We start from the raw sequence: 112,787 nt of genomic DNA on the forward strand, positions 1-112,787 counted from the left end.
CTGTACATCGCCTGCGGCATCTCCGGCGCATCCCAGCACCTTAAGGGCATCAAGGACGCCTCCACCATCGTGGCCATCAATAAGAACGGTAACGCGCCTATCTTCAAGAACTGCGACTACGGCATCGTGGGCGATGTGGAGGAGATCCTGCCCCTGCTCACTGCCGCGCTGGATAGCGGCGAAAAGCTGCCCGCGCCGCCCATGGTAAAGATGAAGCGGCCCACGCCGCCGAAGCCCGCCCCCATCGGCGACCGCTACGTCTGCAGCGGCTGCGGCTACGAGTATGTGCCGGAGTTGGGCGACGAGGACGGCGAGATCGCGCCCGGTACGCTCTTTGAGCAGCTTCCCGCCGAGTGGGTGTGTCCCGAGTGCGCGGAGACGAAGGATCAATTTGTAAAGGCTTGAGGCCGTGAAGGAGGCAAGATAAGATGTATTGCGTGCGTAAAGTAACGAACGACCTCTACTGGGTGGGCGCCAACGACCATCGCCTGGCCCTGTTTGAAAACTGCTTTCCCATTCCCCGGGGCGTAAGCTACAACGCCTACTGCCTGCTGGATGAAAAGACGGTGCTCTTTGACACGGTGGACTGGTCTGCCTGCCGCCAGCTTTTGGAAAATCTGGCGTATGTGCTGGATGGCCGCGAGCTGGACTACCTGCTGGTCAACCATCTGGAGCCGGATCACGCCGCCTGCATCGAGGAGATCCTGCTGCGCCATCCCAAGGTGAAACTGATCTCCAACGAGAAGGCATTCATGCTCATGCGGCAGTTCGGCTTCCATGTGGACGGACATGAGTGCATCGAGGTGAAGGAGGGCGACACCTTCTCCTTCGGCAAGCACACCGTCACCTTTGTGGGCGCGCCTATGGTTCACTGGCCGGAGGCCATGGTGACCCTCGACGTCACCGACGGCGTCCTCTTTTCCGCCGACGCCTTCGGCACCTTCGGCGCGCTGGACGGCAAGCTGTTCGCCGACGAGGTGGACTTCGAGCGGGACTGGCTGGACGACGCCCGTCGCTACCTTACCAACATCGTGGGCAAGTACGGCCCCCACATCCAGCTCCTGCTGAAAAAGGCCGGCGGCGTTTTGGATCAGATCAAGTACATCTGCCCGCTCCACGGCCCCGTGTGGCGCAAGGATCTGGGCTGGTTCATTGAAAAGTACGACACATGGAGCCGCTATGCCCCTGAGACCCAGGGCGTGCTCATCGTCTACGCCTCTATGTACGGCAACACGGAGAACGCGGCGCAGGCGCTGGCGACGTCGCTCTGCGATAAGGGCATGAGCAAGGTGGCGATGTACGATGTGTCCTCCACTCATGTCTCCCAGCTGATCTCCGAGGCGTTTAAGTACAGTCACATTGTCCTGGCCTCTGTGACCTACAACCTCGGCATCTACCCCGCCATGCATGACTTCCTCATGGATATGAAGGCACTGAATCTGCAAAACCGCACCTTTGCCATCATTGAAAACGGCTCATGGGCGGTGAAGTCCGGTGACCTCATGCAGAAATTCGTCAACGATGAGCTTAAGAACATGACGGTGCTCAACGAGCGGCTCAGCCTCGCCTCGTCCATGGGCACGGACAAGCGCACTGAGCTGGAAGCACTGGCGGACGCTATTCTGGAATCTATGAAGTGACTGGCAGAGAAGCCAAAGCCAAGACAACAAACAGCCCTGCCGCGTCGGCTGCAGAAAAACCGGCTTTCAAAAACAGAGCGGGCAAGCGTGATACTGCGCTTGCCCGCTCTTTGCCCAAAAGGACATGAGAAGTGACCGGAGAAGATGAGAGGATCGAAATGGAGATCAGAAAACGAAACGGGGAGTCTGTTCCCTTTCAACAGGAGAAAATTTTCAACGCCATGAAAAAGGCGTTTGACGGACAGGGCAAGGAGATCGGGAGCAGAGAGATGGATGAGATCCTCGCCACCGTTCTCAACAATCTCTCCGTCACAGTGCCGCTCACCGTAGAACGTGTGCAGGACGAGGTGGAGCGAGCGCTCATGGAGCGCGGACACTATGAGGTGGCCAAGGCGTACATCCTCTACCGCGAAAAGCGGTCTGCGCTGCGCCGTGTCCGGCATACCATCGCGCGGACGGTGGGGGATGACTCGCTTGACGAGGTGCTGCGCCGCATCCAGATGGATTTTACCGAGGAAGTCTACTCCCTCGCGGCGCTTCAAATGAAGTTTGAGAGTTTCTGTCGCCTGGGCATGACTGAGGATGAGCGGGCTGAGGCACTGACCAAGGCGGCGGTAGAGCTGACTACGGCAGAGGCACCCAAGTGGGAGTTCATCGCGGCGCGGCTTCTGAACCACTCCTTTCGCTGTCGCAACGCACAGGAATGGGAGGGGCGCGGCGTCGGCGACCTCTATAGCAGGCTTCGCTATCTGACGGATAAGGGACTCTACGGTGACTATATCCTTGCCCACTATACCCACGAGGAGATTGCCATGGCGGAGGACTTTCTCTGCCCGGAACGGGACGAGCTGTTCACCTACTCCGGCCTTGACCTGCTGCTCAAACGCTATGTGATCCAGTCACGCAGCCGCGTGCCGCTGGAAACACCGCAGGAGATGTTTTTGGGTATCGCGCTGCATCTTGCTATGAACGAAGGCTCTGACCGCATGGGGTGGGTAAAACGCTTTTACGATATGCTCAGCCGTATGGAGGTCACGATGGCGACACCTACCATGTCCAACGCACGAAAGCCCTACCATCAGCTTTCAAGCTGCTTTGTGGACACTGTGCCGGACAGTCTGGACGGCATCTACCGCTCGCTGGACAACTTCGCAAAGGTCTCTAAATTCGGCGGTGGAATGGGGATGTACTTCGGTAAGGTGCGCGCTGCAGGCAGCACCATCCGCGGCTTTCAAGGGGCGGCGGGCGGTGTTATCCGCTGGATCCGGCTGGTCAACGACACCGCCGTGGCGGTGGATCAGTTGGGGATGCGGCAGGGCGCTGTGGCGGTTTACTTAGACGCATGGCACCGGGATCTGCCGGAATTCCTTCAACTGCGCACCAACAACGGCGACGACCGCATGAAGGCACATGATGTGTTTCCCGCCGTGTGCTATCCGGATCTCTTCTGGCGACTGGCGGAGGAGAACATAGACGCGCCGTGGCATCTCATGTGTCCGCATGAGATCCTCACGGTCAAGGGCTACGCACTGGAGGATTACTGGGGTACAGAATGGGAGAAGCGGTATCTGGACTGCGTCAATGACCCGCGCATCGAAAAGCGCAGCGTCACCGTCAAGGACATCGTGCGGCTGGTGCTTCGCTCGGCAGTGGAGACCGGCACACCCTTCGCTTTCAATCGCGACAGTGTAAATCATATGAACCCAAACGGCCACACGGGAATGATCTATTGCTCCAATCTCTGTACGGAGATCGCGCAGAACATGGCACCCATCGAGCACATCAGCACTGAGGTGCACACGGAGAACGGCGACACAATTGTGGTGACGGCCACACGTCCAGGTGAGTTTGTGGTCTGCAACCTGGCGAGTCTGTCTCTCGGTAATCTGCCGGTGGAGGACGAGGCCTATATGGAACGCACGGTGGAAACGGCCATCCGCGCACTGGATAATGTGATCGATCTCAACTTCTACCCGTTGGAATACGCGCGGCTTACCAATCAGAAGTACCGCAGCATCGGCCTGGGCGTCAGCGGCTACCACCACATGCTGGCAAAGCGCGGCATCCACTGGGAGAGCGATGAGCACCTTGCCTTCACCGACGCAGTGTTCGAGCTCATCAACTACGCCGCTGTCAAGGCGGACACAGCTCTGGCACGGGAAAAGGGTCGTTACGCGCTCTTTGAGGGCAGCGACTGGCAGACGGGCGCGTATTTTGAAAAGCGGGGTTATACCTCCGAAAAGTGGCGGGCGCTTGCGAAAACGGTGGCGGTGCAGGGAATGCGCAACGCCTATCTGCTGGCGGTCGCACCGACCTCCAGCACATCTATCCTCTCCGGCACGTCGGCGGGCATAGATCCAATTATGAAGAAATTCTTTTTAGAGGAAAAAAAGGGCAGCATGCTGCCCCGCGTTGCTCCGGAGCTTTCTATGGACACATGGTGGTACTATAAGGCAGCGCATCTGATCGACCAAAGCTGGTCGGTACGCGCTGCGGGCCTTCGCCAGAGACATATTGACCAGGCGCAGAGCATGAATCTCTATATCACCAACGACTATTCCATGCGTCAGGTGCTCAGACTGTATTTGGAGGCGTGGAGGGCCGGCGTCAAGACCATTTACTATGTCCGCAGCAAGGCCCTTGAGGTCGAGACCTGCGAAAGCTGCTCGTCATAAGGAGGATAGCATGACGGAACTGAAGAAAAAGCCCCTCTTTAACCCGGAGGGCGACCCTGATGTGCGCCTGCGGCGCATGATCGGCGGCAATACCACCAACCTCAACGACTTCAACAATATGAAGTACGCTTGGGTCAGCGACTGGTACCGGCAGGCCATGAACAACTTTTGGATCCCTGAGGAGATCAATCTCTCGCAGGATGTGAAGGACTATCCCCGCCTGCTGTCAGCCGAGCGCAGCGCCTACGATAAAATTCTGAGTTTTCTTGTCTTTTTGGATTCCATTCAGACAGCGAACCTGCCTAATATCGGCGCCTACATTACCGCCAACGAGGTCAATCTCTGCCTGTCCATTCAGGCGTTTCAGGAGTGTGTCCACTCACAGAGCTACAGCTATATGCTCGACACCATCTGTTCCCCCGTGGAGCGCAATGACATCCTCTACCAATGGAAATCGGACGAGCATCTGCTGCGCCGCAACACCTTCATTGGGGACTGCTACAACGAGTTTCAGGAGCGGAAGGACGCTCCCACGCTGCTGCGCGTGATGATGGCAAACTATATTTTGGAGGGCATCTATTTTTACAGCGGCTTTATGTTCTTCTACAATCTCTCCCGAAACGGGAAGATGCCCGGCTCGGCGCAGGAGATTCGCTACATAAACCGCGATGAGAACACGCACTTGTGGCTGTTCCGCAATATCATCACGGAGCTGCAAAAGGAGCAGCCGGAGTTGTTCACCGCCGAGAGCGTACAAGCGCTGCGCGAGATGATGCGTGAGGGCGTGGAGCAGGAAATCGCATGGGGGCATTATGTAATCGGCGACGACATCCCGGGGCTGAACCGGCAGATGATCAGCGATTACATCCGCTATCTCGGCAACCTCCGCTGGACGAGCCTTGGCTATCCCGCATTGTATCCAGGCTTTGAGAGCGAACCGGAGAGCATGGAATGGGTCAGCCAGTACGCCGACGCCAACATGGTCAAGACCGATTTCTTTGAGGCACGCAGTACCGCCTACGCCAAGAGCACCGCACTGATAGACGATTTATAAGAAAACCAAAGACATCAGAATAGGAGATACTACTATGAATTACAGCGCTATGATTCAAAATCGCAGATCCGTTCACGCATTCCGCGAAAAGGAAGTTCCGAGCGAGGCTATCGGCCAGCTCCGATCCTACTATGAAAAGACCTGCCCCCGTCTTGTCCCGGAGATTGCAACGGAGTTGATCGTCTTGGACAAGGATGCACAGCCGGCGCTGGAGAGCTCAGCGGGCTATAATCAATTTCTCATCGGAGCACCGCACTACCTGCTCCTTATGTCTGCCCCGCATTCCTATGCGGCCATCAACGCCGGCTACATGATGGAAGATCTCGTCCTCAAGCTGACTGAGTTGGACATTGACACCTGCTGGATGACCTTCACCGACAGCGACAAAATCAAAAAGGCACTGTCTCTCGCCACCCCGTTAGAGGTGGCGGCAATCGTTGCCTTTGGCTACGGGGAAAAGACCGCAAAAAAGCTGCGGCTGAATATCCTAAGTATGTCTCAGATCGATGTGCGGGCCGAGCAGCAGTACTACGCGCCCAAAAAGGGCGTGAATGATTTGGTTCACATGGGGAGCTGGAGCAACAAGTCTGGGCTTGACGAGATGATGGACTTCTACGACGATATGCTCTGGCAGTCCTTCTACGCCGCTTCGCTCTCCCCCAGCTATCTCAACCGTCAGCCCTATAGCTTCCTTGTGCAGGATCACAGCATCTATTTGGTGCAGCAGGAGGATGCCTACACCGATAATTTGGATGCCGCATTGGATCTCGGTATTGTCATGCTCCACTTCTCCGCCGTCGCCTCCCAGTGGGCGGGGCAGGTACGCTGGGAACTTTCACCTGCTGCGCCCGACGGCCTGCCGGAAGGACTTCGCTCCGCTGCGGTGTGCCACATATAACGACTCTGGGGGAAGCAAGGCAACGGTAAAATGCGCGACCGTCGATCCGCGGTTGAGCGTATGTTTCATTAGAAAAGAAGAACCTATCCGTCAGAGTCTGAGTAAGGAAAATAGGAGGTATTTTTTATATGGCTACCGTCATCTCAGGATGAGGTCACAATGTGGTGTGGGGCGAGACCGGAGTCTTGAGAATACCCAAACAAAGGAAAGGAGCTGACAGATATGGCAGCTATGAATATGAATCAGGAGCAGTTTAAGCAGTTGATCCGGGAGGAAAAGCCTGTTTTGGTGGATTTCTGGGCGCCCTGGTGCAGCTATTGCCGGAGGATCGGCCCTGCGTATGAGAAGATTGGAGAGGAATACGCGGACAGTCTTGCCGTCGGCAAAATCAACATTGACGAGGAGCCGCGGCTGGCGGGGGCCGAGGGGATCGAGGACATCCCAACTCTGGTGCTGTACCGGAACGGAAAGGCCGTGGATTCCATCACCGCGCCCAGCTCAAAGGCAGAAATCGACCGTTTCATTCAGGAAGCCTTGGCGAAATAACGGAGGGTTCAGATATGAACAACAATCATGTTTATGATATGCTCGTGGTGGGCGGCGGCCCGGGCGGCTACACCGCCGCCCTGTACGCGGCACGGGCGGGGCTGGACACCATCGTGCTGGAAAAACTGTCCGCCGGTGGGCAGATGGCCCTGACCGAGCAGATCGACAACTATCCCGGCTTTGAGGACGGGATCGACGGCTTCTCTCTGGCGGAGAAGATGCAAAAGCAGGCGGAGCGCTTCGGGGCACGCAGCGAATACGCAGAAGTCCTCCGCATGGATCTGACGGCGGTTCCCAAGCTCGTGGAGACCAGCGAGGGGATTTTCCTGGGGAAAACCGTGGTGCTGGCCACCGGTGCGAACCCCAGAACGCTGGGCGTGGCCAGAGAGTCGGAACTGGTGGGCCGAGGCGTGGCCTACTGCGCCGCCTGCGACGGGATGTTTTACAAGGGCAAAACGGTGGTCGTGGTGGGCGGCGGCAATTCCGCCGCGGCAGATGCCCTCCTTCTCAGCCGCGTGGCGAAAAAAGTGATCCTCGTCCACCGCAGAGACACCCTGCGGGCCACCAAGATCTATCACGAGCCGCTGGCACAGGCCGAAAACGTGGAATTCCGTTGGAACAGCGTCGTTTCCGCGCTGCTTTCCGGGGACAGGCTGACCGGCGTCCGCCTGCGGGACACCGTCACCGGTGAGGAAAGCGTGGTGGACTGCGACGGCGTATTTGTCAGCGTGGGCCGACAGCCCGCCACGGCACTGGCGGTGGGTCAACTGGAGCTGGACGGCGGCGGCTATATCGTGGCCGGAGAGACCACGGAAACCAGTATTCCCGGCGTTTACGCCGTGGGCGACGTGCGGACGAAGCCCCTCCGTCAGGTGGTCACCGCAGTGGCGGACGGCGCGGTGGCAGTTCACATGGCGGAGAAATATATCGCGGAAAACCGATAAGGGAGGTAGATTGAAAAAGCCATGTTTAAGGTCAGGCCGGATACGGCCGCAGTGGGGATGCCGACATATCTGCAAGGCAAACTGCCAGAGTGATGGCAGATAAGAAACCCATGTAAGATCGGGAGATATGTTGTCTCTCCATATCCAGTCCACGCAACAGTAAGCAACTGAACACAAAACACAGCCACAGATGTATGATATGAACCCCAAAAGTTAGACAAAAATCAAATTAAGCGACCCCAACGGTCTGAATCCTGTATTGCACAGGGCTCAGGCCGTTTAGTTTTAATTTGATTCGGCGATTGTTGTAATAGTCGATGTAATCGATAATGGCCTTTTCAAGCTGGTCAATGGAATCAAATTTTTCCAAATAGAACAGTTCTGTCTTGAGCAGTCCAAAGAAGTTCTCGGCAACCGCATTGTCCAGACAAGTGGCTTTCCGAGACATACTTTGCGTAATTCCTTTTGCTTTCAGTAGATTCTGGTAGGACTTCATCTGGTATTGCCAGCCCTGATCCGAATGCAGAATCAGATTGTCAACCTTGTCCGGCAGCTTTTGAAAAGCACCTTCCAGCATATCCGTGATCTGTTTGAAATTTGGATGGCGGCTCAGGTTATAGCTGACAACTTCGCCATTGAACAGATCGAGAATTGGAGACAGATAGAGTTTTTGGTCGTTCACTTTGAATTCAGTAACATCTGTGACCCATTTTCGATTTGGCTGGTTTGTCTTGAAGTGCCGTTCCAGCAAGTTTGGCGCAACTTCTCCGACTTCACCCTTGTAGGAGTTGTACTTTCTTTTTGCGCGAACCTGACAGACTAAGCCCAGCTGCTTCATGAGTTTCCGAACCGTCTTGTGATTCACACAAATATCGTTGTTGTGTAGTTCTTGTGTAATTCTGCGATATCCGTATCGCTTCTTGTTCTCATTGAAGATTGTAATGATCTGTTTTTTTACCATCTGGTACTTCGCAGGATTTTGAGACCGATGCAGGTAGTAGTAAAATGTGCTGCGAGGAAGTCCGGCAAGTTGCAGCAATGCTTTCAATGGATATTTCTGCCTTAGCTCCTGAACTACTTGTGCTTTCTGTTTTGGCGTTCCTCTTCCAGTACCAAGGCGTTCAATTTTTTTAAGTAATCGATCTCCATCCGAAGCCGTTGATTTTCTGCAATCAGATCTTCTTCTACTTGCTTATCCAGCTTTGGCTTCCGACCTTTCTGTGTCCCACCGGCGGCACAGGCTCGACCTCGACGTTCTACCAGAAGTGCCTCTTCGCCTTCTTCCAGATAGATGCGCTCCCAATCTTGAAGCGTACGTCTTGGAATTCCATACTTGCTGGATGCTTCATAAAAGCTTAATTTTTCATTGTGAAGCTGTTTGATGATTTCTACCTTTTGAGCTCCGTTGTACTTTCGTTGTCCCTTTGGCATACAAAAACACCCCATTTCCTAAACAGTATACCATACTGTCTAACAAATGGGGTGCAGTTCAGTACTCTGCGGCTGTGTTTTTTTGCGTAGTATAGCTGCTTCTTCCATCTGCAAAACCCCGACGCTCCGTGGCTGACGGGGTTATCCGCACTTGCCAATACGCCCAAAGAGGGCTCCTTAACGCGCAGAAGGAAAGGGACGGTCAGTCTCCGGCGTTTTGAGAAGGAAATGGCTTTTGTGAAAGTCGAGCAGGCCCTCATCCCGCATTTTTCCAAGCTCTACAGACAGCCCGCTGCGCTCCACACCGAGGTAATCCGCAAGCTGCTGCCTTGAAAACGGAATGTCGAACTCATAGACGCTGCGCCGCTGGGCCTCGGCGGAAAAATAGGACATCAGCTTTGCACGCGTCGTGCGCTGGGCCATGTGGGTGAGCTTTTCGTTGAGCCGCAGGTTCTTCTCTGCCAGTTCGTCCAGCAGGTTGCGGATGATCCGGCTGTGGTGGGAGCAGGCGGAGGGGCACACGCTCAAAACGCGCCTTATATGCAGAAACATCACCGTCACCGCGCTCTCCGCCTCTACGCTCACGTTCAGTACCGCTCCCGGCGCGCAGGCGAATACCTCCGCGAAGGTCTGCCCCGGCCCGGTCTTGGAGAGGATGTTGCGGTTTCCCCAGATATCCTCCTGCACGATGAGGGTGCTGCCCGCCAGCACGAGACCCACCTCCTCCACCTGCTCCCCGGCGCGGAGCAGGCGTGAGCCTTTGGGGAAGGTGTCGATCCTCGCCCCAAGGTAGGAGAGCATGACGGCAAGCTCATCGTCGGAAATGCCGGAGAAAAGCGCCGCCGTATGAAGTACCGGAAAAAATTCTTTCATAAAAAGTTCTCTTTCGTTGAAAATTCAACTGACTTGTTGCTCTTAGTATAGTACAATGAACGCACAAAAGCAACAGGAGGATCGAACATGAAACGACGGATCATTGAAATCGATCAGGATAAACGCCCCGTATTTTGACGGCGCACGGCTCCTGATTGCCGCCGACTGCACCGCCTACGCCTACGCCGCTTTCCACGAGTGGTTCATCAAGGGACACATCACCCTGGTGGGCTGTCCTAAGCTGGACGGCGTGGGTAAGGATTCCTTCGAAGAGGCGTGAGCTTTCTGCAAGAGAGGCAAAGACTATGAGTTATGAAAACTGGAAGGACAAAATCGGCACATTTGAAGTGATGGACGTGCGGGGCAAAAAGATGGACTTCTTCCCCGCATTGAAGGCAAAGGCTGCCGCGCTGAAAAACGGCGAAGGACTGCATATCATCCAGACCTTCGAGCCTGTCCCCCTGTACCCGGTGCTGGCCCTTATGGGCTTTGAGCATCACACGGAGAAGGTGAGCGGCAGCGAATATCACATCTGGTTTTATCGAGTGAAGAAAGGAGAATAACCGCATGAGCTACGAAAACTGGAAGAATAAGGCGCAGGGGTTTCAGACCGTGGATGTGCGCCATATACAGGGCAGCTTCTTTGAAGGGCTGAAGAAAAGAGCCGAGGCGTTGGAGGTGGGCGAAGGATTACACATCATCCAGACCTTTGAGCCGCATCCACTGTACGCTGTCATGGAGGGCTTGGGCTACGAGCACCACACCGAGCGGCGGAGTGAGGCGGAGTTCCATGTCTGGTTCTGCCGTGTGGAGAAGAAGGAAGGCGACAGCTCCGCTCCCTTCAAGCCGCTGGCTCTTTTGAACTATCCCATGATCGATGAAAAGCTGGGGCAGATCGCCGTGGATTTTTGGGAGACCACATGGCAGAGCGAGAAGCGCGTACTGCCCTACGAAACGCGGCTGCTGCTGTCCCTGACCAACGCTGTCGGTGCGGGCCGGATGAGGCAGGCGGCGCGGGAGCTGGTAAAGGCATATATCCACGGTGTGGAGAGTGCCGCGTTGGACGACGTGTTCGAGCTGCTGGCATGGAATCAGGGCATCGGCTTTTTCAGCAGCGAAATCGGCCCCTCGGCGCTGTTCCAGGCGTACAAGCTCATTAAAAACGGTGAGAAACAGGGCAAGTCCCGGGAGGATATCTGCAGTGCGCTGCGCGAGAAATTCGGGGAGAAGAACCCAGAGATGCAGGTCTTGAACAGATGATAAGGAGTTGTTTTGTATTATGACCATTCAAACGGTAACAGATGCCATCCGCTATGTAGGGGTGGATGATAACACATTAGCACTCTTTGAAAACCAGTACCCCGTCCAGCCTATGGGAGTGAGCTACAACTCCTATGTCATTCTGGACGAGAAAATCGCCGTGATGGACAGCGTGGATGCACGGGCGGCGGAGGAATGGCTTTCCAATGTAGCGCAGGTGTTGGAGGGGCGCAACCCCGACTATCTTGTGGTCACACACATGGAGCCGGATCATTCCGGCAGCCTCATGCGACTGGCACAAAAGTACCCGGAGATGAAGATTGTGGGAAACGCGAAAACATTTACCCTGATCAAGCAGTTCTTCGGCACAGGTGCATTGTCGGAAGACCGTATGCTGGAGGTTGGCGAAAGAGATACGCTTTCCTTGGGCTTGCACCGGCTGCGCTTTCTGCTGGCGCCGATGGTACACTGGCCGGAGGTGATGGCAGCGTATGAAGAGGAGGAAAAGATCCTGTTCTCGGCGGATGCCTTCGGCCGCTTCGGTTCACTGGAACGGACTGCCCGTGCCCCCTGGGCGCCGCAGGCCCGGCGGTATTATTACAACATCGTCGGAAAGTATGGCGCACAGGTGCAGGCGCTGCTGAAAAAAATCTCCGCGCTGGAGATCAAAACGATCTGCCCGCTCCATGGCCCCATGCTCACAGAAGACTTGGGAGAGTATCTGCGGCTCTATGATCTCTGGTCACAATGGAAACCGGAAGAACCGGAGGGCATCCTGATCGTCCACGCGTCCATCCATGGAAATACCGCATACGCATCGGAGGCCCTCAAGAGCAAGCTGGAGGGAAAAGGTGCGCAAGTCACCATGTGCGATCTGACGGCAACAGACCTTTCCTATGCCGTGACCAGCGCATTCTACTGTGGGAAACTGGTGTTGGCCTGCTCCACCTATGACGGAGGACTGTTTCCGCCCATGAAGGAGTTTTTGGAACATTTACAGACAAAGGGATTCCGGAACCGCCGGGTTGGTCTTATTGAAAACGGCTCTTGGGCACCTGCTGCCGCGCGGCTGATGCGCACCAAACTGGAGGAGATGAAGGATATCCACCTTTACGAAACGGTAGTGTCTCTGCGTGGTGCATTGAACCAAACCAGCGAAGCGCAGATGGACGCTCTGGTGGCTGAGCTCTGCGCGGAGTAGGCGGCGAGTCTGGCTTCGTCCGGCCGCCCGATGCCTCAAAAGCAAAACATCGTCGCTGATTTATTTAGACAACAATATGGCGTTGAGTGATGCCGAAGCTTTGAAAATGGATCGAAGCGCAGCCGCAGAGAATATCTGCGGCTGCGCTTTTTGCATTTTGACCATGGTGCAAACGGATGGCTTTGACCGTTACCCTCGGTTTCTAAAGAGACACGAAGTGTGCTACATGGAAGCGTATCATAGATCTGCTCCATAGCCACGCCCTCACTGCGCCAGCGTTTCCCGGATAGCCGCCGTCCAAGCCCTCCCGGGTCTCCACTATTCCCGCCTTTTTCAGCACCGCCTGCACCCGGCGGACGCGGGTGGGATTGGTGCAGATGTTCTCCGCCAGCGCTTCGCTGCTGAGGGAGCGTCCACTGTGGCTCAGGCAGACCAGCGCATGGACGGCCAGATTAAAAGAACTGTCCACAATCATCCCTCCTTCACAAGCTCGTAGGGCCAGTCGATGACACCGCCGAGACGGTATGCGCTTTGTCCAAACTAGATGTCTACCAGAAGATCACGGTAGACCTGAAGATGGATGAGTTGGACGTGACTGCTGCGGAGAACAAGGCTACCTATGAAGAGATCCGGGAGTACGTCAAGGAGCACACCGGTCTGAACGTGAGCAACCTCTATATTGCACAGGTCAAGCGCAAGTGCGGCATCAAGGATCGGCAAAACTACAACAAGCCTAAGGCTGAGAACCCCAAGCAGCTCAAGTGCCCGCCGGAGAAGGAAAAAGCCATCCGGGAGACACTGAAGTATTTTAAGATGATTTGAAATAAAAAAATAGACGGATGTCTGTCAACTGGCAGACATCCGTCCGTTTTTATGATAATCTGTTATGATCGCAGTTCCTCAAGCAATGCCGTGCATCCTTCCAGTATATCCTGCCATGTGGCTTCAAAATCTCCTGTGAACCATGGGTCTGCCACTTCACGGGGATGATCCGTATGCGCCATCAGCAGCGAGATTTTATGCTGTGGGTCACCGCCGACAAGCCGCAGAATGTCACACAGATTGCTTTCATCCATGCCAATCAGATGATCATACCGTGCATAATCCAGCCGAGTCATCTGCCGGGCGGTCTTGCCGTTGCAGTCGATGCCATGTTCTGCCAGCTTCTGCCGCGCAGGAGGATAGACCGGATTTCCGATTTCCCATGCACTGGTGGCGGCTGATGCGATTTCAAATTGCTCGGAAAGACCTGCCTTGGACACAAGATCTTTCATGATGGATTCGGCCATCGGGCTTCGGCAGATATTTCCGAGACAAACAAATAAGATCCTGGTCATGCCGGGTCGTTCTCCTTTTGGCTTACAAAAATATAGCCGCCGTGGGTGGTGCGGATAAAGCTGCCGCAGCCGGCCAGCTTCTTTCGCAGATTGGAAACGGTATTTGCCACGACCTTTAAGGTGTCGTTACAGTTTTGTCCCCACACAGCACGAAAAAGCTCTTCTTTTGAGAAGATTTGTCCTTCGTGGGAAGCAAGCATCAGCAGCAAATCGAACTCCAGTCGTGTAAGGGAGACTTTTCTGCCGTTGCACGACACTTCATGGGTCATTCCATCCAGTGTAAGCCCCGGAAGAACCAACTTCTCCCATGAATCAATGGATATTTGCTCTGCCTCGATGTGCTCTCGTTCCAGAAGCATCCGGATCTTCTGCTCCAATTCCGGGTCAGGCTGTCGGGTTTTTATAACAATCATGGCAAACTCCTGCGTGTATTTTACTCTGCGGCGGCATCCATTTCCCGGAGCAGGTTTACCATCTCGATGGCACTGACTGCGCAGTCATAGCCTTTATTACCTGCTTTGGTGCCTGCCCTCTCGATGGCCTGCTCGATGTTCTCGGTGGTCAGAACACCAAAGAGGACGGGAACCCCGCTTTCCAGCGAGACCGTGGCAATGCCTTTGGAAACCTCATTGCACACATAGTCGTAATGGCTGGTAGAACCGCGAATCACTGCACCAAGGCAGATTACAGCATCATACTTTCCGCTTTTTGCCATTTTAGAGGCAACCAGTGGGATCTCAAAAGCACCCGGAACCCATGCAACATGAACATCAGCCTCCTGCACATCGTGACGGAGCAGACCATCCATTGCTCCGCTCAGAAGTTTGGACGTGATAAATTCGTTGAATCGGGCAGCTACGATACCGACCTTGATATTCTGAGAAACCAGCTTGCCTTCAAATGTTTTCATTTTTAAATACCTCTTTCGTTGTTAATATTCCAGAAGATGTCCCATCCGTGCCTGCTTTGTTTTCAGGTAAAACAGGTCATACGGGGTCGCCGTCATCTGAATGGGTACGCGCTCGGAGATCTCCAACCCAAACTCGGAGAGCTGATATACTTTGTCCGGGTTATTGGTAAGCAGGCGCAGGCTTTTTACGCCAAGTTCCCGGAGGATCTGTGCGCCGAGATAATACTCCCGTTCATCTCCATGGAACCCCAGAGCGAGATTGGCTTCCAGCGTATCCATGCCCTGCTCCTGAAGTTCATAGGCACGCAGCTTGTTGATCAGACCGATGCCCCGGCCTTCCTGCCGCATATAGAGCAGGATACCCCGGTCTTCTTTTTCGATCTGCGTCATGGCAGCGGCCAGCTGTTGGCCGCAGTCACAACGCAAAGAGCCAAATGTATCTCCTGTCAGGCATTCCGAGTGGACGCGGCACAGAATATCCTTTCCATCGCCAATGTCACCTTTTACCAGTGCAATGTGATGCTCTCCGTTCAGGCGGCTCACAAAACCATAAGCTCTGAAGGTGCCATACTTGGTGGGCAGGTTCACTGCCGTCACCCGATCGACCAGTTTATCGTGACACTTGCGGTACTCCTGTAAATCACGGATGGTGATGAATTTGATCTGGAAACGCTCTGCCAGCTTTGCCAGTTCAGCGGTGCGCATCATCGTGCCATCCTCCCGCATGATCTCGCAGCACAGGCCGCATTCTTTCAGCCCTGCCAGACGGCACAGGTCAACGGTTGCTTCCGTGTGACCGTTGCGCTCCAACACACCGTTCTTTTTTGCCAGAAGGGGGAACATATGGCCCGGTCTGCGGAAATCTTCTGCTTTTGCGTGATCGTCCACACAAGCCATCGCCGTAATGGAACGCTCTGCGGCAGAAATGCCCGTAGAAGTAGAAACGTGGTCGATGGACACCGTAAATGCCGTTTCATGGTTGTCGGTGTTATACTGCACCATCTGCGGAAATTGCAGCTTCTGGACGAAAGCCTCGGACATCGGCATACAGATCAGACCTTTGCCGTGGGTCGCCATAAAGTTGATGTTTTCGGTGGTGGCAAATTCGGCAGCACAGATGAAGTCCCCCTCGTTTTCACGGTCGGGGTCATCCGTTACCAGAATGATTTTTCCTTGCTTCAGGTCTTGCAAAGCTTCGGGAATGGTATTGAAGTTCATCGTAAACTCTCCTTAAAAGCCGCAGCGCAGCAGCATTTCTTTTGTGAGCGTGTTTTGCTTTAGTGCTTCTGATGGAAGCAGCTTCTCGATATATTTTCCGACAACATCGGTTTCCAGATTGACAGAATCTCCTTTGTGCCGCTGGTGCAGGTTCGTCTGACGGACGGTGTGCGGTATCGTGGACACGGAAAAGCCCGTAGGTTCCACCGCAGCCACGGTCAGGCTGATACCGTCTATTGTGATAGAGCCTTTTTCGACGACATAGCGAAGGATCGCAGAATCTGCATGAATGGTGTACCAGATGGCCGTATCGTCTTTTCGGATATTAGCAATGCGTCCGACGCCATCCACATGGCCTGCTACGATGTGTCCGCCAAAACGTCCGTTGGCCGGCATGGCACGTTCCAGATTGACAGCACTTCCAACGGTGAGCTGTGCAAGTGCAGAGCGGTTCAAGGTTTCGTGCATGACATCTGCAGCAAAGCCATCCGGAAAGAGCTGCCTGACGGTCAGACAGATGCCGTTGACGGCGATGCTGTCGCCGATCCTGGTTTCTTCCAGAACCGTTTTTGCACGAACAGTCAGTACAGCAGAATGCTGTCCCCGATTGATGGATTTTATTGTTCCGACTTCTTCCACGATTCCGGTAAACACGGGTACTCCACCTCACTTTCAATCAGGAAATCTTCGCCAAGCTGTTCCAATCGGCTGTTCTTCAGGCGGAATGCAGCATCCGGAAGCGGGACACCTGCACCCTCAATGGGTGCTTTGGCATCCCTTCCTCCGAACAGCTTCGGGGCAATGTAAGCCTGTACCTGTTGCACGATGCCACTTTCCAGTGCAGACCAGTTCAAGGTTCCGCCGCCTTCCAGCAGAATGCTGTCGATCTGCTCCTGCCCCAGCTGTTCCATCAGTTGCAAAAGATTCACATGACCGCATTGCTCTTCCAGAAAAAGAATCCGGCACCCGGCCTGTTGATATGCCGCCTGCTTCTCTGGGTCGCCGCAGCAGGTCGCAAGAATGGTGGGAACCTGTTTGGCGGTCATGACCACCTGTGATTGCAGCGGTGTCCGCAAATGTGTATCGCAGATGATCCGGACAGGATCACGGCCACCCTCTATCCGACAGGTCAGCAGCGGGTCATCTGCCAGAATGGTTCCGACTCCCACCATAATGCCGCGGAATCGGTGCCGCTGCCGTTGAACATGAGTCCGGGCAATTTCCCCGGTGATCCATTTGGAAGCGCCTGTGTATGTGGCGATTTTTCCGTCCATCGTCATGGCGTATTTCATGGAAACAAAGGGGCGTTTTGTGGTGATATAGTGGAAGAATACCTTGTTCAGCGCATCGCATTCCTCTTGCAGAACATTTTCGGTCACATCTATGCCGTGTGCGCGCAGGATTGCAATTCCTTTTCCGGCTACCAGCGGATTCGGGTCAGCGGAACCCACGACCACCCGGTGGATGCCCGCACCCAGAATCGCATCCACGCAGGGCGGCTGCTTTCCGTAATGACAGCACGGCTCCAATGTCACATACAGGGTCGCTCCCTGCGGATCTTCGGTGCAGGATGCCAGCGCATTGCGCTCCGCATGAGCCTGACCGTATCTCTGGTGCCAGCCCTGTCCGATGATCCTGCCCTCTTTTATGACCACGGCACCCACCATCGGGTTGGGCGATGTCCACCCGCAGCCCTTTTTTGCAAGCTGCAAAGCCAGACGCATATAGTCTTTGTCGTTCATCGTGTTGCCTCCAAAAGAAAAAGCCCTGAACAAAAACGTTCAGGGCAAGCCGAAAAAACACAAGGGATCCTTGTGCAAAAAAGAAAGCTCCAGAATGCAAACGCATCCCAGAGCAGCCTCCACAAGCGCAGGACCGTACGGGTTCTGCACTTGATATCTTCTTTCATCCAGACTGTACTGTCGGCTTCGGAGTTTCACCGAATCATGCCTTACGGCTCGTGGGCTGTACCACCGGTAGGGAATTGCACCCTGCCCTGAAGATTTCTGATTCAATTACAGCGGCATTATAGCACGGCTTCTTTCGGATTGCAAGGGCATTCTGCAAACCGGGACGAAACCGGGATGAAGCAAATCGCTACAACAATAAAATCACATCGTCCGTAGGACAATGTGAACGGAGAATCCAAAGGGGCGCGGGTCGCCAGTGGCGACCTCAAAATGCGTTGCATTTTGAAGCGCTTGACCGAGCCGACAGGCGAGAGCAGCGCCCTTTGGCACACGACTTTGCTTGCAAAGTCTATTCCGAACAAGACGGTACGAATGGGAGGTGCTGGAAATGGCAGCAGAAAAGACCAAGGTCTACACATGAAGGTAGATACCACTGCCATTGAGCAGGAGATCGCCGCCTATGAGAAGCAGCTACGGCAGCACTACTCCACAAAATCCCGGCTTATGGAGGAGATCGACCGCCTTTATAAGATGTACGATAAAATCGAAGAGGTGGAAAATGGACTGATGGATGCCCGGGCAAAGAAGCAGGCCATTGAAGCCGACAAAATCACAGGCGACAACATCTATAAGATCCTGATTTGCTTTGACAAGCTTTATGCCACCATGACCGAGTCGGAACGCCGAAGACTGGTGGAAATTTTGATCGACGAGGTGCAGATCTACCCGGAACGCCAGCCTAATGGACAGTGGCTGAAGTCCGTCCGGTTCAAGCTGCCCATCATCGACCATGACCTTGAATTGAGTTTGGACAATCAGGATCGTGTCGAAGTCGTAGACGCTCTGATACCCCAGCGCCAGCAGCTTTTGTGCAGCATCCTTGCTGCGGCGGCCGCTGCGGCAGTAGATCAGCAGCGTCGCCTCCTTATCGGGCAGCGTCTCGGGCATTTCGCTCCCGATGCTCTCGTTGGGCACAAGGACGGCGTTTTCAATATGCCCGCCATCGTATTCCTCCCGGGTGCGGACATCCACCACCACGATCTCCTGCGAGATCATCATCTTATAGGCTTCCTCGGCGCTGATCTTATGATACGCCGCCTTGCCGGGAGCGTCCTCCTCTGTCGGCACCGGCTTGTCCTTGGTTCCCCCGCAACTCACCAGAAGCAGTGCAAGCACGGCGGCAAGTGCCGCGAAAAGCAATATCTGACGCATAATCAACCTCCAATGCAACTGTGTTTACTGCTGATACAGTTTATATTGAAATATAACAGATACAGTTAAAACTGTTAAGGTACTTCGAGGCAGCTTTTGGCGCACAAGCCCTTTGTGGTTGTTGACAGAGAAGAAAATATAGGTATAATAAAAGCAAAATAATAAGACTCATTCTTGCATTTAGAGGGTTGGCGGTATGCCAAAATACGCAGAGGAGATATTGGCCGCCGTAACGGAGCTGCAGCAGCATCCCAAGGCGGAGCAGGTGTTCCTGGAGATGAAAAGGGAGCATCCCAGCATCGCTCTGGGTACGGTATATCTGCCCCCCTGCCGGGAGCAGGAAAAAGACAATCTTATGGAGGAGAAGTATTATGAACGCTAACGTATCTAAGCTGCTCAACGAGCAGATCAATAAGGAGTTCTACTCCGCCTATCTGTATCTGGACTTTGCCAACTACTACGCCGCCGTCGGACTGGACGGCTTTGAGAACTGGTACCGGGTACAGGCGCAGGAGGAACGGGATCACGCCATGCTGTTTTATCAGTATTTGCAGAATAACGGCGAGGGCGTCACCTTTGAGGCTATCGCAAAGCCGGAGTGGGAGCGAGTCGATCACATGACCCCGCTGAAAAAGGCACTGGAGCATGAGAAGCTGGTCACCGCCAGCATCGATGCCATCTACGCCGCCGCACACGAGGTCAGGGACTTCCGTACCATGCAGACGCTGGACTGGTTCATCAAGGAACAGGGCGAGGAGGAGAAGAACGCCGCCGACCTCATTACCAAGATGGAGCTGTTCGGCGGTGACAGCAAGGGGCTGTATATGCTAAACAGCGAGCTGAAGGCACGGGTCTACACCGCGCCCTCGCTGGTGCTGTAAGCCCCGCGCGTCTGCGGGCTTTCGCATCAGGCAAAAGGCAGACTGCATACAGGTGGTCTGCCTTTTCTTCCACCAGACGGTTAGATTGTGCTAACTGCGTATAAAACAGAAAAGACTTCAGAACTTGAACAAGGAAAAGGAGATTGAAACCGTTACCCTCATGGTGCGCCGGTATTGTTGTGGCGTGCATACAATAAAACATATAATAAATAAGCAGCGCCCGCCGGGAGATCTTCCGGCGGGCGCTGCTGTGTTTAGAGGAACGTTATTTTTCTTGCCTTACTTTGCGGCATCCACCAGCACTCCAACGTAGCCGGCAGTATCCACCAGCGTGGCACCGGAAACGGCGTCCACAGCCTTTTCATCTTTGCTCAGAGCCTCGGCGTCGGCAATGCTCATGCCGTTCACGTGGTTCTGGATGGCGTCGTAGTTGGCATCCAGCGAAACGGTGGAACCAGCCGTTTCGGCCATCATCTTGCTGTAGTAATCGGCGTTGACCCGCTTGGACATCAGCACCTTGCCCTCGGCGTAGCCTGCGCCGAAGTCAGAATCGGAGTTGGGCACACCGACGACCCCGGCGTCCGAACCGGCAAACTGGAACTCGTCAATGTAGCTCAGCACGATGGTGTCCCCGGCGGTGGCGACAGCGCCGGAGGTGAAGCACTTGGTGCCGTGTGCAGCCCCATAGACCACATTCAGCTTCAGGTCCTCGGAGCTGCCGTTGAACTCCACGGCCTGCGTGGTCTGGGCATTTTTGGCGGCATCCACGATGGCAGAGAGATAACCGGCGGTATCCACCAGCGTTGCGCCGGAGACGGCGTCCACAGCCTCGGCACCCTTGGCGGCTACATCCTCCAGCTCGGAGATGGTCTTGCCGACGGCAAAGTTCTGGATGGCGTCGAAGTTTGCATCCAGAGCGAACGTGGAGCCGCCCTTTTCAGCCATCATCTTGCTGTAATAATCGGCGTTGGCCCGCTTGGACATCAGCACCTTGCCCTCGGCGTAGCCTGCGGCAAAGTCGGAGTCGGAGTTGGGCACGGCGGTCACGCCTGCATCGGCGCTGGTGAACTGGAAATCGTCGAGGTAGGCGGCGAGGATGACGTCATCCTTCACCACAGCCACCGCTTCGGTGAAGCACTTGGTGCCGTGGGCGGCAGCATAGGCCTGACCGATCTGGATGCCGCCTTCCACCGGGACGATGGCGGCGGGCTCAGCGGGGGCTGCGGCAGCAGAGTCGGCGGGGGCTTCTTCGGCCAGCTCCACACCCAGTGCGGCGGCAACGGCCTTCCGGACGGCCTTGGTGGTCACCGTGGCACCGGCAACGCCGTCGATTGCGGGGCCGTTGGCGGCCACGACCTGTTTGGACAGCTCTTCCAGTGCAGCGCCGCCGATACTCTCGGTTTCCTGTGCACCTTCCAGCTTGCAGTTGGTAACGGTGCCGTTGGCATCCACGGTCAGGGTGGCGGTGACAGCGCCGCCAAAGCCTTCGGCAGAGCCGGTCTTGGTCGCGCTGGCAGCGGTGGAGCTGCTGCTGCCGCCGCAGGCGGCCAGAGAGACGCCAACAACGAGGCTCATGGCCACGGCAGCGCTCAGTTTGCGGATGATCTCCTGTTTCATGGGTCTTTCCTCCAGAGAAAAATCGGTTTTTGTTCGGCCCCCAGAAAAGGTCATACCTTTTCAAGGATGTTTACAAAAGATAACATATTTTGTGAGGTGCTGTCAAGAGATTTTGGCACATCCTTCGTGAAGAATGAGAAATTGGTGTCAATTGTGACGCTGACGGTATACGAAGCGAACGGACGGTCTACGCTGTTAGTAATTCCTGAATGGAAACCAAGCAAGCAGTTTTGCCACTTTCAGCCCCAGTTAGTACTTCAATATTACTATGTTTTGGAAATCGGCACAACCATATAACCGTCCTTGATGAAACTATTTTTGTTTCATCGATGACATTGTACCAGCAAGCAGTGCAGACGTATATACATCTGCCTATTTTGCGTTGCAAAACGCTTGTTGGGGAACACCCCAAACCCCTTTGATCTGCATTTTTCCCAATGCAGGCTGCGCATCCCGATGGGACGCTTTTTTACCCGGTGATATGCTCCGGGTCGTTAAGAACTTGCATGAGGTGAGAAGCGGCTTCTGCAAGAGAATCGTACTTCATCTGTTCAGGAACAGGCGCATCCAGAAGCAAAATGCCCCACACCTGCATACAGTCCGCAAGTTCTTTCTGTGCCTGCAATGCCGCCTCCTTACGCACATTCGGGTTAGTTTCTGCATCCAGAACGTAGGCTGCGGAGTATTTTCGGTTGCGGTCTTCCGTCAACTGCACCATGGAGTAGTGCTCATCCCAAAAGTGACAGAAGCGAACCCTGCCACCGATGTTCTCCATTTCGATACACAGTTCTTCTTCGCCGCTCCATTGCGGAGTCTCGGACAAAATGCGATTCAGTTCCGAAAGCGCCTGCCGTTCTTCAGCCGATAACTTCTGACGGTGACATTCACGGTATAGGTCGTTCTGCCAATACGGACTCAGCTTTCCATTCCGGGCATCTTCCATTGCTTCTTCGATATTGGGTAGGATTGTCATGTCGTTCACCTCAAACACTCACTGTTAGCGTTATATGCACGCTTATAGTGTTGATTATAGACTATTTGTGGGCAAAAAGAAAGAGCGTCAGCACGTTTGCTGGCGTTCTTTGACATAGGTGTTATTTTGTAATATAGGGAATGTTGTCGGTGTATGCATTCAGAATGTCAATGGCAGCTTTCTTCTGCCCCGGTGTGAGCTGGCTCAGCTTTCTGCTCAGTTCGTCATCTGCCACATGGGATGCGGATGGAACGGAATCCCGGATTAGCACATCAGCAGATACGTCCAACACCTCTACGATTCGGATAAAGGTTTCCAGTTTGGGGATTTTTACTCCGCGCTCTAAATCTCCAACATAATTTGCTGACAAATCGACCCGTTCTGCAAACTGTTCAATCGTCCAGCCTTTTTCCTTGCGCTGCTCTCGTATTCGTTGACCCAAAAGCGTATTCATAGCGACCTCACATTCTAATTGTGTTTGTTGCACACCAATAGCATACCTGTCGCAATTTTTGTTATACACAATCAATTTGCGTTCATTCAACGCTATTCGGGTAATTTCAAGGTGGAAAATTTTTGTGCGTATCTTTGGTCAAAAAAGCAATGGTCTTTGGGGACGGTACATGGTACAATAGCAAATGTTGTGCCCCTTGGCACATGAACGAAGGTAAAAGGAGCTGCTGAACGTGGATACGATCTATCTGCTGCCCGGTGAGGAACGCTGCGTTGATTTTCGAGATGCTAATGGAGTCCCGAAGGTACACTACACTTACTGTTCCATCCGTGGCAAACTTTTCAACTGCACCTGCTGCACAAAGGACGAAGCCCAGCGGCTGTGTGAAGATTGGCTTATAAAACAGGACCGCTGCTATATAAACTAAAAAAGCCGCCGAGGACATCTCCCCAAAATGGGAAGAGTCCTCGGCGGTATTCGTTTATTGGGTCTGCGCTTTTTCGATGGTGTCCTTTTCTCCCGCAAAAAATCGTTCCACGTTTTTCTGTGCCCGAACCAGTTCTTGCATCTCGTTCCGTGCCTTGCGGTAGTCCGGGTAAGCGGCTTTCTTCTTGGTCAGTAGCTCTGCAAACTCCGCATCCAACTCCTTGACCTTCGGCAGCTTCTGCAGCCCGGCTTCGTCAAAGGCAGCTTTCGCCGCCTTGTGCAGAGTAATCTCCTCCCGATGGGCTTCCAAAAGCTTTTTACTGTACCCCGACTTGCGGTAGGCATCATAGACCGGGCGGGTCTTGGCATAGTTGATGATGTGAGTTTTCAGCACGGCGATCTCTGTCAACCTTGCTTCTGCTGCCTTGATAGAATTGCCCATGGTATGATAGCGTTCGGTTGCCACCGCTGCACGTTCTCGCAGTTCCTCGGCACTGCTGATCTTCTGCTCCTGTAAGAACAGCAGCGTTTTGGACATTTCTTTCAGGTTGAACTTGGTCGCCCACTTTTTGTAGCCGACGCTTTTGCCCTCTGCCATTTTTCCCTGAATGTCCACCAGCAACTGGAAGGGCTGTTCTTTGGGCGGCTTCTTCTGATAAGGTTGGTGTTTCGCCTTACCCTCCAGCACAGCTTTGATTTCTTCCTCGCCATAGCCGGTGCCCAGAGTTCGGAACCGAATAAAGCGTTTCTGTCCCTTGCCCTTCACCGCCGTGTACTTGCCACGCTTCACCTCGTAGCCCTGCTGCTCTAGCTTTTGCAGAAACGTTTCATAATCTCCCGGTTTTTCTGCAAGGATTGTGTCGATGATTCCGCATAGGCGGTCCCTGTTGCTTTCCTTGGGAGGATAGAGAACACGCTTCTGCCGTTCCCGATAGGGCTTCTTCTCAATGATGGACAACTGGTGTTCCAAGCAAATCAGGTCGCTCAACCGCTGCACTGCCAACGCCGAAAAGAAAAAATCCCGGAACTTTCTGGTGCCATCCAGTGCCGTGGAGTTAAAGATCACATGGTTGTGGATGTGCTGCCGGTCCGTATGGGTGGCAACAACAAACGCATACTTGCCCTTGGTAAAACGCATGGCAAGTTCGTAGCCCACCTTGTTAGCTTCCTCTGCAGTGATTTCCCCCGGACGAAAGGACTGCCGTATCTGATAAGCGATCACATCGCTTTTCTGCCTTCGTCCGTTCACAAGGTCGTACTGCCGCTTGGTAAGCATAAATTCTTCATCTGCTGTCAGGGCGCTGCAAGCATAGCTGCTGACAAACTGCCCCTGCTCAGTCTTGTCCGGGTTTTCGATATAGTCCGTGCGATTTTTCAGGCAGGCCGCAACGGTCATGCCCTTGTTTTTGTGCAGCGCAATCAGCCGTGTTGCTGCCAGCATCATCACCCCCTATTGCAAAGAAAAAATGCCGCCCGGAGGCGGCATTGAGATCATTTGGATATTTTTTCGTAATCGGCGGCACCCGCCAGATACATTGCCTTGTATCTGGCGCATTCCAACTCATTGCAGATTTCATCTAAGGCGAGATATTGATTCCACGCTTCTTTGCTGATAACGCTCTGCAAGGCTTCCTCAGCTGCTCTTTTGGCTTTTTTCAGTCGCAGATACTCTTCATCCTCACCCAGCATCTCAGAAAAAATCGTGCTGTTGTGTTCAAAATAACAATCCTCTATCCTCTGTTTGCTCATAGCATCCCTCACAGTTCTGCAAGCCACTCACTGAAACGCCCGATACCCTCGGTGATGGCAGTTGCACCGAAAAAGAGGATGAAGCAGATGAACTCGGCCACCAGCAGGATAAAGAACTGATTCCAAGTCTGACGGTAAGCAGTGTAGATGCCGCAGCCGAAGATGTAGAGCATCAGCGGAGCAACTACATAGCTGGACAGGGTTAGCAGCCACCTTGCCAGCAGAGCTAGAAACGCCACAAAGAGAGAAATCGGGAAAAGAACAATTTTCTTCAGCATAGACATCATATCAAGCACTTCCTTTCTGTTCGCCCTTATTATAAAGGTATCGACTACTGCGTTGCAAGGATGTCAAGCGTTATATGTACACCCGCAGTCCTCCAACTGCGGGAATTTTTATAACTCTGCCAGCTTGGAAAGAATTTGCTTGCCAATGTCAATCAGTTCATCCAGACGCTGTCGCAGATCTTCCATATCGGCGGCGTAGACCTTGCCGCACTCGTTGGCACGCTTGGCGTACTGGTTCAGATTGTTGCTGCACATCTGCAAGAGATATGCCATGCGTTGCAGTTCTTTCAAGTCGAGGTGCAGGCAATAGCCGTCCAGTGCCATCTTGCGGATATAGGCACTTAGGCTTCGGATGCCCATGCTGAGCATCTTTTCATAGATACGGTTCTTTTCTGTTTTGCTCAAGCGCAGGATGATGGTTTCATCCCGCTTTTCTTTCATCGTGCATCACCATCCTTATCATAATAGCTGCGGAACGGTTTGACAGGCTCCGGCTGATTGGTCTTTTCCCCCAGTGCAGCCAGCACAGACGGACGAGTTGCAGGTGTTTCGGTTTCCTCGGTTTCTTCGGGAGCATCCTGCGAGGAACTGCGGTCACGGTCGATGTTCAGCAAGGCGTTCAATTCAGCAAGACGGGCAGACTTTTCGGCCAGTTCTTTCTCCTGTGCAAAGGGCTTTGCCACTTCGATCTCTGCGGCCTGCTTCTGCTGTTCAAGGTTTTGCAGAGCATTTTCGGCATCTGCAATACGGTCAGCGAAATTGTCGATGGCATTGTCCAGACGAGTGATGTTGCCGCGCGTATCATCGCCCAGCGACACCGGGTAACTCAACTCTGCCCGGAGTACGGCCTGATGCTCATTCTTGAAGCTGTCGAATCGAATGTTCAGTTCAAAGCCACGGTAGGTGCCCAGCAGCATCATATCGGCATTGGGCATCTCCTGCCGAGCCAGCAGCAGCCGTTCGCCTGCAGCCTTTTTGTCATCGTACACTATTCAGAGTGGAAGCGCGGGCGGCGGCATACTCCTCTTCGGTGAGCAACCCTTTCAGTTGGGTGTACTCGGCAGACCAGTTTTCCTTGTTGGGGTCAAAGACATCTGCAAGACCGCCCCAGCCTACATACTGCGAAAGCACCTGCTGCTCCTCGGCGGTGGCACCGCGATGCTCCTGCTCCAAAGTGCGCAAGGTCTGGATGGCTTCAATATTGCGGGCGAATTTCTGCTTGGGGCCTCCGACACCCAAATTATCATCCGTGATGTGAAAATTTCCTGCGGCTTCCGGCATCGGTTCAGCGTTCAGGGCTTCGTCTGCGGCAGCAGCATCCGGAAAGGTCTGCCACTCGCCATTGACCTCCACAGAGATAGGCAACTTGTCCAGTTCCTCATCAGGTGTAGGTTCATCCCGCCGCAGACCGTCCTCGAATTGCTGCTTGTTGAGTACCTCGTTATCCCACGACTGCCCATGCGCGCTGGTGTCGATGCGCACATCGGTTTCGCCAACATAGCCGATTTTGCCTTCGATGGTTCGGGTGGGAAGGTCAACAACAACTTCGTCACCGACCTTGTAATCAACAGCCTTTTCAGGAGAAACGTCAATAATTTCATCCTGCTGCTGTTCATACAGTTCCCGGATATTGGGCAACCGTTCAACCCGGAAGATGGGCTGTCCGCTGTTGGTCAAGTCCATGTCCTGCAAGCTGACGGATTTGAACATGAAGTTGACGTGATCCACACGGAAATCCCGGCCATCTAGCTTGATGATGATGCCGATCGGCAGATAATCTTCCTCTCGCAGATATTTTGTCTGATGGTGGGTACCATCTCCGCCCTGTCCGGCTAGATAGATGCTGTTGCCCTCGGCCCACAGCTTCTGCGATTTTGCTACCCACTCTCTGCGCAAAAAGCCGGTCACTTTGACTTTTCCCAGCGCATTTTCCTGTGACAGCAAATTAGAACGAAAAACTTCCTTTACAGTGATTGCATCTTTGTCATAGAACAGAAAATATCCGCCCAGTTCAAAGCCAATCAGGGTATTGGGGTACTGCTCTTTCAGAGCATTGTATTCGGCAGCGGCATCACCATCCAGCATTGGGAGCTGTCGTTCCGCTTCCTGCACGGCGGCACGATGCTCTTTTTCCTTATCGGTCAGGTAGCGGTCAGACTGAATCATCAGGTCGATGTATTTCTCGACCTGTGTCCAGCTTAACGTAACCTTTTGATGATCCGGGTAGTGGTCAAATTCAAGTCCTTTTCCATCATGATTTACAAAACCGCTGCTGCCATCCAGAAAATCCTGCGAATGTCCGCCGATGCCGTACTCTTTCGCCAATGCTTTAGCGCGGAGTTTGCGGTCGGGCTGTGTCTGGTACAGTTCGATGATCCGCTGCTTGCCATCCTGAAAACCGGAACCATGCTTGCGCAGTTCATTCTCAATTTCAGCCTGCGACAAAACAAAAGCGGAGGGCGATTTTTCGCTCTCCGCTCGGTCGATATGTTCAATTTGCTGGGCTTCGGTGGGGATGACGGCATCCAGAAAACTTAGCTGTAGATCAGTTCCGTCCGAATCACTTCCTCGACCTGCTCCTGTAGGCTGTTCATGTGCTGTACCCACGCCATCTGATTCTTCTCCTTGTCCGGGGCCGGGTTCTTCGCCAGCAGATCGGCCATCAGTTGCTTCTTCATCGCTGCTGCGGTCTGCTCCAGTTCGGTCAGGGTCGGGTACAGGCTCCCGTTCAGGAGCATCGTGTGGTACAGAACCGGGTGCTGCTGTTTCAGAAAGTTCAGGCGCATCCTGCCGTACTTGCCCAGCGGGTTCTTCGGCTGATGCAGAGTCAGGTTCGGGAGAAGATAATCCCCGGTCTGCGTGTAGTTCAGATTGCTGCTCATATTCATGCTGGCTCCTTTCATTGTTTCGGCGGCGGATGGTCGTTTTGACTGCCCGCTCGACGGTGCGCAGGACTTCGCGGCTGATGTCGCTGACTGCGGCACCGAGTGTGTAGACAGTGTCCGGGGTAGAAAAATCGTAGATGGCCTGAAAACTGTCTTTGTCAAAATAGCCATCCGGCTCAAATCCACAGCGTTCCAGCAGCGTGTAGGTGACGCTAATGGCGGCGGCAGACTTGAACTGCATCTCCACCCCGGCTTCATCATAATCCATCAGCAGCGAACCGTCAACGATGGCGCTGATGTCCTCGCTGTTGTTGTCCCAGTAATCCGCCACCAGTTTCCCGGCAACATCCGCAAGCTGCTGGCTGACACGCTCTCCGCTGATGCCGTAGGTGGCGGCGAGCATTTCTGAAACCGGCTGTTTCAGGTCATCGTTGTACTGCCACAGGTCGGGGTCACGGGAATTACGGCGCACCCCGGTGTCGCTCACATCAAAGACATAGTGCAGACGCGGCACACTGCTGGACTGGTCTAACAGTGCGATGCCCTTGGAGCCGCGCCGGACATAGCGGTTCATCCGGTTGTTCCAGATGTCGAAGCTGGCGCAGGCAGTGGCATCAGGCCGCTGGGCGTAGATCATCAACTGGTCTGCAAAGCTGTACTTGTACAGCCGGGATGCAGTGGTCAGGTAGTCCGTCCAGTTTTCCCAATACCGGGTCAATTCTTTTGCCGTTTGCTGGGCAAGGGCGAGATATTCTTCGGTTTTGCTTGGCATTTTGGCCTCCTTCTTTAGTTTTCAGGGTATAAAAATAGCGGGCAACCTTTTTGGGGTTGCCCGCTGGAAAGTGTATCGAGATAAGATTATTTGCTATTGCCCTTTATGTACTTCATAACGCAGCACCCCATCACGATGACGGGAAGCACGGTTCGTAAACCGAGGTCGCCGACCCGCACATTTACATCAATCACAAGCCCTGCAAACCATGCCGCTAAAGTGAAAACAGTTGCCCATCCGTAATTCATAGAACTGTACTCCTTCATATGTGAATATTCAAAACTCTCTTCTCAGCTTCAGCTTTCATAGCTGCCCGCAAGGAACTTACATTTATTCGACTCGAATGTTTACCGGATTCAGTGTAAGGTTGCCTCTGCCTACCACCTTATACCATTTGCCTCTTTCGAGTTTGATTCTTTCCGTTACGCCCTGTGTAATATATCCGATTCTGTATTTTTCTCCAGTCTCTACATCGGTAAAGACCACATCAGTATCACAATCGCCGCTTACTTTTACAGTTCCCCAAAGTGGCTGTATTTGTTCTGTCTTTATGGTGCCCTCATCGTTTGAAAGGGTGAAAGTATGGCTTCTCTGAATATTGATATAAATCGCCACCAGAAAAACCGCTGCCAGACATAAGGCAAACCTTCTTGTTTTCACCGAAACACCTCCTGTAAATTCGGTTTTATCGAATCATATCACATAAGCGGACTCTTCAAACTTACAGTTCAGTTTCAACTGCAAGCTGCTCCTGCTTCTCTTTTTCGTCAGCGATTTGGACATCAACATCTTCGCGCATCTTTTTCAGAAGTGCGAGGACTCGCTTGATTTGACCTTTGGTATTCTCCACTCTGCTCTGTGCCTGATTGATGTGATCCAGAACTGCCCAGTCTGCAAAGAGGCCGTCAAAGAAGAAATCCGCAAATTTCAAAAAGCTGTCCACCGTAACCTGAAGGTCTGCGGTGATTTCAACATCGGAAAGTTCAGTTTTGAACCGCCGCAGTTCCACTTGGAGCTGTTCGATTTGTTCCTGTGCATCGTCCAGTTCCTCATACTTGGCAAGATCGGCCATCAAACCGCCGCCCATTACGTCCCATGTACTCCAGCCCTCGGCATTGTCGAGGGTTTCCAGAACTTCATTGACCGTATGCAGGGCGGTCTTTCCGGCGTTGATGGCTTCCAGCAGCTCCCGTTTTTGGACTTTCAGCGCGGCAATGCGGCTTTCGCTTTCTGCAACCTGCTGTGCGGCAGGGTGGGCAGATGCTTTGATGCTTTTGATTTTTTCGGAAAGAGCAGCTTGATACTGCCTTTCGCAATCGGACAGCCGTTCCAGTCTATTTTGAATCTGCTCCAAGTCGGCATCAACGGAAGAAAGATCATGGAGAGCCGCATCGTACTTGACACGGGCTGCATAGGCTTCCTGCCGTTCCTTGTCCAGCTTTTCATCCATTTTTCCGATCACCTGATAGAAAAATGCGGCAAGGCTGTGTCCCTCCAGACGGTCCACATCAGCCTGCTCTGCCAGCTTGGATTTTTCCAGCTTTTTCAGGCGATCAGCAAGCGTATCTCTCTGGGCGGTCAGTTCTTTCTGTTTTGCTTCGCAGCTTTTCTTTTCAGCGACCTGCTGCCAAAGCTCTTTCAACGTAGAATCACTCATATGGAATGTCCTTTCCCGGCATTACGTTTCTTCGTTCAGAAGCTGGTTCAAAAAATGCTGCCGATTATTTACAAATGTTTTGGTGATAACGTAGCTGTCCGTATCTTCATACTGACAAGGATGAATCGTGCCATTGTCGAAGCTAAAAATCTCAGCATCAGGCATTCCAAGGAGAATGGGTGAATGTGATACAATAATGAATTGCGCCCCTTCTTGGGCACACCGGTAAATATTGATCAGTAACGTGAGCTGCCGCTGCGGGGATAAAGCGGCTTCCGGCTCGTCAAAAATATAGACTCCATCTGCACCCATGTAGTCCTGCGCAATGGCGAGGAAACTTTCACCGTGTGATTTTTGGTGATAGCCTTTGGAGGGATGATCGTCATCGGAATAGTCGATTTCCTTGGTGGCTACATTGTAGAAGCTCTCTGCCCGGAGAAAATACCCGAACTTTGGTCTACGATACCCTTTGGAAATCGTCATAGCCTCACATAGTTCCGAATGGGAGTTGTAGGTGGAAAATGAATAGTTCTTCGTTCCACCCTCTGCGTTGAAGCCGTAAGCAACAGCGATTGCTTCCAGAAGCGTAGATTTTCCGCTTCCATTTTCGCCAACAAAGAACGTAATGGGCTTATGGAATGTAAAAGTGTCGATTCCACTGATGGCAGGAATCTGACGAATATAATTGTATGGGCGAACTCTGTTCCAGTCGATGGTCAGCCCTTGGATAAACAAATCGTTCATACAGCACTCCATACTATATAATGTAAGAAACACTTAGCTCCGCTCAAACCCAAGATAGCGGGTGCCCTGAAAACTCAGCTTTCCGATGTCGCCCTGCACGAGCAGACCATAATCGCTTCCGTCCACTTCAAATTCCATCCGGTCGCCGCTCTCCACCTGAAAAGTCACATAGTACGATGTAAATGTGCTAGTGTCGTATCCGTGCGCACCGGACATATCTCCGGCATTGGCACTGCTGGAATGCGAAACATCGGTGCGCTTTGCTACCACTGTTGCCGGAACGGTAAGCCGCGGCGAGTGGTTGTTTTTGTTCCATGTGCGGAGATTTGAAATTAGAGCAAAGAAAAACATTCCAATAAAAAGCAGGAACAGGATTGGGAAAATGAAGCTGAATATAGCGTCAAACCATCCAAAAAACATTTTACTCCTCCAAAATTTCTTCCAGCAGGTCCTTTACATCGTCCAGAAAGGATTCTTCTCCGAGGGTGTTCACCTTGAAGAACACCGCCTGACTGCCGCCTGCGGTGATGGCAGACAGGCGGATCGGACTGTCTCCATTCTGGAAAAGGGTCAGAGTCAGGCTCAGGCGGTTGCCGCCCATCATGCTGTACCGCTCAAACACACGGACACTGCACCGGGCGTCGGCTTCTTTGAAGTCACTGCCTGCTTCCAGATTGGCCGACCAGCTGCTGTCCGGAATCTCCTGTTCCAGCTTCCGGAGCAGCTGGTCAAAATTCTGATTCCGGATGGTCTTTTCAAAGATTGCCATAATGGTTCCTCCGTTCTGACAATTAAAAATCGGTCCCTTATTTTTGATACGAGCAGAGCCACAGGAAAATTGCGGAGAAATCGCTTGAAGAGAGGAATTTTGTCTAATTTGATTATAGCATATCTTTTGGAAGAACAAAATACTTTATGTACGCCGCCTGCAGGCGGCAATAATCAGTCCGGGGGAAATTCCAACTCGCCAAACTCCGCATCGGTCAACAGTTTCAGCTTTTCGATAACACCTTCCGACAACTCCCGCAGGGCGGTTTCATCGGGCATCAGATAGCACTGCATCAGCCGCAACTCGTGTACCAGCCCCAGCCGGGTGCCGGTGTTGTAGAGCATCATCAGGGTCAATTCCTCGTGGTCAAAGTTCATGTTCAGCCCTCACTTTCCGGCATACCGTGGGATTGCACTCCGGGGCATCGCACTTTTCCTTTAGATTCATCAGCACCGAAGGGCGTTCCGGCTGCTTGTCCAGAAACCCCGGCAGTTCCTTGAAGCCGATGCTGTCCACATAATGCACAGACACCTCGCCATTGCGTTTGAGTGCGACCACATCGCTGACCGACAGGCTGTGCCCCTCAAAATCCTGCGGACGGGAGAGGTTGAACATCTGAAATAGTTCTTCCAAAATCTCGTCGCTCGGCACATCCTGCCACATGGCGGGCAGATCAGCATAGTAGGTGACCTCGTAATGCTCCGGGTCGGGCGTTTTGCCTCGACGATTCAACTCCCGCATAGAAGCAAATCTTTCATCGAGGATTTTTTCGTCATACCGCAGCTGCATCACCATATAAACATCGCACCCTGCGTTCAGAAACTTCTGCGGGATGTCCGTCATGGGCTCACCGTCAAAGTTCTGGTTCCATTTTTGCTGCATCGTCCACCTCACAGTTCTGGCGCAGAACGTGCAGAGGATTTTGGCGCAGACGTATCACTTGCCAGTTCTGCCAGCTTTTCCAATGTGGAGGGGCGATGGTCTGCGCTCAGTTCTTCTGCTTCCGCAACTTTATCCATGACGGCATCGTAGTCCTGCAACAGCCGCCGCCCCTTTTCCATGTGGTGCGCTTCCAGAATCTGCTCACGGGCTTCCTGAATGGTCAGTTCCGGTGCATCCAACTGCCCGCCGTCCATCACGGAATAATCGCTGTGGTAAATGGTGTAGTCCCAGCCATCCTCACAGGACTGGATAGCAAGATAGCCCTTGCCGCCCAGTTCCCATGCAGCCTGCTCGTCCTGTGTCTGAATCTCCGGGTAGAAGTCGGCATGGTTTCGTTCCATGACCTCGGCAAACTGGCAGATGTGGAACACATTGCCCAGACCGCCCATGTCAAAGTGGTAATCATCCAGATGTTCCAGCCGTGCCGTAAAACTGCGCCCATCCGGGTAATCCACCTGAATCACGCCGCCATCTGGAATACGATAGAGGTCGTCGTAGTGGCTGTTGATGAGACGAATATCCTTCGGCAGCGTTTCCGGCTCCCAGATGCGCCGTCTGCCGATGCCCGCCTGTGGGATGTTTTCGAGGATCTTTACGCTTTCCTGTTGGATGATCTTGCGGTCATCGTCCGAAAGCTCAAACAGATACCAGTTCCGGGCGGCAGGGATGGTGTTTTGTCCATCTGGCGGCAGATTCTTTTCCGAGATCTGCCCACTTTCCAGCGGCTCGCCAGTTACCTTGTTATAAGTGGCAAAGCCGACTCCTGCACCGTTTTCCCGGAGATGCAGATAGCGTTCATCGTTGATAAGGTAGACCGCTTCTTTTATCTGCTCCATCAGCACCCACCTTCAAATTCCAGCGAAAACTTGCTGCGGCCATCCGCTTCACAGGACAGCAGCACGGTGGCGTTGTAGGTCTTGCCCTTGGCGCTCTTGCAGTCCTTCAGGCGGACCCGACCATCCCGCAGCAGCTTGTCCGCCACATGAGCATCCATGCGTTTGCCGAGCCGTTTCAGAAAAGCATTGTCCTTCCACAGCACGAAACGGCACTCCCGGTTCTCGCAGAACCAGCCCTTTTCACGCTCTACAACATTTGCACCGCAATTCGGGCAGACACCAATAATCTTGTTTTTCATAAGCGCATTCACTCCTTTTTTCATTTCCGTGTTCTTTACCAGTTCGGTAATCATCGTATTGATTTCGGTCATAAATTCACTCGGCTCCATTTCGCCACGTTCGATTTGCAGCAGCTTTGTTTCCCAGTCGGCGGTCATTTCCGGGGACTGAATTTCTTCGGGCATTACGGTAATAAGGGCTTTGCCCTTGTCGGTAGGCAGCAGCACCTTGGTTTTCTTGTTGCCCTTGCGTTCCAGAAAACCCTTCTGCACCAGCTTTTCGATGGTGGCAGCTCTGGTTGCTGGAGTGCCGATGCCCCGACGTTCACCCCCCTCCGGCATACTGTCCGCACCCGCTGCCTGCATAGCGGACAGGAGCGTATCTTCCGTGTAGGATTTCGGCGGGGACGTTTGACCTTCCTTCAGTTCGGCATCAGCAACGCTGCACTGGCTCTGCTCTTGCGCATCGGGCAGAACAACTGCTTCCTTTTGCTTGCCCAGAAGTTCCCCCAGCATTTTTCGTTCCATGACTTTCCATCCGTCGGACAGCACCACCTTGCCTTTTGCGGAAAACTCTTCCCCGGCGCAGATGGTGGTGAGCGTAGTTTCTGCATAGCGGTGCGGTTCACCCACAGCGCAGAGCAGCCGTGCAGCAATCAGCCGCAGGACATTCCACTCCCCGGCAGGGAGGGCGGCAAGGTCTGCGTTTGCCATGCTTTTCGTAGGCAGCAGCGCATGGTGGTCGGTGACTTTGCTGCCATTGATGACCTGCTGCACATGGATGGGAAACGGTTCCTCCACGGCAAGCGCCCTGCCCGTGTCTGTCACCAGCCCCGGCAGGGATGCCGCCATATCCTCCGTCAAAAAGCGGCTGTCCGTGCGGGGGTAGGTGATGAGCCGTTTTTCGTAAAGACTTTGAGCATAATCCAAGGTCTGCTGTGCCGTAAATCCCAGCAGACGGTTGGCATCCCGCTGCAATGCGGTAAGGTCATAGAGCTGCGGCGGGCTTTCGGATTTCTCCTTGCGTTCCATCTTCTGTACCGTGACGCGCCCCTCCTTTCGGCATTTGGAAAGCAGCAGTTCGGCATCCGCTTTCTGGGCAAACCGCTTGCTGGATGCGGTGCCGCCGTCTGCAAGGGTCAGAGCCACCGTGTAGAATTTTTCCGGGGTAAAGGCAGCAATGGCGGCTTCCCGCACCACCGTCATGGCAAGTACTGGGGTCATAACACGCCCTACCGCCAGCGGTTGACCGTACAGGCACGAAAAAAGCCGGGACGCATTGATGCCGACCATCCAGTCGGCACGTTCCCGGCAGAGTGCTGCATTGTACAGCGCATCGTATTCAGTTGACGGTTTGAGATGGGCGAAACCCTCCCGGATGGCGTTTTCCTCCATGCTGGACAGCCACAGGCGGAAAACGGGCTTTTTACAGCCCGCTTGCTGGTAGACCAAGCGGAAGATCAGTTCTCCCTCGCGCCCTGCGTCTGTAGGATAGTTCTCGGAGGTGACTTTTCTGACATTGTTACTCGATGGCATCCAATGGGCCGATAAAGCGATAGAAAATCTGGATTTTCTGGACGTATTCGCCATCGACCTTTTCCGCTTTGGATACCAGAATCTTGTCAATCAGCTGATGCAGAATCTTATAGTTCAGTTCGGTGATGCCAGCGTACTTGCTGACTTCATCAATAAAATCCTGAATCTTGTCCAGCTGACCGTGTTCAGCACGGCCTTCCCGCTCGTACTGCTCAATCTTCTCGGTCAGTTCAGCCTGTTCTTTGTCGTAGCGATCTGCAAGCATTTGAAAACGTTTCTCCGGGAGAAGTCCCTTTGATACGTCCTCATAAAGTTTTGCATACAGGTCTTCGATTTCTGCGATTCGTGCTTTACACTGCTTCAAATCCCGTTTGTGCTGCGCCCGGTCAGAGGACACCCGGAGGTGCATCTGATTTGCAATCTTCTTCACAAGGGCTTCCCGATTGCTCACAGCGGCCTTTGCGTGTGCCTGAATGTCCGCAAAGACAGCTTCATGCAGAACACGGGCTTCCAAGTTGTGAGAGTCACAGGCTTTCGCACCATATTTCCGATAAGTGCTGCAACAATAAAAGGTCTGATCCAGAACACTGTTACGTTTGCGCCTGTGCTCGACCTTGACTAACATCGTTCTGCCGCAGTCTGCACAGCGGACGATGCCCTTGAAGATATTGTCGTAGTCGGTCTTATCACACATAAAACAACCGGAACGGCTGTAAAGGATTCGCTGCACGTTTTCCCAGCGGTCTTGTGGGATGATTGCTTCATGTGTATTCGGAACGATAGCGCGTTCTTCAAACGGAATATAACGCCGCTTTTTGGATTTCATGGACACGGTGGGCTTGGCTTCGTAGATGATGTGTCCGGCGTAGACTGGGCTGTGCAGAACCTGACTGATATAGGCACTGTCCCAATCATACATCTTTTCATCATCAATAAAGCGGCCAAACATCTCTTTCTTGTAGTAACACGGCTTCAAGACTTTTTCATCGTGGAGCCGCTTGGCGATGCGGTGAAGCCCCAGTCCTTCCTCTGCCATTGAATAGATATACTCAACAACGGGGGCGGTGTTCGGGTCGATCACAAGGTGATTGTGGTCGGCAGGGTCTTTCTGGTAGCCAAACGGTGCGCCGCTGGAGATATACTTTCCGCTTTTCTTGCGTGTCCGAAGGGCACTCTTGATTTTTCGGGAAGTGTCTTTGGCGTACATTTCATTGATGATGTTTCGGAACGGGGCAATATCCATCTGAGATTGCTCGTTGGAATCATAACCATCGTTGATTGCAATATAGCGGACACCGTGTTCAGGAAAGAAGATTTCCATATACGTTCCGGTTTCGATGTGGTTGCGTCCAAGTCGGGACTGGTCTTTGGTAATGACTGTTGCCACCTTTCCTTCCCGGATATCATCCAGAAGTTCCTGAAAGGCAGGGCGGTCAGAGTTCGTACCGCTGTAACCATCATCGACATAGAACTGGCAATTCCCGAAACCGTTGCGTGTGGCATACTCCATAAGCATCGCCTTTTGAGATGGAATTTGTCAAGGGGCTTTTCTGCAAAACACAATGTTTCTGAAAATAGCGTTCAAAATATATGCAGAGCCGTTAGTCCGCAAAGGATGCGAATTATCGGCTCAATGGTTTTCTTTTATTTGTAATCATTACTTTTCCAATTCCAGATATTCTTGTCCCATGAAGAAGATTTTCAATTCGTTTTGATCTACTTCTATCTCAAATTCTACACTACTATTTCCCTGTGTAACACAGATTATATCCGAGTAAGAAAAACTATAATATGCGTCACCGCAGGATAGACCCGAATCGGGCATATCTTTACTCACAGCAAGTTCCCCGTTTTCTTGAAAGGTAAATATCTCCTCAGCATTTGCATCCTTCCATGTGCCAATAATATCTTTTTCGTTCTGAATGCGATTTACTTTACCAACACATACAATGGCAAGTATAACTGCACCAACAGTCAAAGCAATGCCTGCAACTCTCTTTACCAGTTTCTTTTTACGCAATTTCTATTACCTCTGTTTCAGTTGCTTTGTTAGATTGAATGATTACATATTGCTCAATTTCAGTTCCTCTACAATTTCCACCTTTGATACGCTTCTAACAGCAAACAGCATAGCGATACATACCATAGCGCCGACAGCCATAACTGCAAGAGCATAAATACCGCCGTTCATATAAAAAGCAAATGGTGTCATACCCGACGATATGAAGTAGTAGATAGCACAATGAATCAAAAAGCTCACAGGCAACGCAAGAACCAATGCTTTTACGCCGTACAAAACAGCTTCGAGCAATAGCGTACATTTTAATCCTTTGGCAGTCATACCAACAGAACGCAGAACAGCAAATTCGCTTCTTCTCAAATGAATCGTATTCGAGATAGTGTTACAAACATTCAAGCTGATAATAACCGTCATCAGGATCGAGAACAGGCAGATTACCAGTTTTGCAATCGTATATACCTGTCTGGAATTATTCGTTGCGGCTGCAATGTCCACAGTTTGCGGAAATCCTCTGTCAGCCAGACATTCCATTGCTTCTTTATGCTGTGCTGTCTGTATTCTCATTTCCACATAGGCGTTATCATCTATCAGCAAGTTAAAATAACTTAAAGGCACGATGAGGACAGCTCGATCTCTCACAAACATGGATTGGATATTTGCATTTTCTTCTGAAACGATTTCTTCCACGATAATCGGCAAGGCATCCTCGGATGCCCCCAGCGGAATGATTTCTGTTCCCGGTTCAATAAGAAACGGTGAGCCTGCAATTACCCGATTTTGTGCCGAATTATAGTATCCCATAGTCTGATTGAGCAAAATTCCATGATTGAAATTTGTCACATCCAGACTGAATCCATTTTCATCGCAAAAAGAGACAAAATGTTCTTCGTCCAATCCTACGACATATACCTCTGCTTTCGTACCATTGATAAAATATCCTTGCATATCAGGATTGATTTGTTCCTGCGAAAATTCAGCGGTCATATATCGCTGAAAAGAATAGGAAACATCCGCAGTGATATTTTCATCCGATAATGCCCCGATTGCGACAGGAATATCTTTGTATTGAATCATCGAAATCACATCAGTATAACAGGAACCGTCCTCCTTCATATCCAAGGATGTCTGATAAAGCATAAAATCAGAGAAACTATATAAGGAAAGGGCAATTACCACCGACAAGAAAATAGAGCCGGTAATCGCTCGGAAGCGTTTTGGATTACGCTTAATATTTTTTGCTGCTAACGAACCATAAATGCCAAAAACCAAAGAAACGATTTTTCCGTCACGGAATTTCTTTCTTGATACCGCATTGTTAGACTGGCGGATCGCTTCAATAACTGTAATTTTAGCTGCTTGCTTCACAGGCTTTCTACTTCCGAAGTACAAAGAAGCAATGCCGGATAATCCGCTGACGAGCAGGATCAATCCGTTTACCTTCAAGGACAGTTCTACGATGCCAAAAGTGAATGTTTCTCCAAAAGCTGCCCTGACCACACTTAATAACAGAGCAGATAGCAGGATACCAACAACCAATCCAAAGGGTATGCTCACCACTCCCAAAAGGAAGGCTTCTAAATATACGCTAAGGCGTTTTTGCCCTTTTGTGGCTCCAATACTGGATAGCATTCCCATCTGCTTAATTCGTTCCTGTAAGGAAATGGAGAGGGCGTTGCTGATCATTGAAGCAGATGCAGCCATCAAAAGACAAACGACCATGACCACCAAAGCAATCAGTTTTGCAGCTCCTTTACCCCCGGTAATTCCATGATAGACTAACAATTCCGAATGAAACTTTGCTACATGACTGTCTACTGCCGCAGCCACTTCTTCGGCTTCTGTATAGATCGAATTGGATAAATTCTTTGCCTTGACATACGCAGCAAAATCGGATGCCGTTTTGTCAACACCTGCAAAGGCATTATAGTTTGCTGCGATTTTTGAGTCATTCACATCTGACAGAATACCAACAACTACATACGCTTTCTCTTTTGTTGGAACGAAGCTTTCTTCTTCGCCCCTATAATTTGTCAGCCCGGAAAGCTGGGCATTATATTCATCCCAAATTCTTGAACCAAGAGTTAAAGAAATCGTATCTCCAATCTCTGTATTCATGTTGTTTTTCTTCAAAAAAGATTCTGAAATAACAATCTCATTTTCATCTTGCGGGAAACGCCCTGCAAGCAAATACTGATTTAACGAAAATCTTTGGGTAAAGTTCTCGTCAATCTCGCCAACGGAGAGCATTGTACTGTTGGATTTCTCCCCGTAAAAACTGTTTCCGGCAAAGCGGAGAAGCGAAACTTCGCCTACATTGTTTTGACTATATAGCTCTTGAACCTGCTCCCAAGTCAAATCCTCCATGTAGTAGTCATAATCGCCACCATACACTTTTTCTTTCTCTTTCAAAAAATCAACCAACGACCATCCCCCACAGAGAATAGCGGTTATCATACTGATTGACAAAAGAATGGTTAAAAGTGTGAGTAGGGTACGCTTTTTATTCGACAACAGATTCCTGAGTGTAAGCATGAAAATCATATTCATCAGCGTATCACCTCATCCCTCACAAGTCTGCCATCCTGAATTTCCAGAATACGGTCTGCCTGCATTGCGATTTCACGGTCATGGGTAATCAGGATCATTGTCTGGCGATAGACTTCATTGGATTCACGCAGAAGTTTCATAATATCCCTTGTGTTCTCCGTGTCCAGATTTCCCGTTGGCTCATCCGCAAGGATAATCGCAGGTGCGTTAATCAACGCTCGTCCGATTGCCACTCTTTGTTGTTGACCGCCGGATAACTGACTTGGCAGGTGCTTTCTACGCTTTACCAGTTTGAGTGTGGATAGCAGTTCTTTCAAACGCTCCTGATTGATTTTACGCCCATCCAATCGAATCGGCAGCGTGATATTTTCCTCGACAGTCAAAACCGGGATCAGATTATAAAACTGATAGACAAGCCCAACCTGCCTTCTTCTGAATACAGCCAATTCATCTTCATTTTGCTCATAAACATCCTGTCCATCCACAAATACTTTTCCCGAAGTCGGTCTGTCAACACCACCTAAAATGTGCAACAGGGTAGACTTGCCAGACCCAGATGCTCCAATGATTGCAACAAACTCTCCTTTATCGACGGAAAAAGAAACATCTGACAAAGCATGGACAGGAGCATTGTCCATTTCATAGGTTTTGCAGATATTCTCTACTCTTAATATCTCCATAAAAAGTTCCTCCATATATTTTTGCAATTCAGTATAGCAAAGCCAAGTGACTGCTTCATTACTTTTTCATTACAAAAATGTCACTTAAAAAGGGGCTGCATTAAGCAGTCCCCCGATAAAAGCAGATTTCAAATTTTGCACCGCCTGACTCCCGATTTTTCGCTTGGATGACACCACCCTGATTGACAATGATCGTCTTTGCCAGAGCCAACCCCAAACCGGCATTACCGATTGTAGAGCCACTTCCTTGATAAAATCGGTCAAATAAATGGGGGATGTCTTTTTCCTGAAAACCTGTTCCGCTATCCTCTATAATGATCTGTGTCAAAAGAGGTCTTTCTATTGCCTTGATTTCGATAGTGCTGCCCTCTGGTGAATGTTCGATACAGTTTTTGATTACATTCCCCAAGGCTTCAGCAGTCCAATCAGTATCAAGAGATAGTTTTAATTCTGCCGGAATCACTTGCGTGATTGTCTGCATTTTTAATTCTGCCGCAATCTCCAGAGGACGAATTGCTTTTTCTACCACATCTTTTAAGTATACCGCCTGTGGCTTTAGAGTAATCGTTCCTGCATCCAGCTTGGATATTTTCAGAAGTGTGGCTATCAGCCACTCCATTCTTGATAAGAGCATAGTCTGTTCGCGGATCAGCTCATACCTTTCTTCGTCAGTCAGTTCCTCATTACACAGAGAAGCATTTAAGATATTCAGCGATGTCAAAGGTGTTTTTAATTGATGTGAAATATCGGCTAAAGCATTTGCCAAATTACCTTTCTCCATTTTCAGAGCTTCTGCCTGTTCAATAAGCCGTCTTGTCATCTTGGATATTTCATCATGTAAAACAGATAACTCACCTTCTTGAAACTGCCCAAAAGAAATTTTTTCATCTCCATGTAACAGCCTATCAATATGCAAACTAAAATCAGCAATTTTCTTGTATCTCTGATATGTGAAAAAGAGGGAAACTGCACTGGATGAAATGATAGCCGACAGAACAATCCACACAGCTTTGCTATCAACGATAATGCCAATGCCGCCCCAAAATAGAATAAGAATACTGCTGACAACAATTTGCCTTTTAACTTCTTTATTTCTGATAAAGTCCATATCAACCCACCTTATAGCCAAGCCCACGAACGGTAATTATGATTTCCGGCTCCTGCGGATTGGTTTCAATTTTGTCACGTAGCCTTTTCATATAGACAGTCAATGTATTATCATTGATAAACTCCCCAGTAGTGTCCCATAAAAGCTCCAACAATCTTCTGCGAGAAAGGACAATACCTTTGTTACGCAAAAAGACTAACAGCAACTTATATTCCATAGCAGACAACAAAATCTCTTTCCCATTCTTTGATACGGTTGCTTGATTTGTGTCCACAACTAAGTCGAGGTAACTGATAATGTTTTGTGTGTTCTTAGTTCTCCTTAATACGCTGTTGATCCTTGAAAGCAGTTCTCTTGGTCTGAACGGTTTGCTGATATAATCGTCAGCCCCCATATCTAACCCAGCCACAACACTATATTCATCATCAGAAGCCGTTAAGAAAATAACTGGCATAGTTCCTCTTTCTTTAATTGCAGAACAAACAGAAAAACCATTTCCGTTTGATAATTGAATGTCCACCAAGGCTATATCGTATTGGTCGCTATCCAATTTTTCTATTGCTTCTTTTTGACCGGGAGCATTTTCGATTTTGAACCCTTCATTTCCTAAATAGTCTGATAATGAGGATACGATACTTTGGTCATCCTCCACTAATAACAATTTACTCATCGTGTGTTCTCCTTGTTGTCAGCTATAAATTCATTTTTATTTTGTTTATATCTTCCATCAGCCGGCTTTTGGGCATCTTGGGGAATTAGCCATGCACGAGGTAGCCGAACAATTCCATCAATGCGATTCTCCTCACACAGCTTTTGAACACGACGCACCGATATTCCCCAAAGTTTAGCCGCATCCTGTACTGTCATGTATTCAAACATAGTTTACCTCCGCATCAAATAGTTATATATATTATATACGCACAAACGAACAATATCAATGGGCTGTTTGTAAACACTTAAACACTAACTGTGTACGAATTAACTCGGCGCTAACAATTTCCGTCATCCTGTTTCGGATATTATTTATTTTTCCACCCAACCCATTCTGTCCGGGCAGCTACCTTTAATTTTTTGTTACGCCTCCTCTGCTGCGAGCAACTCTACCAAAACCGAAGGACCATATTTTCAGACTGCCGAGCGACCTCGACTGGTGCCAAACGATTTTGCTGAGGCGATAGAAAATAGAATTGCAATGTACTATAATAAAGGTGTGAAATTTTCCCTCGCTTCTGTAAGATTGTCCGCCAGATCCATAGTACATAGGTGAGGAGGTGGATACCTTGTTAGAGGATGTGAAGATCATTGAACTGTTCTTTGCTCGTACTGAGCAGGCAATAGCTGAACTTGCTGCAAAATACGGTTCAACTTGCAAAAGAATTGCAAACAACATTTTGAAATGCGAACCCGACGCAGAAGAATGTGTAAATGATACATACCTTGCTGCGTGGAATGCAATTCCTCCAGAAAGACCTGACCCACTCAGAACCTATATTTTTCGTATTACCCGCAATATCGCTACCGCAAAATACCACGCAAATACTGCACTAAAGCGAAACAGTTACTATGATGTTGCACTTGATGAGTTGGAAGAGTGCCTAACTTCTGCATCTACTATTGAACAGGAAGTGGATGCAAAGGAGCTGTCACAGGAAATTGATCGTTTCCTTGACAGCTTGGATCAGGAAAGCAGGGTTATGTTTGTAGCAAGGTATTGGTACTCAGATAGCATTACAGAAATTGCAAAGAGGCTTCGTACAACAAATAACAATGTGTCTGTTCGCCTTTCCCGAATCAGAAGCAAACTTAAAAATCATTTACAGAAAGCGGGGTATGATTTATGACACGAAAGAACATCTCTGACGCCGTTGGTGGCATTGGTAGCCGTCATATCGAAGAAACGGCGAGTTATCAGGCAAAGAAACAAAAAAGCATTTGGCTGAAATTTGGGGCAATTGCTGCGTGTCTCTGTCTAATCGTGGTGGGAGTGTTTAGTATGGGATTATTCGGCAAAAGTACAGAAACAGCTACATTAGGTGATGGAACTACCATATCTTTCACTAAAGCAGATACGGTAGCCTCTGCTCTGAGTTTGAACTTGCAAGCACGAGCATTGACCAAAGATGAGGTTCAGACTATTTTCGGTGATCTTCCGATTTCCGGAGATGCCCTCTTTACCTTGGACGATGTAGCATTTGTTGGCTTTGATGGTCATTACAGCGATATGAAATTTGTTGTTTCGCTGTCTGGGAACAATCTTATGGATACTACCGTAATTGGCAAGGGAAATGTATCTATGGTTGGAGATACGCCAGTTAAAGCTGGCTACTTCGTTACAAATGCAAACAGCGAAGGAATTAAGACTGTGATCTATTACGCCTATATCACATTTGATAACTATTCCATCTATATCGAAAATGCAGGCGGAGAAAGTGAAAGAGAGGCTGTTCGAGCGGAACTGATGGCAGCACTTGATAAGTTGTTGGAAAACTCTTTTGATTTTAAGTGATAGAATTCGATTAAATATTGCAAGCACCGGTATGGAAAACCCATACCGGTGCTTATTTTACGCTTGACGTATAGGGATTATCTCCATCCCCCTATGTCACAGACTTCACCTGAAGTTTCAACCTCCAGCACTTTTAACGTTCCATATCTCTGTTTTTCATCTTACGCTCAAGCCGCTCCGATCGCCGCCTTTGCCGCAGTTCTCGATCCATTGTCTTTTCCTGTGCATATTCGTCAAGATAGCCAGACACATCCCGTAGGCCACTCTCCATCAACCACCAACTGAACTTGTCGCCATAAGCCGCTTCAATGCGTTGGGCTGCTGCTTTCTCTCTGTCAGGTCGAAGTGCCTTCCGCTCCAGATAAAGCTGCAAGGAATCAAAGCCGGAAGCTTGCTCTTTCAGCTCGGCATACTCAGACAATGCAGCCTCCAGCTCTCCGGCATACTTATTCTCCTGCGCCTCAAGCCGTTTGAGATTATCTTCATAGCGGTCAATCTGGCGCTGGAAGATATCGCTTGTGGCGTCCTCTGGGTATTCCAGAGAATGAAGCAGCATAGCCTTTTCGCTTTTTAGCTCCTCTAACTTTTCCGTCAACTCGGCTATTTTGGAGGCAAGCTCACGGTGCCTGACAAAGTGGATCGCAGGAAGGGATTTCTTTTCAGCCAGTAGGGACTTCCGTTCTTTGGTTGTTTCCTTTATCTGCTGCACAAGGGAGCGGTACTGTGCCAGATTTGGCTTCAGAATATTCAAGGCACCGGTCATCTGTTTCTTGCTGCTGCGGATATGCCCTAACTGATAGCAGAAGATCAGCATATTTTCCCGCAGCTTTTCCAACGCTTCTGCAATAGCGGGCAGCGTGTTCTTCACCGCCTCCGTAATTTTCTTGAACTGCGCCTTCAGTTCCCGCAGGAGCCTGTTGTCCGCCTTGATCTGACGGTTGAGTTCGCACCTGTCGGACACGATACCTTTCTGTTCCAAAGCACGGGCAATCACGCCCTCGTGGATGGTGGGCTGCTCGTCAATGCCTCGCTCGACAAAGCTGCGGTGGTCGATGCGCTCCTCATGACCGTATCGCTCCAAATATTTGTTTGTCACATCTGCCCATGCTTTGCGCCAGATAAGGAGCTGTTCCTCGCTGTTCCAGCGTTCAGAAATGGGATTCTGTCTCCCGTATTTGGTGCTTTTGGGATACTTGCTGGCACGCTCATATCCATGTTCCTCAGCTGCGGATGGTGTCATATACACTTTCTTCCTGCCTACCTTGTACTGGTACTGTTTCTCCCATCCGTCAGCCTGTGCAGCCTTAAACTCGGCAGCGGTAAAGCCCCGTTCCTCACCGTCACGGCTGCAGAGATATTCCTTCTCCGTTTTGTATTGCCATTTGCCGCTTTCATCAAGCGGGCGCACCGTCAAGAGAATGTGGGCATGTGGATTATGACCCGGTGGATCAGGATCGTGGATTGCCAGATCGGCGCACATCCCGTCTGCGACAAATTGGTTTTGTACGAAGTCCGTCAACAGCGTCTGCCATTGCTCTAGGGACAACTCTATGGGCAGGGCTACCACAAACTCACGGGCTAAGCGGCTGTCCTTGGTTTTCTCGTTTTCCTCCACGGCGTTCCAGAGAACCTCTCGGTCTTGCCATGCGGGTGGGGCCATGTCCGGCAGGAATACCTCCTGCCACACAAGCCCCTGCTTTCGGGTGTAATCGTGCTGTACTCCGTCATAGTCATTGAGGATGTGGGAGCAGCTGAGATAAGCGGAGGCTGCACAGGCGGAGCGTCCGGCTCCCCGGCTGACCACCTTTGCCTCCAAGTGGTAAATTGCCATTTGCGTTCACCTCGATTCGTATTTTGTGAGGGGGTGGTAAAACGCCACCCCTTGGTTTCTGTTTCTCTTTGCAAAGAGAAAATGGGCTGCATTGCTGCCCATATCTGCGATAAAGCTGCCGGTGGCAGGTTTTCGCAGGCAGGAGGCGGGCAGAGTATCTGCCGGATTGGTGCGACAAGCAGCAATCTCTGCATCAGCAGAAGCGCCGACTGCACAGGGAATGCTGACTTGCGGCATTTCCTGCCCTCTCTGGAGAAGTGTCCGATGGACAGTTCGTGAAGAGCGCACGAGCCCGACCAACGGAAGGGATACCACCGCCTGCTTCGCAGGTGGTGAGTAAGTGCGCCCTTCGGGATAAAAAAGGAAGGGACGCCCCGGTTGCCCGGAACGCCCCTCGCAGATTAGTGTAGCTTCTCATATAACAAGTCCTCTAATTTTTCAAGCTCCATTTGCTGAGCCTCTGGAAATACTTTCTCCAAAACAGCGCCCTCCTGAATCAAGCGTCTGGTACGGGCCTTTCGCTCTTTCGCCCGATCCCGCATTTGTGCCTCCTCCAATCGGTGCTTGGCCTGCAATTCTTCCTTGGTCATGATCTTTTTATTTGCCATATCTGGCTCCTTTCTGCCGCTGGGCGGCTTCGTGATAGTAAAAAGCAGGGAACTGGTATCACACAGATACCAACTCCCTGCAGAACTGATGGTAAATTGTTTTCCTCATTCTGAGAATTGCCAATTTGGTAGCAAAGACGGATTGTATTGCCACCAACATAGTAGTAAAATCAAGAAAAGTAATTTCAAAAGCCGTCTGCAAAATCCAGCGCAGCTGAAATGTCCTCCTCGGTTTCCTCCGAAACAAGAGCAGCGGCAGGCTGTGCGCTCTGCATAAGCTGTAGGATACCGCCAAGGCTTACCGGCGTACAGCTCTGCAAGCTGCGTGAGATGGTATCCTCGATCCGGCTGAGGAAAGCGTCCTCCTTCTCCCGTGTTTCCAGATAGGGATCATCGGCAAGCTGCTTGCTACGGTCAAAGTAAGCGTTGACCGCCGAAACGACTGCCTTGCTGACTGAACGATATTCTCGCCTGTCAAGGCTCTGCAAATGCTCCCACGCCCTGCGGTCTGCTTCGTTCTCCAGATTCAGCCGAAGTGTTGTTGTGTAGATTTGCTTCATACAAGATCGCCTTTCTTTTGCATTTTCTGTGCAGACAGCAGCTCATAGCCCTTGGCTGTGGCGCAGATGTCATCATTGATCATCACCCGGCTGGCATCATATTCTCCGAAATTCTTCACCATGCAGCTTCCACCGCCGACAACATAGAGCCTCATCAGTTCCGGGTCATACTCATGCTCACGCAGTCTGCGGAAGATGCCTGCGGTGTAATCCCTCGCTGTGTTCTGGATAGCAGTTAGGTAGCGTTCGCTGATGTCTGCCGTCCCAAAGCGAATCACACGCTCCAGAATCGTATCATCTACCGATGCGCCAAACTGCCGCATGAGATTTTCCCGGACAGCAATCATGCACTGGTTTGTCCCGTACTTCTCCGTGAAGCACTTCTGAGATAGCGGACGGCGCTCGTTGATATACATGACATTCATCGTTCCGTTGCCAATGTCGCAAAGCATATTGATGCCCTTGAATCCCCGCAGTCTGTCCGCCACAGCGGAGAAGCCCTGCGGGAAGATGTCCGCTCCGGCAAACTCCACATGATAGCTGACACCACGGAAAATGAAATCCGCCATTTCATTCTGCAACAGGTACGCCTTGAAGCTATCCTTCTGTTCGCTGACCCAAGTAAGAGGGAGCCCCGCCGCCAAATGCACACGGGCAGAGGTCTGCTTGCGGATATTCAGCTCTCTTGCAATGGCAGCAAGGGTCAGAATATAGTAGTCACCGTCTGTCATTTTGTCAGAGATAAACTCCTTGTGACCTTCGCCCACGGTGTAATAGCTGCCGTTGTAGACAAGCAGATTGCTTTTGAAGGTCGGCTCCTTGTCAGAGATGATCACGCCCGTAGGAAAGCAGCAATGTGCAGTCTTGATATTCCCATAGCCGTGGTCGATGCCGATGATTATAGGGTTATTGTTCATATAGTTCATAGTTTGTCCTTTCTGCCGCTGTGCGGCCTTGAAAATAGATTGTTTGTGTACGGCTCTGTACGGTAAACGCCAGTGCTGTACGCCGCTGTACACCGATTGGTCTTTGGATTTTGCGTTTGCTTTGTCAAATCGCTGTTTATACCGCAAGAAAATGCGGTAATCGCAGCACATTGCACATAAAGAACGCTGATTTTGCGGTAAAATAGCTTTTTGAAAACGGAGTTGAGAACTGCCGTACATCGTGTACGGCATGTACGGCAGTTTTGAAGTCCAGTTCTCATATTTAATAAGGAAGCAAGTTCATCGCCTCCACTCCGATAAATCCACGCACCCGCTTTCCGGCTGCGTACACATTGTTGGTAGCCTCCACATTATAAAGCCGTTCATTCTGGGCCAGCTCTGAGCTGATACGATTTGCTGACATAGGCTTTTGTGCGTTGTCCTCGCACCAGCGGAGATAGGCTTCATAGATAGCCTTGGAGCTGGCTTCGCTGTCGGCCTTAAAGCGGATATAGCCCTCGGATTGCAAAAACTCGATCACATTGTTGCTGCTGCGCTTTACTGTCTCCATATTTTCTTTGGCTCTATCGCTGATGGTGAACTGATACTCGTTCCCAATCAACCGCCGCAGACCCTCCAGACACCACAAAAAGATGCCCTCACGCTCCTGTGTCAGCTTATCCACCAGAAATGGATCATCGGCTCGTCCTGCTGGCCTGTCCTTGGTGGTCAACACGATCTGCCTGCGGAAGAAGCCGTCTGACTTGTCGTGCAAAGCGGTTAAAGCGCCGTTGCCGAAGCAAAGAAAGCGGACATAAAGCTGGCTCTGATAGCTTTGAACACCCTTGCGTTCCATATCCATCTTGCACTCTGAGGTCACGATGGATTTGATATAGTTGGTCTTGGGCAGGGCACTCATATCCATATCGTCATCCACCATCAGCAGCTTGTTTTCCAGGTCTGCACGGCTGAAACGGTTGTTCTCTACCTTCTGGATGCTGGTGGTATTCATGTTATCTCCCAGCATGGAGCGCATTACAAGTCCGATTCGACTCTTTCCTTCGCCGCCCTTACCAATCATCAGGAGCATTTTCTGCCCCTTTGTGGTAGGCAATAGGCAGTAGCCCATATACTCCTGCAAGGTGGGAATGTCCTCCGGGACAAGCAGCTCGGATAAAAATTGCAGCCAGCGCACAGGCGGCGGTGCATCGGGGAGATAGGCCACACTCAGACGGTTGTTGCAATAGCTTTTGTCCTCGGTGAAACGCCCATCCAGAAAGAGTGTCCCGTTTGCCACATGGATACGGTCAGTCTCGATGGGCAGGGGCGGCGAATAGGCTTGCAGCTTGATACTGGCCAGCAGATTTGCCACCACCTTGGAAAGCCCGGAGGTCAGACAGCCGGAGATCTCCTCCAGAATGAGATTGCCGATTTGCGCCTCGTCCTCAATCAGTCCATCCACTGTGAACAGCCTTCCTCTGACACATTTCATGGGATGCTTTTTTAAGAACTGCTGACAAAACAGCACTTCGTTGATGCGTTTTCCATCATACCAATCGGGAATGCTTTCTTCAGGCGGCATAACCATTGGGGTATTCAATTCGTCCATAGGTTTCCTCCTTTCGCAGTTGTTCCAGACGCTCCTTTAGTGCTATGATTTCACCATCCGTCATCCAGTCCTGTACAATTTCCCGACGCTCATAGCTGTCACCAAAGGTGAGAATGTTCAGTTCATATTCAATCTGACTGAGCTTGTGGCAGGCTTCCACGAATAAATCATGGACTGGCTCATCCGGCGTTTGCGGCGCATAGTATGCTTTCCATTCCTCCAAGCAACGGTAATAGTCCGATAAAACAGAAAAGCACAGACGCTCGTTTTCTTTGAGCTTCTGTGCTTCTGTTCGGATACGCTTTGCATTGAGTGCCGCTGCGCTGGGCGGCTTGTCCGGGTCAAGATGAAAGTCTATCACCAGCTTCATGGCTGCGTCGTAGGGCTTGAGATCAAACAACCTTGCAGTGAAGTCAATGACATCTCCATGCTCTCCGCAGGTAAAGCAATAATAATGGTCGTTTGCCACATACAAGCTGGGGTGTCTGTCATTGTGAAAGGGGCAGAGCGCCTTGCCGTGCCGGTTGACCTCAAGGCCATACGCCTGTGCCGCTTCCCGCAGGCTGACGTTGTTTTTTACGGTTTCGAATAAATTCATGTGTCCTCCTTTGCGTAGAAAAAGCGGCTTGCCCTGATATAAGGCAAACCGCTTCCTCAAAATTTATTGTTTTATTGGAAATATTAAGCCGGAGAGGTAACTGTCTCCGCTGCCAGTTTTTCCTTCCTGTTCGCTGCATTGCGAACCCGCTGGCCTTTGATATGCCCCTCATATCGGCACTCATCACTGCAATACTTGACATTGCTTCTTGTGGTGGAAAAGGTCTTACCGCAGTTTTCACAAGTGCAGTCACGCCGCCTGTTTTCTGCCGCTTCCTGCCGGTAGAACTTCGCCCGGCAATTCGGTCCGCAGAACATAGCAGCCGAGCTTTTGGATTCAAATCCCTGACCGCAGCACTTACAGGTTAGCTGAAAAGGCTGCCCAACGGTGTGCTTCCCGGCCTTAATCAACTGATAGCGCTCCCGGCTTTTGATGCGATGCTGGCGTAGCTGCTCCTGCCGCTTGATTTCCTCTGCTGTCAGCTCCGGGGCAGGAAGTTCAAACTTTCCGATGAATTTCAGGAAGATTTCTACCTCCTGCGTTCTGTCCCCGTCGATGCGCTCCGGGGCATGAACGATGATTTTATCAATAAATTCATTGATCATCGGTGTAGTCAGCTCGGAGAAATCGGTGTACTTTTCTGCCAAAGCAAGGAACTGCTCTACACGGGCAGTATCTTCCTCATAGCTCGTCAGGCTTTCCTCCGTTTCTGCAATCTGTGCGGAAAGGTTTTTCTGTTCGACTTCGTACTCAGCAAGCAGGCTGTCAAAGCGTTCCTCAGAAATTCGGCCTACGGCAAAGGATTCATAGAGCTTTTTAATGATCGTATCCAGCTCACTGTGGCGCTTACGGTCTTTGTTCAGCTTTCGTTTGGCATCTTTGGCCGCCTCCACCTGCCTGACCTGTGAAGCGGCTCGTATCTTCTCGGTGAATTTTTCCCGATCTGCTATGGCAAGCTGGCTGACAGTGCGGATTGTCTCTAAAATAAGGATACGCAGCGACTTAGTGGTAATATAGTGCCCGCAGCAGTCCTTTCCATGCTTCTGATGTGCCAGTGTATAAGAGGAGCAGTCAAAGAAATCCGACGGATACGGAGTGCCTTCTGTACCGCCTCTGGAACGATGATTATACATCTTTGCGCCGCAGTCCGCACAGTATAAAAGCCCGGTCAGGGGATTGGCTTCGCCTATGGTATCAATACGCCGTGGCGTTTTCCGCAGTTGCTGAGCAAGCTCCCATGTTTCCGGCTCGATAATGGCCTCATGGGTGTTCTCGAAGATCAGCCAGTCCTCCTTGGGATTAGGAATAGAGGTCTTGTCCTTATATGACAGCTTGTGGGAACGGAAATTGACCGTATGCCCCATATACTCAGGCTTAGACAATATCTGCCCCACAATATAGCCGCTCCAGTTATAAGGATATGCGAACTCGGTCTTACTTTTCCAAACGCCAATGCCTTTCCTTGCAAAATAGACCGCCGGAGCTTCTACCTTATCTTCAAAAAGGATTCTGGCAATGTCATAGGGGCCTTTTCCCTCGATGGTCAGACGGAAGATGCGCCGCACAACGGCGGCGGCCTCCTCGTCAATCAACCAATGGTGCTTGTCGTTCGGGTCTTTCTTATAGCCGTAGATGGCACTGTTGGTGGTAGGCTTGCCTGATTCCCCCTTCACACGGATAGCGGTTTTCTGCTTGCGGCTCAGATCACGCAAGTACCACTCGTTCATGATGTTGAGGAACGGAGCAAATTCATTGCTGTTCTGGTCGTTGCTGTCCACGCTGTTGGCGATGGCAATAAAATGAATGCCATGCTGACGGAACATAACCTCCGTGTAAAAGCCGGTCTGCAAGTAGTCACGTCCGATTCGGGACATATCCTTTACGATCACACGAGCCACCTTGCCAGCTTCAATGTCTGCCACCAGCTTTTTCCATGCCGGTCTTTCAAATGTGCCGCCTGAGAATCCGTCGTCCGTGTAATGGGCAAAGTTTGTGTACCCCTGCTGTGCGCAATAGCCCTCCAAGTATTTCTTTTGATTCACAATGGAGTTGCTATCCCCAATCTGGTCATCGTCACGGGAAAGTCGTTCGTATAAGGCGGTGATCTTGTCCTCAGTCTGAATGATGCTCATGATGCGCTCCTTTCAGACTGACGGCTCATTTGTGGTACACCAATTATATCACAAGTTCCGTCGTTTGTAACTACTTCGTTGCGTATCATTCGTAAAATTTTATCCTCCATTGTCTCTTTCCCACTTTCACTGAAAGCGACTCTCACCTTGTAGGTGGTGCCGCCAATACGTCTTATCATATACTGTGCCTGTTTGTTTTTATCCATAGCGTTCCTCCTTGAAAAATTCATGTTCGTTTGATATACTAATGGTGGTTCCGACTGATGTAAGTCGGTGGCATCTTGTGTCATGTTTCATAAAGCTACCGCAACTTGCGTCCTCCTTTCTCTTGATACGGGTTGAAAAAGTAACCTAAATAACCGCTTATCAGATTACCCTCTCACTAATAGGAGAAATCCGGGGTGTAAATCGGAACTGTTTTTGAAAGAAATTCAAAAAATTTTCGGAGGTGAGGTCATGACAGATGAAAATAGAACATTTCTCCTGTTCCCGGATGACGGTGATGACCTAACCGAATGGGATGAAGCCTCCGATCTGACGATACAAAACGAGCAGTTAGAGGAAATCCTCTCCGAAGAACGAGCCTTAGAGCTGGAAAGAGAGCTGGAGCAGGACGAAAACCCAAGGGACTACACCGTAGAACTGGAGGACGAAGAGGAAGAAGCTGCTCCTGTCAGCGAAAAACGCTTAAAGCGCCAGATACGGGCAGAGGCGTTGGCACGGCTGGAGGATGCTGCAAGAACAGAGGACGACTTTCGATACGTTGTCAGCGAATGGGACAGGTTGGATCGGAATCGGGAACGACGGGAGCGTGACCATGAAAATCTCCGGGGAGATGTTCCGTTAGAATACATGGCAGTTCCCAATCCGAAGATGATTCCGCTGTATTTGAATCTGCCACGATACCGCCAGCTTGCCAGCGGCAATTTTCTGGATATCATTTTTTCTTGCCCCTATGAACTGCATGAGTTGGTTGCAAGCTCATTTATTTCTGAGCTGATACGCAGCCTTACCATTGATCAGAAGGAAGTGCTGTATTACCTGTCCATCCGGCAGTACAGCACCATACAGGTGGGTATGATACGGGGACAGACAGACCGAAACATTAGAAAGCTCCGAAAGAATATCCACAAGAAGCTGCAAAGAGCGGTTTATGATTACCTTTTGGAAAAACAGAACGACTGTGGAAGCCTAACGCTGCGGGAACGGCAGTTCTTAGAGGAATATGGGCTTTTGCTGAAAGCCTATGGCAAGGACGCCGTTATCCTCCGGGAGAACAAATCAAAGCCGAGGAAAAAGAAAGCTGCCCTTGGCAGCAGCAAGGACAGCGAATGATCTGATTGAATTTGATAAGCAGATGACCGAAAGGAAGGATTTGCGTTATGAATACATTTTTTGAGCAATCCCGTTCCCATTGGGTGCGGTATGAACGCTATGAAATCAAAACAGGCAAGGACGGGAAGAAATACATCACCCCGGCAAAGGATGCCAGGCCGGATGTCTATAACCCACTCAAGGAAGCCCCGGACATTGTGCTGGATGCTCTGAATGTGGGGATGCTGATGATGAACGGCAAGAAAAGCTCTGAGCCAGAGGTAGAAAAGGCAATCTTGGAATTTATTACCCACTATGGGCTGCTGGGCCTGATGACGGCCCTGCCCACCACGCCGTCCTTTATGGATTATGAGGCGGTATATCTGCCAAAGAACCATTTTATCAAGGAAGAAACGATGGAGACGGAGAAGTATCTGTCCCTGTTTTACCCCTTTGATAAGCTGGATGTGGTCAAGAACGGTGTGGAATCCAGTTGGAATGTGTCCAGCGACCGGGCAATGATTGCACTGACCATGACCTTTATGGACGAGCCGATGGCAAAGACCATGAGCTTCCAGCGGGCGTATGCAGAGCCTTACGATTGGGTGGCACAGCAACTCAAGGATTGGGCATTTAATATGCTGACCTCTTTCTTCTATTATAATGACTATGATTCCATGGAGGAAGAAAGCCGGAATATGCTGCGTAAGTCTATGGCTGCATTTGGCGGCATTGCACCCACCTATCATATAGAGCTGTTGGATAGGCCAACGATCTATTGGGATTTCCATTCCCTGCTGTTGGGGATTCAGATGATGTTCAGCTTCATGCTGGTGGACAGCACAAAGCCGTTGCGGATGTGCAAGCAGTGTCAGAAAGTGTTCCTGAGTAACCGGGCTAACTCCGCTTTTTGCAGTGCAAGGTGTAAAAATCAGTATAATGTTTATAAGAGCCGGGGAAAGAATAAATCAGAGGATGGTGATAATAATGCCTGAAAATCAGAACATAGAATGGAAAGCTAAGTGGAAGGATGACTATCTGGAATGGATTTGCGGCTTCGCCAATGCACAGGGCGGCAAGATTTATATTGGCTGTGACGATGATGGAAAAGTTATCGGCCTGCCCAATATCCGCAAGCTGCTGGAGGATGTTCCAAACAAAATCCGAAATGCCATGAGCATCGTGGTGGATGTCAATCAGCTGGAGCGTGACGGGAAAGAATATCTGGAAATCGTTGTTCCACCATATCCCGTTGCCATAAACTGCAAAGGTGTCTATTATTATAGAAGCGGCAGCACCATGCAGACCCTTTCTGGCCCAGAACTGGAGAGCTTCATTCTACGCAAACGTGGTGCTTCGTGGGATAATATGCCCTTGCCGGGATTTACGTTGGATGATATTGATGATGAGTTGGTCAAGAGATTCAAGACCCTTGCCGCCAAGAAGGGCCGGATCGACCAAAGCGTTTTAGACGAGGACAAAGCGGATTTAATGGAAAAGCTGCGTCTGACCAATGCCGGGTATTATACCAACGCAGCGATGCTGCTGTTCTGCAAAGACCCTGACCGCTGGCAGCTGGGCGCATACACAAAAATCGGCTTTTTCGAGAATGATGCCGATCTCCGTTATCAGGATGAAATTCACGGCTCCTTGTTGGAACAGATTGACAAGATCATTGAAGTCATCCATCTGAAATATATGAAAGCGAAAATCACTTACGAAGGGATGCAGCGCATTGAGCGTTATTTTGTTCCCGACGCTGCCCTGCGTGAAGCCCTTCTTAACGCTCTATGCCACAAGCAATATGAAAGCGGCGTTCCGATTCAGATCAGCGTGTATGAGGATAAGCTGTATATCGCTAACTGTGGTAGGCTTCCAGACAACTGGACGGCAGACAGCCTGATGTCCAAACACGCATCCCGCCCTTACAACACGGCGATTGCGAATGTGTATTATTTGGCCGGCTTCATCGAGAGCTGGGGACGTGGTATTGAGAAAATCTGTCAGGCTTGCAAGGAAGATGGAAGCCCGCTTCCTGCGTACACCGTGCATCCCGGCGATATTATGATTCAGTTTACAGCGTCAGAGGATCGGGTTATTCGATCTGCCACCTACAAGGTGACAGAAAAGGTAACAGAAAAGGTAACAGAAAAGGTAACAGAAACCTTGGATGAAAAATCCATGCAAATTCTGGCCCTGATTTCCGAAGATCCTGCATACACATCTACCACCATAGCAGATAAGCTATCTATCAGCAGAAAAACAGTTTCTCAGCGTCTGAAGGAGCTGAAGGAAAAAGGAATCATCGAGCGCATCGGGTCTGACCGAAAAGGCTACTGGAATATAAAGAGCTAAGTGATACAGAATTAGCCCCACACCAGCGTTCATTCATGCTGATGCGGGGCTAACATGTGTTTAGCAATATACAAGCTCCGTCAGAACAATTTCCTCTGCACGGTTATGAATGTTGTTCATGCGCCGTACCCATTCCATTTGATCGGTAGCTTTAAGTGCCTCGGTCACACCTTCCAGTCGTGCCATAGCTTCGCACATGATCTCCATACGCTGATTGCAGGATTTGTCTATCTCTGCAAGATGTTCATGCAGGGTGCAGCTTGTTAGGTAGTGTGCATAAAGGACGGGACGATGCTCTTTCAAGTAGCGGCGGCGCATACGGCCATACTTACCGATCTGATATTCCTCGGTCTCCGGCAGCGCAAGGTCGGGGATATAGTAATCGCCAACCTTCGTATATGTGCCGCCCATTTCTTCAAAAATAGACTTCATTTTCATGCTCCCTTCGTGCTAAAATGTCAGCAGTTATGCGGATTTTTTTCCTTTCCCACAACTGCCAGACCAATTCACCACAAATGAGCCGCCAGTCATGTAATAGTATTAGGCGGTAGAAACCACCCTCTACATATTACATCTTGGTTGGAGATCGAGTTCGATTCGCCCTGAAGCTCGTCATCGTGGCTCAGGCGTTCGTAGAGCGCAGGATAGCGTTCAGGTTTCCTCGCCACAACTATCACATCCTTTCGTAAAATTTTGGCAGATAGCCTTTTAATGTAGCTCGATTCGGTTTGAATCAAGCTGTATTAAAATTCTGTCTGTATTATGTAACACCGGCAGCTAGCTTGTAAAGTTTGTACTGCCGCACGGCAAAGGATTTTGGCTTCTTCTTGCCCAAATCCTCAAACAACAGGTCTACCGGATTTTGATAGGTTTCATCATCTTCCGAAACCTGCATAGTGTTTAGCATTTCCAGCAATGTTGCAAAGTTTTGCTCTTCAACTGGGGCTTCATAATGCAGATAGGCAATCAGTGAAACCAGCAAAAGCCGTTCCGCTTTGTCCCAGAATGGGTCGCCGCCCTGACCTTCACCTTTGGTGTTGGTCATCAGTGCAGTCACGAGTTTCAGCACATCCTTTTCACTATGGATGTACGCCATAGGGTTATAGCGCATACTCTTGGAAAAGTTGATCGTGTTGAAGAATTTTAGCTTGTAGCCGTGCTTTAACAGGGCTTCTCCACATTCCACGCCGATACTACCTTTCGGATCTGTAACCACGAATGATACCGGAAAATTCTTGGAATCACATTGCAGCAGATTCGGCTTGATAAAGAACCTTGTCTTACCGCTGCCGGAACCGCCCACCACCAGCACATTTTTATTCCGGGCATTCTTGGGGTCCGGTGGGCGATTGCTCATCATCAACCGTTCCGTTTTGGTTAGGATGATGTTGTCGGCGAACTTTGGTGCCATGAACGGCTCAATGTCCTTCGGAGTTCCCCACCGGGCAGAGCCGTACTCCATGCCATGCCGGTACTTTTTGGCGTTTTTGCCTTTCAGGTACACCGCCAGCCGCATTCCAGCACCGCAGCACAGACCAATGAACAAGTCAAATGGGCGCAGGCTGGGCAGCGGATTGGAAAATGCAGCCGGGAGAGTATCCATCAGCGATACGATTTTATCGCCCAGTTCCTTACCCGCAGCCAGCCGCCACGCCTCGCCCAGATTGGTTGCCAGCAAGCCAATTACCACATAGGGCAGATAGAGCGCCAGCAGCTTGGAAAGCTCCTTTTTGCTCATAGGCCGCGCTCCTCCTGCTTGTGCCGCACTTTGTCCGGCAGATTTGCAACGGACTGCGCCAGATCATGCAGCTTTGCCAGCACGGAAGGACGCTTGGTTTTATCCAGCACCGATGCCGAATATTCCTTGAAAGCTGCATTCAAGGCATCCGTGTCCTGTGCCTTGAAGTAGATTAGATACCGGGGCGGCTTGCAGGACAGGTCTTTCTGGATGGAGTAGTCGATGTGATACCGCTTGGCATAGCGGTCAAAATCCTTGATACCGGTTTTCTGAATCTCCACATTGGTCACGCCACGGTTCTGCCGTACCAACCGCTTCATGGACTGCTTGCCCTGCGAAGCGTGCTTGTCGTACTGCCGCAACAGAAACTGCATCCCGCGCAGCAGGGTGCGGGCGGACAGTTTTGTGGTCGAGATGGCAAGGTTGACCGTCTTATGCTCGATTTCTTCCTGCATCGTTACCACCTCCTGTGCAGAAAATCGTCTTAGCGGTCATGTTCCACCGGGGGCTTGTTTACGGCCTTCTCTGCGTCATTCTGAACCGATTCATCCGGAACCGGAATGACTATCAGGCGACGCCCCAGAGGAAGAAAGGCTTCGGGTTGATGAAATTCTTCTTCATACTTCTGCGCCAGCTCCGGGGAGAGCGATACAAAATCCTCCTCACCCAGACCTACCACCAAAAAGGTCCCGGCAATAACATCGTACATCAGCCCGTCCTCGTCCCATAAGGCACGGTTCAACGGCAGTCCCATGAGCTTGCCGTCATCGTTATAGACGATGGCAACCGGATCTTCAAAAGGGTAGCTTGCGCCGATGGAGCCGCCGACAGCCTGCTGCAATGCTTTCAGGTCGTTATCGATCTCGACCTGCTGCGGATACTGCCCCGGCGCAATTTTCAGCACCGACAAGGTGTTCTCGGTCTGTTCCATTATCTTCCTCCTCGAATTTGATAGTGATTTCCTGCCCAGCACGGGCGGCGTTCAACAGAGCTGCCACAAAGAAGCCGAAAAAGGAACCAGCTTCAAAAATGATAAACGAATAAATATAATTCATAGCGAACCTCCTGCATTGACTGAACTGTGAGAAGAATCCTCTCAGGGAGGACGGGGAGCGCAAGACGCGGTGACGGTATGCTTAGTGGAAACATTGGCATGAGTATGCGGTGCGGCATCGGTAGAAAAATAGTCGTACAGAGCATCCCACAGAGAATGGAAGCAACGAGCATGGTAGTCGTGCAGACGGAGAACCAGAATCTTCAAAACATCAACGGCGGAACAGTAAAAGTCCTCCGTGACTTCTGCGAAACTCTCATAGCGGGTCATTTCGGTATCCATGCTGCACCTCTCAGTCAATGCAGATGCAGACCATCTTCTCGCAGCCAGCCATCAGAGGGACGCTGTTCTCGGCCAGATAGCACTGGATCAGATACAGGTCGCCGGTGGTAAGTGCAACAAAGTTGCCATCGGTGTCATAGCGTACAAAGATGACTGCGCCGGACAGGTAACGCTTGCCAGCCAGCGTAATGACCTGACGAGGATCGTAGCAGAGTGCCAGCGGCACATCTTCGCTGATGCTGTAGCAGGAATCTGCTTCATCGAAGCAAGGCAGGTAACTGCGAACGTTCGCCAGCGGAGTGATGGTCAGTTCGATCTCCGGGGCAATCACGGCGGCGTAAACTTCATCATCGCCGAGCTGCCGCTCCAGCACATCGCTCATCTTGTTGAAGAAGTCGGTTACAGCATTGTCCATGTGGTTGATCTTCTGGTTCATGGCTTCGATGGTCTTTGCGGTCTTGAGATCAATGGTAGTATTCATAGTGGGTTTCCTCCAAATTTTTGCAAAAAAGAAAGACCCGGTCGGGTCTTACGTTCAAAAGGTGTATCAGCGTTCATTCTGCCGCTGCTGTTTACGCTGCCACTGATCCAGCAGCTTGATGATGGTGTCCTCCATCTGTTTCGGGGTGTAGCTGCGCGGGAAATATTTCCGCAGGGTGTCGTTTTTGATGACCACCTTGTCCAGCTCGTCCTTTTTCTCTTCTCCCATGACCGCAAAGGCAACATCATACGAGAAGTGCCCTTCCTGCGCCAGCCTTTTGAGCCGCTGCGCTTGGGATAGGGACGGCGCATTCTGGGTGTCGTTCATCGCTTCTAAAAAATCCCGCTGTTGGCTTTCGTCCAGATAGGACAATTCCACAGCGGGATTGAAGGCAATTTTCTTTTCGTCTACCATGTCCAGCAGTTCAGGGATGAGGCTGGTCAGACGGATAAACCTTTGGACATTTCGAGCGTTGTCACCTGATTCATCAGCGACAATATCTCGCGCTTTTGCACCAATTAACTTGTGGCCAAATTGGCCACAAGTTAAATCTGACCTAGCACCTTGATTTTTTAGAGCCTCCAGCTTCATTTTGTAGGCGAAAGCCCTTTCACTGGGCAGGATGTTCTCTCTTTGGAGGTTTGAATCCACCATGAGCAAAACAGCGGCATCATCATCCATCTGACGGACGATAACAGGCAGGGCATCCAGCCCAGCAAGTTGTGCAGCGTGCTGACGGCGGTGCCCGGAGATGATCTCGTAGCCACCTTCCGGGCGTGGACGTGCAATCAGCGGAGAAAGCACGCCGTACTGTTCTACGCTTTCCACCGTGCGCTGCATGGACTCATCATCCAAAACCTTAAAGGGGTGGTTCTTGAAAGGGAACAGTTCTCCGATGGGAATCTGCTGAACCTGTTCCCTCTGCTGCTCCTGTCGGGATTCTTCCGTGGAGAAGATGTCATCTGCCCCTTTCAGCGACACGTTTAAGCTGTTTTTCGGCATTCGCCATCACCTCCTCGGTCAGAGATTTATAGGCTTCTGCCACCTTGCCTTTGGGGTCGTGCTGGAAAATGCTTTTGCCCACGGCACTGATTTCCGCAGCACGGACAGACCGGGGAATGGTCTGGTCAAACACCTTGATCTTGCTGCCGTAAGCACCCCGAATCAGGTTGTCGATCTGCTGCCCGTAGTTGGTGCGGCTGTCGGTCATGGTGAGCAGGATGCCCTCGATTTTCAGCTTCGGGTTGATCTGCCGCCGGACTTTCTGCACCGTCTGCAAAAGCTGTTCCAAGCCTTTTGCAGACAGAGACTGCGCCTGCACAGGAATCAGGGTGGTGTCTGCTGCTGCCAGTGCGTTCACGGTCAGCATCCCAAGGGAAGGAGTGCAGTCCAGCAGAATGAAATCGTATTCATGCTTTGCACCTTCCAACACCTGTTTCAGCATCTTTTCCCGGTTCATGCAGTTAACGAGAGACACTTCCATCCCTGCCAGTTCGATGTTGGCTGGAATCAGGTCAACGCCCTCCGCATGGTGCAGGATACCTTCGCCGGGCGGAATACTTTGGTCGTTCATGGCTTTCTGCATCAGGGTGGAAAGGGTTGTGGGCAATTCATCGGGCTGCTGCCAGCCCATGCTGATGGTCAAGCTGCCCTGCGGGTCAGCGTCCACCAACAGGACCTTCTTGCCCTCCATCGCCAGACCGATGCCCAGATTTTCACAGGTCGTGGTCTTGCCGGTGCCGCCTTTCTGGTTGACGATGGCTATTGTGGTTGCTTTCTTTGAAATTTTCATCACCTCCGCATCGCTAAGTCATGGTTGGTTTGGTTCTGATAGAAAAGCTGCATTGTGGTGGGTGCATTATATAGAGAAGCAAGCAGATACTGTTTCATGTTTCGGATCGGGCTGCTGTTCTCTGCAAGGCACTTCAGCACAAAGCAAATATGGTCGGCGTTCAGCTTCATAAACCGGCTGCGTACCACCTCGGCGGGCTTGTCGTCCCCGGCAATGCGCAGCGTCTTGCGGTTGGTGGCACAGGTATCCACCAGCAAATCCACGATTTGGTAGAGGGTATCTTCATCATCCGGGTAAAGCCGGAGAAGAAGGTCCATCTCCAAAGAACGTGAAAAATATTCTTCCAGTTGGGCGCGTTTGCTCATCCAGTCGTTTTCATCGGAATAGATAGGATCAGTATCGCTTACCTCTGTGTTATTTCTATCAGTCTTATTACATCGTAGTTTGGCCGGGTCTTGAAGCGTATTCTGGACGACTCCAGAATCGTCATTATCACGATTCAGAAAGCGTAGTTTTGACGATTCTGACGAAAAATTCTTCACATAGATGAGATCGGGCTTGCCCAGCCCCCTCCGTTTGCGTTCAATCAGGCCGTACTCTTCCAGTTCTCGCAGCAGCTTGGTCGCCTTTTTATCGGCACAGCCCAGTGAATCCTGCACCTCCTGCACAGTATAGATGATGAACACCCGCCCAGCTTTGTCCAACCAACCATTCCGGGCTGAAAGGCTCATGCGGTCCAGCAGGATACCGTACAGGGTTTTGGCATCTGTGGAAAGCGGTTGGAAGCGGCTATCCTGAAACAACAGCTTGGGAATCCGGTAGAAGGAGAACAGCTCGCTGGACTGCCCATAGAAGTAATCAAGGTCTGCGGTTCTTGTCGGCTTTTTTTCGGGCATAGAGAATATCCCATTTTTCAGGTGTGGAACGGAATACATTGACCTGCTTCTTATAAGGGCAGTGGGCATACAGGCAGGTGCGGAACTTGAAATCGGGTCGATAGTACGGGCACAGCTTGCAACTGTCCGGGGCACGGTCGGAACCTTCGCCAGCGGCGATCACATGGTGCATGGAGTGCTGAACATGGCGCAGAGCTTCGTTTCGCTTGTGGCTCACTTGGCATCACCTCGTTTCTCCAGCGGTGCTATCAGGTCTTTGTAGCAGGGAACCAGCACACAGGGCTTTGCCCGCTTGTAGGGGCACCCTTCGCACTTGCTGGGGCCTTTGGGCGGCTCGATCAGGTAGTAGCAGTTCTCTTTGCCGAGAACGCAGCCCTTCTTTCGATTCTTCCAGAAGAAGCAGTGCCGGCAATCTGCCGGGCGGGAAGCATGGTAGCGGATACCGTCGATCGTGACGGTCAGAACTTTTTTCATCGGTAAACCCTCCTTTGGTGGATTCGGGAAGTTCGGCCCGAAAACAAAAAAGCGCGTTCCTCTTTCTGTTCCGAGAGAACAGCGAGTGAACGCGCTATGTATGGAGAAAAGTGTTTTGCACGGCTTCCAGCAGAAAGGTGGAAAATAGATTCACACAGATTATCTTGTATTTACATGGATTTACAGGAAAGCGTTTACCAATCTTAGCAGAGAGCCAGAAAACAGGGTTCAAAAGGCGCTTTATGAGGCTTCATTAGCTGGAAAGCCGATTTTATTAGCTGGAGCTGAAAATTCTGCTAATGGCATTAGCTGGCTAATTTTGGTGATAGGTTCAAAATGAAAAATGCGAAGATCGTCTTTCACATGGAAAAATGACCTTCGCATTTCTTAAAAGGATGTCCCTACCCGGGTTCGAACCGGGGGCGTTTCGCTTAGGAGGCGAACCCTCTATCCAGCTGAGGTATAGAGACATATATGTATTATCGTTGATTTTTGACTTTTCTGCACTTTGTATGGAATGCTTTTCACAACGAAGTGACCGACTGCGTTGCAACCGGAACGGTGTTAAACTTGTTGCATCAAAAATTGTTGAGAAAACTTCGATTCCCGGTCTTGCTTTTGATTAGAGCAATCACTTCTGCCCCCAAGGTATCAGGTTGACCGAATTCTTAGGAGGCGAACGCTCTATCCAGCTGAGCTATGAAGACGGATACCATATTATAATACCGCAACTTCCCCACAAAATCAAGTTGAATCGGAAAGAAAAAAGGTGTATCCTATAGGAGAGGTGCTCATGCGCGGCATGGGTGCAGAATGAAGTGCAGGTGCAGCACAGGCGGCCCGGCACAAAAAGGAGCCAACTTATGGGGATGAAACGGAAAAAGAGAGCATCGCGTCGGCGCGGCTGGCTGCTGGGCAGCAGTGCAACGCAGGTCATCTGCATCAGCTTTGTGCTGCTGATCGCGCTGGGAACGCTGCTGCTGACACTGCCCATTTCCAGCCGCAGCGGTCGGCTGGGCGTGGTGGATGCCATGTTCACTGCCACCAGTGCCACCTGTGTGACAGGTCTGGTCGTGCGGGATACCTGGACGCAGTTCACGCCCTTTGGGCAGGCGGTGGTTTTGCTGCTGATCCAGGTGGGCGGTCTGGGCCTGGTGACCCTGACCAGCTTTTTTGCGCTGGCTGCCAAACGCCGGATGGGCTTTAAGGACCTGCGGCTGCTGGGAGAAAGCGTTTCGGCCAGCGGTTACTCGCAGGCTACCGATGTGCTGAAGATCGTGGTCAAGCTGGCGATGACCTTTGAGATCATTGGCATGGTGCTTCTGATGATCGCCTTTGTGCCGCAGTTTGGTGCGGAGGGCATCTGGATCAGCGCATTCACGGCCATCTCGGCGTTCTGCAATGCGGGCTTCGATCTGTTTGGCCGGTTCGGGCAGTATTCCTCGCTGGCTCCCTATGTCAGTAATTATTATGTACAGGCTGTGATCATGTTCCTGATCATGGCAGGCGGTCTGGGCTTTATGGTCTGGGTGGAGATCGGCGAGTGGCGCAAGAAGCGGCACCTGTCTCTCCATGCTCGGATGGTGTTGCTCTTCTCCTGCATCCTGTGGGTGGGCGGTGCTGTCCTCATCGGCCTGATGGAGTGGAACAACCCCAAGAGCATGGGCGGGCTGTCCGTGCCGGGCAAGGTAATGGCTGCCCTGTTCCAGTCGGTGTCAACCCGTACTGCCGGTATGAACACCATCGACCTGGCCGCCTGTGGGCCCATCACTAAGCTGCTGATGAGCGTTCTGCAGTTCATCGGCGCGGCTCCCGGTTCCACCGGCGGCGGTGTGAAGGTGACCACCTTTGCTGTTCTGATCCTGACCATGCGCAGCGTGGCACAGGGCCGGGACGATTGTGTCATCGGCGGCCACCACATTGAATCCAAGACCGTTTACCGTGCGCTGACCATCATCATGCTGGGCATGGTGGCAGCGCTGGGCTCTGCCGTGGTGGTCTATTACAACACCTCGGATGCCGTAACGGTCATTGATGCGATCTTTGAATCCTGCTCCGCCTTTGGCACCGTGGGCCTTTCGGTGGGCGTGACCAGCCAGCTGAACACCGGGGCCAAGCTGCTGTATATGCTGGTGATGTTCATGGGCCGTGTGGGCCCGGTGTCCTTTGCCATCAGCCTGACCAGCAAACCCGATGACAACAAACGCAAGATCCTGCCCGTTGGACAAATCAACGTGGGATAAGAAAAAATGGACGGCTCTCGAAAACGAGAGCCGTCCATTTTTTATGTGCGGTCAGCGTGGAAACGTTCCGGCAGCGGAATCATTTGCTGTAGATCTCCACGATATTCAGCAGGATTTCGGTTGCCTTGTCCATGCGCTCTACGGTGGTGCATTCGCACACGCCATGGAAGTTGAAGCCGCCGGTGCCCAGGTTGGGGCAGGGCAGCCCCTTCCAGCTCAGGGTGGCACCATCGGTGCCGCCGCGCACAGGCACTTCCTCGGGGGTCAGACCGGCCTTTTCGATGGCTTTGCGGGCGTTCTCCACCAGATGGAAGTGGGGCTTGATCTTTTCCAGCATGTTGCGGTAGCTGTCCTTGATCTCCACCTCCACGGTGCCGGGGCCATATTTGCCGTTGAGGTAATCGGCAATGTGGAGGAGGTTATCCTTCTTGTACTGCAGCTTATCGGCATCGTGGTCGCGCAGGATGTAGCCCAGCTTTGCGTTGGTCACGTCGCCGTACATCTGGCAGAGGTGGTAGAAGCCCTGACGGCCCTCGGTGGTCTCGGGACGGGCCATGATGGGCAGGGCCGTGTGGAACTCCATGGCCACATTGGAGGCGTTGATCATGGCATCCTTGGCGGAGCCGGGATGCACCGAGAAGCCGTGGATGGTCACGGTGGCGGCAGCTGCGTTGAAGTTCTCATACTCGATGCCGCCCACGTCACCGCCATCAACGGTGTAGGCGAAATCCGCACCAAAGCCCGGGATATCAAAGAGGGAAGCGCCCTCGCCGATCTCCTCGTCGGGGGTGAAGGCGATGCAGAGCTTGCCGTGGGGGCGGCCCTCGGCAAGGAGGATCTCGGCGGCGGTCAGGATCTCTGCCACACCGGCCTTGTCGTCTGCGCCCAGCAGGGTGGTGCCGTCGGTGGTGATCAGAGTCTCACCCTTGAGGTCGGCCAGGAAGGGGAAGGTGGAGACCTTCATCACCATGCCGGTGGCGGGCAGGGTAACATCACGGCCGTCATAATTCTCGTGCAGGATGGGGGAAACACCCTCGCCGGAAGCATCGGGGGCGGTGTCCATGTGGGCAATCAGGCCCAGGGCAGGCTTGTCCTCACAGCCGGGGGTGGCGGGGATGCTGCCGTAGACATAGCAGTGCTCGTCTACCCGGGCATCTTCGATGCCCAGAGCCTTCATCTCTTCCACCAGCTGGCGGGCCAGGTCAAACTCCCGCTCTGCCGAGGGGTGGGTGCCGCTCTCGGGGTCGGAGGTAGTGTAAACGCGGACATAATTCAACAGTCGCTCGTATGCACGCATAAGAATGCTCCTTTGCTTGTATTTGATTCTATGATACGCTTTTCCGCGGCAATTTACAAGAGGGTGCAGCAGGGGAGCGCAGATCGAAGCGCAGTAAAACAACAAAAACACCGTCAGCCCGTTGTGTCAGACTGACGGTGTTCTGTTTGAGGGGAGCGTTTAACGCTTGTATTTGGCGGCCGTCTGCAGGCGCTGCATGGCGCGGTCCAGTGCGATCTTGCTCTGGTAGTACTCGTGCATGCTCTGCTTGTGCTGCAGGCGCTCCTCGGCCCGGATGCGGGCAGCCTCGGCGCGGTTGCGGTCGATATCCTCGGGCCGCTCGGCGCTGTCCACCAGCAGCAGGACAAAGGTGGGGGTCACTTCTGCAATGCCGTCGCCCACCAGCACCTCGCGGGTCTCACCGTCCACGGTGAACTTTGCAATGCCCATGTGCAGGGCCACCAGCACGGGGTTGTGCCCGGCCTGCACGCCGTACACGCCGTCGCCGGTGGGCAGGGTCAGGCTCTCGCAGTAGCCCTGATAGAATTCACCGCTGGAAGCCGTGATGTTCAGGATGAACTTTTCCATCAGTTGGCACCGCCCTTTTCCTCCGCCTGTTTGTCTGCGTACTTCTTGCGGGCATCCGCAAGGGTGCCCACGTTGAAGAATGCCCACTCGGGCAGGTCATCGCACTGGCCGTCCACAATGGCGGCAAAGCCCTTGACGGTCTCTGCCAGCGGGACGTACACACCCTTCAGGCCGGTGAAGTTCTCGGCCACTGCAAAGGGCTGGCTGAGGAACTTCTGCAGCTTGCGGGCACGGGTGACGGTGAGCTTGTCCTCTTCGCTCAGTTCATCCATACCCAGGATGGCGATGATGTCCTGCAGCTCCTGATAGCGCTGCAGGGTGGCCTGCACCTTGCGGGCCACACGGTAGTGCTCCTCGCCCACGATGTCGGCTTCCAGAATGCGAGAGGTGGAAGCCAGCGGATCGACAGCGGGGTAGATGCCCTGCTCCACGATCTTACGGCTCAGAACGGTGGTTGCGTCCAGATGGGCGAAGGTGGTTGCAGGAGCCGGGTCGGTCAGGTCGTCGGCGGGGACGTAGACGGCCTGCACCGAGGTGATGGAGCCGTCGCGGGTGGAGGTGATGCGCTCCTGCAGGGCACCCAGCTCATTGGCCAGAGTAGGCTGATAGCCCACGGCGGAGGGCATCCGGCCCATCAGGGCGGAGACCTCGCTGCCTGCCTGCACGAAACGGAAGATGTTATCGATGAACAGCAGCACGTCCTTGTGGGTCTCCTCACGGAAGTACTCTGCCATGGTCAGGCCGGTCTCGGCGACCCGCATACGGGCTCCGGGAGGCTCGTTCATCTGACCAAAGACCAGCGCGGTCTTGTTCAGAACGCCGGAAGCGTTCATCTCGCCCCAGAGGTCACAGCCCTCACGGGAGCGTTCGCCGACACCGGTGAAGATGGAGTAGCCGCCGTGCTCGGTGGCCACGTTGTGGATCAGCTCCTGGATCAGCACGGTCTTGCCGACACCGGCACCGCCGAACAGGCCGATCTTGCCGCCCTTGGCGTAGGGAGCCAGCAGGTCGATGACCTTGATGCCGGTCTCCAGAATTTCAGTTGCAGGTTTCTGCTCCGCAAAGCTGGGGGCCTTGCGGTGGATGGGCCAGTGGGGCAGATCGTCCACCGGGCCCTTGCCGTCGATGGGGCGGCCCAGCGGGTCGAACATGCGGCCCAGAGTGCCCTCGCCCACAGGGGCATTCAGGCCGTGGCCGGTGGCGGTAACTTCCATCCCCTTGCCCAGACCCTCGCTGGCAGAAAGCATGATGCAGCGCACCGTCGTTTCATCGACGTGCTGCGCTACCTCCATGGTGCGCTCAGTGTCCTCTGCGGTCACAGTCAGCGCTTCCTGCAGGGCAGGCAGCTTGCCCCCGGTGAATTTGACATCCACCACGGGGCCCGCTACTCGAATAATAGTTCCCTGTATCATACAATTGCCTCTTGCATTATGTTGTGTGGGATGTGTTTCTCCCCCGACAGGGGAGAAACACATCCAGCATTACTCGTTATTCTGTACCGCCGCCGCGCCGCCGATGATCTCGGTGATCTCCTGGGTGATGGAACCCTGACGGGAGCGGTTGTACTCCAGCTCCAGATCGTGGATCATATCCTTGGCGCTCTTGGTGGCGGAATCCATGGCGGTCATGCGGGCGCTCTGCTCGGCGCAGAAGCTCTCGGTCATGGCACCAAAGATCATGCCGTGCATATAGATGGGGGCCGTCTGCTCGAACACCGTCCAGGCATCCGGGAACATCTCCACCTCGCCGCGGGGGTCGCCCAGACCCTTGGGAGCAGGCGTGAGGTGGGCACGGTCCAGCGGCAGCAGGCGTTCCATGACCGGCTCGCTGGTCAGCGCGTTCTGGATCTTGGTGTAGACGATGTAGATCTCGTCCAGTTTGCCGGACTTGAAATCATCGATGGCATCCACCGTGATATCACGGGCGCGCTGCAGGGTGGGAGCCGTGGCACCGTAATGGAAATCCTCCACCAGACGGGGATCCTTGCGGAACAGGGCACGGTAGCCTACCTGACCGATGACATAGAACCGGTCGTTCTGGTCGGCGTGCTCCCGCAGGAACTTGAGCAGGTTCTGGTTGTAAGCACCGGCCATGCCCTTGTCGGCGGTCAGCACGATATAGGCCCGCTTGGGGTTTTCCAGATCTCGCTCGTGGAAGAAGGGGTGCTCCGGCTCGTCGGGCAGGTGGGGCACCACGCGGGAGATGGTATCCCGCATCCGGGTGAAGTAGGGCAGAACATTCTGGTAGTTCTGTCGGGCCTTGCGGAGCTTGGAGGAGGAGATCAGGTACATGGCATTCGTGATCTTCATGGTATCCTGAATGCTCTCGATCCGCTCCTTGAGCAGCTTACTGGATGCCATTGCTCTCCCCTCCCGCGAATGCCTTCCACGCGGTCAGGATGGTGTCCACCTGTTCCGGGGTGATCTTGCCCGTGGACGTGATCGCGTCCATGGTGCCGGAAACATCGGCGTGGAACTGGCGCACAAAGGCATTGGTCTTTGCGCGCTGGTCAGCCAGCGGCAGGTCGTCCAGCATCCCGTGGGAAGCCAGGGTCAGCACGACCACCTGCTCGGCATCGGACTTGGGCTGGTACAGCGGCTGCTTGAGCATCTCGGTCAGGGCTTTGCCGTGTTCCAGCTGGCGGCGGGTCTCAGCGTCCAGATCAGAGCTGAACTGGGCAAAGGACTCCATATCCTTGTACTGGGCCAGCTCGATACGCAGGTTGGAATTGGCCTTCTTCATGGCCTTGGTCTGGGCAGCGCCGCCCACACGGGAGACCGACAGGCCGACATTGACGGCGGGGCGGTTGCCTGCGTTGAACAGGGCGCTTTCCAGGAAGATCTGACCATCGGTGATGGAGATGACGTTGGTGGGGATGTAAGCAGAGACATCGCCCGCCTGGGTCTCGACGATGGGCAGGGCAGTGATGGAACCGCCGCCCAGATCGTCGCGCATCCGGCAGGAGCGCTCCAGCAGACGGGAATGCAGATAGAACACATCGCCGGGGTAAGCCTCACGGCCGGGGGAGCGGCGGAGCAGCAGGGAGATGGCACGGTAGGCCACCGCATGCTTGGAAAGGTCGTCGTAGACGATCAGGACGCTCTTGCCCTTGGACATGAAATACTCGGCCAGTGCAGTGCCCGCATAGGGTGCGATGTACTGCAGGGGAGCGGAATCGGAGGCCGTGGCAGCCACGATGGTGGTGTAGCTCATGGCACCGTGCTTCTTGAGGTCCTCGGCCACGCGGGCGATGGAGGAAGCCTTCTGGCCGATGGCAACATAGATGCAGAGCACGCCGGTGTCCTTCTGATTCAGGATGGCATCGGTGGCAATGGAGGTCTTGCCGGTCTGGCGGTCGCCGATGATCAGCTCACGCTGGCCGCGGCCGATGGGGAACATGGAGTCGATGGCCAGGATGCCGGTGTGAAGCGGGGTATCCACGCTCTGGCGCTCCAGAATGCCGGGGGCCTGCTTCTCGATGGGGTTGTAGCCTTCGGCGTTCACCGGGCCCTTGCCGTCAATGGGCTCGCCCAGCGGGTCGATGACACGGCCCAGGAAACCATCACCCACAGGGATGCCGGCGCGCTTGCCGCTGCGGGTCACCAGAGTGCCCACGCCCACGGTCTCGGCACCGTCGAACAGCATAATGCCCAGCTTGCCCGGGTCCACGCTTTCGACCATGCCCTTGGCACCGTTCTCAAAGGTGACGATCTCGCCGTAAACGGCCTTGTCCATGCCCTCCACCTGCACGATGCCATCGGCAGAGGAGATGACCACGCCGCCCTCGGCAGAGGTCTGGGCAGGCTTGTAATCCTCGATGCGGGTCTTGAGGGTGGCCAGAGAGGGCTTGCCAGCCATCATCTGATCCAGCTGGTGGCGGCCGGAGTTGTCGAATACCCGGTCGCCCACCTGCAGCACATAGCCGGAGAGCAGGCTCTCGTCCACCGAGACATTCAGGATGACCTCAGTGGCATCATAGAGCTTCTTGACCTCGGCCTTGATGCGGGCGATATCCTCTTCACGGAGCTGATGTGCGGCGCGCAGGTCGGCCTTGACGATGCGGTTCTCAGAGAAGAATTCGCGGCTGAACTCAGTTGCCATGCTCAGCACCTGCTTTCTCCAGCAGATCGTCCAGCAAACGGGAATCGTCCTGCTCGGTCAGGTTCCGGCTCAGCAGCTTCTCGCACATGGCGCGGGCCAGTGCGGTGGTCTGTGCGTCGGCTTCGCGCAGCTTGTGCTGGCGCTCTGCCTCAGCAGCGGCCTTGCCCTCGGCTACAATGGCATCGGCCTGTTTCTGGGCCTCGGCCAGCAGCTGCTGCTTTGCAGTTTCGGCCTGCTGCTCGTAAGTCTCGCGGCGGGCAGCAGCCTCGGTGTCCACATTGCGCAGCTTGTCCTGCGCAGCGTTCATGGCCGCAGCGGCCTCCTTTTTGGAGGTCTCGGCGGCGTTCAGTGCGTCATCCACCTGTTTCTGACGCTGTGCGATGATTCCCATAACAGGCTTGTACAGGAATTTCCGCAGCAGCAAAAACAGAATCAGAACGTTGACGACTGTATACAGAAGATTCAGATTCAGTGTCAGCATTCGTCATGCCTCCGTTATCAACCCAGGAACAGGATGATCAGCAGTGCAACGACGAAACCGAAAATTGCAGTACCTTCGGCCAGAGCAGCACCCAGCAGCAGGTTGGTCTGGATCTTGCCGGAAGCCTCGGGCTGGCGGGAAATAGCCTCGGTTGCCTTGCCGGTTGCAATGCCGATGCCAATGCCGCCGCCAATACCAGTCAGCGCTGCAATGCCAGCGCCCAGAGCGATAAGTCCGTTCATAATTTTAATCTCCTTTTGATTTGATGATGGAAAGGGTTTACTCTTCGTCTCCCATGGTCTCCTTCATAAACAAAGAGGTAAGGAACACAAAGACGTAGGTCTGGATCAGACCATCGAACAGGTCAAAATACAGGCTGAAGATGGCAGGCACGAACACAGGCACCACCAGCTTGATCAGCTCCATAATGACAAAAGCGCCCAGCACGTTGCCGAACAGTCGCATGCACAGGCTGGTGGGCCGGATGGCCACCTCCAGCACGTTCATGGGGGCCATGATGGGGGTGGGGGCAGCCAGGCTCTTGAGGAAGCCAACGCCGCCGCGTGCATGGATGCCGGCATACTCGATCAGGCAGATGCTCATCAGAGCAAGGGCCGCTGTGACGTTCAGGTCCTTTGTGGGGGGCTTGATGCCGAACACACCGATCAGGTTGGAGCAGCCGATGTACAGCGCCACGCTCATCAGATAGGGGACATAGCGCTTTCCACTTTCGCCCAGCAGGCCCACAAAGAAATCATTGATCGTAGTAACGACCGTTTCCAGGATGGCCTGCCGCTTGGTGATGTGATCCACCCGCAGATTCCGCGTCAGCAGGATGGAGACGATGACAAGAAACGCCATGATGCCCCAGCTCACGACCACGGACTCCGGAATGGAAAGCCCGAACACCGTGACCATGTCAACATTCAGCTCTTCTTTCAAAGCAGCAGTCAACGCATTCATTGATTAGCACTCTCTCCTTTCTTAATTTGTGATGGTATCATAGCACGATTTCTGTCGGTTTTACAGCCCTCCACCTAACATTCTACTTTTTGTTATATTCCAATTCTGCTTTGGATGAAAACAGTTGTGCAGATTGCAAAAAGTACAGGGGGAAAACTATGCGATTTGCACAATCTCTTTGCTGATTCTTAACCATCTGTACCATTTTCTGGCCTTTGGATGAGGTGAAATCGCCATATTATTCACAGATTTCATAGCGGGCATATCAGATTTATATAGCTGCATGCTCTGCGATGATACCTATTTAACATGCCGGAGCAGTGTCTGCGATGGCCCTGCACGATCTGCGGGGCAGAGCCTTTGCCCGGGGAGGTGGAGCAGTGCACCGGAAAGATGAAATTCATGTATCCCAGAAATTTGGACTTTTGATGCAAAAGTATGTCCAATTTGTTGTGCACTCTGCGAATAGACAAACCGTCCATCTTCCTGTATAATAAAGCCAGAAACCAGAGAAGTACAGCAGAAGCTCAAATGAGAGCTAACCCCGCTGACTTTAAGCAGAAAGGAGCGAGACCGATGGTTGATATGGAACCCGCACAGTTCGGACAGACTGTCGGGATTCGCTGAGAAGCAAAACAGAGGCTCTCCACAAACGGGATGTTTCCCCCGTATAACAAAACAAATCAAAGAGCCGGTCTTGAGCATCAAAAATGCGAAAACAGTACAGTCTGTCAGAATAAATCCCCTGGCAATTCAAATAGATCCGCCCGAGGTGATCTCCCATGATGAGGACAGTTACACGGATGCACCTGTTTGAATGACCAAAAAGGAGTAACTCCAATGTACTAAGCAATGGAATCCCTGGCAAATCTAACTCGAAAGAATGTGGTAATATGAAATTCATCTTCAGAATCTCGGTACCGCAGTCCAACAGTTAAGAGAAGGGTCAGTCCAATGTACTAGAGTAGTTCATCCCCTTGCATAGAACTCTTCAGTTTCAGGTAGTTTCTAAGGAGAGTCACCCTATGAAACGCATACTCCGAAAATGAGAGAACCCAAGGAGAAGAGGCTTATGACTCCGAAGAAGTAAGTATCCAGCCGGACGAGCGCTTGCAAACGCCTCGATCCGGCTGGTTTTTTGTTGTGCGGCCGTTGTTTGCGGGCGGGGCCTTCCCTTTTGTAGAGTTGAATTCCGTCCTTGTTTTTTCCATGGCCGTGTGTTATTCTGATAGAAAAGGAGGTGCATTTCCTATGACAGGTTCTGTTCTTTTTACAATCGTACTCACGGTACTGTGGTTTATTACTGGCGTGCGCGACCTGATGGGCAAGGATCCGCTCATTAACCTCCCATTCAACCAGTATAACCGTGACCCTGAATATCGGGCGTTCTGGCAGAAGAAAAATGGCATCTGGGAGTTGGCAAACGGTATTACGTTTGGCCTTTCCAATGTTCTGATCGTGTTCCCAGAGGCCCGCACAGCCCGCACCGTGGTCTTGGTGATTATGGTGATCGTGGATGTCATCTACGTCGTTGCGTATGAATCGTGGGAGCACAGCAACGACTAAAAATAGAGCTCTGCCGTTTCTCAAAAACCAATTGCACCTCCTGCATTTCTCTGCTACAATGGAGAAAACGCAGGAGGTATTTTTATGGTCAAGCATATCATTCTCTGGCAGCTTAAGGACGAGCTTTCTGCCGCCGAAAAGGCAGAGATCAAGGCGAACATCAAAACCGGGCTGGAGGGCCTGGCAGGGCAGATCCCGGGCCTTGTGGAGGTACATGTGAACATCAACGGCCTGCCCTCTTCCAACGCAGACCTGATGCTGGACACCACCTTTACCGATGCAGCCGCCCTCAAGGGCTACTCCACCCACCCCGCCCATGTGGCTGTGGCCGATGGCAAGGTGCGCCCCTACACCAAGACCCGCGTCTGCCTGGACTTTGAAGTGTAACTGAACATGCAAAAAGAACACCCCCTCTGCGGCGCAGCTTCAGAAACTGCCGTGCAGAGGGGGTGTATTTTGTGTTATGAGCAGATGGAACGCTTAGCGAGCGTCACGGTTTGCCTCGTACTCGTCCATGGAGATGTAGTGGTCGAGGACGTGGATACCCTTCAGGCGCTTATTGGAGAAGCCGATGGAAGCGTACTGGCCCTCCCAGTAGTTCAGGCGGGTCGCCAGATAGGCGGGCACGCTCATGCCGCGCGGAATGACCAGTGCGTTGGTGATGAGCAGAGCCTCGGCATCGGCAAAGGCCTTGTAGCGGGCATCGATGTCATCGGTGATCTGCTTTGCAGCCTCGATGGCGTTCATGTAGGCCATGACAGCATCTGCGGTCTCGCCGGTGATGAAGCCGTCTTCCACGCCGGTGCGCAGGTAAGCATAGCGCATTCCACGGGAATCCTTAGCCTGATAGAACGGGTCAGTCTCGGTCTCGGGGTCGGAGTAGTCAGCGCCCCAGTTGCAGAGCAGGAACTCGAACTTGCCGTTGCGGCGCACAGCAGACAGGAAGCTGTCGGAGGGGCCGGCGGTGATGATGATGTCGATGAAGTCGGTGCCGTCGTTCAGCACACCCTCCAGCTGCTGCTTGAGCACCTGGCACTGCTTGTCCCAGTCGGTGGAGGAGGGGTTGTAGGGCAGCTGCACCTTGATGGGGAAGGTGACCCCCTGTGCGGTCAGCTCCTCAATGGCGGCATCACGGTACTCCTTGGCCTTGGCCTCGTCAAAGAACTCGGTCAGGTCGGCCAGGCCGCCGCACTTGGTGTAGTCCACGCCATCGGTGGTGGCGCAGAAGTTCGGGGGAGTGATGGTGTTCAGCTTGTAGCTGTCGTAGGCCAGAGGTGCGCTGACAGCCAGCGTAACAGCGTTGTTGATGCCGTACAGGAAGGCCTTGCGAAAGTTGGTGTTGTTGATGGCCTTGGCCCAGTTCTCGGGCTCGTATTCTGCATCCACACCCTCAACGCTCCAGTTGGAGAACTCGTGTGCAAAAGGCATGAAGTTGAACATGTAGAAGTAGGTGTAGTTGGTGTTGGGACGATCCATGGAGACCATGTCCTTGGTGGTATCGTCAGCCAGCCAGCTGTCCAGAATATCGGAGCCGATGGTGGCTTCGTCGATCTCGCCGCGCTTGATCATCTCGGGGCCGTTCACGGCAGCCTCGGCGTTGTAAATGCGGCTGATGGTGTCGATAAAGACATTGTCCGCATCGTAGTTCTCGGGGTTCTTCTTCATGATCCAGGTTTCCAGAGACTCGTAATCAGACAGGTAGAACGCACCGCAGCTGTACAGGGTCTCGGCGCTGGTGGCATACTGGTCGCCCATCTCGCTCAGCAGGGGGCCGTAGGCGGGCTCATAGGGCAGGTAGCACAGCAGGCTCAGGAAGCCGGGGAAATCGTAAGTCAGGGTGTAGGTCAGGGTGTGGTCATCCACAGCGGTCACGCCCACGGAATCAAAGTCCACGGGGGCGTAGGTGGAAGCGGTGCCGTCTGCTGCAGTCACGGTCACGTTGCCGCTGCCATCGGTGACATAGGTGGTGCCGTCATCGTCCACAGTGCCGTTCTCGGCATTGGTCAGGTAGACGTGATAGTTGTAGTAATCATCCGCACCGGCGATGTAGGCGGTGACCAGGCCCACGTTGGAGGAGGCGTAATCCGGGGTCAGCACATACTGCAGGGCATCCACAAAGTCCTGTGCGGTCACGGGGGCAACGACTTCGCCGTTGTTGTCCACCCAGTTCTCCTCGCGCAGGGTGAAGGTCCAGGTCAGGGTGTCGGCATCCCACTCCCACTTGGTGGCCAGGCCCTCGCGCATCACGCCCTTGTTGTCGTACTCGACCAGGGTGTCCACACAGTTTGCACCCACGACCATTTCCAGGTCGGTGGCGGTGGTCAGATAGTTCAGGGTCGCAGGCTGGCTGGAATAAAGCACGGTGTACTTGCTGGTATCCGCACCGGAAGCAGAGCCGGAGGAGCTGCCGCCGCTCTTGCCGCCGCAGCTGGACAGCAGACCGGCGGCGCAGGCACCTGCGGCTGCCAGGCCGCTTGCCTTGAGGAACTGACGACGAGAAATAGACTGTTTCATAATGAAATTCCCTCTTTTCTTCGTGTTGAAGTCTGGTTGCCGCCCAAAGCCGACAGGCCCGCTGTTTCCCGGCAGCGGGAAGCAAAAAAGCGTAACGGAAACACATCCGTTACGCCTTTGTAACTTGTCCTTCCGACCACAGCTGGGTGGTTAAGAAGAATTATAGCATTATTTTGGGGTTGCGTCAATGGGAAACATGCTCGCCCTCTCAGTCATTGCTCGGCAATGCCAGCTCTCCCAAAGGGAGAGCCTTTGGCAAACTGGGAAAGCAAGTTTTATTCATTTACAGTGGAAGTGACCGGAACGCCAGGGGCTCCCCCTTCGGGGGAGCTGCCGCCGATAGGCGGCTGAGAGGGTGAGGCATTTTTAATTTCTTCTGCCAGCTCCTTTGCAGCTGCTTCTGCAGCCTTTTTGGCCTCGCGCTCGGCCTGACGCTCCTTGGCACGAGCCACAGCCTCCTCCTGACGCTTTTTGGTGCGCAGCTTGATGCGGCAGACAGAACAGATGCCGTCCGCACAGTTGGGCGCAATGGGCTTGCCGCATTCCTTGCAGAGGGTCTTGGTGCACTTGTAGACACTGACAGGGCCAAGGCTGGTGAGCTGGCGCAGCTTCAGGCCGTCCAGACCGCCGTTGGAGCAGGCGGCAACGCAGACCCCGCACTCGCTGCACTTCCACGGCGTGATCACCGCGCGGGTCTGGCCGTCGGGCAGGTCCTCAAACTTGATGGCACCGCTGCGGCAGCTCTTCTCACACCGGCCGCAGGCAAAGCACTTCTGGGTGAAGTTGGGCAGGTGGTAGCCATAGCGCAGGGGCGTTTCGGACACCGCCTTGAGCTGCTTGGTGTACTGGTGGAGCAGCAGCCGGAAATCTTGGCTGCTCTCGTCCTCGCTGCGCAGGCCGGGCAGCATCCGCAGCAGCTGCTTGGTGCCCTTTTTGGAGCCGGAGGTCACCTGCTCCATCATCTCACGGCGGGAGTATTCCTTGACGTGGAAGGGGGCATCGTCCAGCTCGTATGCCAGCGTGAACCGGGCCTCGAACAGGGGCTGGCCGAAGAACTCCACCAGCCGGGTCAGAACGGCACGCAGATGCTCGGCGCAGACATCGTTCTCGCACTCGCCGCAGGGGGTCAGGTCGAGGACGATCTTCTTGTTCAGGGCAAGGTAGGCCAGCGCTTCCCACGAATAAGCCGAGACGCAGGTGCGCACCACGGTGTTTTTCCGGGTGGATTTTTCGCAGCCGATCCAGATGGTGTCGCCATCGCTGTCGGCGGGGGAGATATCCCGCTGCACCTGCTCCGGCGAGGGGGCAATGCAGCCCGACCGGCAGGCCGAGACGCATAGGCCGCAGTCGGTGCAGGGATCCCAGTCCTTGACAAGGTTGGGGCGGGTGAAGATCTCATCGCCATAGGGGCAGATATCCTTGCAGGCTGTGCAGGGGGTGCGGTGGGGGTGCAGGTTCCAGCACTGCTTGCGGTTTACTTCAGGGTGGGTGGTCTTCATCAGCGCATCCATGGCGTAGCGCGTAAAGATACTCATAGGATCACTCCTTTTCAGGGTCCATCACCGTGGTGATGGCGGCGTTGTCCAGCAGGAAGCGCTGGACTTTCTGTGCAACCAGTGCGGCGGCAAGGGTGTCCGGGCTCAGCACCCGGCGGATATCGGCCTCCGGGGTGTCCTGCAGCTGGGACAGGCGGCGGTACTCGTTGTTGACCTCCAGCGTGCTCACGGTGATGTTTTCGGCTTCAGCAATGGAGCGGGAGGCCAGCATGGAGCGCAGATTCCGCTCGGCAGCATCACGGTAGCCTGCCCGCAGGGCGGCAGCGGTGGTGTGGCTGTTCTTGCAGTGTTTTTCCAACGTGATGTTGCTGCGGGAGAGCCGCTGCTCCAGCATCCGCATCTCGTTGTCGGCGGTACGGTCCAGCATGGCCTCGGGCAGGTCCACGGTCAGGTTGGCACCGGCCTTTGCCAGCAGTTCCTGCCCAGCGGCGCGGTCGGCGGCATCTTCGTGGATCTTCCGCTTTTTGGCCCGCACGGCCTCGCGCATGGCGGCAAGGTCTGCATAGCCCTGTGCCCGGGCAAAGTCCTCGTTCAGCTCCGGGGTGGTCTTTTCGGCCACGGAGTGCAGCTTGATCTCAAACTGCGCGGTCTTGCCGGAGAGCTCCTCCACCCGGAACTGCTCCGGGTAAGTGAAATCAAAGCGGAAGGTCTCGCCAGCGGTGTGGCCGTAGATAGCATCTTCGGCGGCGGGCATCAGCTTGCCGTCCCCCAGAACCACCATCACCTTTTCCATCCGGCTGTCGGGGATCTCCTCCCCGTCCATGAAGCCGACAAAATCCAGCAGGACCCGGCTGCCGCGCTTGGCGGGGGCAGTGGAGTTGTGGTAAATGGAGCGCATCCGGGCCTGGTGGACCATCTCCTGGTCAATGGTCTTTTCGGAAAGCGGCCGCACATGGCGGGTGACAGCCAGCCCCTTGTACTGGCCTAATTTTACTTCCGGCAGATTTTTTGCGTTGTTGGACATATCGTTTTACTCTCCTTTTATAAACCATGAACAGCCAGCCAGTTTTCCACAACTGCGGAAAACATTTCTGGGTATTTGGCGTTTTCAGCATCAAATTCATGGAGATAGGTCTCCACCTCCTCACGTGTCACGGGAGTGGTGCGTTCCCAGATCGTGAACACCGTGCCGTTGCCCATATCGAAGGTCGCAACTTGCTGGTGGGTAGTCTCTCTCAGCTGAAGAAAAACGGCGTTGAACCGGTGGCCCAGTTCCGTGTCCGGAGCCAGTGAGAGGGGGAACGGGTCTGCAGTTACCACATATCTGGCATCAAAGAAACCGGTGGGGAAATAGTGGGTGCCCGGCACTGAGAAGCTGTCCGGCAACTTGCCGTCCAGTGCATGGTTGGGCAGGTCACAGTTCCGCAGGTGGCCGGGATTGTAGAGCATGTCATCCGGGATCATATAGGCGACCTCACCCTCCCCCAGATGTTCAACCAGCCATTGCGCCATGGCTTGAATCTGCGGTTTGTCCTTGCGGTCATAGGTCAGCTCGTCCAGCCGCTGATACTCAGCAAGGTCTGCCGGGTGGAACGCATGGATAACGAACTCTGGCAAGGCCATGACAGTGAGCGGGGAGCACCGCACCGACACGGCGAACAACAGTGTAAAGACCCAGAAACAAAGCTTTGGTATTTTGAAATGCTCGATACTCTCTGCCAGACCCGCCGCACCGCAGAGAAACAGAATGACATAGGCGGGCACGTACAGCAGCATCTGATGGGAGCCGGAATTCTGCACTCGGGTAAACAAGAGCATACTGAGCATCAGCTCACACAGCGCCAACACAGGCAGGCTGGGCTTTTTCCGCTTGACGCAGAGCCACAAACCAAACAGGATCAAAATAAGGTTCAGCAGGCCGGTGCGCATGGCATGATAATAGAGCTCTACTGCAATGCCGCCGACATTATAGTACGAATAGCGGTCGGAGTAGTTAAAAGCCAGGATCTTACTGACCATGGGCCAGAGCAGAACCACCATTGCTGCCATGGCGCAGACACCAAACAGGATGAGGTTGCGTACTCGGCGCAGGGCAAGGCCCTTTTGGCCCTGTTTTGCGAGCTTTGCACTGCTTACAAAGAGCAGAAGCGCATAGGAAAAATAATAGCCCACCACAAAATATAAGTACCAGCGGCGGCTCAGGATAATCGCGGCCGTTGCCAGGAAGATGAGCACGAACCGCCCCGGCTCCAGCTTTTCAAAACGGTAGTCCAATGTGAGGAGCAGAATGGCAAAAGCGAAGATCAGACCGAACCAGTCCGGCTGTGCCAGCATAGCGCTCATTCGCAGGAACGGATAGGTCAGCACCCAGGAAAAGCCGATGATAAAATACCAGAACTTATTCTTGACCTCCAGAATCTGCCCGATTTTGATCGTGAGACCAGCCAGCATCAGCATAAGGCTGGGGAGCACACAGAAAACCTGCGCAAAAGCGTAGCTGTCACCCGTTTTTGCGGTGAGGCAGAACGGGAACTCAGTGAACAAGGTGATGAAATTGGTGTAGTCTTCAGAAAATGTGCTTATGATATACTTAAAACCGGCCACCGGACCCAGCGCAAAAGCCGCTTCGGTATTGAACTGCTTCTGAATGTAGTTCACATAATCCCAGGCGTAGATGAACTGCCGCCGCCCCAGCGCCCAATAGAAGTAGAGCACAGCTCCGGCCCAGAAGGCGATGATGGCTGCGCGGTGGAAGAAGTCCAGCTCCACACCGGCAGTGTGCAGCACCCACAGCGCGCCGTAGAACAGCACACAGCTGCACCACAGGCTCACCAGCGGGAAGAACGCCGCCGCGGTGGGGAACAGCAGACCCACCAGCACCAGCAGGAGTGCCCCGGCACCAAGCCCGATGCCGCCCTTTGCCCAGGGCGAAAGGGTCTTCTTTTCAGAAAGTATCGTTGACATTGTACATGCTCCTCGGTTTTGAACCACAATATTACAGCTTACAGTATAATGGTTCCGGGCGGCACAGGCAAGAGGGCAGGCCCCCGGAAGATAAAATATCCCGCCTGCATTTCAGCAGACGGGATATTTTGAATGTGATATTACTTTTTGGAATTTTGCTTTGCCGCGATGGTGGCCTTGCGCTTCTGGGCGGCGGCCTTGCGGGCAGAGGCCTGCGCGGCCTCCGGGTGGGGAGCCTCCGGCGTGATGCGGTACATCCGGCTGCCCATGGCGGGCAGATCCACGCTCAAGGTGTAGTCCCGGCCGTACACGCCGCCATCGGTGGTGTGCAGGTGTCTGGTGCGGCTGCGGTCCGCACCGTTCCAGCAGGCAGCCTCGCTGTTCAGCAGCTCATCGGCGGCGCAGGGATACTGGAAGTAGAGCGGGAACTTTTTGTGGGAGGTATTCTGGGTGTTCATCACACAGAGGATGGTCTGGCCCGCGCCCTTCCGCAGCCAGGCGTACACGCCTTCGTCCCGGCTCTCGCAGGCGATCCACTCAAAGCAGTTCGGGTTGTATTCGCCATCGTAGAGGGCGGGTTCGGTGGCATACAGGCGGCCCAGCTCGGCAAAATATTTCTGGAAGCTGTCGTGGAAGGGATACTTCATCAGGCCCCAGTCCAGCTCCTTTTTCTCATCCCACTCCCGGAAATGCCCCAGCTCATTGCCCATAAAGTTCAGCTTTTTGCCCGGGTGGGTGTACATGTAGAAGTAAAGGGTGCGCAGCTGGGCACATTTTTCCTCGTAGGTGCCCCACAGCTTATCAATGATGGTCTTTTTGCCGTGCACCACCTCGTCGTGGCTGAGTGCCAGCAGATACAGCTCATTGTAGAAATACTGCATACTGAAGGTCAGCTTGTGGTAGGCATCGGGCCGCTCACCAAAGGGCGTGGCAAAATAATCCAGCGTGTCGTGCATCCAGCCCATGTCCCACTTGTAATCGAAACCGATGCCGTCGTAGCGGGTGGGGGCGGTGACCTTGAGGAAGTTGGTGGAGTCCTCAGCGGTGTAGATGCCGGTGGGCCAGCGCTCGTTCAGGCCGTGGTTCAGGTTCCGCAGGAAGGTAACAGCGCCCTCGTTCACGCCGCGGTTGGGGTCGCCCTGCCAATAAAGGGCGCGGGAGATGGCATCCATCCGGATGCCGTCGCAGTGGTAGACATCCATCCAGAGGGCAGCGGCGCTGTTCAGGAAGCTGCACACCTCCCGGCGGTAATAGTTGAAGTTGCAGGTGCCCCACTCGCTGTGGCCCACATCGCTGTCGTACTCGTAGAGGTGGGTGCCGTCAAAGTTGGCGAGCGCGTCGCCGTTGGCGGCAAAGTGGACGGGCACAAAGTCCATGATGACACCAATGCCCATCCGGTGGCAGGCATTGACAAAGGCTGCAAAGTCGGCAGGGTCGCCGTAGCGGCTGGTGACAGAGAAGTAACCGGTGGTCTGGTAGCCCCAGCTGCCGTCAAAGGGATGCTCTGCCAGCGGCAGCAGCTCCACATGAGTGAAGCGGTGATCCAGCAGCCAGGGGATCAGCTCCCGGGCCAGCTCCCGGTAATTGTACCAGCCGTCCGAGCCGTCCTCGCGGGTGGCGTTGGGCTTGTGCTTCCAGCTGCCTGCATGGAGCTCGTAGATGTTCAGGGGCAGATTGCGGCACTTGTCCCGCCGCTCCATCCAGCTGGAATCGTCAAAGGCAAAGTCCATCCGGGCCAGTCTGCTGGCCGTGCCGGGCCGCAGCTCGGTGGAAAAGGCGTAGGGGTCAGCCCGCATCACGGTGCTGCCATCCTTGCCATGGATGCGGTATTTGTACAGCTCTCCCTCGGCAAGGCCGGGCACAAAGCCGCTCCACACGCCGGTGTCAGCCTTTTGCATGGGAACGCCCGGCCCCCAGCCGTCAAAGCCGCCGCAGATCTCCACAGCCACAGCACCCGGGGCCCACACGGCAAACCGCCAGCCCTCCTGCCCAAAGTCATCCCGGCAGGGGTGCGCGCCCAGCACACGGTAGGCATCAAAGCATTCGCCCGCAAAGAACGAGCGGTCGATGGTGGGAAAATTCATGCAGATTTCTCCTTTTCTCAACGGGATACACCCGGTCATATTTACCAATAATTTTTAATCAAAATCATCACACTTGCTGATTTTAACAGAGACTATGTAGAAAATTTATCAAATATCCACACAATTGGCGGAGTTTGTGGTATACTGAGCCTGCCGCTGCTGGGCGGCAGAAGAAATGATATGGGAGAGAGTAACTATGGCATGGTATGATACCGCAGTTTTTTATCACATTTATCCGCTGGGCCTGTGCGGCTGTGCGCACGAAAACGACGGCCGGCCCACACCGGGCGCGTTCGCAAAGCTGAACGCCTGGGCCGAGCACGCCTCCAAAGACCTGGGCTGCACGGCCATTTATATCGGCCCGCTGTTCGAGAGCGGCTCCCACGGCTATGATACCATCGATTACCGCCGGGTGGACCGCCGCCTGGGCACCAACGAGGAGTTCAGGGAGTTCGTGGCCAACTGCCACGCCCGGGGCCAGAAGGTCATTGTGGACGGTGTGTTCAACCATGTGGGCCGGGATTTCTTTGCCTTCAAAGACCTGCAGGCCAACCGCGAGAACTCCCGCTATAAGGACTGGTTCTGCGATGTGAACTTCTGGGGCAACAACGAGTACAACGACGGCTTTTCTTACGGCAACTGGGGTGGCTTCAACCTGCTGGTCAAGCTGAACCAGCGCAACCCCGAGGTGCAGAACTACCATTATGATACCATCCGCTTCTGGGTCGATGCATTCGACATTGACGGCATCCGGCTGGATGCAGCGGATGTGCTGGACTTCGACTTTATGAAGGGCCTGCGCCGCCTTGCCAACGAGGTCAAGCCTGAGTTCTGGCTGATGGGCGAGGTCATCCACGGCGATTACAGCCGCTGGGCCAACCCTGAAATGCTCCATTCCGTTACCAACTATGAGCTGCACAAGGGCCTGTGGAGCGGCCACAACGACCACAACTATTTTGAAATCGCACACACCATGCGCCGTCTGCAGGGGCTCTGCCACGACACCCGGCTCTATACCTTCTCTGACAACCACGATGTGGAGCGCCTGCCCAATAAACTGCGGAACAAGGCGCACATCCGGCACATTGCAATTCTAGTATACACGCTTTGGGGCATTCCGTCCATCTATTACGGCTCCGAATTTGGCATCGAGGGCAAAAAGGAGTGGGGCAGTGACTGGCCCCTGCGCCCCTGCCTGGAGCTGGATAAATTCCGGGATGACCTGACCACCAACCCTGTCACCAGTGTGTACGCCGCATTGGGCAGGCTGAAGGCCGAATACCCGGCCCTGAGCTGGGGCGAGGTGAAGGAGCTCCAGCTGACCACCCAGTGCTATGCCTTTGCCCGGGTGCTGGATGGAAAAGCCCTCGTGGCCGTATTCAACAACGGCGACGGCCCGGCGGAAATGGAGTTCCAGCTGCCGGTGGAGGCCAACGCTGCAACGGACCTGCTGGCCGATACCGTGGGCGCTGAGAATGTGATGACCAGCCTTGCATCTGGCCGGATGAAGGTCCAGCTGCCCTCCAATTATGCCACGGTCCTGCGTCTGGATTGACAGGACACCTGTCATGCACTATTATAATAGGGAAAAATGCTGACAGGGGGAACAACAATGAACGCAGCACAGCGCCGGGAAAAGATCTTGCAACAGCTCCATGGGGCCAGCGCACCCATCAGTGCCAGTGCACTGGCCGCAAAGCTGGGGGTCAGCCGCCAGATCGTGGTGGGGGACGTGGCCCTTCTGCGGGCAGGCGGGGCCGAAATCGAGGCCACCCCGCGCGGGTATCAGTTCCACCCGACCCCCGGCGGCTACACCGGCATCCTGGCCTGTGTGCACAGGACCGCCGATGAGATGCGCACCGAGCTTTACACGGTGGTGGATCAGGGAGGCGTGGTGGTCGATGTGGCGGTGGAAAACCCGCTTTACGGCGAACTGCGGGGCAACCTGAACCTCGCCAGCCGATACGATGTGGACACCTTTATCACCCAGGCAGCCAATACCCCGGAGTGCCTGCTCAGCCGGATGACCGGCGGCGTGCATCTGCACACTCTTCGCTGCCCGGATGAAGAAACATTCCAGAGGATCGAAGCCGCATTGAGAGAGAAAGGGATTCTCTATTGATATTGTAAGAAAACTCGAACAAACTGTCTATCCCCGAAAAAAGAAAAGCGTTGGATATCCAACGAAACAATGAAAGTGGTGGATTATTTTGGACATCCGCATTGAAAAGACTGACCGCGCCATCGAAAAGGCATTCATGGAGCTGCGTGCCCGCCAGCCGCTGGAGAAGATCAGGATCAAAGACCTGTGCACACTGGCCAAGGTGAACAAATCCACCTTTTATGCCCACTATGAGGATATCTATGAGCTGTCCAGCCGGTTGGAGAACAAGCTCATCCATGTCATTCTGGACAGTGTGCCCAATGTGGGGCTTACCGCTGCACACACAGAGCAGCTGACCCGTGAACTGTTCCATGCCTTTGTTCAGAACCAGGAGGCGGTGAACATCCTGTTCTCCGGGGCAAGGCAGGGGATCTTTGCCAACTGCATTGAAAAGGGTCTGCGAGACCGTCTGGCTGCCAAAGACCCCGCCTTTGCAGCGGACCCCGACCGGGGCATCCTGCTTTCGTTCTGCGTGCAGGGCTGCTTCTATGCCTTTGCCAACAACAGCGGCCAGATGGACGTGGAACATCTGGTCGATCTGCTGGCTGTGATCGCCAAGGCGGCGCAAAGCCTGAACCGATGACAGAATCGTAATCATGAGAAAGGCTCCTGCTTTCGCAGGAGCCTTTCTCATTTAAAATATATGGAAACCGGTTCTTTTTATTGTTTCAATTCATAGCTCCAGCCTTTGTGAACATCTGTTCGACCTGCGCGGCGAGCAGGCTGTGCTCCGGCGCTTCCAGCAGGGGGTCTGCGGCCAGCAGAGCGGCGGCCTCGGCCTGAGCGGCGTGAAGGGTGCGGGTGTCGTTCATCAGGTCGGCGATCTGCAGGGTGGGCAGGCCGTGCTGTCGGCTGCCGAAAAAGTCGCCGGGGCCGCGGGTCTCAAGGTCGAACTGCGCCACGGCAAAGCCGTCCGAGGTGGAGCAGAGGAACTTGAGCCGCTTCTGGACGCTCTCGGCGGTGTTGTCGCTGACAAGGAAGCACCAGCTCTCGGCGGCACCCCGGCCCACGCGGCCCCGCAGCTGGTGCAGGGCACTCAGGCCGTAGCGTTCGGCATTCTCGATGACCATGACGGTGGCGTTGGGGACATCCACGCCCACCTCGATGACGGTGGTGGATACCAGGGCATCCAGCCGGCCGGCTTTGAAATCGTCCATTACAGCGGCTTTTTCTTTTGGCTTGAGCTTACCGTGCATCAGACCGACCCGGCGGTCAGGGAGAAGGGCTTTGGCAATGTCCTCGTAGTAGCTCTTTACGGCGTTCAGCCCGCCGTCCGGCGTGTCCTCGATGGCGGGACAGACGATATATACCTGCCGTCCGGCTCCAATCTCCCGGTCAAGAAAGCCGTAGAGATCCCGCCGCTTTTTTCCGGTGATGCACCGGGTCTTGACGGGCTTGCGGCCCGGGGGCAGCTCATCAAGGATAGAGATGTCCAGATCACCGTAGATCAGCAGGCCCAATGTGCGTGGAATGGGCGTGGCGCTCATCACCAGCAGATGGGGGTTTGCGGCCTTTTCGGCCAGCATTCCGCGCTGGCGCACGCCGAAGCGATGCTGCTCGTCCACCACAGCCAGACCCAGCCGGGCAAACTCCACGCCCTCACTCAGGATGGCGTGGGTGCCCACCACAAGGTCGGCTTCGTCACTGCGGATGGCAGCCAGCGTGGTGCGGCGGGCGGCGGCCTTCATGCCGCCGGTCAGCAGGGCTACACGCATCCCGAAGGGGGCCAGCATCCGGTTCAGATTCTCTGCGTGCTGGGCGGCAAGGATCTCGGTGGGGGCCAGCAGGGCCGCCTGATATCCGCTGCGGATGCAGGCCCAGATGGCGGCGGCGGCAACCAGCGTCTTGCCGCTGCCCACATCGCCCTGCAAAAGGCGGTTCATGGAGGTGCTGCCGGACAGATCGGTCAGAATTTCGTCTACGGCCCGGCGCTGGGCACCGGTGGGGGAGAAGGGGAGTGATGCCCAGAAGGGGGCCGGGTCGAGCCGCTGCATGGGTGCACCGGTGGAGGCGCTGCCCCGGTTCTTCATTCGTCCAATGCCCAACTGGAGCACCAGCAGCTCCTCGTAGATGAGCCGCCGCCGGGCTGCAAAAGCCTCCTCCTCCGTGGCAGGGCAGTGGATGGCCCGCACGGCATCGGCCTTGGAGAGCAGGCGGTATTTTTTCAGCATCTCCTCTGGCAGCGGGTCGGGCAGGAGTTCCGCATGGGGGAGCAGCTGCCGGATGCATTTTGCAATCACGGTGCTGGAAAGCCCCTCGGTCTGGGGGTAAACGGCCTCGAAGGGAGCGGCGGTGATCTGTGCCGCCGTGCGCACCTGCGGGTTGACCATCTGACGGCGAAGCATCCCGCCGGTCACGATGCCCTCAAAATAGTATTCCTGCCCCAGCTCCAGCTTCTGGGTGGCATAGGGATTGTTGAACCAGGTGATCTCCAGGCTGGAAACATCGTCTCCGGCGGTGATGCGCTCCATCCGCCGCCCGCCCGGCAGGATGCGCCCGGCAGGTTTGGCGAACACCTCAGCCTTCACCACGCACTCGGTGTCTGGCGGGGCCTCGGCAATGGAGTAGGGACGGGAAAAATCGATGTAACGCCGGGGATAGTGGCAGAGCAGGTCGGCCAGTGTCACGATGCCCAGCTTCTCGAACCGCTCGGCGGTCTTGGGCCCCACGCCCTTGAGGTAGCGCACCGGCGTGTCCGGGGTCAGGGTGGTGTGATGTTCAGCGGGCATGGCAGGCCCTCCTTTCCGCAAAAATAGTATCCCCATTGTAACACGGGAACGGGGAAAAATCTGCCTTACAAAATTCGCTTTTGAAGATCCTCAACAGAAGGCAGCTGATTTTCAAACTCTTCCGGCAGGCAACTTGTGATACGGTATGCGCTGACTCCGATGGGTTTGCTCATATCTTTAAGGGAGTACTCTGCAACCAGATCGTTCTTGCTTTTGCAGAGAAGAAGGCCGATGGAAGGGTGATCCTGCTCTTTTTTCAGTAATCCATCTACCGCAGAAAGATAGAAATTGAGCTGTCCGGCATACTCTGGTTTGAATTCACCGGTTTTCAATTCGATCACAACATAACAGCGCAGGCTCAGATTATAAAACAGCAGGTCGATATAAAAATCATCACCGCCGACATTCAGATGATACTGGTTGCCCAAAAAAGCAAAGCCAGTGCCCAGCTCCAGCAAAAGCTTGGTGACATCTTTGACAAGAGCCTGCTCGATATCCCGCTCCAGCATATTTTCTTTCAAAGGGATAAAATCAAAGAGATAGGGGTCTTTCATCGTTTGCAAGGCAAGCTCACTTTGCGAGGCGGGCAGACGAGCTTCAAAATTTGTGATTTTTGATGCAATGGCCTGACGTTGATATAATCCACCCTCGATCTGATGAATCAAAACATTCCGAGACCAACCGTTTTCAATAACTTTTTCAGCGTACCATAGGCGTTCTTCTGGTGAGGAAAGCTTATCCAGGAGAACGGTATTGTGTCCCCACGGAATTTGTGCAACAGGCTGTTGCACAAATTCCTCGTCAGGGTAAGCAAGGGCAAATTTTGCCATATACTTCAAGTTCCGAACGGAATAACCGGAAGCGTCCGGAAAAGCAAGTTTGATATCGGCAGAAAGGCTTTCAATGAATTTGCTGCCCCAGGTCTTATGTGCATTGATCGTATTGCCGATCGTATGATAGAGAAGCAGAAGCTCTCGGTTGACACTGACAGATGCGCGATACTGCGCCGCGCGAATTTCCTGCTTGATGGATTCAACGGTATTCAGATATTCGCTGGAATTCAAGAGCACTTTGCCGGCCCCCTTCGCAAAATAGTATCACCATTGTAACACGGGAACGGGGAAAAGAAAAGCAAAACAAAAAATCCCGGAAGCCGCAGCTTCCGGGAACTTTTGGAGGTGACGACCAGATTTGAACTGGTGGATGAGGGTTTTGCAGACCCTTGCCTTACCACTTGGCCACGTCACCATATTTGGAGTGAATATTTCCACTCCATTTGGAGCGGCCGACGAGGCTCGAACTCGCTACCTCCACCTTGGCAAGGTGGCGCTCTACCAGATGAGCTACGGCCGCATATTGGTGCATTTACCCTTGCACCACAGGGAAAGACGACCCGGATCGGGCTCGAACCGACGACCCCCAGCGTGACAGGCTGGTGCTCTAACCAACTGAGCTACCGGGCCATATCCGGAGTGATTATTACCACTCCGTTATGGAGCGGCCGACGAGGCTCGAACTCGCTACCTCCACCTTGGCAAGGTGGCGCTCTACCAGATGAGCTACGGCCGCATATCAGAGGAACAGGAGTAATTCTTGTTCTTCTGAAAGGTGGTGCCTCCGATCGGAATCGAACCAATGACACGGGGATTTTCAGTCCCCTGCTCTACCGACTGAGCTACAGAGGCGCACCGGACGATGATTATTATACCTGAAATTTTGATTTTGTAAAGGGGTAAATTCAAATTTTTTGAAAAAAACTGAAATTTTTTTCGTTTTGTGCGTTTCAACGCGCAAAATAAGAATGACTTTTTGCGCGTTTTTCTGCCGGATCGGGAGGACAAGAAATCTGCCCGAAGAAATTGACAAGTAATACAACCTATGGTTTAATAAAAGAAAAGAACACCGACGCTTTTGCTCTTTACACATCGCTTATACTTATTATAAGGGAAAGAGCAAAGGCGTTTTGATTTGACGACCTGCTCATTACAAGAGAACAGGCCCGGAGGACAGCATGGCAAGAAAACAGGAATATGGCAACGAAAGCATTACTTCGCTGAAGGGTGCCGACCGTGTGCGCAAGCGCCCGGCCGTCATCTTTGGCTCAGACGGCGTGGAGGGCTGCGCCCACTCTATTTTTGAGATCGTCTCCAACTCCATCGATGAAGCCCGCGATGGCCACGGCGATACCATCAATGTGACCCGCTGCAAGGACGGCAGCGTGATCGTGGAGGACTTTGGCCGCGGTATGCCCGTGGACTGGAACAACGGCGAGGGCCGCTACAACTGGGAGCTGCTGTTCTGTGAGATGTACGCGGGCGGCAAATACGGTGAGGGCGAGGACAACTACGAGTTCAGCCTGGGCCTGAATGGTCTGGGCCTGTGCGCCACCCAGTACGCTTCTGCCTGGATGACCGCCGATATCTACCGCGACGGCTTTCATTACCACCTCGACTTCAAAAGGGGTGAGAACGTGGGCGGCCTGCAGAAGGAGCCCTACAAGGGCCGCCGTACCGGCAGCATCATCCACTGGAAGCCCGACGATGAGGTGTTTACGGACATTGACGTGCCCGGCAGCTACTATAAGGATGTGCTGCGCCGTCAGGCCGTGGTCAACGCGGGCCTGACTCTGAACTTTACGGACGAAAAGGAGAAGGACCCCGCCACCGGCAAGCCCTGGAAGGAGAGCTGGTGCTACCAGAACGGCATCGCCGACTATGTGCAGGAGGTGGCAGGAGAGGACACCCTGACCCCGGTGTTCAGCTGCGAAAGCGAGGCCTCCGGCCGTGACCGTGAGGATCAGCCGGATTATAAGGTGCGGATGAGCGCTGCCTTCTGCTTCTCCAATAAGGTGCAGCTGCTGGAATACTATCACAACTCCTCCTGGCTGGAACACGGCGGCAGCCCCGAGCACGCCGTCCGCACGGCTTTTGTCTACCAGATCAACAAATACCTGAAGGACAAGAACCTCTATAAGAAGGGCGAGAGCGCCATCAGCTTCCAGGATGTGCAGGACTGCCTGGTCTACGTCTCGTCCAGCTTCTCCACCCGTACCAGCTACGAGAACCAGACCAAAAAGGCCATCACGAACAAGTTCGTCTCGCAGGCCATGACTGATTTCCTCAAGCATTACCTGGAGGTCTACTTCCTTGAAAAGCCGGAGGAGGCCCAGAAAATCTGCCAGCAGGTGCTGGTGAACAAGCAGAGCCGCGAGCACGCCGAAAAGACCCGCCAGAGCATCAAAAAGACGCTCTCCACCCAGATCGATCTGGCCAACCGGGTGCAGAAGTTCGTGGACTGCCGCACCAAGGATGCTTCCCGCCGGGAACTCTACATCGTGGAGGGCGATTCCGCTATGGGCGCGGTCAAGCAGAGCCGCGACAGTGAATATCAGGCCATCATGCCCATCCGCGGCAAGATCCTGAACTGCCTGAAGGCCGATTACGCCCGCATCTTCAAGTCCGATGTCATCGTGGACCTTATCAAGGTCATGGGCTGCGGCGTGGAACTGGGCGGCAAGCACAACAAGGAGCTTGCCACCTTCAACATCGATAACCTGCGCTACAACAAGATTGTCATCTGTACCGATGCTGACGTGGACGGCTACCAGATCCGCACGCTGGTGCTGACCATGCTCTACCGGCTGACCCCCACTCTGATCAACGAGGGCTATGTCTATATCGCGGAATCGCCGCTGTATGAGATCACCACAAAGGACCACACCTATTTTGCCTACACCGAGCCAGAAAAGGCAGCTTTCCTGAAGGAGATCGGCGACAAAAAGTATACCATCCAGCGCTCCAAAGGTCTGGGCGAAAATGACCCCGAGATGATGTGGCTGACCACCATGAACCCCGAGAGCCGCCGCCTGATCAAGGTGCTGCCCACGGACGTGGAGGAAACGGCCCGGGTGTTTGACCTGCTGCTGGGAGACAACCTGGCCGGACGAAAAGAACATATTGCACAGCACGGCGCGGAATATCTGGATGATCTGGATGTGAGCTGACGAGGTAAACCCCTCCGTCAATGCTTTGCATTGCCACCTCCCCTAGTAGGGGAGGCCCTGGCGTTGCGGAACGCCCTGCGAGTTCCCCTCTATGCCAAGGGCCCCACTATTAGGGGGGCTGTCGAGCGTATGCGAGACTGAGGGGTTGGATCCGGGATATAGATGCTGATATAGAGGAGCAAAAATGGCAAAACGAACAACCAAAAAAACGACCAAGCCTGTCCGCCCGCAGCTGGGTGACGGCGTTGAGATCCTGAATGCGGGCAGTGTGTTGGAAGATCCCATCACCAGCACGCTGGAGACCAACTATATGCCCTACGCGATGAGCGTCATCGTCTCCCGCGCCCTGCCCGAGATCGATGGCTTCAAGCCCGCCCACCGCAAGCTGCTGTACACCATGTACGGTATGGGCCTGCTGAAGGGTGCCCGCACCAAGTCGGCCAACATCGTGGGCAGCACCATGCACCTGAACCCCCACGGTGATGCCGCCATCTACGATACCATGGTGCGCATGGGCCGGGGCAACGAGAGCCTGCTGGTGCCCTTTGTGGACAGCAAGGGCAACTTTGGCAAGGCGTACAGCCGGGATATGTCCTGCGCCGCTGCCCGTTATACCGAGGCCAAGCTCGAAGGTGTCTGCGAGGAACTGTTCCGGGACATTGATAAGGAGACCGTGGACTTTGTGCCCAACTACGACGGCACCACCACCGAGCCGACCCTGCTGCCCGTGACCTTCCCCACTATTCTGGCCAACAATACCCTTGGCATTGCGGTGGGTATGGCCTGCAACATCTGCTCCTTCAATCTGGCAGAGCTGTGCGCCACCACTGTGGCCCTGATGAAAGATCCCAAACACGATATCTCCACCACTATGCCAGCCCCGGATTTCGTGGGCGGCGGCCAGATCCTGTACGATGAGGCCCAGATGCGGGAGGTCTATGAGAATGGCCGGGGCAGCATCAAGGTGCGTGCCCGGTACAATGTGGTGCCCGGCGAGAATATGCTGGAGATCACGCAGATCCCGCCCACCACCACTGTGGAAGCCATCATGGACAAGATCGCCGAGCTGGTCAAGGCGGGCAAGATCAAAGAGATCAGCGATATGCGGGATGAGACCGACCTGAACGGCCTCAAGCTGACCCTTGACCTCAAGCGCGGCGTGGACCCGGAAAAGCTGATGGCCAAGCTCTACAAGACCACCCCGCTGGAGGACAGCTTCAGCTGCAACTTCAACGTGCTGGTGTCCGGTCAGCCCCGGGTCATGGGTGTGCGGGAGATCCTGCAGGAGTGGACCGCTTTCCGGATGGAGTGTGTCCGCCGCCGCACCTACTACGATCTCCACGGCAAGGAAAAGCGGCTCCACCTGCTCAAGGGCCTTGCCGCCATTCTGCTGGATATCGATAAGGCCATCCATATCATCCGCACCACCGAGGAGGAGACCGAGGTGGTGCCCAACCTGATGATCGGCTTTGGCATCGACGAGGTGCAGGCCGACTATGTGGCTGAGATCAAGCTGCGTCACCTGAACCGGGAGTATATCCTCAAGCGGACGGGTGAGATCGAACAGCTGGAAAAGGACATTGCCGACCTGAACGATATTCTGGCAAAGCCTGCCCGCATCCGCCGCATCATCATCAATGAGCTGAACGATGTGGCCAAAAAGTACGCCCAGCCCCGCCGCAGCGAGATCCTGTATGATCTGCCCGAGGAGGAGAGCGGTGCCGAAGAGGAGGCTGTCCCGGATTATCCCGTTACCGTGTTCTTTACCCGTGAGGGCTACCTGAAAAAGATCCCGCCCCAGAGCCTGCGCACCGCCGGTGCCCACAAGCTGAAAGAGGGCGATGAGATCATCCATCAGGTGGAGACGCGGAACAACGTGGAGGCCCTCTTCTTTACCGACAAACAGCAGGTGTACAAGGTGCGCCTGAACGAGCTGGAGGACGGCAAGGTGGCCCAGATGGGCATCTACCTGCCGGGCCGTCTGGGAATGGATGAGGGCGAGAATATCCTCGCTATGGTCATCACGGGCGATTACAGCGGTTATGTCCTCTTCTTCTTTGCGGGCGGCAAGTGCGCAAAGATCCCGCTGGCCTCTTACGCCACCAAGCAGAACCGCCGCAAGCTGCTCAAGGCCTACTCCGACAAGGAGCCGCTGGCAAAGCTGCTCTTCCTGCCCGAGGACACGGAGCTGGCCATCCGCACCAGCGCAGGCCGGATGCTGCTGGTCAACACGGCGCAGATCGCTGCCAAGACCACCCGCGACAGCCAGGGTGTTGCTGTTGTGACCCTGAAAAAGAACCAGACCATTGCATCTGTCGTTCCGGCAGAAACGCTGGAGCTTGCCAACCCCCACCGCTACCGTGTCCGCAGCCTGCCCGCCACCGGCGCTCTTATCCGCGCCGAGGACGAGGGTGAGCAGATGAGCCTGCTGTAAAGGGCAGCGTGCTCGCCCTCTCCGTCAAATCCTGACGGATTTGCCACCTCTCCCAAAGGGAGAGGCAAGAAGCGTTTCCTCTACGTCCTTGGCTCTCCCTTTGGGAGAGCTGTCACCGCAGGTGACTGAGAGGGCGAGGACGCTGGCGGGGAGCGCCTGAGAGGGTTTGTTTTCACAAAGAACATGATGATATGCAAGAAAGGACGACCCAATGCAAAACATCGACCTGATCTGTATTGGTAAAATGAACGCAAAATATTTTGCCGAGGGCGTGGCAGAGTACCAGAAGCGTCTGGCTGCCTTTGCGGCATTCCGGATCATTGAGCTGCCGGAGGAAAAGATCGAGGAGAAAAATGCCTCCGATGCTGTGGTGAAAAAAGCACTGGAGAAGGAAGGAAAAGCCATCCTCTCCAACGTCCGCAAGGGTGCTGCCATCGTTGCCATGTGCATTGAGGGCAGGCAGATATCCTCCGATGAGCTGGCGCAGTTTCTGGCCGACCGCGCAAACAGCGGGGCAGGGGATGTGGCGTTCGTCATCGGTTCCTCCCACGGCCTGTCCGATGAGGTGAAAAAAGCCGCAGCCCTCAGATTCAGTATGGGCCGCATCACCATGCCCCATCAGCTGGCCCGCCTGGTGCTGACCGAACAGATCTACCGGGCCTGTACCATCAATGCCGGTATGAAGTATCATAAGTAAGAACCTCTCAGGCGCTTTGCGCCAGCTCCCCTATTTACACAGCTGCTGTCTTGCCTCTCCTGTTAGGAGAGGTGGCAATGCGAAGCATTGACGGCGAGGTTATCTTTACAAAAAGAAGAAAACATGATAAAGTAAAGATACGCGGCAGTGGGGAAAGCTGCCCGAAACAACACACACGACACGGCAAGCCAGCCGCGGACGGAAAGGATGTTATTACAATGGAACAGAGCGAAAAGACCCTTGATATGATCGTCAATCTCTGCAAGAACCGTGGTTACGTGTTCCCCGGTTCTGAGATCTATGGCGGTCTTGCCAACAGCTGGGACTACGGCCCCCTGGGCGTTGAGTTCAAGAACAACGTCAAGAAAGCATGGCTGAAGAAGTTTGTCCAGGAGAGCCCCTACAATGTGGGCCTGGATGCCGCCATCATTATGAACCCCCAGACCTGGGTGACCACCGGCCACGTTTCCAGCTTCTCTGACCCCCTGCTGGACTGCCGTGCCTGCAAGGCCCGCCACCGTGCCGATAAGCTGATCGGTGAGGAGCATCCCGAGGTCAATGTGGATGCCATGAGCTTTGATGAGATGGATCAGTTCATCGCCGACCACGAGGACATCGTCTGCCCTGTCTGCGGCAAGCATGACTTCACCCCCATCCGCAAGTTCAACCTGATGTTCAAGACTGCCATCGGTGTTACCGAGGACAGCTCTTCTACCTGCTACCTGCGTCCCGAGACCGCACAGGGCATTTTTGTCAACTTTGCCAACATCCAGCGCACCACCCGCCGCAAGCTGCCCTTTGGTGTCTGCCAGGTGGGCAAGGCTTTCCGCAACGAGATCACCCCGGGCAACTTCACCTTCCGCACCCGTGAGTTCGAGCAGATGGAGTGCGAGTTCTTCTGCAAGCCCGGCACCGATCTGGACTGGTTTGCTTACTGGAAGAACTACTGCGAGAACTGGCTGCTGAGCCTGGGCATCAAGAAGGAGCACCTGCGTCTGCGTGACCATGAGCCTGCAGAGCTGGCCTTCTACAGCCGTGCCACCACCGATATCGAGTACGCCTTCCCGTTCACCGACTGGGGCGAGCTGTGGGGTATTGCAGACCGCACCAACTACGACCTGACCCGCCATCAGGAGGCCTCCGGCAAGAGCCTGGAGTACTTCGACAGCGAGACCAACGAGCACTACATCCCCTACGTGATCGAGCCCTCTCTGGGCTGCGACCGTGTGGCGCTGGCCTTCCTGTGCGAGGCTTACGATGAGGAGCATCTGGTCGATGCCAAGGGTAAGGAAGATGTCCGCACCGTCCTGCGTCTGCATCCGGCTCTGGCTCCCTACAAGTGTGCTGTGCTGCCCCTGAGCAAGAAGCTGGGCGACAAGGCCATGGAGATTCGTAACGAGCTGAGCAAGTACTTCATGGTGGACTACGATGATACCGGTTCCATCGGCAAGCGTTACCGCCGCGAGGATGAGATCGGCACTCCCTACTGCATCACCGTGGACTTCGACACCGTGGGTGACGAGGCCAAGGGGATCGCAGCTGACAACTGCGTCACCGTCCGCGACCGTGATACCATGGAGCAGGTGCGTATGCCTATCTCCGAGCTCAAGAGCTATATCGAGAGCAAGATCGAGTTCTGAAAATAGCATTTTCTGGGAGCTGCTGCGTTTTGTGGCGGCTCCTTTTTTGTTGTTCGGGTGGACATCTCCGCGCAAAACGGTTATACTGAAACAAATGACCATGCCGTTTCTTGCGGCAGAAAGGAACCTTTTGTGAAAAACTTTGATGAACTGCTCAAAAAATATGCTGACTTTATCGTCCGGGTGGGCGTGAACCCTCAGCCGGGCCAGACCATGATCATCCGCTGCCCGCTGGAGGCTGCCCCGCTGGCCCGCTTGTGCGTGCGCAGCGGCTTCGAGGCCGGAGCCCGTGATGTTCAGGTGGACTGGAGCGACAATGCCGTATCCCGCACCCGGATGGAGCTGGGCAGCGAGGAAGCCCTGACCGACAGCAAGCCCTACCAGCTGCGCCGCTACCTCGACTACGCAGAGAGCGAGGGCAGTGTCTGCGTGCTGCACCTCATTGCGGATGACCCCGAGGTCTACGCCGGTCTGGATGGTGCCAAGATCAGCCGTGTGAACGCCGCCAACCGGAAATTTATGGCTCCCTGGCGGGAGTACACCATGAACGACAGGGTGCAGTGGTCCATTGCCGCCATGCCCAGCGCCCCCTGGGCAAAGAAGATGTTCCCCGGGCTGGATACGGATGCTGCCATCGAGAAGCTGTGGCAGCTCATCTTTGATGTCTGCCGCGTGACCGGTGGTGACCCCGTCAACGAGTGGAAGGCACATCTGGACCGTCTGACCAGTCTGGGCGAGAAGATGAATGCTCTTGATCTGGAGAGCGTCCACTTTGAGAGCGCCAACGGCACTGACCTGACCGTGGGCCTGGCCGAGAAGGCCAGCTGGGAGAGCGCCGGCAGCAAGAACGAGAAGGGCGTGTTCTTCCTGCCCAACATCCCCACCGAGGAAGTGTTCACTGCTCCCCACAAGGATAAGGTGGACGGCATCGTCTACGGCACCAAGCCCTATGTGTTCAATGGCCAGCTCATCAAGGGATTCCATGTCACCTTCAAGGATGGCAAGGTCGTTGAGCATGGAGCCGAGGAGGGCGCTGACCTGCTGGGCCGGCTGCTGGATACCGACGAGGGAGCCCGCCATATCGGTGAGGTGGCACTGGTGCCTGCATCCAGCCCCATCAACCGCAGCGGCGCGCTGTTCTACAGCACCCTGTTCGATGAGAACGCTGCCTGCCACATCGCCTTTGGTGCCAGCTACCCCGGTACCACCGAGGGCGGCACCGGCCTGACCAAGGAGCAGCTGGAAGAGCGCGGCATGAACCAGTCCACCATCCATGAGGATGTGATGATCGGTGCAGAGGACAGCCATATCACCGGCAAGTGCCGTGACGGACGAATCGTGGAACTCTTCCGTGACGGTGTCTGGGTGCTGTAATCGTTCAATATAAATAATTCGTTAAATCCTTACAGTCTGTGATTAGTCTGTAAGGATTTTTGCTTATTTAGAACGACTAGAAACTTGATAATTGTATGAATGCACAAAAGATATTTCACATGAAAGAAAAATATTGACATCAAAAAAAGGCGTGTTATACTTTTATTGTAAGAAGTGTACTTTGACAGAACTGCATCATAAGCCGAAGGGAGATGTAATTATGAAACGTTTGACTGCTGTATTATTGAGCCTGATTTTTGTAGTAGCAATTGGCGCAACGGCTTTTGCGGCGTTTGACACCTCCAGAATCGATCGATATTTTGAAACAGAGACCCAGAAACGGATTGACAGTATGCTGGAGCTGGTTCTGGGAAAAGAAAAGGCAGAAGAACTTGTTGAAACTTCAAGAACTTCCAGCTATGATTTTACGCAAGTGGAAGCGTATGTAAATCAGCATGTGGCGCAGCAGTCGAGCGAAATGTTCCGTTTGATTGAAGCGGCAGAACAAAAAGCACGTGATGTATCCCCGGAACCGATTATACCTGATACCTGCAAGCATAATTATGATCTTGATAAGGTTGTCCGGGAGGAATTCCGGAATATGCCGATTGGAAGAGATTTTATCAAGGTGACTTATTATTATGTCTGTACCAAGTGTGGAGATACAAAAACAGAAGTGGAAACCTATGATGCATAAGAAGATTGTGAGAAGGTTTTGATTCTTGAAGTGCTGTGGTACGGCAAAGGATAAGGCAAAATTTCACGAAACCCCTTGCATAATTACCGGAAGTATGCTATATTCTAATAGTACGATATAACTTTTACTGAAACGTGGGCCGCAAGGTCCGCGTTTCTTGTTTGTTTGGAGGTTTTTATGGCGAAGCAGTCTGGCGGAAATACCGCCCAGAGAGTCGAAGCGCTTGTCCGCCCCACTGTGGAGGGCATGGGCCTGCGCCTGTGGGACGTGGTCTTTGAAAAGGAAGGGCCGGACTGGTATCTCCGTGTCCTCATCGACAAAACGGACGGCACCACCATGGACACCGACACCTGTGCCGATGTCTCCCATGCGCTGGACCCCATCCTGGATGAGGCAGACCCCATTGAACAGAGCTATTATCTGGAAGTCGGCAGCCCCGGCCTGGGCCGCAAGCTGACCCGCCCGGAGCACTACGAAGCCGTTCGGGGCCAGAAGATCAGCGTCAGGCTGTACCGGGCCAACGAGAACGGTGTTAAGGAGTTTTCCGGTCTCCTGACTTCCCGCGAAGGCAATACCATCACGCTGGAAGGCCCGGCCGGCCCCATGCAGTTTGAGCTTTCCGCCGTCAGCACGGTGCGCCTGTGTGACGACGAGGACCTGTTTGATTAAAAGAGAAAGAATGATATTTAGGAGGAACCCGAAAAATGGCTGCAGCGAACAATGAATTTTTTGAAGCTCTCTCCATGTTGGAGCATGAGCGCGGCATCACCGCAGAGTACCTGATCGAGAAGATCAAGGCTGCTATCGTGATCGCTGTCAAGAAGAACTATGAGGTCGAGGACGACAACGTTCTGGTGGAGATCGACCCCGACAGCGGCAAGTTCAACGTCGCTCTGGTGCAGAACGTTGTCGCCGATGAGGACTGGTACGATGAGCACGCCGAGATCGGCATCACCGAGGCCCAGAAGATCCGCAAGAGCTATGAGGTCGGCGACCGCGTTGTGACCCCCCTCAAGACCAAGGACTTCGGCCGCATTGCTGCCCAGACCGCAAAGCATGTCATCCGTCAGGGCATCCGGGAAGCCGAGCGCAGCCAGCAGCTGAGCGAGATCCAGTCCCGCGCCCATGATATCATCCAGGCCACCGTTACCCGCGTGGACAACGAGAAGGGCATCGTGGCCCTGGACCTGGGCAAGGGCGGCGAGGCCATCCTGCCCCGCAACGAGCAGGTGCCCGGCGAGACCTACACCGAGGGCCAGACCCTGCAGGTCTACGTTGTGGACGTGGTCAGCGGCGAGCGCGGTGCCCGCGTGATGATCAGCCGCACCCACCCGGGCCTGGTCAAGCGCCTGTTCGAGCTGGAAGTGCCCGAGATCTATGACGGCACCGTTGAGGTCAAGGCCATCAGCCGCGAGGCCGGTGCCCGCACCAAGATGGCTGTCTGGAGCAAGGATGCCAACGTCAACCCCGTTTCTGCCTGCATCGGCCCCCACGGCGACCGTGTGGCCGCTGTGGTCGAGAAGCTGGGCGGTGAGAAGATCGATATCGTCAAGTGGAGCGAGGATGTCTCCGAGTTCATCTCCGCAGCCCTGAGCCCCGCCAAGGTGCTCAAGGTCGAGCTGCTGCCCGGCGAGACCCGCTCCTGCCGCGTCACCGTGCCTGACCAGCAGCTGAGCCTGGCCATTGGCAACAAGGGCCAGAACGCCCGCCTGTGCGCCCGCCTGACCGGCTACAACATCGACATCCGCCCCGAGAGCGGCTACTACGGCGAGGACGAGGAGCCCAAGGCTGCCGAGCCCAAGACCGAGGACGCTGAGTAAGAGCGGCTGTGACCGCACCTGAAGGAGGGAAACCGGATGGCACAAAAAAAGATCCCTGCCCGCCAGTGCATCGGCTGCATGACCAGCCGCCCCAAAAAGGAACTGGTGCGGGTGGTGCGCGCCCCCAGCGGCGAGATCAGCATCGACCCTGTGGGCAAGAAGCCGGGCCGCGGCGCTTACCTCTGCCCGGACCCGGCCTGTCTGGCAAAGGTCAAAAAGAAAAAGGCGCTGGAGCGCTGCTTTGAGCAGCCGGTTCCCGCCGAGGTTTACGATGCGCTGGCCGCACAGCTGGCCGACGTGGAAAAGGAGGCCCAGCCGAATGGCGAAGCATAACAATACCCCCGAAAAGCCCAAAATGGCCCCGGAAGAAGCGCTGTTCCAGGCGCTGAGCCTCTGCCGCAAGGCAGGCGCGCTGACCATGGGCTTTGATGCCGTGGAAGATGCCTGCGTCAAGAGCAAGGCATGGCTGGTAATGGTCGCGTCCGATGCCAGCGCCAAGACCGTGCAGCGCCTGAACTACGCTGTGGGCGACCTGGTGGACGTGATCTCCATGCCGCTGACCCAGGACCGCCTGGCCGATATCAGCCGCAAGCCTGTGGCTGTTTACGCGGTGACTGACCGCAACCTCGCAAAGCTCTGCTTTGACCGTCTTTCGGACTGCGGGGCAATCAAAAATGAGGAGGATATGAGCGAATGACCGTAAAATATAAAGTGAGCGATTTTGCAAAGGATCTGAATGTTTCTGCAAAGAAGGTCCTGGATGAGCTGGCTGCCATGGGCAGCACCGGCAAGAAGAACAGCTCCACCCTGGAGGAGAACGAGCTGAACTACCTGCTGGAGAAATTCAGCAAGGACAACAGCGTTGCCAGCCTGGACGAGTATCTGAACAGCGCAAAGCAGCCTGCCCAGCCTGAAAAGAAGGCGGAGAAAAAGGCCGAGAAGCCTGCGGAGAAAAAGGCAGAGCCCAAGGCTGCTGAGAAGAAGCCCGAGGCAAAGCCCGCTGCCCCTGCCGCAAAGGCAGAGCAGCCCAAGGCAAACAATAACAACAATAAGCACGGCGAGAAGAAGAACGAGCAGCACAAGAAGCGCGAGGAGAAGACTGTCTCCCTGAGCGAGCTGGCCCGCGAGACCGGTGCCAAGGCCTCTGCTGCCCCCGCTCAGTCCGTCTCTGTCCGCCGCGAGGACAGCCAGGTGACGGTCGATACCCGCACTGTGGATGTGAACGTGGACCGCTTTGATGCCCGCTACGACGATCTGGCTTCCACCAAGAACACCGAGAACCGCCGCAAGCCCACCCCGCAGGGCAACAAGCAGAAGTTCACCCAGCGCGGCCAGCGCCAGCGCCAGCAGTTCCAGAAGGGCAAGCGCGAGACCGAGTTCGAGCGCCTGCAGCGCATCCAGCTGGAAAAGGCCCGCAACGCACAGCTGAAGGTGATGATCCCCGATGAGATCACTGTCGGCGAGCTGGCTGCCCGCCTGAAGCAGCAGGCCGGCAAGGTCATTGCCAAGTTCATGCAGATGGGCGAGATGCACGCCATCAACGATGTGATCGATTTCGATACCGCATCTCTGCTGGCTGAGGAGTTCCACGCAAAGGTCGAGCACGAGGTGCATGTGACCATCGAGGAGCGCCTGTTCACCCAGGAGGAGGATTCCGCCGAGGATCTGGTGGAGCGTCCTCCCGTTGTCTGTGTCATGGGCCACGTTGACCACGGTAAGACCAGTATCCTGGATGCCATCCGCAAGACCAATGTCACCGCAGGCGAGGCTGGCGGCATCACCCAGGCCATTGGTGCATATCAGGTCAAGATCAACGACAGCCTGATCACCTTCCTGGATACGCCGGGCCACGAGGCATTCACCTCCATGCGTGCCCGTGGTGCCAACATGACCGATATCGCTGTTCTGGTCGTTGCCGCCGATGACGGCATCATGCCCCAGACCGTGGAGTCCATCAACCACGCCAAGGCTGCCAATGTCAAGATCATCGTGGCCATGAACAAGATGGATAAGCCCACTGCAAACCCCGAGCGCGTGATGGAAGGCCTGACCAAGTACGGCATCATCACCGAGGACTGGGGCGGCGATGTGGCCTGCATCCCCGTTTCCGCACTGACCGGCATGGGCATCAACGACCTGCTGGAGCGGATCGCGCTGGAGGCCGAGGTCATGGAGCTCAAGGCCAACCCCAACCGCCGCGCCAAGGGTGCTGTTGTTGAGGCTCGTCTGGACAAGGGCCAGGGCCCCATCGCCACCATTCTGGTGCAGAACGGCACCCTGCATGCCGGTGATGTCATCATTGCCGGTACCGCTGTGGGCCGTGTGCGTACCATGCGCAGCGACAAGGGCATGCTGCTGAACGATGCAGGCCCCTCCACCCCCGTGGAGATCACCGGCCTGACCGCTGTGCCCGAGGCAGGCGACCTGTTCGAGGCCGTTGCCGACGAGCGTCTGGCCCGTGAGCTGGCAGAGCAGCGCATTGCCGCTGCCAAGGAGAAGCAGTTCTCCTCCTTCCAGAAGGTCACTCTGGATAACCTGTTCAGCCAGATGGCACAGAACGATATGAAGGAGCTGGCCATTGTCGTCAAGGCTGATGTGCAGGGCTCCGCCGAGGCCGTCAAGCAGAGCCTGGAGAAGATCTCCAATGATGAGGTGCGCGTCCGCGTCATCCACGCCGGTGTCGGTGCCATCAGCAAGTCCGACGTTGACCTGGCCGATGCCTCCAACGCCATCATCATCGGCTTCAATGTCCGCCCCGACAACGTGGCCAAGGAAGAAGCCGCTGCCACCAAGGTCGAGATGCGGATGTACCGCGTCATCTACGATGCCATCAACGATGTCACCGATGCTATGAAGGGCATGCTGGCTCCCAAGTTCCGCGAGGTCGCTCTGGGTGAGCTGCAGGTCCGCCAGGTCTACAAGATCAGTAACGTGGGCACCGTTGCAGGCTGCCGCGTGACCAGCGGCAAGATCACCCGCGACAGCAAGGTGCGCGTTGTCCGTGACGGCATCGTCATCACGGAGGACGAGATCGCATCTCTGAAGCGCTTCAAGGATGATGCCAAGGAAGTGGCCGAGGGCTACGAGTGCGGCGTTACGCTGGCAAAGTTTGCCGATGTCAAGGAAGGCGACGTTTACGAGGCCTTCAAGATGGAAGAATATCGGGACTAATTGAAAAACCTCTCAGGCTCGCATCCGCTCGCCAGCTCCCCTGGCAGGGGAGCCAGGCGGGGCGTGTGCTTGCCTCTCCTATTAGGAGAGGCGGCATTGCGAAGCAATGACGGAGAGGCTATTATAGGAGAAATTTATGTCTCAGAAAAATATGGGTCGTCTTGCCCAGGATATGAAGCGTGAGGTCATTGCCATCATCGGACGGCTGAAGGACCCCCGCCTGGAGGGCGGTCTGCTGACCGTCACCCGTCTGGATGTGACACCTGACCTGGATGTTGCAAAGGTCTATGTGAGCGTGATGGGCCGCGAGGACGGCCCCAAGCCCGCCATCGAGGCACTGAACCGTGCCGCAGGCCATGTGCGCACCGAGGTCAGCAAGAAGATGCACATCCGTAAGGCTCCGCGCTTCATCTTTGTGGAGGACGACGGTGCCGCCTACGCAGCCCACATCAATGAGCTGCTCCGCACGCTGAACGTGAACGGTGACGCTGAGGAAACCAGCCAGCCGGAAGAGACCGAGGAATAATCAGCCTTGCGGAAAGGATGGAACATGGGATGACAGAACAGCTGAATGTACAGCAGATGGCAGAAAAGCTGCTTGCTGCAGATAACATCTTGATTCTGTGCCACAAAAACCCGGATGGTGATACGGTCGGCTGCGGCAGCGCGCTCTACTATGCGCTGCTTGCACTGGAAAAACACACAGCCGTGCTCTGCGCCGACCCCATCCCCGGCCGGTACGCATTTACCAACCCCCGCCTGTTCAAGGGCGAATTTGAGCCGCAGATCGTGGTGGCTGTGGATGTTGCCAGCGTCCAGCTGTTTGGCGAGGGCAACGGCGTTCCCCAGTACACGCGCCATGTGGACCTGTGCATCGACCACCATGCAGGCAACAGCGGCTACGCCGAGTTCACGCTGCTGGACGGCAGCGCCGCCGCTGCGGCAGAGCTGCTGTATGAGGTGATCTGTGCCATGCATGTGGAGATCACCCCCCACATTGCCGACTGCCTGTATACCGGCCTGTCCACGGATACCGGCTGCTTCAGGTTCTCTTCCACCAAGGCCAGCACCCACATCACTGCTGCCAAGCTGATGGAGGCCGGTGCCCATGTGGAGGAGCTGAACACCCTGCTGTTTGACACCAAGTCCCGGGAGCGGATGGAAGCCGAGCGGATCGCCCGCAACCATCTGGAATATCATCTGGATGGCCGCTGCGCCCTCATCTACCTGACCCGGGATGAGATCGAGCAGAGCAGGGTAGACCCTGCGGATCTGGAAGAGCTGACCAGCCTGCCCATCAGCATTGAGGGCGTGAAGGTCGGCCTGACCCTGCGCCAGCAGCCCGGCGGCAGCTATCGCATCAGCGTGCGCACTGCCAAGGGCGTGGATGCCTGTGCCATTGCCCGCCGTCTGGGCGGCGGCGGCCACACCCGTGCGGCGGGCTGTGAGCTGCTGGGCAACCTTGACAATGCCAAGAGCGCGATCCTCTCTGAGGTGGAAGCTGTTCTTGATGCACCGCAGGAGGAAGCATGATGCAGGGGATCCTCATTGTTGATAAGCCCACCGATTGGACCAGCTTTGATGTCATTGCCAAGCTGCGGGGCATTCTGGGCACCCGGAAACTGGGCCACAGCGGTACGCTGGACCCCATGGCGACCGGTGTTCTGCCGGTGTTCTGCGGCGGGGCCAGCAAGGCAGTTGATCTGCAGCTGGACCACACCAAGGCCTACCGCGCTGTTCTCAGGCTGGGCCAGCGCACCGATACCGGCGATGTGACCGGCACTGTGCTGGAGACCGCCCCGGTAACGGCAGGGGAGCAGGAGCTGCTGGCCGTTCTGCCGCAGTTCCTTGGCCCCCGGATGCAGACCCCGCCCATGTACTCGGCGGTCAAGATCAACGGCCAGCCGCTCTATAAGCTGGCCCGTGAGGGCAAGACCGTGGAGCGCAAGGCCCGGCCGATCGAGATCCTGGACATCCGGTACGAGGGCAGCCCTGCGGAAAACGAGTATGCCCTGACCGTAAAGTGCTCCAAGGGCACCTATATCCGGGTGCTGCTGGAGGAGATCGCCGAAGCCATGGGCCAGAAGGGCACCATGAGCGCCCTGCGCCGCGTGGCCGCCGGGGTGTATTCCGAAGCCGATGCCCACACGCTGGAAGAGATCCAGGCGGCAAAGGACGCGGGGCCGGAGGCCCTGCAGGCTCTGATGCTGCCGGTGGAAAGCGTGTTCGCCAGCCTGCCGCTGCTGGTGGCGGACGAGCGGGTGGAGCAGCACCTCTACAACGGGTGCCCCACCAGCCGCTATCCCGCTGCCGACGGCCGCTACCGCGTGCGGAACGCCGGAGGGCAGTTTCTGGGTCTTGCCAATGTGGTGAACGGTGTGCTCAAGGTGGAAAAGCTGTTCGTGGAAAGGAACTGACGACCAATGCAAATCGTTTCATCTCTGTCGCCCCTGGCGCTGGAACATGAGGGCGGCACTGCTGTTGCCATGGGCTACTTCGATGGCATCCACATCGGCCACCGTGCCGTCATTGAGGGAGCAGTGGAGTGGGCAAAGGCCCACGGCGCTGCCCCGGCGGTGTTCACCTTCAAGCTGCCCGCTGACAGCAAAATGAAGGGCCGCCGCCTGCTCTCCACCGAGGACAAGCACGCCCTGATCGCAAGCCTGGGTGTGGAGTATTACCTCTGCCCCGAGTTTGAGGAGATCCGCGCCATGACCCCGGAGCAGTTCGTGTACGGCATCGTGCAGGACTGCCACGCCAAGGCGTTGTTCTGCGGCGAAAACTTTACCTTTGGTGCCAAGGCCGCCGGGACCCCCGAGCTGCTGAAGGAGCTCTGCTCCCCGCTGGGGGTGGAGGTCGTGGTGGTGCCCATGGCACAGTTTGAGGAAAAGCCGGTGTCCTCCACCCGCATCCGTACGGCACTGGAGGGCGGCGATGTGCCTGCCGCCAACGCCATGCTGGGGATGCCCTACGCCATCCGCTTTGCGGTGCAGCACGGGGCGGGTCTGGGCCGCACGCTGGGCGTGCCCACCATCAATCAGATCTATCCGGCGGGCTTCCAGATGCCCCGCTACGGCATCTATATCACCCGCACCCGGATCGGTGATACCTGGTATCCCTCGGCCACCGGCCTGGGGACCCGGCCCACCGTCAATTCGGACGAGACCAAGGTGACCTGCGAGACCTTTATCCCGGATTTTTCCGGCGACCTCTACGGCACCGACCCGGTGGTGGAGTTCTACGCCTACCTGAGCCCCAGCAAAAAGTTTGATACCCTGGATGAGCTGAAGGCCTGCATCGACCATGCGGCCCGGCGTGCCAAGGCATATTTTGCGAGATCACAGTAAAATATTTCTTGCTTTTTGCACGGATTTCTGTTATACTAGCCATGTTACCGCGGCACGGGGCTGGGAGTATGCCCGTTCGGGAGTACCGTTTTCCCGCATTCTGTGCCGACGGCAAATAAAATTTTATAAAGAGGTACTGTTACTATGAACAAGCAGGAAGTTATGGCCAAAGTCGCTCTGACCGAGAAGGACACTGGCTCCCCCGAGGTTCAGGTCGCTCTGCTGACCGCTCACATCAACGAGCTGAACGAGCACCTGAAGAAGAACCCTAACGATCACCACAGCCGCCGTGGTCTGATGAAGATGGTTGGCCGCCGCCGCAATCTGCTGGCCTACCTCCAGAAGAAGGACATCGAGCGTTACCGTGCTCTGATCGCAACCCTGGGTCTGCGTAAGTAATAGAAAACAGAGGGCAGGTACCGCAATGTGGTGCCTGCCCTTTGCTCTTTTTGAGGAACAACAGGCCGCTGCTGCGCGTTGCAGCAGTAAATCGAGCGCCTGTGCTGTAAAAGGCACGGGCGTTGGCTTTATTGCTATGATGCGCTGGCCGCTGCCTTTTGGAAGATAAGAAGATAAACCGCAAAAGGACAAAGGAGGCAAAACCAAATGGCAATTGAATTTGGTTCCCGCAAAGAGACCTTTGAAAACTTCAAGGTCTACGAGACCACGCTGGCTGGCCGTCCGTTCAAGGTCGAGATGGGCAAGATGTGCGGCCTGTCCAACGCAAGCGCCCTGATCCGCTACGGCGAGACCTGCGTGCTGTGCAACGTTGTGATGAGCCCCAAGCCCCGTGAAGGTGTGGATTTCTTCCCCCTGAACGTGGAGTATGAGGAAAAGCTCTACGCCGCAGGCCGCATCCCCGGCAGCTTTATGCGCCGTGAGGGCCGCCCCGGTGAGCGCGCCATCCTGACCAGCCGCGTGGTGGACCGCCCCATGCGCCCGCTGTTCCCCAAGGAGATGCGCAACGATGTCTGCATCACCATGACCGTGATGAGCCTGGACCCCGATTGCAGCCCTGAGATCGCCGGCATGATCGGTGCGTCTCTGGTCACCGCTGTGTCTGAGATCCCCTGGAACGGCCCCATCGGCGGTGTTCAGGTGGGCCTGGTGGACGGCGAGATCGTCCTGAACCCCACCCAGGAGCAGCGCAAGGTGAGCGACCTGGCCCTGACCGTTGCCGCCACCATGGACAAGATCGTGATGATCGAGGCCGGTGCCAACGAGGTGGACGAGGACACCATGCTCAATGCCATCAAGGCCGCCCATGTTGAGATCAAGAAGATCATCACCTTCATCAACGGCATTGTTGCTGAGCGCGGCAAGCCGAAGATCGATTTCCAGGTGGTGGGTCTGGATATGGACGTGTTCCACGCCATCCAGAACAAGTATCTGGACGACTTCAAGGCCGCCATGGATACCGATGACAAGAATGTGCGGGATGCTGCTCTGCTGCCCATCATGGACAAGATCGCTGAGGAGTACCCCGATCTGTCTGATGCAGACCTCGACCTTGTCAGCTACAAGATGCAGAAGTACGTTGTCCGCCGCTGGCTGCTGGATGAGGGCAAGCGCGTGGATGGCCGCGGCATCAACGAGATCCGCCCGCTGGCTGCCGAAGTGGGCATCCTGCCCCGGGTCCACGGCTCCGGTATGTTCACCCGCGGCCAGACCCAGGTGCTGACCACCTGCACCCTGGGCGGCACCAAGGACAACCAGCTGATGGACGATCTGACCGACGAGCAGACCAAGCGTTACATCCATCACTATAACTTCCCGCCGTATTCTGTCGGCGAGGCCCGCGCACCCCGCAGCCCCGGCCGCCGCGAGATCGGCCACGGCGCACTGGCAGAGCGCGCTCTGGTTCCCGTGCTGCCCTCTCTGGAGGAGTTCCCCTACACCATCCGCTGTGTCTCTGAGGTCCTGAGCTCCAACGGCTCCACCTCTCAGGCTTCCATCTGCGGTTCCACGCTGGCTCTGATGGATGCCGGTGTGCCCATCAAGGCACCTGTTGCCGGCATCTCCTGCGGCCTGATCACCGAGGGCGACCGCTGGATGACCATGCTGGACATTCAGGGCGTGGAGGATTTCCACGGCGATATGGACTTCAAGGTGGGCGGCACCCGCAAGGGCATCACTGCCATCCAGATGGACATCAAGATCGACGGCCTGACTTACGATATCATTGCCGAGGCCTTTGAGAAGTGCCGCAAGGGCCGCCTGTACATTCTGGACGAGATCATCAAGCCCGTGATCGCACAGCCCCGTGAGGAGCTGAGCCGCTGGGCTCCCAAGATGTTCAGCATGATGATCCCTACCGATAAGATCAAGGACGTGATCGGTAAGGGCGGCAAGGTCATCCAGGACATCTGCGCCACCTGCAACTGCAAGATCGATGTGCAGGAGGACGGCCATGTGTTCGTCTCCGCCGTGGATCAGGAGGACGCAAAGCGCGCCATCTTCACCATCAAGACCATTGTGGAGGATCCCGAGATCGGTGCCATCTACAAGGGCAAGGTCACCCGCCTGATGAACTTTGGTGCCTTTGTGGAGATCGCACCGGGCAAGGAAGGTCTGGTGCACATCTCCAAGCTGGACACCAAGCGTGTGGAGCGCGTGGAGGATGTGGTCGCCGTGGGCGATGCCATCGTGGTCAAGGTCACGGACATCGACCAGCAGGGCCGCATCAACCTGAGCCGCCGCGATGCCATTCTGGCGCTGGAAGCCAAGCGCGCCGCGCAGGAGCAGCAGTAATCCATAAATCAGAGGGACCCCACAGCCGGTTGGCTGCGGGGTCCCTTTTTGCTGTCCGAAAAAATTTTTGGGTTTCCTCTTGACAGAAATGCAAAAATGTGTATTATTGTATTAGCTACTTAATACAGCAACACATAAGGAGGGCAAAGCAGAATGAGTGAACAGTTTGATGCCGGCCGCCCGATCTATGCCCAGCTGGTGGAACGGCTCAAAGCCAGAATTCTGGCGGGCACCTACCCGCCGGGGGGCCATCTGGATTCGGTGCGGGATCTGGCCGCAGCTGCCGGGGTCAACCCCAACACGATGCAGAGGGCTCTGGCCCAGCTGGAAAGTGAGGGCCTTGTGCGCACCGAGCGCACCAGCGGACGCTACGTCACGGAGGATACGAATTTGATCGAACAACTGCGGGCTGCCGCCGCCCATGACATCGCGGCAGATTTTTTGGAGAAGATGCGCAGCATCGGCTACACGCCGGAAAAGGCGGCAGCCCTGTTGGAGCACTGGGATACAGAGGAGGTAGAACCCCATGAGTAAGGTGCTGACCTGTGAAAAATTGACAAAAGTATACGGAAAGGAAAAGACCGCGCTGGACGGCATCGATCTGGAGCTGGATTTTGGCCGCATCGTAGGGCTGCTGGGCCCCAACGGCAGCGGCAAGACCACCCTGCTCAAGCTGGCCAATGGTCTGCTGCAGCCCACGGAAGGCCGCATCCGGATCGCGGGCATGGCCCCCGGCCCGGAGACCAAGGAGCTGGTCTCCTACCTGCCGGATGCCGACTGGCTGCCCGACTGGATGCGGGTGGAGGAGCTGGTGGAGATGTTCCGGGATTTTTACGGCACGCCCAGTCAGGCCAAGGCTTACATCGGCTTTGACGCCGACAAGGCCAATGAGATGCTGGCCCGGCTGAACATCGCCCCCAATGCCCGGCTCAAGACCCTTTCCAAGGGCAACAAGGAGAAGGTTCAGCTGGTGCTGGCCATGAGCCGCAACGCCCGTCTCTACCTGCTGGATGAGCCCATCGGCGGCGTGGACCCTGCGGCCCGGGACTACATCCTGAACACCATCATTTCCAACTACAGCAAGGACGCGACGGTTGTCATTTCTACCCACCTCATCGAGGACATTGAGCCGGTGCTGGACGAGGCTGTGTTCCTGAAGGACGGCAAAATCTTCGCCCACCGCGCCGTGGACGACATCCGCGAGACTGAGGGCAAGAGTGTCGATGCGTATTTCCGGGAGGTATTCAAATGCTGAAGCAATTGTTGAAATATGAGTTCAAGGCCACCAAAAGCCTGTACTTCGGGCTGTATCTGGCGCTGGCGCTGCTGAGCGTGGTGCTGGGCGTGACCTTCCGGCAGGAACACGCGCTGGCTCACAGCACAAGCTTCCAGAATCTCGAAGTGATTCTGATGATCGTGTATGTCTCGGTCATCCTTGCCATCGCGGTGCTCTGCTTCGTGAACACCATCCAGCGCTTTTATAAAAATCTGCTGGGACGTGAAGGCTACCTGATGCACACCCTGCCCGTGACCGAGACCCAGCTCATCCTCTCCAAGCTCCTCACCAGCATGGTCTGGGTGCTGTGCAGCGGCCTGGTGGGCATCGTCTGCATCACAGGGATGGTCAGCATCGGTGTGCTGGACGCGGAAGTCCTCGGCACGGAGAACTGGGACCGCTGGATGCAGCTGTGTGGGATGCTGTATGGGGAACTGGGCGCGAAGTTCTGGCTGGTGACGTTCTGGACCATCCTCATCAATCTGGCCCGGCTGGTAAGCCTCATCCTCTGCGTTTACGCTGCCTGTATGATCGCCCATCAATTCCCCAAGCATGTGATGGTGGCCGGAATCCTCGCGTTTATCGGCCTGAACATCGTGGAGACCCAGCTCGATAAGCTGCTGGGCACGAATGATGTGAGTATGATCGTGGATGTCACGTACCGGGTCGTGGATGTGAACGTGACCGGTGTGAGCTATGGAGTGACCCCGATGCGCTGGCTGACGGCGGCACTTGGAACAGACGTTGGCTATCTGTTCTGCTTTGCCGTGACTGCAGCCATTGCGGCGGCATACTTCTTCCTGACCCGGTGGCTGATGAAAAATAAACTGAATCTGGAGTAAACAAAAAGGCGGTGTGCCCGGAGCGGACACACCGTCTTTTGCTGTCTGGAAAAAGGATTACACGCCGGAAGCGCCGTAGTTTGCCAGCACACGGGCAGAAGGATCGTTGACGTTGCAGCCGGGCCATGCCTTGTTCGGCA

The 112,787-nt window shown here is 54.2% G+C and carries 118 protein-coding genes, 6 tRNA genes, 6 pseudogenes and 1 riboswitch (2 of these 131 only partly in view); of the genes and pseudogenes, 47 read left to right on the top strand and 83 right to left on the bottom strand.

The features are described from left to right. The 7 genes from MTP40_RS04010 to trxB all read left to right on the top strand — a co-directional run. Positions 1-405 carry the 3' portion of an acyl-CoA dehydrogenase family protein gene (locus MTP40_RS04010; protein WP_097777351.1) on the top strand. It extends 1,509 nt beyond the left edge of the window, so 405 of the gene's 1,914 nt are visible here — the last part of the coding sequence; its start codon lies beyond the left edge, outside the window; the stop codon is at positions 403-405. Positions 406-428: 23 nt separating this feature from the next. Further along, positions 429-1,640, top strand: a complete 1,212-nt coding sequence (locus MTP40_RS04015) for an FprA family A-type flavoprotein (protein ID WP_117506266.1) — start codon at positions 429-431, stop codon at positions 1,638-1,640. Between the two features lie 158 nt (positions 1,641-1,798). After that, positions 1,799-4,315 (top strand): ribonucleoside-diphosphate reductase subunit alpha, encoded by a 2,517-nt coding sequence (locus MTP40_RS04020; protein WP_207685096.1) that lies wholly within the window; start codon positions 1,799-1,801, stop codon positions 4,313-4,315. Between the two features lie 10 nt (positions 4,316-4,325). Beyond that, entirely contained in the window at positions 4,326-5,369 is a 1,044-nt protein-coding gene (locus MTP40_RS04025) for a ribonucleotide-diphosphate reductase subunit beta (protein WP_117506268.1), read from the top strand. A gap of 34 nt (positions 5,370-5,403) precedes the next feature. Next, the gene (locus MTP40_RS04030) at positions 5,404-6,267 is read left to right on the top strand and encodes a nitroreductase family protein (RefSeq protein ID WP_207685097.1); all 864 of its coding nucleotides are present in this window, start codon (positions 5,404-5,406) and stop codon (positions 6,265-6,267) included. A 222-nt stretch (positions 6,268-6,489) separates the two neighbouring features. Next, positions 6,490-6,813, top strand: a complete 324-nt coding sequence (gene trxA, locus MTP40_RS04035; RefSeq protein WP_207685098.1) for a thioredoxin — start codon at positions 6,490-6,492, stop codon at positions 6,811-6,813. 14 nt (positions 6,814-6,827) lie between these two features. Continuing rightward, positions 6,828-7,757, top strand: coding sequence for a thioredoxin-disulfide reductase (gene trxB / locus MTP40_RS04040; RefSeq protein WP_117476252.1), 930 nt, complete (start codon positions 6,828-6,830; stop codon positions 7,755-7,757). 229 nt (positions 7,758-7,986) lie between these two features. Here the strand turns inward: trxB and MTP40_RS04045 are convergent, their stop codons facing one another. The 3 genes from MTP40_RS04045 to MTP40_RS04055 form a co-directional block, all read right to left on the bottom strand. Then, positions 7,987-8,883 carry an IS3 family transposase gene (locus tag MTP40_RS04045; protein WP_249260079.1) on the bottom strand — a complete coding sequence of 299 codons (897 nt, stop codon included), beginning with the start codon at positions 8,881-8,883 and terminating at the stop codon, positions 7,987-7,989. Beyond that, positions 8,832-9,188, bottom strand: a complete 357-nt coding sequence (locus MTP40_RS04050) for a helix-turn-helix domain-containing protein (protein WP_197039581.1) — start codon at positions 9,186-9,188, stop codon at positions 8,832-8,834. The genes MTP40_RS04045 and MTP40_RS04050 overlap by 52 nt, the downstream gene beginning before the upstream one ends. 177 nt (positions 9,189-9,365) lie before the next feature. Beyond that, positions 9,366-10,061, bottom strand: coding sequence for a Crp/Fnr family transcriptional regulator (locus tag MTP40_RS04055; RefSeq protein WP_097771455.1), 696 nt, complete (start codon positions 10,059-10,061; stop codon positions 9,366-9,368). Positions 10,062-10,176: 115 nt separating this feature from the next. Here MTP40_RS04055 and MTP40_RS04060 point away from each other — a divergent pair. The 4 genes and pseudogenes from MTP40_RS04060 to MTP40_RS04075 form a co-directional block, all read left to right on the top strand. After that, positions 10,177-10,314, top strand: a pseudogene (locus MTP40_RS04060) (ferredoxin); the annotation flags it as partial. Positions 10,315-10,366: 52 nt separating this feature from the next. Continuing rightward, positions 10,367-10,624, top strand: coding sequence for a DUF2249 domain-containing protein (locus MTP40_RS04065; RefSeq protein WP_097771454.1), 258 nt, complete (start codon positions 10,367-10,369; stop codon positions 10,622-10,624). A 4-nt stretch (positions 10,625-10,628) separates the two neighbouring features. After that, complete coding sequence (locus MTP40_RS04070) at positions 10,629-11,321, top strand: DUF2249 domain-containing protein (protein WP_097771453.1); 693 nt, start codon at positions 10,629-10,631, stop codon at positions 11,319-11,321. A 19-nt stretch (positions 11,322-11,340) separates the two neighbouring features. Beyond that, on the top strand, positions 11,341-12,522 hold the full coding sequence (locus MTP40_RS04075) for an FprA family A-type flavoprotein (RefSeq protein WP_097771452.1): 1,182 nt from the start codon (positions 11,341-11,343) through the stop codon (positions 12,520-12,522). Between the two features lie 202 nt (positions 12,523-12,724). On the opposite strand, the gene MTP40_RS04080 is transcribed toward MTP40_RS04075, so the two are convergent. Beyond that, positions 12,725-12,991: an Rrf2 family transcriptional regulator gene (locus MTP40_RS04080; protein ID WP_117506381.1), complete on the bottom strand. Its 267-nt coding sequence runs from the start codon at positions 12,989-12,991 to the stop codon at positions 12,725-12,727. Between the two features lie 62 nt (positions 12,992-13,053). Here MTP40_RS04080 and MTP40_RS04085 point away from each other — a divergent pair, with 62 nt between their 5' ends. Next, on the top strand, positions 13,054-13,344 hold the full coding sequence (locus MTP40_RS04085; protein WP_249259873.1) for a 23S rRNA methyltransferase: 291 nt from the start codon (positions 13,054-13,056) through the stop codon (positions 13,342-13,344). Positions 13,345-13,406: 62 nt separating this feature from the next. On the opposite strand, the gene MTP40_RS04090 is transcribed toward MTP40_RS04085, so the two are convergent. From MTP40_RS04090 to MTP40_RS14490, 7 genes are all read right to left on the bottom strand, one after another. Further along, positions 13,407-13,859 (bottom strand): low molecular weight protein-tyrosine-phosphatase, encoded by a 453-nt coding sequence (locus tag MTP40_RS04090; protein ID WP_097777342.1) that lies wholly within the window; start codon positions 13,857-13,859, stop codon positions 13,407-13,409. Next, positions 13,856-14,272, bottom strand: a complete 417-nt coding sequence (locus MTP40_RS04095; RefSeq protein ID WP_097777341.1) for a winged helix-turn-helix domain-containing protein — start codon at positions 14,270-14,272, stop codon at positions 13,856-13,858. The genes MTP40_RS04090 and MTP40_RS04095 overlap by 4 nt, the downstream gene beginning before the upstream one ends. A 20-nt stretch (positions 14,273-14,292) precedes the next feature. Next, on the bottom strand, positions 14,293-14,769 hold the full coding sequence (gene ribH, locus MTP40_RS04100) for a 6,7-dimethyl-8-ribityllumazine synthase (RefSeq protein WP_156075287.1): 477 nt from the start codon (positions 14,767-14,769) through the stop codon (positions 14,293-14,295). Positions 14,770-14,790: 21 nt separating this feature from the next. After that, the gene (locus tag MTP40_RS04105) at positions 14,791-15,987 is read right to left on the bottom strand and encodes a bifunctional 3,4-dihydroxy-2-butanone-4-phosphate synthase/GTP cyclohydrolase II (protein WP_207685148.1); all 1,197 of its coding nucleotides are present in this window, start codon (positions 15,985-15,987) and stop codon (positions 14,791-14,793) included. 12 nt (positions 15,988-15,999) lie between these two features. Beyond that, the gene (locus MTP40_RS04110; protein ID WP_249259874.1) at positions 16,000-16,641 is read right to left on the bottom strand and encodes a riboflavin synthase; all 642 of its coding nucleotides are present in this window, start codon (positions 16,639-16,641) and stop codon (positions 16,000-16,002) included. Beyond that, positions 16,605-17,729, bottom strand: coding sequence for a bifunctional diaminohydroxyphosphoribosylaminopyrimidine deaminase/5-amino-6-(5-phosphoribosylamino)uracil reductase RibD (gene ribD, locus MTP40_RS04115; RefSeq protein WP_249259875.1), 1,125 nt, complete (start codon positions 17,727-17,729; stop codon positions 16,605-16,607). The genes MTP40_RS04110 and ribD overlap by 37 nt, the downstream gene beginning before the upstream one ends. A 151-nt stretch (positions 17,730-17,880) precedes the next feature. After that, a riboswitch (FMN riboswitch) is annotated at positions 17,881-17,995 on the bottom strand. A gap of 373 nt (positions 17,996-18,368) precedes the next feature. After that, a complete protein-coding gene (locus MTP40_RS14490) occupies positions 18,369-19,109 on the bottom strand; it encodes a rhodanese-like domain-containing protein (RefSeq protein ID WP_442900439.1) in 741 nt (246 codons plus the stop codon). 196 nt (positions 19,110-19,305) lie between these two features. On the opposite strand from MTP40_RS14490, the gene MTP40_RS04130 reads away from it, so the two are divergent. Further along, positions 19,306-19,491 (top strand): hypothetical protein, encoded by a 186-nt coding sequence (locus MTP40_RS04130; RefSeq protein WP_223384177.1) that lies wholly within the window; start codon positions 19,306-19,308, stop codon positions 19,489-19,491. Further along, complete coding sequence (locus tag MTP40_RS04135) at positions 19,481-19,990, top strand: ferritin (protein WP_179859643.1); 510 nt, start codon at positions 19,481-19,483, stop codon at positions 19,988-19,990. Before MTP40_RS04130 ends, MTP40_RS04135 begins: the two co-directional genes overlap by 11 nt. A 279-nt stretch (positions 19,991-20,269) precedes the next feature. Here the strand turns inward: MTP40_RS04135 and MTP40_RS04140 are convergent, their stop codons facing one another. The 3 genes from MTP40_RS04140 to MTP40_RS04150 form a co-directional block, all read right to left on the bottom strand. After that, the gene (locus MTP40_RS04140; protein WP_249259876.1) at positions 20,270-21,607 is read right to left on the bottom strand and encodes an FMN-binding protein; all 1,338 of its coding nucleotides are present in this window, start codon (positions 21,605-21,607) and stop codon (positions 20,270-20,272) included. A gap of 469 nt (positions 21,608-22,076) precedes the next feature. Next, complete coding sequence (locus MTP40_RS04145) at positions 22,077-22,589, bottom strand: hypothetical protein (protein ID WP_249259877.1); 513 nt, start codon at positions 22,587-22,589, stop codon at positions 22,077-22,079. Positions 22,590-22,701: 112 nt separating this feature from the next. After that, complete coding sequence (locus MTP40_RS04150; RefSeq protein WP_005921759.1) at positions 22,702-23,034, bottom strand: helix-turn-helix domain-containing protein; 333 nt, start codon at positions 23,032-23,034, stop codon at positions 22,702-22,704. A 232-nt stretch (positions 23,035-23,266) separates the two neighbouring features. Here MTP40_RS04150 and MTP40_RS04155 point away from each other — a divergent pair, with 232 nt between their 5' ends. Then, a complete protein-coding gene (locus MTP40_RS04155) occupies positions 23,267-23,461 on the top strand; it encodes a DUF3873 family protein (RefSeq protein ID WP_044959886.1) in 195 nt (64 codons plus the stop codon). Between the two features lie 54 nt (positions 23,462-23,515). Here the strand turns inward: MTP40_RS04155 and MTP40_RS04160 are convergent, their stop codons facing one another. From MTP40_RS04160 to MTP40_RS04190, 8 genes and pseudogenes are all read right to left on the bottom strand, one after another. Further along, the gene (locus tag MTP40_RS04160) at positions 23,516-24,898 is read right to left on the bottom strand and encodes a relaxase/mobilization nuclease domain-containing protein (protein ID WP_249260084.1); all 1,383 of its coding nucleotides are present in this window, start codon (positions 24,896-24,898) and stop codon (positions 23,516-23,518) included. A 53-nt stretch (positions 24,899-24,951) separates the two neighbouring features. Then, positions 24,952-25,209: a hypothetical protein gene (locus MTP40_RS04165; protein ID WP_097771442.1), complete on the bottom strand. Its 258-nt coding sequence runs from the start codon at positions 25,207-25,209 to the stop codon at positions 24,952-24,954. 8 nt (positions 25,210-25,217) lie between these two features. Continuing rightward, positions 25,218-25,496: a hypothetical protein gene (locus MTP40_RS04170; protein ID WP_249259878.1), complete on the bottom strand. Its 279-nt coding sequence runs from the start codon at positions 25,494-25,496 to the stop codon at positions 25,218-25,220. Between the two features lie 108 nt (positions 25,497-25,604). After that, positions 25,605-25,937, bottom strand: a complete 333-nt coding sequence (locus MTP40_RS04175) for a plasmid mobilization protein (RefSeq protein WP_005921755.1) — start codon at positions 25,935-25,937, stop codon at positions 25,605-25,607. Continuing rightward, positions 25,934-26,485, bottom strand: coding sequence for a hypothetical protein (locus MTP40_RS04180; RefSeq protein ID WP_249259879.1), 552 nt, complete (start codon positions 26,483-26,485; stop codon positions 25,934-25,936). The genes MTP40_RS04175 and MTP40_RS04180 overlap by 4 nt, the downstream gene beginning before the upstream one ends. Then, positions 26,484-26,843: pseudogene (locus tag MTP40_RS14495) on the bottom strand (hypothetical protein); the annotation flags it as partial. The gene MTP40_RS04180 and the pseudogene MTP40_RS14495, both read right to left, overlap by 2 nt. Before the next feature lie 486 nt (positions 26,844-27,329). After that, positions 27,330-27,662, bottom strand: a pseudogene (locus tag MTP40_RS14500) (hypothetical protein); the annotation flags it as partial. Positions 27,663-28,030: 368 nt separating this feature from the next. Continuing rightward, a complete protein-coding gene (locus MTP40_RS04190; RefSeq protein WP_097784872.1) occupies positions 28,031-28,384 on the bottom strand; it encodes a TnpV protein in 354 nt (117 codons plus the stop codon). Between MTP40_RS04190 and MTP40_RS04195 the strand changes: the two genes are divergently transcribed. Beyond that, entirely contained in the window at positions 28,383-28,790 is a 408-nt protein-coding gene (locus MTP40_RS04195) for a hypothetical protein (RefSeq protein WP_154251302.1), read from the top strand. The two genes, MTP40_RS04190 and MTP40_RS04195, sit on opposite strands and share 2 nt — an antisense overlap. A 449-nt stretch (positions 28,791-29,239) precedes the next feature. Here MTP40_RS04195 and MTP40_RS04200 read toward each other — a convergent pair whose 3' ends face one another. From MTP40_RS04200 to MTP40_RS04280, 17 genes are all read right to left on the bottom strand, one after another. Further along, positions 29,240-29,401 carry a hypothetical protein gene (locus MTP40_RS04200; RefSeq protein ID WP_170126684.1) on the bottom strand — a complete coding sequence of 54 codons (162 nt, stop codon included), beginning with the start codon at positions 29,399-29,401 and terminating at the stop codon, positions 29,240-29,242. A gap of 82 nt (positions 29,402-29,483) precedes the next feature. Next, positions 29,484-29,813: a hypothetical protein gene (locus MTP40_RS04205; RefSeq protein ID WP_249259880.1), complete on the bottom strand. Its 330-nt coding sequence runs from the start codon at positions 29,811-29,813 to the stop codon at positions 29,484-29,486. Between the two features lie 61 nt (positions 29,814-29,874). Next, positions 29,875-30,810: a hypothetical protein gene (locus MTP40_RS04210; protein WP_097784874.1), complete on the bottom strand. Its 936-nt coding sequence runs from the start codon at positions 30,808-30,810 to the stop codon at positions 29,875-29,877. A 21-nt stretch (positions 30,811-30,831) separates the two neighbouring features. Further along, the gene (locus MTP40_RS04215) at positions 30,832-31,554 is read right to left on the bottom strand and encodes an AAA family ATPase (protein ID WP_249259881.1); all 723 of its coding nucleotides are present in this window, start codon (positions 31,552-31,554) and stop codon (positions 30,832-30,834) included. A 33-nt stretch (positions 31,555-31,587) separates the two neighbouring features. Continuing rightward, positions 31,588-31,974, bottom strand: coding sequence for a DUF2500 domain-containing protein (locus MTP40_RS04220; RefSeq protein ID WP_015536783.1), 387 nt, complete (start codon positions 31,972-31,974; stop codon positions 31,588-31,590). Between the two features lies 1 nt (position 31,975). Then, positions 31,976-32,323: a DUF6054 family protein gene (locus MTP40_RS04225; RefSeq protein WP_055192438.1), complete on the bottom strand. Its 348-nt coding sequence runs from the start codon at positions 32,321-32,323 to the stop codon at positions 31,976-31,978. Positions 32,324-32,496: 173 nt separating this feature from the next. Further along, positions 32,497-32,700 carry a transposon-transfer assisting family protein gene (locus MTP40_RS04230; RefSeq protein WP_242889422.1) on the bottom strand — a complete coding sequence of 68 codons (204 nt, stop codon included), beginning with the start codon at positions 32,698-32,700 and terminating at the stop codon, positions 32,497-32,499. After that, the gene (locus MTP40_RS04235; protein ID WP_249259882.1) at positions 32,690-33,205 is read right to left on the bottom strand and encodes a YodL domain-containing protein; all 516 of its coding nucleotides are present in this window, start codon (positions 33,203-33,205) and stop codon (positions 32,690-32,692) included. The genes MTP40_RS04230 and MTP40_RS04235 overlap by 11 nt, the downstream gene beginning before the upstream one ends. An 8-nt stretch (positions 33,206-33,213) precedes the next feature. Further along, entirely contained in the window at positions 33,214-34,101 is an 888-nt protein-coding gene (locus MTP40_RS04240) for an LPD16 domain-containing protein (RefSeq protein WP_249259883.1), read from the bottom strand. After that, positions 34,101-35,915 carry a DNA topoisomerase gene (locus tag MTP40_RS04245; RefSeq protein WP_249259884.1) on the bottom strand — a complete coding sequence of 605 codons (1,815 nt, stop codon included), beginning with the start codon at positions 35,913-35,915 and terminating at the stop codon, positions 34,101-34,103. Before MTP40_RS04245 ends, MTP40_RS04240 begins: the two co-directional genes overlap by 1 nt. Next, entirely contained in the window at positions 35,902-37,449 is a 1,548-nt protein-coding gene (locus MTP40_RS04250; protein ID WP_256469192.1) for a recombinase family protein, read from the bottom strand. Before MTP40_RS04250 ends, MTP40_RS04245 begins: the two co-directional genes overlap by 14 nt. 123 nt (positions 37,450-37,572) lie before the next feature. Next, positions 37,573-37,935 carry a hypothetical protein gene (locus tag MTP40_RS04255; RefSeq protein ID WP_055145343.1) on the bottom strand — a complete coding sequence of 121 codons (363 nt, stop codon included), beginning with the start codon at positions 37,933-37,935 and terminating at the stop codon, positions 37,573-37,575. 42 nt (positions 37,936-37,977) lie between these two features. Next, entirely contained in the window at positions 37,978-40,482 is a 2,505-nt protein-coding gene (locus MTP40_RS04260; RefSeq protein WP_055145341.1) for an ABC transporter permease, read from the bottom strand. Then, positions 40,482-41,162 (bottom strand): ABC transporter ATP-binding protein, encoded by a 681-nt coding sequence (locus MTP40_RS04265; protein ID WP_055145338.1) that lies wholly within the window; start codon positions 41,160-41,162, stop codon positions 40,482-40,484. The genes MTP40_RS04260 and MTP40_RS04265 overlap by 1 nt, the downstream gene beginning before the upstream one ends. Positions 41,163-41,262: 100 nt before the next feature. Further along, the gene (locus tag MTP40_RS04270) at positions 41,263-42,270 is read right to left on the bottom strand and encodes a sensor histidine kinase (RefSeq protein WP_055145335.1); all 1,008 of its coding nucleotides are present in this window, start codon (positions 42,268-42,270) and stop codon (positions 41,263-41,265) included. A gap of 1 nt (position 42,271) precedes the next feature. Then, positions 42,272-42,940 (bottom strand): response regulator transcription factor, encoded by a 669-nt coding sequence (locus MTP40_RS04275; RefSeq protein WP_055145332.1) that lies wholly within the window; start codon positions 42,938-42,940, stop codon positions 42,272-42,274. Continuing rightward, a complete protein-coding gene (locus MTP40_RS04280) occupies positions 42,937-43,149 on the bottom strand; it encodes a helix-turn-helix domain-containing protein (protein ID WP_055145329.1) in 213 nt (70 codons plus the stop codon). The genes MTP40_RS04275 and MTP40_RS04280 overlap by 4 nt, the downstream gene beginning before the upstream one ends. Positions 43,150-43,550: 401 nt before the next feature. Here MTP40_RS04280 and MTP40_RS04285 point away from each other — a divergent pair, with 401 nt between their 5' ends. Continuing rightward, a complete protein-coding gene (locus tag MTP40_RS04285) occupies positions 43,551-44,111 on the top strand; it encodes an RNA polymerase sigma factor (protein WP_055145326.1) in 561 nt (186 codons plus the stop codon). Continuing rightward, positions 44,108-44,776 (top strand): hypothetical protein, encoded by a 669-nt coding sequence (locus MTP40_RS04290; RefSeq protein WP_055145323.1) that lies wholly within the window; start codon positions 44,108-44,110, stop codon positions 44,774-44,776. The genes MTP40_RS04285 and MTP40_RS04290 overlap by 4 nt, the downstream gene beginning before the upstream one ends. Positions 44,777-44,909: 133 nt before the next feature. Here MTP40_RS04290 and mobQ read toward each other — a convergent pair whose 3' ends face one another. The 9 genes from mobQ to MTP40_RS04335 form a co-directional block, all read right to left on the bottom strand. After that, positions 44,910-46,607, bottom strand: coding sequence for a MobQ family relaxase (mobQ, locus tag MTP40_RS04295; protein WP_055145320.1), 1,698 nt, complete (start codon positions 46,605-46,607; stop codon positions 44,910-44,912). A gap of 6 nt (positions 46,608-46,613) precedes the next feature. Further along, positions 46,614-46,844 carry a hypothetical protein gene (locus tag MTP40_RS04300; RefSeq protein WP_055145317.1) on the bottom strand — a complete coding sequence of 77 codons (231 nt, stop codon included), beginning with the start codon at positions 46,842-46,844 and terminating at the stop codon, positions 46,614-46,616. Between the two features lie 164 nt (positions 46,845-47,008). Further along, positions 47,009-47,197, bottom strand: coding sequence for a hypothetical protein (locus MTP40_RS04305; RefSeq protein ID WP_055145756.1), 189 nt, complete (start codon positions 47,195-47,197; stop codon positions 47,009-47,011). Positions 47,198-47,400: 203 nt separating this feature from the next. Further along, positions 47,401-47,775: a hypothetical protein gene (locus tag MTP40_RS04310; protein WP_055145314.1), complete on the bottom strand. Its 375-nt coding sequence runs from the start codon at positions 47,773-47,775 to the stop codon at positions 47,401-47,403. Next, positions 47,772-48,701, bottom strand: coding sequence for a ParM/StbA family protein (locus MTP40_RS04315; protein WP_055145311.1), 930 nt, complete (start codon positions 48,699-48,701; stop codon positions 47,772-47,774). Before MTP40_RS04315 ends, MTP40_RS04310 begins: the two co-directional genes overlap by 4 nt. 283 nt (positions 48,702-48,984) lie before the next feature. After that, a complete protein-coding gene (locus tag MTP40_RS04320; RefSeq protein WP_330375650.1) occupies positions 48,985-50,310 on the bottom strand; it encodes a DNA primase family protein in 1,326 nt (441 codons plus the stop codon). Continuing rightward, positions 50,273-50,908 carry a CHC2 zinc finger domain-containing protein gene (locus MTP40_RS04325; protein WP_055145308.1) on the bottom strand — a complete coding sequence of 212 codons (636 nt, stop codon included), beginning with the start codon at positions 50,906-50,908 and terminating at the stop codon, positions 50,273-50,275. The genes MTP40_RS04320 and MTP40_RS04325 overlap by 38 nt, the downstream gene beginning before the upstream one ends. 83 nt (positions 50,909-50,991) lie before the next feature. Continuing rightward, complete coding sequence (locus MTP40_RS04330) at positions 50,992-53,040, bottom strand: recombinase family protein (protein WP_055145306.1); 2,049 nt, start codon at positions 53,038-53,040, stop codon at positions 50,992-50,994. Next, entirely contained in the window at positions 53,037-53,246 is a 210-nt protein-coding gene (locus MTP40_RS04335; RefSeq protein ID WP_055145303.1) for a transposon-encoded TnpW family protein, read from the bottom strand. Before MTP40_RS04335 ends, MTP40_RS04330 begins: the two co-directional genes overlap by 4 nt. Before the next feature lie 250 nt (positions 53,247-53,496). Between MTP40_RS04335 and MTP40_RS04340 the strand changes: the two genes are divergently transcribed. From MTP40_RS04340 to MTP40_RS04350, 3 genes are read left to right on the top strand one after another with little or no spacing between them, the layout of a single operon-like run. Further along, positions 53,497-54,375, top strand: coding sequence for a hypothetical protein (locus MTP40_RS04340; protein WP_055145300.1), 879 nt, complete (start codon positions 53,497-53,499; stop codon positions 54,373-54,375). Positions 54,376-54,422: 47 nt separating this feature from the next. Continuing rightward, positions 54,423-55,349, top strand: a complete 927-nt coding sequence (locus tag MTP40_RS04345) for a hypothetical protein (RefSeq protein ID WP_055145297.1) — start codon at positions 54,423-54,425, stop codon at positions 55,347-55,349. Further along, positions 55,342-56,709: an ATP-binding protein gene (locus tag MTP40_RS04350; protein WP_055145294.1), complete on the top strand. Its 1,368-nt coding sequence runs from the start codon at positions 55,342-55,344 to the stop codon at positions 56,707-56,709. The genes MTP40_RS04345 and MTP40_RS04350 overlap by 8 nt, the downstream gene beginning before the upstream one ends. Positions 56,710-56,769: 60 nt before the next feature. On the opposite strand, the gene MTP40_RS04355 is transcribed toward MTP40_RS04350, so the two are convergent. From MTP40_RS04355 to MTP40_RS04415, 14 genes and pseudogenes are all read right to left on the bottom strand, one after another. Further along, on the bottom strand, positions 56,770-57,141 hold the full coding sequence (locus tag MTP40_RS04355; RefSeq protein WP_055145291.1) for a TnpV protein: 372 nt from the start codon (positions 57,139-57,141) through the stop codon (positions 56,770-56,772). Between the two features lie 143 nt (positions 57,142-57,284). Further along, positions 57,285-57,377, bottom strand: a pseudogene (locus MTP40_RS14505) (recombinase family protein); the annotation flags it as partial. 95 nt (positions 57,378-57,472) lie between these two features. Continuing rightward, positions 57,473-58,447, bottom strand: a pseudogene (locus tag MTP40_RS04360) (type IV secretory system conjugative DNA transfer family protein); the annotation flags it as partial. After that, positions 58,444-58,902 (bottom strand): PcfB family protein, encoded by a 459-nt coding sequence (locus MTP40_RS04365; protein ID WP_005924899.1) that lies wholly within the window; start codon positions 58,900-58,902, stop codon positions 58,444-58,446. The gene MTP40_RS04365 and the pseudogene MTP40_RS04360, both read right to left, overlap by 4 nt. A gap of 29 nt (positions 58,903-58,931) precedes the next feature. Further along, positions 58,932-59,378: a DUF3846 domain-containing protein gene (locus MTP40_RS04370; protein WP_005924902.1), complete on the bottom strand. Its 447-nt coding sequence runs from the start codon at positions 59,376-59,378 to the stop codon at positions 58,932-58,934. Then, positions 59,302-59,502, bottom strand: a complete 201-nt coding sequence (locus MTP40_RS04375) for a hypothetical protein (RefSeq protein WP_249259887.1) — start codon at positions 59,500-59,502, stop codon at positions 59,302-59,304. Before MTP40_RS04375 ends, MTP40_RS04370 begins: the two co-directional genes overlap by 77 nt. Positions 59,503-59,543: 41 nt before the next feature. Next, positions 59,544-59,783, bottom strand: coding sequence for a hypothetical protein (locus tag MTP40_RS04380; RefSeq protein WP_249259888.1), 240 nt, complete (start codon positions 59,781-59,783; stop codon positions 59,544-59,546). Between the two features lie 10 nt (positions 59,784-59,793). After that, on the bottom strand, positions 59,794-60,264 hold the full coding sequence (locus MTP40_RS04385; RefSeq protein ID WP_249259889.1) for a hypothetical protein: 471 nt from the start codon (positions 60,262-60,264) through the stop codon (positions 59,794-59,796). Between the two features lie 66 nt (positions 60,265-60,330). Further along, positions 60,331-61,266 carry a ParB/RepB/Spo0J family partition protein gene (locus MTP40_RS04390; RefSeq protein WP_215674024.1) on the bottom strand — a complete coding sequence of 312 codons (936 nt, stop codon included), beginning with the start codon at positions 61,264-61,266 and terminating at the stop codon, positions 60,331-60,333. Then, on the bottom strand, positions 61,223-62,056 hold the full coding sequence (locus MTP40_RS04395; protein ID WP_249259890.1) for a ParA family protein: 834 nt from the start codon (positions 62,054-62,056) through the stop codon (positions 61,223-61,225). Before MTP40_RS04395 ends, MTP40_RS04390 begins: the two co-directional genes overlap by 44 nt. Beyond that, on the bottom strand, positions 62,056-62,952 hold the full coding sequence (locus tag MTP40_RS04400) for a DUF6017 domain-containing protein (protein ID WP_113992899.1): 897 nt from the start codon (positions 62,950-62,952) through the stop codon (positions 62,056-62,058). The genes MTP40_RS04395 and MTP40_RS04400 overlap by 1 nt, the downstream gene beginning before the upstream one ends. Further along, a complete protein-coding gene (locus tag MTP40_RS04405) occupies positions 62,915-63,169 on the bottom strand; it encodes a hypothetical protein (protein ID WP_005924919.1) in 255 nt (84 codons plus the stop codon). Before MTP40_RS04405 ends, MTP40_RS04400 begins: the two co-directional genes overlap by 38 nt. Further along, the gene (locus MTP40_RS04410; protein WP_249259891.1) at positions 63,166-63,426 is read right to left on the bottom strand and encodes a hypothetical protein; all 261 of its coding nucleotides are present in this window, start codon (positions 63,424-63,426) and stop codon (positions 63,166-63,168) included. Before MTP40_RS04410 ends, MTP40_RS04405 begins: the two co-directional genes overlap by 4 nt. Positions 63,427-63,822: 396 nt before the next feature. After that, positions 63,823-63,896, bottom strand: a tRNA-Arg gene (locus tag MTP40_RS04415). 399 nt (positions 63,897-64,295) lie between these two features. Here MTP40_RS04415 and MTP40_RS04420 point away from each other — a divergent pair. After that, positions 64,296-65,669: a TrkH family potassium uptake protein gene (locus MTP40_RS04420; RefSeq protein ID WP_223385015.1), complete on the top strand. Its 1,374-nt coding sequence runs from the start codon at positions 64,296-64,298 to the stop codon at positions 65,667-65,669. 79 nt (positions 65,670-65,748) lie between these two features. Here MTP40_RS04420 and pepT read toward each other — a convergent pair whose 3' ends face one another. The 8 genes from pepT to MTP40_RS04460 all read right to left on the bottom strand — a co-directional run bounded on the left by pepT (position 65,749) and on the right by MTP40_RS04460 (position 73,078). Next, entirely contained in the window at positions 65,749-66,966 is a 1,218-nt protein-coding gene (pepT, locus tag MTP40_RS04425) for a peptidase T (RefSeq protein ID WP_005933076.1), read from the bottom strand. Between the two features lie 159 nt (positions 66,967-67,125). Beyond that, positions 67,126-67,533: an ATP synthase F1 subunit epsilon gene (gene atpC / locus MTP40_RS04430; protein WP_097770960.1), complete on the bottom strand. Its 408-nt coding sequence runs from the start codon at positions 67,531-67,533 to the stop codon at positions 67,126-67,128. Continuing rightward, positions 67,533-68,945 (bottom strand): F0F1 ATP synthase subunit beta, encoded by a 1,413-nt coding sequence (gene atpD / locus MTP40_RS04435; protein ID WP_156061954.1) that lies wholly within the window; start codon positions 68,943-68,945, stop codon positions 67,533-67,535. The genes atpC and atpD overlap by 1 nt, the downstream gene beginning before the upstream one ends. 69 nt (positions 68,946-69,014) lie before the next feature. Next, positions 69,015-69,893, bottom strand: coding sequence for an ATP synthase F1 subunit gamma (atpG, locus tag MTP40_RS04440; RefSeq protein ID WP_097770961.1), 879 nt, complete (start codon positions 69,891-69,893; stop codon positions 69,015-69,017). Continuing rightward, on the bottom strand, positions 69,880-71,634 hold the full coding sequence (gene atpA, locus MTP40_RS04445) for a F0F1 ATP synthase subunit alpha (RefSeq protein WP_005933083.1): 1,755 nt from the start codon (positions 71,632-71,634) through the stop codon (positions 69,880-69,882). Before atpA ends, atpG begins: the two co-directional genes overlap by 14 nt. Beyond that, positions 71,624-72,115: a F0F1 ATP synthase subunit B gene (atpF, locus tag MTP40_RS04450; protein WP_005933084.1), complete on the bottom strand. Its 492-nt coding sequence runs from the start codon at positions 72,113-72,115 to the stop codon at positions 71,624-71,626. The genes atpA and atpF overlap by 11 nt, the downstream gene beginning before the upstream one ends. Positions 72,116-72,132: 17 nt before the next feature. Next, positions 72,133-72,357, bottom strand: coding sequence for an ATP synthase F0 subunit C (gene atpE / locus MTP40_RS04455; RefSeq protein WP_005933085.1), 225 nt, complete (start codon positions 72,355-72,357; stop codon positions 72,133-72,135). 37 nt (positions 72,358-72,394) lie between these two features. Next, positions 72,395-73,078: a F0F1 ATP synthase subunit A gene (locus tag MTP40_RS04460; RefSeq protein WP_156059482.1), complete on the bottom strand. Its 684-nt coding sequence runs from the start codon at positions 73,076-73,078 to the stop codon at positions 72,395-72,397. Between the two features lie 1,251 nt (positions 73,079-74,329). On the opposite strand from MTP40_RS04460, the gene MTP40_RS04465 reads away from it, so the two are divergent. Both MTP40_RS04465 and MTP40_RS04470 read left to right on the top strand, forming a co-directional pair. Further along, on the top strand, positions 74,330-74,644 hold the full coding sequence (locus MTP40_RS04465; RefSeq protein ID WP_005933091.1) for a hypothetical protein: 315 nt from the start codon (positions 74,330-74,332) through the stop codon (positions 74,642-74,644). Between the two features lie 84 nt (positions 74,645-74,728). Continuing rightward, a complete protein-coding gene (locus tag MTP40_RS04470) occupies positions 74,729-75,031 on the top strand; it encodes a Dabb family protein (RefSeq protein ID WP_097770964.1) in 303 nt (100 codons plus the stop codon). 93 nt (positions 75,032-75,124) lie between these two features. On the opposite strand, the gene MTP40_RS04475 is transcribed toward MTP40_RS04470, so the two are convergent. The 5 genes from MTP40_RS04475 to glgB all read right to left on the bottom strand — a co-directional run bounded on the left by MTP40_RS04475 (position 75,125) and on the right by glgB (position 83,702). Continuing rightward, positions 75,125-77,158 (bottom strand): ABC transporter substrate-binding protein, encoded by a 2,034-nt coding sequence (locus MTP40_RS04475; protein WP_097772537.1) that lies wholly within the window; start codon positions 77,156-77,158, stop codon positions 75,125-75,127. Between the two features lie 275 nt (positions 77,159-77,433). Beyond that, on the bottom strand, positions 77,434-78,693 hold the full coding sequence (locus tag MTP40_RS04480; protein WP_005933096.1) for a 4Fe-4S dicluster domain-containing protein: 1,260 nt from the start codon (positions 78,691-78,693) through the stop codon (positions 77,434-77,436). Between the two features lie 4 nt (positions 78,694-78,697). Beyond that, the gene (gene tig / locus MTP40_RS04485; RefSeq protein WP_249259892.1) at positions 78,698-79,678 is read right to left on the bottom strand and encodes a trigger factor; all 981 of its coding nucleotides are present in this window, start codon (positions 79,676-79,678) and stop codon (positions 78,698-78,700) included. 17 nt (positions 79,679-79,695) lie between these two features. After that, entirely contained in the window at positions 79,696-81,618 is a 1,923-nt protein-coding gene (locus MTP40_RS04490) for a hypothetical protein (RefSeq protein ID WP_097772534.1), read from the bottom strand. Between the two features lie 140 nt (positions 81,619-81,758). Continuing rightward, complete coding sequence (glgB, locus tag MTP40_RS04495) at positions 81,759-83,702, bottom strand: 1,4-alpha-glucan branching protein GlgB (protein ID WP_249259893.1); 1,944 nt, start codon at positions 83,700-83,702, stop codon at positions 81,759-81,761. 196 nt (positions 83,703-83,898) lie between these two features. Between glgB and MTP40_RS04500 the strand changes: the two genes are divergently transcribed. From MTP40_RS04500 to MTP40_RS04510, 3 genes are all read left to right on the top strand, one after another. Beyond that, the gene (locus MTP40_RS04500; protein ID WP_249259894.1) at positions 83,899-85,257 is read left to right on the top strand and encodes an alpha-amylase family glycosyl hydrolase; all 1,359 of its coding nucleotides are present in this window, start codon (positions 83,899-83,901) and stop codon (positions 85,255-85,257) included. Positions 85,258-85,314: 57 nt separating this feature from the next. Next, positions 85,315-85,824, top strand: coding sequence for a transcription repressor NadR (locus MTP40_RS04505; RefSeq protein ID WP_005933106.1), 510 nt, complete (start codon positions 85,315-85,317; stop codon positions 85,822-85,824). Positions 85,825-85,912: 88 nt separating this feature from the next. After that, on the top strand, positions 85,913-86,449 hold the full coding sequence (locus MTP40_RS04510; RefSeq protein ID WP_215697078.1) for a TetR/AcrR family transcriptional regulator: 537 nt from the start codon (positions 85,913-85,915) through the stop codon (positions 86,447-86,449). Between the two features lie 85 nt (positions 86,450-86,534). Here the strand turns inward: MTP40_RS04510 and recG are convergent, their stop codons facing one another. From recG to MTP40_RS04545, 7 genes are all read right to left on the bottom strand, one after another. After that, positions 86,535-88,595 carry an ATP-dependent DNA helicase RecG gene (gene recG / locus MTP40_RS04515; RefSeq protein ID WP_035394160.1) on the bottom strand — a complete coding sequence of 687 codons (2,061 nt, stop codon included), beginning with the start codon at positions 88,593-88,595 and terminating at the stop codon, positions 86,535-86,537. 65 nt (positions 88,596-88,660) lie between these two features. Then, positions 88,661-89,665 carry a PDDEXK nuclease domain-containing protein gene (locus MTP40_RS04520; RefSeq protein WP_442900440.1) on the bottom strand — a complete coding sequence of 335 codons (1,005 nt, stop codon included), beginning with the start codon at positions 89,663-89,665 and terminating at the stop codon, positions 88,661-88,663. A 103-nt stretch (positions 89,666-89,768) separates the two neighbouring features. Beyond that, positions 89,769-89,843, bottom strand: a tRNA-Cys gene (locus MTP40_RS04525). A 29-nt stretch (positions 89,844-89,872) separates the two neighbouring features. Then, positions 89,873-89,948, bottom strand: a tRNA-Gly gene (locus tag MTP40_RS04530). 36 nt (positions 89,949-89,984) lie between these two features. Beyond that, positions 89,985-90,058 (bottom strand) — tRNA-Asp (locus tag MTP40_RS04535). A 30-nt stretch (positions 90,059-90,088) separates the two neighbouring features. Beyond that, positions 90,089-90,164, bottom strand: a tRNA-Gly gene (locus MTP40_RS04540). A 40-nt stretch (positions 90,165-90,204) separates the two neighbouring features. Next, positions 90,205-90,280 (bottom strand) — tRNA-Phe (locus MTP40_RS04545). 326 nt (positions 90,281-90,606) lie between these two features. Between MTP40_RS04545 and MTP40_RS04550 the strand changes: the two genes are divergently transcribed. The 20 genes from MTP40_RS04550 to MTP40_RS04645 all read left to right on the top strand — a co-directional run bounded on the left by MTP40_RS04550 (position 90,607) and on the right by MTP40_RS04645 (position 112,647). After that, a complete protein-coding gene (locus tag MTP40_RS04550) occupies positions 90,607-92,598 on the top strand; it encodes a DNA gyrase/topoisomerase IV subunit B (RefSeq protein WP_098922902.1) in 1,992 nt (663 codons plus the stop codon). Positions 92,599-92,782: 184 nt separating this feature from the next. Next, complete coding sequence (locus MTP40_RS04555) at positions 92,783-95,032, top strand: DNA gyrase subunit A (protein WP_249259895.1); 2,250 nt, start codon at positions 92,783-92,785, stop codon at positions 95,030-95,032. A 211-nt stretch (positions 95,033-95,243) separates the two neighbouring features. After that, complete coding sequence (rlmH, locus tag MTP40_RS04560; protein ID WP_097770974.1) at positions 95,244-95,729, top strand: 23S rRNA (pseudouridine(1915)-N(3))-methyltransferase RlmH; 486 nt, start codon at positions 95,244-95,246, stop codon at positions 95,727-95,729. Between the two features lie 218 nt (positions 95,730-95,947). Then, complete coding sequence (locus MTP40_RS04565; protein ID WP_249259896.1) at positions 95,948-97,369, top strand: glycine--tRNA ligase; 1,422 nt, start codon at positions 95,948-95,950, stop codon at positions 97,367-97,369. A gap of 132 nt (positions 97,370-97,501) precedes the next feature. Continuing rightward, the gene (locus tag MTP40_RS04570) at positions 97,502-98,743 is read left to right on the top strand and encodes an aminopeptidase (protein WP_249259897.1); all 1,242 of its coding nucleotides are present in this window, start codon (positions 97,502-97,504) and stop codon (positions 98,741-98,743) included. A gap of 220 nt (positions 98,744-98,963) precedes the next feature. After that, on the top strand, positions 98,964-99,440 hold the full coding sequence (locus MTP40_RS04575; protein ID WP_156075063.1) for a hypothetical protein: 477 nt from the start codon (positions 98,964-98,966) through the stop codon (positions 99,438-99,440). A 177-nt stretch (positions 99,441-99,617) separates the two neighbouring features. Next, a complete protein-coding gene (gene rimP / locus MTP40_RS04580) occupies positions 99,618-100,109 on the top strand; it encodes a ribosome maturation factor RimP (protein ID WP_097770978.1) in 492 nt (163 codons plus the stop codon). Positions 100,110-100,144: 35 nt separating this feature from the next. Beyond that, positions 100,145-101,260, top strand: a complete 1,116-nt coding sequence (nusA, locus tag MTP40_RS04585; protein WP_097770979.1) for a transcription termination factor NusA — start codon at positions 100,145-100,147, stop codon at positions 101,258-101,260. Between the two features lie 36 nt (positions 101,261-101,296). Next, entirely contained in the window at positions 101,297-101,593 is a 297-nt protein-coding gene (gene rnpM / locus MTP40_RS04590) for an RNase P modulator RnpM (RefSeq protein ID WP_238078460.1), read from the top strand. Next, positions 101,580-101,957, top strand: a complete 378-nt coding sequence (locus MTP40_RS04595) for a L7Ae/L30e/S12e/Gadd45 family ribosomal protein (RefSeq protein ID WP_005933129.1) — start codon at positions 101,580-101,582, stop codon at positions 101,955-101,957. Before rnpM ends, MTP40_RS04595 begins: the two co-directional genes overlap by 14 nt. After that, positions 101,954-104,431: a translation initiation factor IF-2 gene (gene infB / locus MTP40_RS04600; RefSeq protein ID WP_097770980.1), complete on the top strand. Its 2,478-nt coding sequence runs from the start codon at positions 101,954-101,956 to the stop codon at positions 104,429-104,431. Before MTP40_RS04595 ends, infB begins: the two co-directional genes overlap by 4 nt. 136 nt (positions 104,432-104,567) lie before the next feature. Continuing rightward, a complete protein-coding gene (gene rbfA, locus MTP40_RS04605) occupies positions 104,568-104,957 on the top strand; it encodes a 30S ribosome-binding factor RbfA (protein ID WP_097772525.1) in 390 nt (129 codons plus the stop codon). Between the two features lie 17 nt (positions 104,958-104,974). Beyond that, positions 104,975-105,964, top strand: coding sequence for a DHH family phosphoesterase (locus MTP40_RS04610; protein ID WP_238078461.1), 990 nt, complete (start codon positions 104,975-104,977; stop codon positions 105,962-105,964). Beyond that, positions 105,964-106,848 (top strand): tRNA pseudouridine(55) synthase TruB, encoded by an 885-nt coding sequence (gene truB, locus MTP40_RS04615; protein WP_154276479.1) that lies wholly within the window; start codon positions 105,964-105,966, stop codon positions 106,846-106,848. The genes MTP40_RS04610 and truB overlap by 1 nt, the downstream gene beginning before the upstream one ends. Before the next feature lie 6 nt (positions 106,849-106,854). Then, positions 106,855-107,778 carry a riboflavin biosynthesis protein RibF gene (ribF, locus tag MTP40_RS04620; protein WP_238078160.1) on the top strand — a complete coding sequence of 308 codons (924 nt, stop codon included), beginning with the start codon at positions 106,855-106,857 and terminating at the stop codon, positions 107,776-107,778. Positions 107,779-107,922: 144 nt separating this feature from the next. Beyond that, positions 107,923-108,177, top strand: a complete 255-nt coding sequence (rpsO, locus tag MTP40_RS04625) for a 30S ribosomal protein S15 (protein WP_005933138.1) — start codon at positions 107,923-107,925, stop codon at positions 108,175-108,177. Positions 108,178-108,384: 207 nt separating this feature from the next. After that, positions 108,385-110,529: a polyribonucleotide nucleotidyltransferase gene (locus tag MTP40_RS04630; RefSeq protein ID WP_005933140.1), complete on the top strand. Its 2,145-nt coding sequence runs from the start codon at positions 108,385-108,387 to the stop codon at positions 110,527-110,529. A gap of 153 nt (positions 110,530-110,682) precedes the next feature. Continuing rightward, positions 110,683-111,063, top strand: coding sequence for a GntR family transcriptional regulator (locus MTP40_RS04635; protein WP_154276386.1), 381 nt, complete (start codon positions 110,683-110,685; stop codon positions 111,061-111,063). Then, positions 111,056-111,784, top strand: coding sequence for an ABC transporter ATP-binding protein (locus tag MTP40_RS04640; protein WP_098922884.1), 729 nt, complete (start codon positions 111,056-111,058; stop codon positions 111,782-111,784). Before MTP40_RS04635 ends, MTP40_RS04640 begins: the two co-directional genes overlap by 8 nt. Then, positions 111,778-112,647: a hypothetical protein gene (locus tag MTP40_RS04645; protein ID WP_249259898.1), complete on the top strand. Its 870-nt coding sequence runs from the start codon at positions 111,778-111,780 to the stop codon at positions 112,645-112,647. The genes MTP40_RS04640 and MTP40_RS04645 overlap by 7 nt, the downstream gene beginning before the upstream one ends. Positions 112,648-112,704: 57 nt before the next feature. On the opposite strand, the pseudogene asnB reads toward MTP40_RS04645, so the two are convergent. Further along, a pseudogene (gene asnB / locus MTP40_RS04650) lies at positions 112,705-112,787 on the bottom strand (asparagine synthase B); it runs 1,548 nt beyond the window's last position.

The sequence above is a fragment of the Faecalibacterium sp. IP-3-29 genome (assembly GCF_023347335.1).
GTDB classification, from domain to species: domain Bacteria; phylum Bacillota; class Clostridia; order Oscillospirales; family Ruminococcaceae; genus Faecalibacterium; species Faecalibacterium duncaniae.

Bases quoted from the DNA above. Each gene is read 5' to 3' on its own strand.
- MTP40_RS04565 (WP_249259896.1), top strand. From the start codon at position 95,948: ATGGAACAGAGCGAAAAGACCCTTGATATGATCGTCAATCTCTGCAAG.
- MTP40_RS04505 (WP_005933106.1), top strand. From the start codon at position 85,315: ATGAACGCAGCACAGCGCCGGGAAAAGATCTTGCAACAGCTCCATGGG.
- MTP40_RS04030 (WP_207685097.1), top strand. From the start codon at position 5,404: ATGAATTACAGCGCTATGATTCAAAATCGCAGATCCGTTCACGCATTC.
- trxA (WP_207685098.1), top strand. From the start codon at position 6,490: ATGGCAGCTATGAATATGAATCAGGAGCAGTTTAAGCAGTTGATCCGG.
- MTP40_RS04305 (WP_055145756.1), bottom strand. From the start codon at position 47,197: ATGACCAAGGAAGAATTGCAGGCCAAGCACCGATTGGAGGAGGCACAA.
- MTP40_RS04260 (WP_055145341.1), bottom strand. From the start codon at position 40,482: ATGAATATGATTTTCATGCTTACACTCAGGAATCTGTTGTCGAATAAA.
- atpD (WP_156061954.1), bottom strand. From the start codon at position 68,945: ATGATACAGGGAACTATTATTCGAGTAGCGGGCCCCGTGGTGGATGTC.
- truB (WP_154276479.1), top strand. From the start codon at position 105,964: ATGCAGGGGATCCTCATTGTTGATAAGCCCACCGATTGGACCAGCTTT.
- MTP40_RS04215 (WP_249259881.1), bottom strand. From the start codon at position 31,554: ATGAACGATTTGTTTATCCAAGGGCTGACCATCGACTGGAACAGAGTT.
- MTP40_RS04400 (WP_113992899.1), bottom strand. From the start codon at position 62,952: ATGCCCGAAAAAAAGCCGACAAGAACCGCAGACCTTGATTACTTCTAT.
- MTP40_RS04385 (WP_249259889.1), bottom strand. From the start codon at position 60,264: ATGAATACTACCATTGATCTCAAGACCGCAAAGACCATCGAAGCCATG.
- MTP40_RS04025 (WP_117506268.1), top strand. From the start codon at position 4,326: ATGACGGAACTGAAGAAAAAGCCCCTCTTTAACCCGGAGGGCGACCCT.
- ribD (WP_249259875.1), bottom strand. From the start codon at position 17,729: ATGAACGACAAAGACTATATGCGTCTGGCTTTGCAGCTTGCAAAAAAG.
- MTP40_RS04210 (WP_097784874.1), bottom strand. From the start codon at position 30,810: ATGAGTGATTCTACGTTGAAAGAGCTTTGGCAGCAGGTCGCTGAAAAG.
- MTP40_RS04130 (WP_223384177.1), top strand. From the start codon at position 19,306: ATGCCAAAATACGCAGAGGAGATATTGGCCGCCGTAACGGAGCTGCAG.
- MTP40_RS04550 (WP_098922902.1), top strand. From the start codon at position 90,607: ATGGCAAGAAAACAGGAATATGGCAACGAAAGCATTACTTCGCTGAAG.
- rimP (WP_097770978.1), top strand. From the start codon at position 99,618: ATGGCGAAGCAGTCTGGCGGAAATACCGCCCAGAGAGTCGAAGCGCTT.
- MTP40_RS04395 (WP_249259890.1), bottom strand. From the start codon at position 62,056: ATGAAAATTTCAAAGAAAGCAACCACAATAGCCATCGTCAACCAGAAA.
- recG (WP_035394160.1), bottom strand. From the start codon at position 88,595: ATGCCCGCTGAACATCACACCACCCTGACCCCGGACACGCCGGTGCGC.
- rlmH (WP_097770974.1), top strand. From the start codon at position 95,244: ATGCAAAACATCGACCTGATCTGTATTGGTAAAATGAACGCAAAATAT.
- MTP40_RS04380 (WP_249259888.1), bottom strand. From the start codon at position 59,783: ATGGATACCGAAATGACCCGCTATGAGAGTTTCGCAGAAGTCACGGAG.
- MTP40_RS04170 (WP_249259878.1), bottom strand. From the start codon at position 25,496: ATGATGTCTATGCTGAAGAAAATTGTTCTTTTCCCGATTTCTCTCTTT.
- MTP40_RS04300 (WP_055145317.1), bottom strand. From the start codon at position 46,844: ATGCCGCAAGTCAGCATTCCCTGTGCAGTCGGCGCTTCTGCTGATGCA.
- MTP40_RS04165 (WP_097771442.1), bottom strand. From the start codon at position 25,209: ATGAGCAAACAGAGGATAGAGGATTGTTATTTTGAACACAACAGCACG.
- MTP40_RS04465 (WP_005933091.1), top strand. From the start codon at position 74,330: ATGACAGGTTCTGTTCTTTTTACAATCGTACTCACGGTACTGTGGTTT.
- MTP40_RS04310 (WP_055145314.1), bottom strand. From the start codon at position 47,775: ATGAAGCAAATCTACACAACAACACTTCGGCTGAATCTGGAGAACGAA.
- MTP40_RS04090 (WP_097777342.1), bottom strand. From the start codon at position 13,859: ATGACCAGGATCTTATTTGTTTGTCTCGGAAATATCTGCCGAAGCCCG.
- MTP40_RS04230 (WP_242889422.1), bottom strand. From the start codon at position 32,700: ATGAACTTTGACCACGAGGAATTGACCCTGATGATGCTCTACAACACC.
- MTP40_RS04500 (WP_249259894.1), top strand. From the start codon at position 83,899: ATGGCATGGTATGATACCGCAGTTTTTTATCACATTTATCCGCTGGGC.
- MTP40_RS14490 (WP_442900439.1), bottom strand. From the start codon at position 19,109: ATGCGTCAGATATTGCTTTTCGCGGCACTTGCCGCCGTGCTTGCACTG.
- MTP40_RS04290 (WP_055145323.1), top strand. From the start codon at position 44,108: ATGACACGAAAGAACATCTCTGACGCCGTTGGTGGCATTGGTAGCCGT.
- atpA (WP_005933083.1), bottom strand. From the start codon at position 71,634: ATGGCAACTGAGTTCAGCCGCGAATTCTTCTCTGAGAACCGCATCGTC.
- MTP40_RS04280 (WP_055145329.1), bottom strand. From the start codon at position 43,149: ATGTTTGAATACATGACAGTACAGGATGCGGCTAAACTTTGGGGAATA.
- MTP40_RS04015 (WP_117506266.1), top strand. From the start codon at position 429: ATGTATTGCGTGCGTAAAGTAACGAACGACCTCTACTGGGTGGGCGCC.
- MTP40_RS04200 (WP_170126684.1), bottom strand. From the start codon at position 29,401: ATGAATTACGGATGGGCAACTGTTTTCACTTTAGCGGCATGGTTTGCA.
- MTP40_RS04225 (WP_055192438.1), bottom strand. From the start codon at position 32,323: ATGGCAATCTTTGAAAAGACCATCCGGAATCAGAATTTTGACCAGCTG.
- MTP40_RS04325 (WP_055145308.1), bottom strand. From the start codon at position 50,908: ATGAATTTATTCGAAACCGTAAAAAACAACGTCAGCCTGCGGGAAGCG.
- MTP40_RS04340 (WP_055145300.1), top strand. From the start codon at position 53,497: ATGACAGATGAAAATAGAACATTTCTCCTGTTCCCGGATGACGGTGAT.
- MTP40_RS04390 (WP_215674024.1), bottom strand. From the start codon at position 61,266: ATGCCGAAAAACAGCTTAAACGTGTCGCTGAAAGGGGCAGATGACATC.
- rpsO (WP_005933138.1), top strand. From the start codon at position 107,923: ATGAACAAGCAGGAAGTTATGGCCAAAGTCGCTCTGACCGAGAAGGAC.
- MTP40_RS04365 (WP_005924899.1), bottom strand. From the start codon at position 58,902: ATGCAGGAAGAAATCGAGCATAAGACGGTCAACCTTGCCATCTCGACC.
- MTP40_RS04220 (WP_015536783.1), bottom strand. From the start codon at position 31,974: ATGTTTTTTGGATGGTTTGACGCTATATTCAGCTTCATTTTCCCAATC.
- MTP40_RS04475 (WP_097772537.1), bottom strand. From the start codon at position 77,158: ATGAAACAGTCTATTTCTCGTCGTCAGTTCCTCAAGGCAAGCGGCCTG.
- MTP40_RS04345 (WP_055145297.1), top strand. From the start codon at position 54,423: ATGAATACATTTTTTGAGCAATCCCGTTCCCATTGGGTGCGGTATGAA.
- atpG (WP_097770961.1), bottom strand. From the start codon at position 69,893: ATGGCATCCAGTAAGCTGCTCAAGGAGCGGATCGAGAGCATTCAGGAT.
- MTP40_RS04320 (WP_330375650.1), bottom strand. From the start codon at position 50,310: ATGGACGAATTGAATACCCCAATGGTTATGCCGCCTGAAGAAAGCATT.
- MTP40_RS04635 (WP_154276386.1), top strand. From the start codon at position 110,683: ATGAGTGAACAGTTTGATGCCGGCCGCCCGATCTATGCCCAGCTGGTG.
- infB (WP_097770980.1), top strand. From the start codon at position 101,954: ATGACCGTAAAATATAAAGTGAGCGATTTTGCAAAGGATCTGAATGTT.
- MTP40_RS04175 (WP_005921755.1), bottom strand. From the start codon at position 25,937: ATGAAAGAAAAGCGGGATGAAACCATCATCCTGCGCTTGAGCAAAACA.
- MTP40_RS04595 (WP_005933129.1), top strand. From the start codon at position 101,580: ATGGCGAAGCATAACAATACCCCCGAAAAGCCCAAAATGGCCCCGGAA.
- atpE (WP_005933085.1), bottom strand. From the start codon at position 72,357: ATGAACGGACTTATCGCTCTGGGCGCTGGCATTGCAGCGCTGACTGGT.
- trxB (WP_117476252.1), top strand. From the start codon at position 6,828: ATGAACAACAATCATGTTTATGATATGCTCGTGGTGGGCGGCGGCCCG.
- MTP40_RS04195 (WP_154251302.1), top strand. From the start codon at position 28,383: ATGCTGGCTCCTTTCATTGTTTCGGCGGCGGATGGTCGTTTTGACTGC.
- tig (WP_249259892.1), bottom strand. From the start codon at position 79,678: ATGTCCAACAACGCAAAAAATCTGCCGGAAGTAAAATTAGGCCAGTAC.
- MTP40_RS04460 (WP_156059482.1), bottom strand. From the start codon at position 73,078: ATGAATGCGTTGACTGCTGCTTTGAAAGAAGAGCTGAATGTTGACATG.
- MTP40_RS04270 (WP_055145335.1), bottom strand. From the start codon at position 42,270: ATGGACTTTATCAGAAATAAAGAAGTTAAAAGGCAAATTGTTGTCAGC.
- MTP40_RS04265 (WP_055145338.1), bottom strand. From the start codon at position 41,162: ATGGAGATATTAAGAGTAGAGAATATCTGCAAAACCTATGAAATGGAC.
- MTP40_RS04240 (WP_249259883.1), bottom strand. From the start codon at position 34,101: ATGGAGCAGATAAAAGAAGCGGTCTACCTTATCAACGATGAACGCTAT.
- MTP40_RS04055 (WP_097771455.1), bottom strand. From the start codon at position 10,061: ATGAAAGAATTTTTTCCGGTACTTCATACGGCGGCGCTTTTCTCCGGC.
- MTP40_RS04350 (WP_055145294.1), top strand. From the start codon at position 55,342: ATGCCTGAAAATCAGAACATAGAATGGAAAGCTAAGTGGAAGGATGAC.
- mobQ (WP_055145320.1), bottom strand. From the start codon at position 46,607: ATGGCAATTTACCACTTGGAGGCAAAGGTGGTCAGCCGGGGAGCCGGA.
- MTP40_RS04050 (WP_197039581.1), bottom strand. From the start codon at position 9,188: ATGCCAAAGGGACAACGAAAGTACAACGGAGCTCAAAAGGTAGAAATC.
- atpC (WP_097770960.1), bottom strand. From the start codon at position 67,533: ATGGAAAAGTTCATCCTGAACATCACGGCTTCCAGCGGTGAATTCTAT.
- MTP40_RS04020 (WP_207685096.1), top strand. From the start codon at position 1,799: ATGGAGATCAGAAAACGAAACGGGGAGTCTGTTCCCTTTCAACAGGAG.
- MTP40_RS04370 (WP_005924902.1), bottom strand. From the start codon at position 59,378: ATGGAACAGACCGAGAACACCTTGTCGGTGCTGAAAATTGCGCCGGGG.
- ribF (WP_238078160.1), top strand. From the start codon at position 106,855: ATGCAAATCGTTTCATCTCTGTCGCCCCTGGCGCTGGAACATGAGGGC.
- MTP40_RS04490 (WP_097772534.1), bottom strand. From the start codon at position 81,618: ATGTCAACGATACTTTCTGAAAAGAAGACCCTTTCGCCCTGGGCAAAG.
- MTP40_RS04575 (WP_156075063.1), top strand. From the start codon at position 98,964: ATGAAACGTTTGACTGCTGTATTATTGAGCCTGATTTTTGTAGTAGCA.
- MTP40_RS04140 (WP_249259876.1), bottom strand. From the start codon at position 21,607: ATGAAACAGGAGATCATCCGCAAACTGAGCGCTGCCGTGGCCATGAGC.
- MTP40_RS04190 (WP_097784872.1), bottom strand. From the start codon at position 28,384: ATGAATATGAGCAGCAATCTGAACTACACGCAGACCGGGGATTATCTT.
- MTP40_RS04135 (WP_179859643.1), top strand. From the start codon at position 19,481: ATGAACGCTAACGTATCTAAGCTGCTCAACGAGCAGATCAATAAGGAG.
- MTP40_RS04375 (WP_249259887.1), bottom strand. From the start codon at position 59,502: ATGAATTATATTTATTCGTTTATCATTTTTGAAGCTGGTTCCTTTTTC.
- rbfA (WP_097772525.1), top strand. From the start codon at position 104,568: ATGTCTCAGAAAAATATGGGTCGTCTTGCCCAGGATATGAAGCGTGAG.
- MTP40_RS04480 (WP_005933096.1), bottom strand. From the start codon at position 78,693: ATGAGTATCTTTACGCGCTACGCCATGGATGCGCTGATGAAGACCACC.
- MTP40_RS04645 (WP_249259898.1), top strand. From the start codon at position 111,778: ATGCTGAAGCAATTGTTGAAATATGAGTTCAAGGCCACCAAAAGCCTG.
- pepT (WP_005933076.1), bottom strand. From the start codon at position 66,966: ATGCGTGCATACGAGCGACTGTTGAATTATGTCCGCGTTTACACTACC.
- MTP40_RS04245 (WP_249259884.1), bottom strand. From the start codon at position 35,915: ATGCCATCGAGTAACAATGTCAGAAAAGTCACCTCCGAGAACTATCCT.
- MTP40_RS04470 (WP_097770964.1), top strand. From the start codon at position 74,729: ATGGTCAAGCATATCATTCTCTGGCAGCTTAAGGACGAGCTTTCTGCC.
- glgB (WP_249259893.1), bottom strand. From the start codon at position 83,702: ATGAATTTTCCCACCATCGACCGCTCGTTCTTTGCGGGCGAATGCTTT.
- MTP40_RS04105 (WP_207685148.1), bottom strand. From the start codon at position 15,987: ATGAACTTCAATACCATTCCCGAAGCTTTGCAAGACCTGAAGCAAGGA.
- MTP40_RS04070 (WP_097771453.1), top strand. From the start codon at position 10,629: ATGAGCTACGAAAACTGGAAGAATAAGGCGCAGGGGTTTCAGACCGTG.
- MTP40_RS04630 (WP_005933140.1), top strand. From the start codon at position 108,385: ATGGCAATTGAATTTGGTTCCCGCAAAGAGACCTTTGAAAACTTCAAG.
- MTP40_RS04075 (WP_097771452.1), top strand. From the start codon at position 11,341: ATGACCATTCAAACGGTAACAGATGCCATCCGCTATGTAGGGGTGGAT.
- rnpM (WP_238078460.1), top strand. From the start codon at position 101,297: ATGGCACAAAAAAAGATCCCTGCCCGCCAGTGCATCGGCTGCATGACC.
- MTP40_RS04640 (WP_098922884.1), top strand. From the start codon at position 111,056: ATGAGTAAGGTGCTGACCTGTGAAAAATTGACAAAAGTATACGGAAAG.
- MTP40_RS04315 (WP_055145311.1), bottom strand. From the start codon at position 48,701: ATGAACTATATGAACAATAACCCTATAATCATCGGCATCGACCACGGC.
- MTP40_RS04355 (WP_055145291.1), bottom strand. From the start codon at position 57,141: ATGAAGTCTATTTTTGAAGAAATGGGCGGCACATATACGAAGGTTGGC.
- ribH (WP_156075287.1), bottom strand. From the start codon at position 14,769: ATGAAAACATTTGAAGGCAAGCTGGTTTCTCAGAATATCAAGGTCGGT.
- MTP40_RS04150 (WP_005921759.1), bottom strand. From the start codon at position 23,034: ATGAATACGCTTTTGGGTCAACGAATACGAGAGCAGCGCAAGGAAAAA.
- MTP40_RS04610 (WP_238078461.1), top strand. From the start codon at position 104,975: ATGGAACATGGGATGACAGAACAGCTGAATGTACAGCAGATGGCAGAA.
- MTP40_RS04555 (WP_249259895.1), top strand. From the start codon at position 92,783: ATGGCAAAACGAACAACCAAAAAAACGACCAAGCCTGTCCGCCCGCAG.
- atpF (WP_005933084.1), bottom strand. From the start codon at position 72,115: ATGCTGACACTGAATCTGAATCTTCTGTATACAGTCGTCAACGTTCTG.
- MTP40_RS04095 (WP_097777341.1), bottom strand. From the start codon at position 14,272: ATGATTGTTATAAAAACCCGACAGCCTGACCCGGAATTGGAGCAGAAG.
- nusA (WP_097770979.1), top strand. From the start codon at position 100,145: ATGGCTGCAGCGAACAATGAATTTTTTGAAGCTCTCTCCATGTTGGAG.
- MTP40_RS04420 (WP_223385015.1), top strand. From the start codon at position 64,296: ATGAAACGGAAAAAGAGAGCATCGCGTCGGCGCGGCTGGCTGCTGGGC.
- MTP40_RS04235 (WP_249259882.1), bottom strand. From the start codon at position 33,205: ATGCAGCAAAAATGGAACCAGAACTTTGACGGTGAGCCCATGACGGAC.
- MTP40_RS04335 (WP_055145303.1), bottom strand. From the start codon at position 53,246: ATGGATAAAAACAAACAGGCACAGTATATGATAAGACGTATTGGCGGC.
- MTP40_RS04275 (WP_055145332.1), bottom strand. From the start codon at position 42,940: ATGAGTAAATTGTTATTAGTGGAGGATGACCAAAGTATCGTATCCTCA.
- MTP40_RS04065 (WP_097771454.1), top strand. From the start codon at position 10,367: ATGAGTTATGAAAACTGGAAGGACAAAATCGGCACATTTGAAGTGATG.
- MTP40_RS04410 (WP_249259891.1), bottom strand. From the start codon at position 63,426: ATGAAAAAAGTTCTGACCGTCACGATCGACGGTATCCGCTACCATGCT.
- MTP40_RS04330 (WP_055145306.1), bottom strand. From the start codon at position 53,040: ATGAGCATCATTCAGACTGAGGACAAGATCACCGCCTTATACGAACGA.